Annotated in this window: 101 protein-coding genes, 1 tRNA gene and 1 pseudogene (1 of these 103 running past the window's edge); 57 read left to right on the plus strand and 46 right to left on the minus strand. The window is 72.1% G+C overall.

Annotation, left to right across the window (positions count from 1 at the left end; translation table 11 throughout):
- Both ABT008_RS23830 and ABT008_RS23835 read left to right on the plus strand, forming a co-directional pair.
- A partial coding sequence (locus tag ABT008_RS23830; protein ID WP_350698580.1) for an SAM-dependent methyltransferase occupies nt 1–648 on the plus strand: 648 nt, incomplete at its 5' end.
- Between the two features lie 13 nt (nt 649–661).
- Entirely contained in the window at nt 662–1,843 is a 1,182-nt protein-coding gene (locus ABT008_RS23835) for an NADH-quinone oxidoreductase subunit D (protein ID WP_350698581.1), read from the plus strand.
- A gap of 12 nt (nt 1,844–1,855) precedes the next feature.
- Here the strand turns inward: ABT008_RS23835 and ABT008_RS23840 are convergent, their stop codons facing one another.
- The 4 genes from ABT008_RS23840 to ABT008_RS23855 all read right to left on the minus strand — a co-directional run bounded on the left by ABT008_RS23840 (nt 1,856) and on the right by ABT008_RS23855 (nt 6,357).
- Nucleotides 1,856–3,553 (minus strand): hypothetical protein, encoded by a 1,698-nt coding sequence (locus ABT008_RS23840; protein WP_350698582.1) that lies wholly within the window; start codon nt 3,551–3,553, stop codon nt 1,856–1,858.
- Nucleotides 3,554–3,706: 153 nt separating this feature from the next.
- On the minus strand, nt 3,707–4,705 hold the full coding sequence (locus tag ABT008_RS23845) for a glycine betaine ABC transporter substrate-binding protein (protein WP_350698584.1): 999 nt from the start codon (nt 4,703–4,705) through the stop codon (nt 3,707–3,709).
- Between the two features lie 199 nt (nt 4,706–4,904).
- Nucleotides 4,905–5,627 carry an ABC transporter permease gene (locus tag ABT008_RS23850; RefSeq protein WP_350698586.1) on the minus strand — a complete coding sequence of 241 codons (723 nt, stop codon included), beginning with the start codon at nt 5,625–5,627 and terminating at the stop codon, nt 4,905–4,907.
- A gap of 43 nt (nt 5,628–5,670) precedes the next feature.
- Nucleotides 5,671–6,357 (minus strand): ABC transporter permease, encoded by a 687-nt coding sequence (locus tag ABT008_RS23855; RefSeq protein ID WP_350698588.1) that lies wholly within the window; start codon nt 6,355–6,357, stop codon nt 5,671–5,673.
- Nucleotides 6,358–6,359: 2 nt separating this feature from the next.
- Here ABT008_RS23855 and ABT008_RS23860 point away from each other — a divergent pair, with 2 nt between their 5' ends.
- Nucleotides 6,360–7,355 carry an ABC transporter ATP-binding protein gene (locus tag ABT008_RS23860; protein WP_350698590.1) on the plus strand — a complete coding sequence of 332 codons (996 nt, stop codon included), beginning with the start codon at nt 6,360–6,362 and terminating at the stop codon, nt 7,353–7,355.
- Nucleotides 7,356–7,431: 76 nt separating this feature from the next.
- On the opposite strand, the gene ABT008_RS23865 is transcribed toward ABT008_RS23860, so the two are convergent.
- The 7 genes from ABT008_RS23865 to folP all read right to left on the minus strand — a co-directional run bounded on the left by ABT008_RS23865 (nt 7,432) and on the right by folP (nt 12,110).
- Nucleotides 7,432–7,923, minus strand: coding sequence for a hypothetical protein (locus ABT008_RS23865; protein ID WP_117227373.1), 492 nt, complete (start codon nt 7,921–7,923; stop codon nt 7,432–7,434).
- A 94-nt stretch (nt 7,924–8,017) separates the two neighbouring features.
- Nucleotides 8,018–8,323 carry a hypothetical protein gene (locus ABT008_RS23870; protein WP_117227372.1) on the minus strand — a complete coding sequence of 102 codons (306 nt, stop codon included), beginning with the start codon at nt 8,321–8,323 and terminating at the stop codon, nt 8,018–8,020.
- A gap of 63 nt (nt 8,324–8,386) precedes the next feature.
- Nucleotides 8,387–9,598, minus strand: coding sequence for an ABC transporter permease (locus tag ABT008_RS23875; RefSeq protein ID WP_350698592.1), 1,212 nt, complete (start codon nt 9,596–9,598; stop codon nt 8,387–8,389).
- A gap of 110 nt (nt 9,599–9,708) precedes the next feature.
- The gene (locus tag ABT008_RS23880; RefSeq protein ID WP_465795023.1) at nt 9,709–10,194 is read right to left on the minus strand and encodes a DUF3180 domain-containing protein; all 486 of its coding nucleotides are present in this window, start codon (nt 10,192–10,194) and stop codon (nt 9,709–9,711) included.
- Nucleotides 10,195–10,330: 136 nt separating this feature from the next.
- Nucleotides 10,331–10,858: a 2-amino-4-hydroxy-6-hydroxymethyldihydropteridine diphosphokinase gene (folK, locus tag ABT008_RS23885; RefSeq protein ID WP_350698595.1), complete on the minus strand. Its 528-nt coding sequence runs from the start codon at nt 10,856–10,858 to the stop codon at nt 10,331–10,333.
- Nucleotides 10,855–11,220 (minus strand): dihydroneopterin aldolase, encoded by a 366-nt coding sequence (folB, locus tag ABT008_RS23890; RefSeq protein WP_350698597.1) that lies wholly within the window; start codon nt 11,218–11,220, stop codon nt 10,855–10,857. The genes folK and folB overlap by 4 nt, the downstream gene beginning before the upstream one ends.
- Nucleotides 11,217–12,110 carry a dihydropteroate synthase gene (gene folP / locus ABT008_RS23895; protein ID WP_350698598.1) on the minus strand — a complete coding sequence of 298 codons (894 nt, stop codon included), beginning with the start codon at nt 12,108–12,110 and terminating at the stop codon, nt 11,217–11,219. Before folP ends, folB begins: the two co-directional genes overlap by 4 nt.
- Nucleotides 12,111–12,455: 345 nt before the next feature.
- On the opposite strand from folP, the gene ABT008_RS23900 reads away from it, so the two are divergent.
- From ABT008_RS23900 to ABT008_RS23930, 7 genes are all read left to right on the plus strand, one after another.
- A complete protein-coding gene (locus tag ABT008_RS23900) occupies nt 12,456–12,773 on the plus strand; it encodes a hypothetical protein (RefSeq protein ID WP_131054228.1) in 318 nt (105 codons plus the stop codon).
- 13 nt (nt 12,774–12,786) lie between these two features.
- On the plus strand, nt 12,787–13,149 hold the full coding sequence (locus ABT008_RS23905; RefSeq protein ID WP_093409867.1) for a hypothetical protein: 363 nt from the start codon (nt 12,787–12,789) through the stop codon (nt 13,147–13,149).
- 220 nt (nt 13,150–13,369) lie between these two features.
- Nucleotides 13,370–16,627, plus strand: coding sequence for an ATP-binding protein (locus ABT008_RS23910; protein ID WP_502890497.1), 3,258 nt, complete (start codon nt 13,370–13,372; stop codon nt 16,625–16,627).
- A gap of 1 nt (nt 16,628) precedes the next feature.
- Complete coding sequence (locus tag ABT008_RS23915) at nt 16,629–18,584, plus strand: MraY family glycosyltransferase (protein ID WP_350698602.1); 1,956 nt, start codon at nt 16,629–16,631, stop codon at nt 18,582–18,584.
- Nucleotides 18,581–19,138 (plus strand): hypothetical protein, encoded by a 558-nt coding sequence (locus ABT008_RS23920; protein ID WP_350698604.1) that lies wholly within the window; start codon nt 18,581–18,583, stop codon nt 19,136–19,138. The genes ABT008_RS23915 and ABT008_RS23920 overlap by 4 nt, the downstream gene beginning before the upstream one ends.
- A 156-nt stretch (nt 19,139–19,294) precedes the next feature.
- The gene (locus ABT008_RS23925) at nt 19,295–20,464 is read left to right on the plus strand and encodes a M23 family metallopeptidase (protein WP_350698605.1); all 1,170 of its coding nucleotides are present in this window, start codon (nt 19,295–19,297) and stop codon (nt 20,462–20,464) included.
- 13 nt (nt 20,465–20,477) lie between these two features.
- Nucleotides 20,478–21,071 (plus strand): hypothetical protein, encoded by a 594-nt coding sequence (locus ABT008_RS23930; RefSeq protein ID WP_350698607.1) that lies wholly within the window; start codon nt 20,478–20,480, stop codon nt 21,069–21,071.
- Nucleotides 21,072–21,073: 2 nt separating this feature from the next.
- On the opposite strand, the gene ABT008_RS23935 is transcribed toward ABT008_RS23930, so the two are convergent.
- Nucleotides 21,074–21,643, minus strand: coding sequence for a hypothetical protein (locus ABT008_RS23935; RefSeq protein ID WP_502890495.1), 570 nt, complete (start codon nt 21,641–21,643; stop codon nt 21,074–21,076).
- 188 nt (nt 21,644–21,831) lie between these two features.
- Between ABT008_RS23935 and ABT008_RS23940 the strand changes: the two genes are divergently transcribed.
- Both ABT008_RS23940 and ABT008_RS23945 read left to right on the plus strand, forming a co-directional pair.
- Nucleotides 21,832–24,396, plus strand: coding sequence for an FtsK/SpoIIIE domain-containing protein (locus ABT008_RS23940; protein WP_350698610.1), 2,565 nt, complete (start codon nt 21,832–21,834; stop codon nt 24,394–24,396).
- On the plus strand, nt 24,393–25,109 hold the full coding sequence (locus ABT008_RS23945) for a hypothetical protein (RefSeq protein ID WP_350698612.1): 717 nt from the start codon (nt 24,393–24,395) through the stop codon (nt 25,107–25,109). The genes ABT008_RS23940 and ABT008_RS23945 overlap by 4 nt, the downstream gene beginning before the upstream one ends.
- A gap of 69 nt (nt 25,110–25,178) precedes the next feature.
- Here ABT008_RS23945 and folE read toward each other — a convergent pair whose 3' ends face one another.
- From folE to ABT008_RS23965, 4 genes are all read right to left on the minus strand, one after another.
- A complete protein-coding gene (folE, locus tag ABT008_RS23950) occupies nt 25,179–25,796 on the minus strand; it encodes a GTP cyclohydrolase I FolE (protein ID WP_117227356.1) in 618 nt (205 codons plus the stop codon).
- Between the two features lie 92 nt (nt 25,797–25,888).
- A complete protein-coding gene (gene ftsH, locus ABT008_RS23955) occupies nt 25,889–27,907 on the minus strand; it encodes an ATP-dependent zinc metalloprotease FtsH (RefSeq protein WP_350698614.1) in 2,019 nt (672 codons plus the stop codon).
- 339 nt (nt 27,908–28,246) lie between these two features.
- Complete coding sequence (hpt, locus tag ABT008_RS23960) at nt 28,247–28,822, minus strand: hypoxanthine phosphoribosyltransferase (RefSeq protein WP_013736289.1); 576 nt, start codon at nt 28,820–28,822, stop codon at nt 28,247–28,249.
- Nucleotides 28,823–28,920: 98 nt separating this feature from the next.
- On the minus strand, nt 28,921–29,058 hold the full coding sequence (locus ABT008_RS23965) for a hypothetical protein (protein ID WP_350698616.1): 138 nt from the start codon (nt 29,056–29,058) through the stop codon (nt 28,921–28,923).
- 149 nt (nt 29,059–29,207) lie between these two features.
- On the opposite strand from ABT008_RS23965, the gene ABT008_RS23970 reads away from it, so the two are divergent.
- Nucleotides 29,208–30,167, plus strand: a complete 960-nt coding sequence (locus ABT008_RS23970) for a GlxA family transcriptional regulator (protein ID WP_350698617.1) — start codon at nt 29,208–29,210, stop codon at nt 30,165–30,167.
- A gap of 8 nt (nt 30,168–30,175) precedes the next feature.
- On the opposite strand, the gene ABT008_RS23975 is transcribed toward ABT008_RS23970, so the two are convergent.
- From ABT008_RS23975 to dacB, 4 genes are all read right to left on the minus strand, one after another.
- Nucleotides 30,176–31,810: a gamma-glutamyltransferase family protein gene (locus ABT008_RS23975; protein ID WP_350698619.1), complete on the minus strand. Its 1,635-nt coding sequence runs from the start codon at nt 31,808–31,810 to the stop codon at nt 30,176–30,178.
- Nucleotides 31,807–32,835 (minus strand): tRNA lysidine(34) synthetase TilS, encoded by a 1,029-nt coding sequence (gene tilS / locus ABT008_RS23980; RefSeq protein ID WP_350698620.1) that lies wholly within the window; start codon nt 32,833–32,835, stop codon nt 31,807–31,809. The genes ABT008_RS23975 and tilS overlap by 4 nt, the downstream gene beginning before the upstream one ends.
- Nucleotides 32,836–32,837: 2 nt before the next feature.
- Nucleotides 32,838–33,905, minus strand: a complete 1,068-nt coding sequence (locus ABT008_RS23985) for an Rv3626c family coenzyme F420 biosynthesis-associated protein (protein WP_350698621.1) — start codon at nt 33,903–33,905, stop codon at nt 32,838–32,840.
- Between the two features lie 66 nt (nt 33,906–33,971).
- Nucleotides 33,972–35,462, minus strand: a complete 1,491-nt coding sequence (gene dacB / locus ABT008_RS23990) for a D-alanyl-D-alanine carboxypeptidase/D-alanyl-D-alanine endopeptidase (protein WP_502890498.1) — start codon at nt 35,460–35,462, stop codon at nt 33,972–33,974.
- Between the two features lie 535 nt (nt 35,463–35,997).
- Between dacB and ABT008_RS23995 the strand changes: the two genes are divergently transcribed.
- The gene (locus ABT008_RS23995; protein WP_350698623.1) at nt 35,998–36,504 is read left to right on the plus strand and encodes an inorganic diphosphatase; all 507 of its coding nucleotides are present in this window, start codon (nt 35,998–36,000) and stop codon (nt 36,502–36,504) included.
- 30 nt (nt 36,505–36,534) lie between these two features.
- Here the strand turns inward: ABT008_RS23995 and eccD are convergent, their stop codons facing one another.
- Nucleotides 36,535–37,932 (minus strand): type VII secretion integral membrane protein EccD, encoded by a 1,398-nt coding sequence (gene eccD, locus ABT008_RS24000; RefSeq protein ID WP_350698625.1) that lies wholly within the window; start codon nt 37,930–37,932, stop codon nt 36,535–36,537.
- Between the two features lie 101 nt (nt 37,933–38,033).
- On the opposite strand from eccD, the gene eccCa reads away from it, so the two are divergent.
- From eccCa to ABT008_RS24015, 3 genes are all read left to right on the plus strand, one after another.
- Nucleotides 38,034–41,981: a type VII secretion protein EccCa gene (gene eccCa / locus ABT008_RS24005; protein WP_350698626.1), complete on the plus strand. Its 3,948-nt coding sequence runs from the start codon at nt 38,034–38,036 to the stop codon at nt 41,979–41,981.
- A gap of 74 nt (nt 41,982–42,055) precedes the next feature.
- A complete protein-coding gene (gene mycP / locus ABT008_RS24010) occupies nt 42,056–43,372 on the plus strand; it encodes a type VII secretion-associated serine protease mycosin (protein ID WP_350698627.1) in 1,317 nt (438 codons plus the stop codon).
- A 67-nt stretch (nt 43,373–43,439) separates the two neighbouring features.
- Nucleotides 43,440–44,165 carry a phosphatase PAP2 family protein gene (locus ABT008_RS24015; RefSeq protein WP_502890496.1) on the plus strand — a complete coding sequence of 242 codons (726 nt, stop codon included), beginning with the start codon at nt 43,440–43,442 and terminating at the stop codon, nt 44,163–44,165.
- Between the two features lie 3 nt (nt 44,166–44,168).
- On the opposite strand, the gene ABT008_RS24020 is transcribed toward ABT008_RS24015, so the two are convergent.
- The 6 genes from ABT008_RS24020 to ABT008_RS24045 form a co-directional block, all read right to left on the minus strand.
- The gene (locus tag ABT008_RS24020; RefSeq protein ID WP_350698629.1) at nt 44,169–45,347 is read right to left on the minus strand and encodes a MarP family serine protease; all 1,179 of its coding nucleotides are present in this window, start codon (nt 45,345–45,347) and stop codon (nt 44,169–44,171) included.
- A 63-nt stretch (nt 45,348–45,410) separates the two neighbouring features.
- A complete protein-coding gene (locus ABT008_RS24025; protein WP_350698787.1) occupies nt 45,411–46,142 on the minus strand; it encodes an NUDIX hydrolase in 732 nt (243 codons plus the stop codon).
- Nucleotides 46,143–46,147: 5 nt separating this feature from the next.
- Complete coding sequence (locus ABT008_RS24030) at nt 46,148–46,735, minus strand: TlpA family protein disulfide reductase (RefSeq protein WP_502890499.1); 588 nt, start codon at nt 46,733–46,735, stop codon at nt 46,148–46,150.
- A gap of 17 nt (nt 46,736–46,752) precedes the next feature.
- A complete protein-coding gene (nth, locus tag ABT008_RS24035) occupies nt 46,753–47,568 on the minus strand; it encodes an endonuclease III (protein WP_350698788.1) in 816 nt (271 codons plus the stop codon).
- A 24-nt stretch (nt 47,569–47,592) separates the two neighbouring features.
- The gene (locus ABT008_RS24040; protein ID WP_350698633.1) at nt 47,593–48,801 is read right to left on the minus strand and encodes a CapA family protein; all 1,209 of its coding nucleotides are present in this window, start codon (nt 48,799–48,801) and stop codon (nt 47,593–47,595) included.
- A gap of 57 nt (nt 48,802–48,858) precedes the next feature.
- Nucleotides 48,859–49,521 carry an adenosylcobinamide amidohydrolase gene (locus ABT008_RS24045; RefSeq protein ID WP_350698635.1) on the minus strand — a complete coding sequence of 221 codons (663 nt, stop codon included), beginning with the start codon at nt 49,519–49,521 and terminating at the stop codon, nt 48,859–48,861.
- Between the two features lie 217 nt (nt 49,522–49,738).
- Between ABT008_RS24045 and ABT008_RS24050 the strand changes: the two genes are divergently transcribed.
- From ABT008_RS24050 to ABT008_RS24085, 8 genes are all read left to right on the plus strand, one after another.
- Nucleotides 49,739–50,416 carry a Crp/Fnr family transcriptional regulator gene (locus tag ABT008_RS24050; RefSeq protein WP_013736306.1) on the plus strand — a complete coding sequence of 226 codons (678 nt, stop codon included), beginning with the start codon at nt 49,739–49,741 and terminating at the stop codon, nt 50,414–50,416.
- A gap of 161 nt (nt 50,417–50,577) precedes the next feature.
- Nucleotides 50,578–51,213, plus strand: a complete 636-nt coding sequence (locus ABT008_RS24055; RefSeq protein ID WP_350698637.1) for a TetR/AcrR family transcriptional regulator — start codon at nt 50,578–50,580, stop codon at nt 51,211–51,213.
- Between the two features lie 17 nt (nt 51,214–51,230).
- Entirely contained in the window at nt 51,231–52,040 is an 810-nt protein-coding gene (locus tag ABT008_RS24060) for a TIGR03084 family metal-binding protein (RefSeq protein WP_350698639.1), read from the plus strand.
- Nucleotides 52,037–53,806, plus strand: a complete 1,770-nt coding sequence (locus ABT008_RS24065; RefSeq protein ID WP_350698641.1) for an acyclic terpene utilization AtuA family protein — start codon at nt 52,037–52,039, stop codon at nt 53,804–53,806. Before ABT008_RS24060 ends, ABT008_RS24065 begins: the two co-directional genes overlap by 4 nt.
- Nucleotides 53,803–55,005 carry an acyl-CoA dehydrogenase family protein gene (locus tag ABT008_RS24070; protein ID WP_350698643.1) on the plus strand — a complete coding sequence of 401 codons (1,203 nt, stop codon included), beginning with the start codon at nt 53,803–53,805 and terminating at the stop codon, nt 55,003–55,005. Before ABT008_RS24065 ends, ABT008_RS24070 begins: the two co-directional genes overlap by 4 nt.
- Nucleotides 55,002–56,603: an acyl-CoA carboxylase subunit beta gene (locus ABT008_RS24075; protein ID WP_350698645.1), complete on the plus strand. Its 1,602-nt coding sequence runs from the start codon at nt 55,002–55,004 to the stop codon at nt 56,601–56,603. Before ABT008_RS24070 ends, ABT008_RS24075 begins: the two co-directional genes overlap by 4 nt.
- Nucleotides 56,604–56,634: 31 nt before the next feature.
- Nucleotides 56,635–58,611 (plus strand): ATP-binding protein, encoded by a 1,977-nt coding sequence (locus ABT008_RS24080; RefSeq protein ID WP_350698647.1) that lies wholly within the window; start codon nt 56,635–56,637, stop codon nt 58,609–58,611.
- Nucleotides 58,608–59,786 (plus strand): acyl-CoA dehydrogenase family protein, encoded by a 1,179-nt coding sequence (locus ABT008_RS24085; protein ID WP_350698649.1) that lies wholly within the window; start codon nt 58,608–58,610, stop codon nt 59,784–59,786. Before ABT008_RS24080 ends, ABT008_RS24085 begins: the two co-directional genes overlap by 4 nt.
- A 23-nt stretch (nt 59,787–59,809) precedes the next feature.
- Here ABT008_RS24085 and ABT008_RS24090 read toward each other — a convergent pair whose 3' ends face one another.
- The 3 genes from ABT008_RS24090 to ABT008_RS24100 form a co-directional block, all read right to left on the minus strand.
- A complete protein-coding gene (locus tag ABT008_RS24090) occupies nt 59,810–60,940 on the minus strand; it encodes a hypothetical protein (protein WP_350698651.1) in 1,131 nt (376 codons plus the stop codon).
- A complete protein-coding gene (locus tag ABT008_RS24095; protein WP_350698653.1) occupies nt 60,937–61,878 on the minus strand; it encodes a transporter substrate-binding domain-containing protein in 942 nt (313 codons plus the stop codon). Before ABT008_RS24095 ends, ABT008_RS24090 begins: the two co-directional genes overlap by 4 nt.
- A 136-nt stretch (nt 61,879–62,014) precedes the next feature.
- On the minus strand, nt 62,015–63,817 hold the full coding sequence (locus ABT008_RS24100) for an alpha/beta hydrolase (protein WP_350698654.1): 1,803 nt from the start codon (nt 63,815–63,817) through the stop codon (nt 62,015–62,017).
- A 223-nt stretch (nt 63,818–64,040) separates the two neighbouring features.
- Here ABT008_RS24100 and ABT008_RS24105 point away from each other — a divergent pair, with 223 nt between their 5' ends.
- Nucleotides 64,041–64,370 (plus strand): hypothetical protein, encoded by a 330-nt coding sequence (locus ABT008_RS24105; protein WP_350698656.1) that lies wholly within the window; start codon nt 64,041–64,043, stop codon nt 64,368–64,370.
- 6 nt (nt 64,371–64,376) lie between these two features.
- Here the strand turns inward: ABT008_RS24105 and ABT008_RS24110 are convergent, their stop codons facing one another.
- The 7 genes from ABT008_RS24110 to ABT008_RS24140 all read right to left on the minus strand — a co-directional run bounded on the left by ABT008_RS24110 (nt 64,377) and on the right by ABT008_RS24140 (nt 72,185).
- Nucleotides 64,377–65,849, minus strand: coding sequence for a serine/threonine-protein kinase (locus ABT008_RS24110; RefSeq protein ID WP_350698657.1), 1,473 nt, complete (start codon nt 65,847–65,849; stop codon nt 64,377–64,379).
- A 31-nt stretch (nt 65,850–65,880) separates the two neighbouring features.
- Complete coding sequence (locus ABT008_RS24115) at nt 65,881–66,324, minus strand: hypothetical protein (RefSeq protein WP_350698659.1); 444 nt, start codon at nt 66,322–66,324, stop codon at nt 65,881–65,883.
- A 144-nt stretch (nt 66,325–66,468) separates the two neighbouring features.
- Nucleotides 66,469–70,086, minus strand: a complete 3,618-nt coding sequence (locus ABT008_RS24120; RefSeq protein ID WP_350698661.1) for an adenylate/guanylate cyclase domain-containing protein — start codon at nt 70,084–70,086, stop codon at nt 66,469–66,471.
- Complete coding sequence (locus ABT008_RS24125) at nt 70,083–70,907, minus strand: MBL fold metallo-hydrolase (protein ID WP_350698662.1); 825 nt, start codon at nt 70,905–70,907, stop codon at nt 70,083–70,085. Before ABT008_RS24125 ends, ABT008_RS24120 begins: the two co-directional genes overlap by 4 nt.
- Before the next feature lie 117 nt (nt 70,908–71,024).
- Nucleotides 71,025–71,486, minus strand: a complete 462-nt coding sequence (locus ABT008_RS24130) for a RidA family protein (protein WP_350698663.1) — start codon at nt 71,484–71,486, stop codon at nt 71,025–71,027.
- A 4-nt stretch (nt 71,487–71,490) separates the two neighbouring features.
- Nucleotides 71,491–71,646, minus strand: a complete 156-nt coding sequence (gene sp36, locus ABT008_RS24135) for a Sp36 family protein (protein ID WP_013736319.1) — start codon at nt 71,644–71,646, stop codon at nt 71,491–71,493.
- A 62-nt stretch (nt 71,647–71,708) separates the two neighbouring features.
- A complete protein-coding gene (locus ABT008_RS24140) occupies nt 71,709–72,185 on the minus strand; it encodes a hypothetical protein (RefSeq protein ID WP_350698664.1) in 477 nt (158 codons plus the stop codon).
- Between the two features lie 326 nt (nt 72,186–72,511).
- Between ABT008_RS24140 and ABT008_RS24145 the strand changes: the two genes are divergently transcribed.
- Genes ABT008_RS24145 through bagB form a run of 3 tightly spaced genes read left to right on the plus strand, consistent with a single transcriptional unit; the run spans nt 72,512 to nt 75,314 of the window.
- On the plus strand, nt 72,512–73,105 hold the full coding sequence (locus ABT008_RS24145; RefSeq protein WP_350698666.1) for an Rv0361 family membrane protein: 594 nt from the start codon (nt 72,512–72,514) through the stop codon (nt 73,103–73,105).
- Between the two features lie 26 nt (nt 73,106–73,131).
- Complete coding sequence (bagA, locus tag ABT008_RS24150) at nt 73,132–74,109, plus strand: ATPase BagA (protein WP_350698668.1); 978 nt, start codon at nt 73,132–73,134, stop codon at nt 74,107–74,109.
- A gap of 53 nt (nt 74,110–74,162) precedes the next feature.
- On the plus strand, nt 74,163–75,314 hold the full coding sequence (gene bagB / locus ABT008_RS24155; protein WP_350698670.1) for an ArsA family ATPase: 1,152 nt from the start codon (nt 74,163–74,165) through the stop codon (nt 75,312–75,314).
- 9 nt (nt 75,315–75,323) lie between these two features.
- Here the strand turns inward: bagB and ABT008_RS24160 are convergent, their stop codons facing one another.
- Entirely contained in the window at nt 75,324–75,638 is a 315-nt protein-coding gene (locus ABT008_RS24160) for a WhiB family transcriptional regulator (RefSeq protein ID WP_350698672.1), read from the minus strand.
- A gap of 403 nt (nt 75,639–76,041) precedes the next feature.
- On the opposite strand from ABT008_RS24160, the gene ABT008_RS24165 reads away from it, so the two are divergent.
- Nucleotides 76,042–78,489, plus strand: a complete 2,448-nt coding sequence (locus tag ABT008_RS24165; protein WP_350698674.1) for a transglycosylase domain-containing protein — start codon at nt 76,042–76,044, stop codon at nt 78,487–78,489.
- A 121-nt stretch (nt 78,490–78,610) separates the two neighbouring features.
- Here ABT008_RS24165 and ABT008_RS24170 read toward each other — a convergent pair whose 3' ends face one another.
- A complete protein-coding gene (locus ABT008_RS24170) occupies nt 78,611–79,066 on the minus strand; it encodes a GatB/YqeY domain-containing protein (RefSeq protein WP_350698676.1) in 456 nt (151 codons plus the stop codon).
- Nucleotides 79,067–79,091: 25 nt separating this feature from the next.
- Between ABT008_RS24170 and ABT008_RS24175 the strand changes: the two genes are divergently transcribed.
- The 18 genes from ABT008_RS24175 (at nt 79,092) to ABT008_RS24260 (ending at nt 98,975) form a co-directional block, all read left to right on the plus strand.
- Entirely contained in the window at nt 79,092–79,985 is an 894-nt protein-coding gene (locus ABT008_RS24175) for a metallophosphoesterase (protein ID WP_350698677.1), read from the plus strand.
- Between the two features lie 66 nt (nt 79,986–80,051).
- Nucleotides 80,052–80,125 (plus strand) — tRNA-Pro (locus ABT008_RS24180).
- 505 nt (nt 80,126–80,630) lie between these two features.
- Nucleotides 80,631–81,617 carry an SGNH/GDSL hydrolase family protein gene (locus tag ABT008_RS24185; RefSeq protein WP_350698679.1) on the plus strand — a complete coding sequence of 329 codons (987 nt, stop codon included), beginning with the start codon at nt 80,631–80,633 and terminating at the stop codon, nt 81,615–81,617.
- A gap of 266 nt (nt 81,618–81,883) precedes the next feature.
- Nucleotides 81,884–84,073 carry an iron-containing redox enzyme family protein gene (locus tag ABT008_RS24190; protein WP_350698681.1) on the plus strand — a complete coding sequence of 730 codons (2,190 nt, stop codon included), beginning with the start codon at nt 81,884–81,886 and terminating at the stop codon, nt 84,071–84,073.
- 39 nt (nt 84,074–84,112) lie between these two features.
- Nucleotides 84,113–85,948: a carbamoyltransferase family protein gene (locus tag ABT008_RS24195; protein ID WP_350698683.1), complete on the plus strand. Its 1,836-nt coding sequence runs from the start codon at nt 84,113–84,115 to the stop codon at nt 85,946–85,948.
- A gap of 31 nt (nt 85,949–85,979) precedes the next feature.
- Nucleotides 85,980–86,120: a hypothetical protein gene (locus ABT008_RS24200; protein ID WP_350698685.1), complete on the plus strand. Its 141-nt coding sequence runs from the start codon at nt 85,980–85,982 to the stop codon at nt 86,118–86,120.
- Between the two features lie 36 nt (nt 86,121–86,156).
- Nucleotides 86,157–86,804 (plus strand): LysE family translocator, encoded by a 648-nt coding sequence (locus ABT008_RS24205; protein WP_350698687.1) that lies wholly within the window; start codon nt 86,157–86,159, stop codon nt 86,802–86,804.
- Between the two features lie 124 nt (nt 86,805–86,928).
- Nucleotides 86,929–88,164 carry an ATP-grasp domain-containing protein gene (locus tag ABT008_RS24210; RefSeq protein WP_350698689.1) on the plus strand — a complete coding sequence of 412 codons (1,236 nt, stop codon included), beginning with the start codon at nt 86,929–86,931 and terminating at the stop codon, nt 88,162–88,164.
- Nucleotides 88,165–88,171: 7 nt separating this feature from the next.
- Nucleotides 88,172–89,227 carry a helix-turn-helix transcriptional regulator gene (locus ABT008_RS24215; RefSeq protein WP_350698691.1) on the plus strand — a complete coding sequence of 352 codons (1,056 nt, stop codon included), beginning with the start codon at nt 88,172–88,174 and terminating at the stop codon, nt 89,225–89,227.
- Nucleotides 89,228–89,274: 47 nt separating this feature from the next.
- Nucleotides 89,275–90,309 (plus strand): SGNH/GDSL hydrolase family protein, encoded by a 1,035-nt coding sequence (locus ABT008_RS24220; RefSeq protein WP_350698693.1) that lies wholly within the window; start codon nt 89,275–89,277, stop codon nt 90,307–90,309.
- A 54-nt stretch (nt 90,310–90,363) separates the two neighbouring features.
- The gene (locus ABT008_RS24225; RefSeq protein WP_350698695.1) at nt 90,364–91,608 is read left to right on the plus strand and encodes an ATP-grasp domain-containing protein; all 1,245 of its coding nucleotides are present in this window, start codon (nt 90,364–90,366) and stop codon (nt 91,606–91,608) included.
- Complete coding sequence (locus ABT008_RS24230; RefSeq protein WP_350698697.1) at nt 91,605–92,906, plus strand: MFS transporter; 1,302 nt, start codon at nt 91,605–91,607, stop codon at nt 92,904–92,906. Before ABT008_RS24225 ends, ABT008_RS24230 begins: the two co-directional genes overlap by 4 nt.
- A 70-nt stretch (nt 92,907–92,976) precedes the next feature.
- Nucleotides 92,977–94,170: a tryptophan synthase subunit beta gene (gene trpB, locus ABT008_RS24235; protein WP_350698699.1), complete on the plus strand. Its 1,194-nt coding sequence runs from the start codon at nt 92,977–92,979 to the stop codon at nt 94,168–94,170.
- Nucleotides 94,167–94,916, plus strand: a complete 750-nt coding sequence (trpA, locus tag ABT008_RS24240; RefSeq protein WP_350698701.1) for a tryptophan synthase subunit alpha — start codon at nt 94,167–94,169, stop codon at nt 94,914–94,916. The genes trpB and trpA overlap by 4 nt, the downstream gene beginning before the upstream one ends.
- Nucleotides 94,917–95,004: 88 nt before the next feature.
- A complete protein-coding gene (locus tag ABT008_RS24245) occupies nt 95,005–95,799 on the plus strand; it encodes a GntR family transcriptional regulator (RefSeq protein ID WP_350698702.1) in 795 nt (264 codons plus the stop codon).
- Between the two features lie 191 nt (nt 95,800–95,990).
- Entirely contained in the window at nt 95,991–96,935 is a 945-nt protein-coding gene (locus ABT008_RS24250) for a TauD/TfdA family dioxygenase (RefSeq protein ID WP_350698704.1), read from the plus strand.
- A gap of 22 nt (nt 96,936–96,957) precedes the next feature.
- Nucleotides 96,958–98,211 carry an ATP-grasp domain-containing protein gene (locus tag ABT008_RS24255; protein ID WP_350698706.1) on the plus strand — a complete coding sequence of 418 codons (1,254 nt, stop codon included), beginning with the start codon at nt 96,958–96,960 and terminating at the stop codon, nt 98,209–98,211.
- A 14-nt stretch (nt 98,212–98,225) separates the two neighbouring features.
- Complete coding sequence (locus ABT008_RS24260; protein WP_350698708.1) at nt 98,226–98,975, plus strand: SDR family oxidoreductase; 750 nt, start codon at nt 98,226–98,228, stop codon at nt 98,973–98,975.
- A 42-nt stretch (nt 98,976–99,017) separates the two neighbouring features.
- On the opposite strand, the gene ABT008_RS24265 is transcribed toward ABT008_RS24260, so the two are convergent.
- Entirely contained in the window at nt 99,018–99,500 is a 483-nt protein-coding gene (locus ABT008_RS24265; RefSeq protein WP_350698710.1) for a hypothetical protein, read from the minus strand.
- A gap of 377 nt (nt 99,501–99,877) precedes the next feature.
- Here ABT008_RS24265 and ABT008_RS24270 point away from each other — a divergent pair, with 377 nt between their 5' ends.
- Both ABT008_RS24270 and ABT008_RS24275 read left to right on the plus strand, forming a co-directional pair.
- A complete protein-coding gene (locus ABT008_RS24270) occupies nt 99,878–100,192 on the plus strand; it encodes a hypothetical protein (RefSeq protein ID WP_350698712.1) in 315 nt (104 codons plus the stop codon).
- Nucleotides 100,192–100,593, plus strand: a complete 402-nt coding sequence (locus ABT008_RS24275; RefSeq protein ID WP_502890500.1) for a hypothetical protein — start codon at nt 100,192–100,194, stop codon at nt 100,591–100,593. Before ABT008_RS24270 ends, ABT008_RS24275 begins: the two co-directional genes overlap by 1 nt.
- A gap of 166 nt (nt 100,594–100,759) precedes the next feature.
- Here ABT008_RS24275 and ABT008_RS24280 read toward each other — a convergent pair whose 3' ends face one another.
- Nucleotides 100,760–101,218, minus strand: coding sequence for a lamin tail domain-containing protein (locus ABT008_RS24280; RefSeq protein WP_350698715.1), 459 nt, complete (start codon nt 101,216–101,218; stop codon nt 100,760–100,762).
- Between the two features lie 338 nt (nt 101,219–101,556).
- Between ABT008_RS24280 and ABT008_RS24285 the strand changes: the two genes are divergently transcribed.
- Both ABT008_RS24285 and ABT008_RS24290 read left to right on the plus strand, forming a co-directional pair.
- Nucleotides 101,557–102,444: an META domain-containing protein gene (locus tag ABT008_RS24285; RefSeq protein WP_350698716.1), complete on the plus strand. Its 888-nt coding sequence runs from the start codon at nt 101,557–101,559 to the stop codon at nt 102,442–102,444.
- A gap of 232 nt (nt 102,445–102,676) precedes the next feature.
- The gene (locus ABT008_RS24290; RefSeq protein WP_502890501.1) at nt 102,677–104,050 is read left to right on the plus strand and encodes a sensor domain-containing diguanylate cyclase; all 1,374 of its coding nucleotides are present in this window, start codon (nt 102,677–102,679) and stop codon (nt 104,048–104,050) included.
- Nucleotides 104,051–104,059: 9 nt separating this feature from the next.
- Here ABT008_RS24290 and ABT008_RS24295 read toward each other — a convergent pair whose 3' ends face one another.
- On the minus strand, nt 104,060–105,121 hold the full coding sequence (locus ABT008_RS24295; protein ID WP_350698720.1) for an aspartate-semialdehyde dehydrogenase: 1,062 nt from the start codon (nt 105,119–105,121) through the stop codon (nt 104,060–104,062).
- Nucleotides 105,122–105,126: 5 nt separating this feature from the next.
- A complete protein-coding gene (locus ABT008_RS24300; protein WP_350698722.1) occupies nt 105,127–106,392 on the minus strand; it encodes an aspartate kinase in 1,266 nt (421 codons plus the stop codon).
- Nucleotides 106,393–106,578: 186 nt separating this feature from the next.
- On the opposite strand from ABT008_RS24300, the gene ABT008_RS24305 reads away from it, so the two are divergent.
- The 3 genes from ABT008_RS24305 (at nt 106,579) to leuA (ending at nt 110,212) form a co-directional block, all read left to right on the plus strand.
- On the plus strand, nt 106,579–107,490 hold the full coding sequence (locus ABT008_RS24305; RefSeq protein ID WP_350698723.1) for a hypothetical protein: 912 nt from the start codon (nt 106,579–106,581) through the stop codon (nt 107,488–107,490).
- A gap of 175 nt (nt 107,491–107,665) precedes the next feature.
- A complete protein-coding gene (locus tag ABT008_RS24310) occupies nt 107,666–108,214 on the plus strand; it encodes a nitroreductase family protein (RefSeq protein ID WP_350698725.1) in 549 nt (182 codons plus the stop codon).
- Between the two features lie 240 nt (nt 108,215–108,454).
- Nucleotides 108,455–110,212 (plus strand): 2-isopropylmalate synthase, encoded by a 1,758-nt coding sequence (leuA, locus tag ABT008_RS24315; RefSeq protein WP_350698727.1) that lies wholly within the window; start codon nt 108,455–108,457, stop codon nt 110,210–110,212.
- A gap of 66 nt (nt 110,213–110,278) precedes the next feature.
- Here leuA and ABT008_RS24320 read toward each other — a convergent pair whose 3' ends face one another.
- Nucleotides 110,279–111,775 (minus strand): MFS transporter, encoded by a 1,497-nt coding sequence (locus ABT008_RS24320; RefSeq protein ID WP_350698728.1) that lies wholly within the window; start codon nt 111,773–111,775, stop codon nt 110,279–110,281.
- Between the two features lie 108 nt (nt 111,776–111,883).
- Between ABT008_RS24320 and ABT008_RS24325 the strand changes: the two genes are divergently transcribed.
- Both ABT008_RS24325 and ABT008_RS24330 read left to right on the plus strand, forming a co-directional pair.
- Nucleotides 111,884–112,546: an HNH endonuclease family protein gene (locus tag ABT008_RS24325; RefSeq protein WP_350698730.1), complete on the plus strand. Its 663-nt coding sequence runs from the start codon at nt 111,884–111,886 to the stop codon at nt 112,544–112,546.
- Nucleotides 112,528–112,974, plus strand: a complete 447-nt coding sequence (locus ABT008_RS24330; protein ID WP_350698732.1) for a hypothetical protein — start codon at nt 112,528–112,530, stop codon at nt 112,972–112,974. Before ABT008_RS24325 ends, ABT008_RS24330 begins: the two co-directional genes overlap by 19 nt.
- Nucleotides 112,975–113,053: 79 nt before the next feature.
- Here ABT008_RS24330 and ABT008_RS24335 read toward each other — a convergent pair whose 3' ends face one another.
- Complete coding sequence (locus tag ABT008_RS24335) at nt 113,054–114,157, minus strand: ABC transporter ATP-binding protein (RefSeq protein WP_350698733.1); 1,104 nt, start codon at nt 114,155–114,157, stop codon at nt 113,054–113,056.
- Nucleotides 114,158–114,366: 209 nt separating this feature from the next.
- A pseudogene (locus tag ABT008_RS24340) lies at nt 114,367–115,343 on the minus strand (ABC transporter ATP-binding protein) (its annotated part continues 49 nt past the right edge of the window); the annotation flags it as partial.

Below are 115,343 nucleotides of genomic sequence, written 5' to 3' on the forward strand. Positions count from 1 at the left end.
TTCCGGGCAGCCCGACCGGCGCAGGGATCAAGCCTGACCGCCCGGAGCCGGTCGGGCTGCCCGGAAACCCCCACGGACCGCACCCCGACGGACCGCACACCCACGGACCGCACCCCCACGGACCGCACACCCACGGACCGCACCCCCACGGACCACACCCTCACCGGGCCAGATGCGGAAGTCGCGCGGGCCGAGATCGGGCGTACCCGGGACGAGGCATGGGCGACGGCGGTGGGCCACGTCGAGCGGGGGCTGGCCGTGGCGGTGGACTACGGGCACTTGCGTGCGAGCCGGCCCCTTGCGGGTTCGTTGACCGGGTACCGGGGTGGGCGACAGGTGCCGCCGCTGCCGGACGGGTCGTGTGACGTGACCGCGCACGTCGCCATGGACTCGGTCGCCTCTGCCGGTGAGCGGGTCGCGCGGTGTGCGTACTCCCTGCGGACTCAGCGGGAGGGGCTGCGAGCGCTCGGGGCGGACGGTGGGCGACCACCGTTGAGCCTGGCCTATCAGGACCCGGCCGGGTACGTGCGGGCGCTGGCCGAGGCGACGGCGGCGGCCGAGTTGACCGATCCGGCCGGGCTCGGCGGGCATCTGTGGCTCTGGCAGCCGGTCGGGCTGGCCGTGGACCGGCTGCCACTGCGGCCCTGACGTTCATGGCACGATGGCGGGCATGACCACGGGCGACCTGCGCGAGCTGACCGTCGGCACCGGTGCCGGGTTGGTGGCGGGCACCGGCGGGGAGCAGCTCGGCACGGACATGGTGCTCAACATCGGGCCGCAGCACCCCTCCACCCACGGTGTGCTGCGGCTCAAGCTCGTCCTCGACGGCGAGCGGGTGATCGCCGCCGAGCCCATCGTGGGCTACATGCACCGGGGCGCGGAGAAGCTGTTCGAGGTACGCGACTACCGGCAGATCATCGTGCTGGCCAACCGGCACGACTGGCTCTCCGCCTTCGCCAACGAGCTGGGCGTGGTGCTCGCGGTGGAACGGCTGATGGGCATGGAGGTGCCGGAGCGGGCCACCTGGCTGCGGATGGCCCTGGCCGAGCTGAACCGGGTGCTCAACCACCTGATGTTCCTCGGCTCGTACCCGCTGGAGATCGGCGCGATCACGCCGATGTTCTACGCCTTCCGGGAACGGGAGACGCTCCAGACGGTGATGGAGGAGGTCTCCGGCGGGCGGATCCACTACATGTTCAACCGGGTCGGCGGCCTCAAGGAGGAGGTGCCGTCAGGCTGGACCGGCCGGGCCCGCGCCGCCATCGGCGAGGTACGCCGCCGGATGCCCGACCTGGACAACCTGATCCGGCGCAACGACATCTTCCTGGCCCGGACCGTCGGGGTGGGGGTGCTCTCCGCCGCCGACGCCGCCGCGTTCGGCGCCTCCGGGCCGGTCGCCCGGGCCTCCGGGCTGGACCTGGACCTACGCCGCGACGAGCCGTACCTCGCCTACGACCAGCTCGACGTGCCGGTGGTCACCCGCACCACCGGCGACTGCCACGCCCGCTTCGAGGTCCTCCTCGACCAGGTGTACGCCTCGTTGGACCTGGCCGAGCAGTGCCTGGACCGGGTGGACCGGCTCACCGGGCCGATCAACACCCGACTGCCGAAGGTGCTCAAGGCGCCCGAGGGCCACACCTACGCCTGGACGGAGAACCCACTCGGCATCAACGGCTACTACCTGGTGTCGCGGGGTGAGAAGACGCCGTGGCGGCTCAAGCTGCGCACCGCGTCGTACGCGAACGTGCAGGCGCTCGCCACGCTGCTGCCGGGCTGCCTGGTGCCGGACCTGATCGCCATCCTCGGCTCGATGTTCTTCGTCGTCGGCGACATCGACAAGTAGGCCGGTGACCGGTCAGCGCCAGCGGCCCCGGTCGGGCTCGTAGCCCTGACGGTCGTAGCCGGGCTCCTCGGCCTGGTGCCGCCGCCCGTACGGCTCCGGTTCCGGCCGTCCACGGACCGGTTCGGGCTGCTGACCACGCTGGCGGGGTGGCCGCCATTCCTGCGGCACCGGGACCCCGCCGGGCGGTAGCGCCGGCTGGCCCTCCGGCTCGCCCCAGCCTTCCCGCCACGCCTCCTCGCGGGCACCGCCACGCCGAGGCTCGTCCTGCCGCACGCTGGCCCAGCGATCCTGCATCCGGTACTCGGTGCCGCTCTGGTCGGCGTGCACCTCGGCACGCCGTTCACCGACCCGCAGTTCCCGGCCCTGGTCGTCGTCGCGTACGGCGGCCCAGCGGTCACCGGCGCGCATCTCCGCCCAGTACTCGCCGGTGTCGTCCGGTCGGGCCGTCCGGCTCGCGGCCGGGGCCTCGGGAGCCGCCTCCCACCGCGCGGCGCCACCGTCCCATCCCCGGTCGTCCCGGCCCGTCTCCCGGTCGTCCCGGTATCCGGCGTACTCGTCCCGGTAGGCGGCACGGTCGTCGCGATGTCCGGCACGGTCGTCGCGATGTCCGGCGCGGTCGTCGCGATGTCCGGCGCGGTCGTCGTGCGAGCCGGTCCAGGAACGTTCCTGGTGCGGTTCCGCCCAGGAGGCGTCCTCCTCGCGGGCCCGGCCGGAGCGAGAACGGTCGTCGGCCCGGCCCGCACCGGACCAGGGCCGCTCCTCCTCGCGGCCGGGCGGGGGCGACCAGGAGCGGTTCTCGCCCCGGTGGCCGCGCTCGTCCGCGTCGGACCAGGACCGCTCGTCCCGCTCGGCGGCGTGACCGCCCCGGGACCGCTCCTCCGGCCAGGACGTCCCGTAGCCGCCGTACCGGCCGCCGGACTCCCCGACGCCGCCGTCCACGACGGTGTGCCGGGTGGTGACGTGCACGGTCTCGGTGTGCCGGACCACCCCGTGCGGGCGGTGCGCATGGTCACCCGAGCGGTTCTCCGCCTCCTGGCGGTTCGCCGCACCGTAGACCCCGGCGGTACCGGCCGGGCGTTCGGCGCCGTACCCGGACGGCCGCTCGTCGCCGCCGCGCGACGCCGGGCGTTCGTCGTGGTATCCACCGGTCGCTGCGGCGTCGGGTTCGGCGGACGCCGCCGCGCCGTACACCCCCGCAGCGGCGGGCTCCGCGACCTGGGCCGCGCCGTACGTGCCGGCCGGTCCGGCGGGTCGCTCGGTGTACCGGGGCGGTGCCTCCGCAGCGGGCGCCGGCACGCGAGCCCGTCCGGGGCCGGGCGCCTCGTCGGTACCGGCCAACTGAGCGGCGCTGGCCTCCAGCCGACGCCGCAGCCCGGCCAGTGCCTCCTGGGCTCGCTGCGCCTCGTCGAGCGCCTGGTTGCCACGCTGGGCGGCGGCCACGATCTCGCCCCGTAGTTCACGCCGGAGTTCGTCGAGGTCCGCGCGCAGCTCCTCGCTCCGCGCCGAGCCGTCCCCCTCGGTCCGCAGCGCGATGGAGAGGCCGATGAGCACCACGGCCATGATGGCCAGCACCGCGGCGAAGCGGAGCGGGCCGTTGCCGTCGGCAACCAGCAGGATCAGCGCCGCGACGGGGGCCAGGGCCACACCGCCCCAGAAGAGCGCTTTGAGCATTTTCTTGTTGCGCGCGTCGACGGGTAGCGGGGCAGGCATGGGTCCCCACCCTACCGAGAGTTGCGGTGGGTGGGAACGGCTCGGCCGAAGACCTTTCGGTCGGCGTTGCGCCGATATCGCCGTACTTGGCGGGGACCAGCGACGACGCGGCGCCCCCGGCCGGATCGACCGAGGGCGCCGGGTGTCGACGGGTCAGCTCTGCGCGTACGCCGCGTCGGTCGAGAAGACCAGGCCGACGCTGATCGTGCCGTTACGCAGACCGGTCTTGGTCAGCGGGCCGCCACCGTCCAGCGACGAGAAGGAACCCACCGTCAGGCCGTACTTCTCCTCCAGGCCGGGCTTGCAGAACGGGCGCTCCTGGCACTCCGGCGGGCCGCCCAGCACGGTGGCCGTGCCCGAGCACTTCTCGGCCAGCTCGGAGAGGGTCCGCACGCCGTACTTGTCGGCGAACTCCTGGGTCACCGCGAACGCGTTCTGGCTCTGCGCGGCGGCCGGAGCACCGAAGGTGAGGCCGGCCTTCTCGCCGAGGCCACGCAGGGCGGTGACGGTGGCCTCCACGTCCGGCGAGGAGACCGGCTGGCCGCCGCCCGCCTTGCCGTTGAGGAACTCGGCCATGGTGGCCGCGTACTCCGGCACGACCTGGATCTCGCCCTTCTCCAGCGCCGGCTCGTACAGCTCCCGGTTGCCGATCTGCTGAACGGTGACCTGGTAGCCGGCGGCGGTCAGCTGGATCTTGTAGAGCTCGGCGATGATCTCGCTCTCGGTGAAGTTGCCGGCGCCCACCGTGATGCGCCCGCCCGGTCCCCGCTCGACCCCGTCGGCCAGCGAGTTGGCCGTGGCGAACTCCTGCGCGGCCACCTGGGCGCTCTTGCGGTCCACGTCGACCGCCTTGTTGAGCTGCACCAGCTTGGGGGTGTCGAGCACGGACGAGACCTTGTCCAGCGCCGCGACGAGCTGCGGGTTGGCCACCTCGCTGTTGATCGCCGGGATGATGTTGTCCGCGTTCTGCAGGGACTTGTCGTCCTCGAGCGCGATGAGCTGCTCGCCGGCCACCGGTGCGCAGCCCTCCCCCGAGGCCCCCTGCTGCGGCGCCTCGGTGCCGGACGAGCCGGCCTCGCCGCACCCGGCCAGCACGCCTGCGGCGGCGATCGCGCCGACGAACGCGATGGACAGTCTTCTACCTGCGCGCATGTGCCCGCCTTCCGTGTCCCGGCGCGACCCCCTCGGGCCGGCCGCGTGTCCGACGGGCGATCGCATCAGCCGCCCGCAGTCCCACCCAACATCGTGGCGGCAGGCACCGACAACCTGGAGAGAACTTCGTCACCGGAACGTCACCATCCGTCCACGACGGCAGCGTGCGAAGCCGCCCGGACCGGTGCGAACGGGCGGCTCAGGTGCCGGTGACCGCGTCCGCCGCGCGTCGTGCGGCCCGGCGCCGGACGCGACGCAGCGGGCGCGGGGTGACCATCCGCTCGACCCACGCGAAGATGAGTTCGACGCTGACCGCGAGCGCGGCCACCAGCAGGCCACCGGCGAGGATCTGGCCACCGCCGACCGCGATGCTCAGCCCGAAGCCGAATCGGATGATCTCCCCGAGGCCACCGCCGTTGACGAAGGTCGCCAGGGCCGCCGTGGCGACCACCTGCACGGCGGCGGTCCGGAACCCGGCGGCCAGGTAGGGCACCGCGAGCGGCAACTCGACGCGGCGCAGCACCTGCCCGCCGGTCATGCCCATCCCCCGGGCCGCCTCGCGGATCTGTGCGTCCACCTGCCGCACCCCGGTGTACGCGTTGGCCAGCAGCGGCGGCACCGCGAACACCGCCAGGGCGACCACCACGGCCGGGCGGCCGAAGCCGAGGAAGGTCAACGGCAGGATGGTCAACAGCGCCAGCGTGGGCACCGCCAGGGTGACGTTGGAGACCAGCACCACCAATCCGCCGCCCCGGCCGGTGTGTCCCAGCCACAGGCCGAGCGGCCAGGCCACCAGGCAGCCCAGCAGGACGGCAGCAGCCGACATGCTCACGTGCTCGCCGAGCCGGTCCAGCACCCCGCCCGGGTTGGTCCAGTTCAACGGGTCGTTGAGCCAGAGCACCGCCTGCTCCACGGGATTCATGGCGTCCTCCCGCCGGCCCGCCGGCCGGCCATCGCGCCCGCGCTCATCCGACCCGCCCGCGCAACCACGGGGTGAGCAGCCGGCCGACGCCGACCAGGAACAGGTCGAGCACCAGCGCCAGCAGTACGCAGAGCAGCGTCCCGGTCATGATCTGGGCCTTGTAGAAGTTGTTCTGGAAACCCGCGAAGATGATCTGCCCGAGGCCGCCGCGCCCGATCACCACGCCGACGGTGACCAGCGCGACGGTGGAGACCGTGGCCAGCCGCAGGCCGGTGAGGATGCCGGGCAGGGCGAGCGGCAACTCCACCCGCAGCAGCCGGCCCCAGCGGCCGTAGCCCATGCCCTCGGCCGCCTCGCGCACCTCGTCCGGCACCTGGTTGAGGCCGGCCACGGCGTTCCGGACGATCACCAGCAGCGCGTAGAGCACCACCACGCTGAGCACCGTCGCCACCCCGATGCCCAGGTACGGCGCGATGAACGCGAACAGCGCCAGGGACGGGACGGTGTAGAGCACCCCGGTGAGTGCGAGAATCGGACCGGTCAACGGCCGGAACCAGTACGCCACGACGGCCAGCGGGATGGCGATCAGCGCCGCGATCAGCACCGCCCGTAGGGTCAGCGTGGTGTGGTCCCGCAGGGCGGCCAGCACCGTGTCAGAGTTGTCCCGCACGTACTGCCAGGAGAACCACGGGTTACCCGGGTCGGCCCGGTAGCTCAGGCGGAAGGACATACGTGGACGTTACCCCGGTCGCCGACGACGGTCAGCGCGCGGCGTCGATCACTCTCGACGGTATCGGCAAGCGGTATCCGGACGGCACCGAGGCCGTCCGCGACCTCAGTCTGCACATCGACGCGGGCGAGCTGGTCGTGCTGATCGGGCCCTCCGGTTGCGGTAAGTCGACCGTGTTGCGGATGGTCAACCGCCTGATCGAGCCGACCGCCGGACGGATCGTGCTCGGCGACTCCGACGTGACCCGGGTCGACCCGGTCAAGCTGCGGCGGCAGATCGGGTACGTCATCCAGAACGTCGGGCTGTTCCCGCACCAGACGGTGGCCGCCAACGTGGCCACCGTGCCCCGCCTGCTCGGCTGGCCCCGGGACCGGGCCCGGCGGCGCGTCGACGAACTGCTGGAACTGGTCGGCCTCGATCCGGCACAGTTCGGCCGGCGCTACCCGCACGAACTCTCCGGCGGTCAGCGGCAGCGGGTCGGCGTGGCCCGAGCGCTGGCGGCCGACCCGGTCGTGCTGCTGATGGACGAGCCGTTCTCCGCCGTGGACCCGATCGTGCGGACCCGGTTGCAGGAGGAGTTCCTGCGGCTCCAGGCCGAGGTCCGCAAGACCATCGTCCTGGTCACCCACGACCTGGACGAGGCGGTACGCCTCGGCGACCGCATCGCGGTGCTCTCCGAGGGCGGCCACCTGGAGCAGTACGACACCCCGGCGGCCCTGCTCGGCAGCCCCGCCACCCCGTTCGTCCGCGAGTTCGTCGGCGCCGACCGGGGCATCCGGCGGCTGGCGGTCACCCCGCTGACCCGCGAGGTGCTCGAACCGCTGCCCGCCGACGGCACGGCGGAACTGCCCTCGGTGCCGCTGGGCCGTTCGGCGTACGACGCGTTGGCGGTGCTGCTCACCTCGGCGCAGGGCCGGGCCATCGTCACCGAGGAGGGTCGCCCGGTCGGAGTGCTCAGCCGGGAACGCGTGCTCACGCTGGCCGAACCGACCGGCTGAGCCGCGCCGCACCTCGGGTCCGCACCGAGCCGGGCCCGCCGGTGCGGCAGGCCCGGTCCCCGGTCGGCGGACGAGGTCAGCGGCGTCCCCGGTATCCACCGAGGGTGGCGATGCCGATGATCCAACCGGTGAACAGGCCGTACTCGGCACCGTCACCGGCGGCCTGGAAGGCGCCGAGCAGCGACGGGTTGGTGCGGATCAGCGCGGTGAGCAGGGCCGCGAAGGCCCCCGCGAAGACGTACGCCGCCCAGCCGGCGAAGAACTGACTGAGCGTGCCCCGGGCCCGGGCCAACTGCGAGCCCGGCAGGAGGTACAGGAATACGAAGGTCATCACGACCACGAGAATCGCCTTGAGATCAGCGGCGAAGATCTCCTGGATCGAGTCGGAGGAGTCGAACCGCCAGGCCGGCCAGGCGAGAAGTCTCAGGAACCAGCCGCCGGCGCTGTCCGGGTCGGTGTTGTCCCGTGCCCAGTCGGCGTACCAGGGGCTGCCGAAGACCAGGACCAGGATGAGCGCGGCGAGCGTGCCGGCGCCCGGTGCGGACTTGTATCGATTGGTGAGAGCCATGGCCCCGCTAGTTCCCAGCACATCGACACGGGCAAACGCGAGGCGCGCTTTATGGTGGTACGCCCTGTTCCGCGGCGGGCTCCGACCCGCTCGGTCAGTGCTTCATCAGGTAGTCGATGAAGGCGGCACGCAGCAGCGGAGCCGACTCCTCGTAGCCGTGGCCGGTCATCTCCCGCCACAACGCGACGGCCTCGTCGATCGTCGGCCCCACCGAGTTCGGCGCACCGTCCAGGGCGGCGGCCTCGTCCGCATTCGGCAGACGCCGCAGCACCGACCAGAAGAACTTGACGTCCCGGTTCTCCCGGGCGAGCGCGAACGCCTGCTCGCGCAGCTCCTCCGTGGAGAGGGCGTCCAGCTCCTCGAACGACCGGCCGCCGGAGATCGATGATGTGTCGGTCATGAGCCGAGCCTAACCGCCGAGATCACATTCGGCGCGTCGACGGCACGCGGGAACCACCGCCCGTCAGCGATCCTCGGCGTCCCACGGGCGCGGGCCGGTCTCCCACCGGCGGGGCCCCCACGGGTCGGTGGTGCTCGTCGGCGGCTCTGCCGGAGGCATCGGCGGCCAGTCACCGACCGGCTCCGGCCGTGGCAACGTCCACCCGCCGCCGTTGGTGGCGTCCGGCGGCGGGGGCGGCGGCGCGACCCGGAACAGCGGCGCCGGACGCCCGTACGCCTCGACCAGCCGGGTGACCACCAGACCGGTGGCCAGCACCACCCCACCGACCGCCCACCGGCTGACCGTCCAGCCACGGGTCTGCGCGTACGCGAGGAACAGGCCGATCGCGCCGGCCGTCAGCAGCGTGCCGAACACCCCGCCGCGCAGCCCGAAGGCGCTGGTGCCGGCGAGCACGGCCGCGCCCACCGCCAGCACCGTCCAGTCCAGCCCGGTCGCCGGGGTCACCGCGCCCTCGGCGGAGGCGACGAGTGCACCGGCGAGCATCGCCAGGACGGTGGAGACGACGTACCCCAGGGTGGTGACGACCGCCGCGGCCGTCCCCCGCCGCCGGGCCGGGTCGGCGACCGGACGGAACCGGCCGACCAGCCGACGGATCGGTCCCAGCGCCCCGAACAACGCGCCGAACACGGCGATCGCGGCGAAGCCGACGAAGAGCTGGCCGGCGACGCCGCGCGGGTCGAAGTCCCCCTGCACCAGCACCGGCGCGGAGCGCTGCTCGATGTAGACGATCACGCCGGCCGCACCCGCCAGGCTGGCCGCCCAGCCGGGCACGTGCAGCACCACGACGAGCAGCCCCAGCAGCAGTCCACCGAGGGCGGCCACACCACCGGCCAGCCCGACGGCCTCGACCAGGCCCCGGTCCGACTGTTCGGCGAAGTGCAGCCCGGCCGCGACCGCCACCGGACCGATCGCCAGGTTCACCGCAGCCGTACGCAGGCTCAGCCCGGCGGCCAGCGCCAGCAGGCCGAGAGCGACCACCTCGACGATGAGTACGCGCAGCCCACTGCCCCGCAGGACCGCCGGGTCCTCCCGCCAGACCAGGTAGACCAGCGCGGCGAAGCCGAACAGCAGGAGCGTCTCCCAGACGATGTGCACACCGAAGCGGTCCGGGCCGGTCTCGCACTGCGGGTCGTCGGGACCGGGCTCCGCCACCGCGACGGGGGCGGCGGAGGTCGGTTCCGGGAGTTGACTCCGGCCCGCGTCGTCGTACGCCATGATCGTTGCCTCCCAGCAGCCGCCGGGAACCCATCGACGCACCGGCGGTGACCGTCACTTCTGGTCGCAGGCACCGTACCCGCGCGGCGGAGCCGGGCGTAACCCCGCGTTCAGCGTCGAGGCGGGCGGCTCTCCCAGTCGTCCGGCTCCTGCTCGTCCTCCGGCCGCTCCGGGACCCGGCAGGAGCGCTCCAGCCAGAGCGCGGCCGCCACCAGCGCGACCGAGGCCACCAGCCCGGCGATCGCCGCCGGCCGATCCGCGCCGGCCGCCCGGGTGCTCTGCACCAGCAACCAACCGACCAGCCCGGCGTACGCCCCGGCGAAGATGGCCCCGACCAGGGCGGACGCCTTGGCCAGCACGACGAAGCGGGCGACCATCAACGGGTTGACCGGGTCGCGGCCGGGCCGACGGTCGATGCGACCACGGGTGTTGACCGCCGCGTACGCCTCCAGCACGGCCAACCCGGCCAGGGTCACCACCGGCAGCCAGGGCAGTGGCGGCAGCCCGCTGTAGTAGAAGCTGCTGATCAGCAGCCAGGTCACGGCGGCGGCGGCCAGGGCGGCGACCACCAGGGTCGAGATGCGCGTGGGACCCATCCGCGACTCGTCGTCGGGGGGCGTGGACCGCGTCATGCCGGTCCTCCGTCACGCCGCGTGCCGGTCAGGGCCACCGCGGCGCCGCGCCGTACGGCCGACCCGCCGTGCTCGCCCGTGTCGACTCCGCTGCGCTCGCTCATGGCGTCGACTCTAACGTCAGATCCGGTCGTGGGCTCAGTTCCGCGACCTCGGCGGCGAGCGGCCCGGCGGTGAGCAGATCGGTCAGCCAGCCGTGTCCGGGCAACCGGCCGTAGGGCTGGATGTCGATCCACGGCCGTAGCACGAAGGCGCGCAGGTGCGCCCGGGGATGCGGCAGGGTCAGCTCGGGATCGTCGCTGAGCACCGGTTCACCGTCGTCGCCCCAGACCGCGATCACGTCGACGTCGAGCGTGCGCGGACCGAACCGCCGCTGTGGGTCGCGGACCCGCCCGGCGGCCTGCTCGGCGGCCCGGGCCCGCGCCAACCAGTCGTACGGGCCGGCGTCCGGGTCACCGACCAGCACCACCGCGTTCAGGTACGCCGGCTGCGCGATGTCGCCCCAGGGCGGCGTCTCGTACACCCCGGAGACCATCAGCACGCTCTCGCCCAGCGTGGCCACGGCGGTACCCAGGTGGTCGAGGCGGTCACCCAGGTTGCTGCCCAGGGAGAGCACCGCCCGCGTCATCGGGTACGCGTCCGGCGCATCGTCACGGCCACGTCACCGAACGCGTGCGGCACCGGCGCCTCGGGCTTGTGCACGGTCACCGTCGCGGCGGACACCCGTGGATCGGTCAGGCAGACCTCGATCAGGCGGTCGGCCAGCGTCTCGATCAGGTTGACCGGCTCGCCGGTGATCACCGCGACCAGACCGTCGGCCAGTTCGCCGTAGTGCACCGTGTCGGCCACGTCGTCGGAGCGCGCGGCGGGGCCGAGGTCCAGCTCCAGGACGACGTCGACGACGAACTCCTGTCCCCGGGCGCGCTCGAAGTCGTACACGCCGTGCCGGCCGTGGGCCCGCAGGCCGGTCAGCTCGATCCGGTCGGTCATCGCCGTACCTCCCGGTCGGCCGCTCCGACAGGCGGTCGGCTCTCCGGCACGCCGCCGAGCCGGGGAGCGCCGGTGGCCTGCCAGACCGCGAGCGCGTCCACGGTGGCGCGCACGTCGTGCACGCGTACCCCCCAGGCGCCGGCGGCGACCGCGAGCAGGCTGGTGGCGACGGTGGCCGCCGCCCGTCCGTCGGTGGGTCGCGGGGTGCCGTCGGGGCCGGCCAGCAGCAGGCCGAGGTAGGACTTGCGGCTCGCGGCGAACAGCAGCGGGTAGCCGAGGTCGAGCAGTTCCGGCAGCCGGGCGCTGAGCTGCCAGTTGTGCGCCGCCGTCTTGGCGAAGCCCAGGCCCGGGTCGATGATCAGTCGGTTCTCGGACACCCCGGCGGCGAGCGCCGCCGCCACCCGCTCCCCCAGTTCGGCGCGGACATCGGCGACCACGTCGTGGTAGCTGGCCAGCTCGCTCATCCGCCGGGAGTGGCCACGCCAGTGCATCAGCACCCACGGGCAGTCTGCGTCCCGGACGACGCGGGCCATGTCCGGATCGGCCAGGCCGCCGGAGACGTCGTTGACCACCACCGCCCCGGCCGCCAGCGCGGCCTCGGCGACCCGGGCCCGGGTGGTGTCGATGCTGACCGGTACGCCCGCCGCCGTCAGCTCCCGGACCACCGGCAGCACCCGGGCGCTCTCGGTCTCGGCGTCCACCCGGTCGGCGCCGGGCCGCGTCGACTCTCCACCGACATCCACCAACGCCGCTCCCTCGGCGCGCAGCCGGACGCCGTGTGCGACGGCCGCGGCGACGTCGGCGTAGCGTCCGCCGTCGGAGAACGAGTCGGGCGTGACGTTCAGAACGCCCATCACCACCGGGGCCGGGGCCCGTACCAGATCGGTCACGACTAGACGGTACCGGTCCGTCCCACCGCCCTGAGCAGGCCCGCGATCCGGGCGCTGACATGGCGATTAGAACGTGTGTACTATCGGTCGTCCGGGCAGCTTCGGGCAGACTCTTCGCGGCTTGTCGCAAAGGGGGGCGGCCCGTACGCTGTGGAATTGCCCAGCATCGAGATGGCGAGGCGTGGAGGGGAGGGCCGAAGCGGGGTAATTCGCCCAAAAATCGCCACTTTCCGTGGCGAGTGACACACGCAGGGTCTCAGTCGCTGTACCGACCGAGCACCGATCCCGCAAGGCTTGCCTACTGCACCACCGCGGCACCGCCGGCCGCGACTTGGGGAGGTTCCAGTGATCGCCATCGAGCTGATGGAAGCGGCGTCCAGCAACGCCGCCCACCTGCTCTCCACTGTGGCGTCGTCGATCCCGCTCGCCGCCGACGAGCCGACCGGGATCAACACCGAAGGCGTCGTCACCTTCTTCGCCAGCAAGATCGCGCCGATCCTGCTCGCCGTCCTCGGCGTCATCTTCATCGGCCGCGCCAGCCGGGGCGAGATCTCCAAGGTGCTGACAAGCTCCGCCATCGCGATCGTCGGGTTGGCCTTCATCGCCGGAGCCGCCACCCTCTTCTTCATCGGCGACTTCCTGATCAACCTGATCTTCGAATAGGCGCGGGCTCGACATGCGGCTGCGCACCGACGACGACATCTACCGGGCCCGCCTGGTCTATCTCGGGCCGCCCGGCTACACCCTTCCGGTCCACCTGCCGTACGCCCAGTACGGGCTGTTCATGCTGCTCGTTCCCCTCTACATGTTCATCCACTGGTTGTTCACGTTGCAGGTCGAGCTCTTCCCCGCCTGGGAGATCGCCCTCGCCATCGTGACCACCTCGTTCGTCTTCCGGTACGTCGACCCGGACCGGCCGGCGCGCATGGTGATCCGTACCGCGCTGACCGACTGGCGACGCACCCGGGAGCCGGCCGCCGAACAGCGCGATCCGCGCCTGGTCGGCAGCAGGATCAGGATCCGGGAGGAACTCGCATGACCGGCTGCACGCCGTACCGGCCGTCCCACAGGTTGCCGGGCCGTCCCGGCGCCGCCGAGGCGACACACGGCTTCCCCACGGCCACCACGGACGCGGGCAGGGCGGTCGCATGAGCCCCTCCTCCACGCCGGGATCCCCGGCCGGGCGTCCGGCCGCACCGCACGGTAACCGTGCGCGATCATTCGACTACCCGCAGAGCGGTGAGCTCGACGAGGCCGAGCTGGATCCGGCGCTCGCCACCACCCCCGGCCACGGCGGCGTGGGCGTCTTCCAGGCCCCTCGCCCGCCGCAGCGCCGCTCGGTGTCGGCCGAACCCGCACCACCGCCCCCGGCCCCCCGCGACGGCGCCGACATCGACTCGCCCTTCCTGGACCTGTTCGGCGGCACCTACGCCCGACCGGGTTCCGCCCAGCGTGCCCTGCCCGGGCGGAGCGTGCCGCAGCAGGTGCCGCCACCGCCGCCACCGGTCGTCCCCCCGGCGCCGGTGACGCAGCGTCCGGCCGCACCACACCTGCCCGCGCAGGCCACCGGCCCGACCCCGGTCGTCGCGCGACCGGCTGTCGAACCTCCCGTGGTCACCGCGCCCGCCGTTCCGCCGCCGCCCGCCCGGACGCCGGCACCGGCTCCCGACCGGCTTCCGAACGCCCGCCCGCCCGTCGACGACCAGCCGACCCGGGCCGAACGGTCCGCGCGCCCCGGCGTCAACGAGCACCCGGCCCGCGACGACCGTCCGCAGCGCGAGCCACGGCCGACCCGCGACGAACGCCAGCCAGCCGACGAGGCCCCACCGGCCGAGACCGTCCCGCCGTCGCGGCGGACGCCGGCACCCGCCGCCCGGACGACCGCCGCGCCCCGGCAACGCTCGGTGGAGCGGCGTGACCGTCCGGTGAAGCCGGCCCGCGTCCGCCCACCGAAGATCAAGTTCGGCGACCGAGACCCGTCGGTCGAACTCGCCATCACCGAGATCGCCGGTCACCTGACCTTCACGCCCAACACCGTCACCGCCTGGTACTGGCTGCCGGAGGTGCGCTGGGCGTTCCGGCCCGACGCGGAGCGGGAGGCGCTACTCTCGGCCATCTCCGAGCAGTACGCCGGCCTGGCCGGATTCCGGTTGCACCTGCGGCGCACCACCCGGCCCTTCCCGGCCGACGAGTGGGCGCGCACGATCGATGCCAACACCGCCGCCCCGCTGCCGGACGTCCCCGACACCCCCAGCTGGGCCGACCACCTGGTCGCGGCGCAACGGCACCTGCTCTCGGTCAACCACGCCGAGGGGCAGACCTACCTCGGCGTCACCTTCGCGCGTCGCTCGCTCGGCGACTCGCTCACCGAACGGGTGCTGCGCACCTTCGGCCGAGGCGTGGCCGAAGGCGAACGCCGCAAGCTCGGACGCACCGTCGAACAGTTCGACGAGGTCCTGGGCGCGTTCGGCATGCGGGGCCGCCGGGTCACCTCGCAGGAGCTGGAATGGCTGCTGTACCGCTCGGTGGCGCTCTGCATGGCACCGCCCGGTGCGCTCTCGCCCATCACCGACGGGCGCTGGGAACGCGGCGACCTGCTGGCCCTCACCGAGCAGGTCGAGCGTTACCGCACCCCGTACGGTTCGACGGTCAAGCTGGTCAACCGGATGACCGGCGAGGAACGGCACGTGGCGGTGCTCGCCGTCGGCCGGATGGAGCCGCTGGAGATCCCCGAGCGGCACGAGCCCTGGCTGCACTTCCACGAGCGGCTGCCGTGGCCGATGGAGCTCTCCACCCGGGTCGACATCCTCGGTTCCGGCGACTCCTTCCGGAACCTGGAGCACCGGCTCCGGATGATCCGGTCACAGCAGCTCGACTACGCCGAGCACGGCATCGACGCACCACCCGAGCTGGAACGCCTGGCCAAGCGTGCCCTGGTGATCGGCGACGAGATGACCACCGGGCTGCCGGTCGACTCCGCCCGGGCGCACGGCTGGCACCGCATCGCGGTGGGTGGGCGTACCCGTGAGGAGTGCCTGGAGCGGGCCCGGCGGCTGATCCAGCTCTACTCGCGCGAGCTGCGCGTCTCCCTCCAGCACCCGAAGAGCCAGGACTGGCTGGCCCGCGAGTTCATCCCCGGGGAGCCGATCGCCAACACCGGATACGTCCGGCGGATGCCGGTCCCCCTGCTGGCGGCGGCGCTGCCCCAGGCCGCATCGACGGTCGGCGACCGCCGGGGCGACCTGATCGGGCGGACCGCGGGCACCTGCCGCCGACCGGTCTTCCTCGACCTGCACTTCCCGATGGAGGTCCGCGAACGCTCCGGGTTGGCGGTCTTCGTGGCCGAGCCGGGCGGTGGCAAGTCGACCCTGCTCGGCGCCCTGGGCTACCTCGCCGCACGACGTGGTGTGCAGGTGACGCTGCTCGACCCGTCCGGCCCGCTGGCCCGGCTCTGCGCGATGCCGGAGCTGCGCCCGTACTCTCGGGTGCTCAACCTGACCGGCTCCGAGCACGGCACCCTCGCGCCGTACTCGCTGATCCCGACGCCGCTGCGCAGCGAGTTCAGCAGCGGCGCGGCCGGTGACCGCGAGTTCGAGATCGCCGTCTCCAACGCCCGTGCGGAGCGGCGGATGCTGGTGCAGGACATCTGCATGATGCTGGTGCCGCCGCAGGTGGCCCGCGAGGCGTCCACCGCCACCCTGTTCCGGCACGCCGTACGCCAGGTGCCCGCCGAGGAGACCTCCACGCTGGACGACGTGGTCACCTGCCTCGGGCAGCTCGACGACGACGCCGGTCGGGAACTGGCCAACCTGCTGCTGGACACCGCCGAGATGCCGCTGGCCATGCTCTTCTTCGGTCGGCCGCCGGAGGGGCTACTCGGGCCGGACGCGGCACTCACCGTGATCACCATGGCCGGCCTGCGGCTGCCCGACCTCAAGATCGAACGCGAGTACTGGTCGGCCGAGGAGGCGTTGGCCCTGCCGATGCTGCACACCGCGCATCGCCTGGCGGTACGCCGCTGCTACGGCGGCTCGATGTCGTCCCGCAAACTGGTGGGCCTGGACGAGGCACACTTCATGGAGGGGTGGCGCTCCGGTCGATCGTTCCTGGTCCGGCTCGCCCGTGACTCCCGGAAGTGGAACCTCGCCGCGCTGGTCGCCTCCCAGAACCCGCGGGACATCCTCGGCCTCGACGTGCAGAACCTCGTCTCCACCGTCTTCGTCGGCCGGATCGCCGAGGACGCCGAGATCGCCTCCGAGGCGCTGCGGCTGCTGCGCGTGCCGGTGGACGACGGGTACGAGGCCACCCTCGCCTCGCTCTCCACCGCCGACGCGACCTCCGCCCACCGACTCGGCTTCCGTGAGTTCGTCATGCGCGACGTGGACGGCCGGGTGCAGAAGGTCCGAGTCGACGTCTCCTACGTGGACGGACTACTGAGTCACCTCGACACCACCCCCGCCGCCATCGCCGCCGCCGCAGGGGTGCTGCCGACCGTCCTGCCCGACATGGAGGCGTGACATGGCGAGGGCCCGGGCAAGGATCACGGCGTTCCTCCTGGCACTCGGCGTCCTCGCCGGAGCCACGATCAGTTGGCCCGGGCTCACCGCCACACCCGCGTACGCCGCTCCGGTCGCGTACCAGGCGCCCACCGACCTCTGTACCGTGCAGGAGTGGCAGGTCGACTTCCGGGCCTGCGTCGCGAAGCTCCAGCAGGTCGCGGAGTCGGAGGCCACCTGCCTGAACCCCCCGACACCCACCGCACCGGACTCCGGCATCGCTGGCTGGTTCGCTTCGAGACCCGATGCCTCCAAGCTGCCGGGGCCTAAGGGGCACTACACCAATTACGGCTACGCCGGCTACAGCTACAGCACGTACAAGGTCGAGTCCGGCTGCGCCACGACCCTGCTGCACCCGGATTACAAGTTCACCAACACCGTCGCCAACGGCGAGTTCATGATGGCGACGGCGATCGTCGGCGCCTCCAACGCCTTGCGTGAGCGTGCCTGGGACCCCGGGAGCATGTGGGGTTGGGCCGATCCGCTCGTGGATCAGGCGACCAAGGCGATCTACCAGAAGGTGTTCAGCGTCTTCGGCATCGTCACGCTCTGCGTCGTCGGGTTGTACCTGCTCTGGCGGTCCCGCCAGTCCGACATGAGCACCGCCATGACCACGGCGGCTTGGGCGCTGGTGGTGATGGTCGCGGTGACCGCGCTTGCCGCCTGGCCGGTCAAGTCCGCCAACCTCGCCGACGGTGCCCTCGTCTCCACATTGGGTGTCGTTCACGATGCTGTGGGCCCTGCTTCCAAGGACGTGCCGCCCGACCGTTGCGCCATGCCCAACCCGGACGCCTGCACAGACAAACGCCCTCCTGCCGTTCGGGCGAGCGATACGGCCACCGAGGGAATGCTTTACCGCAACTGGCTTCGTGGCGTCCTCGGCTCGGCCGACAGTGAGACGGCACGCAAGTACGGGGAAGCTCTCTACGACGCCAAGTCGCTGTCCTGGGATGAGGCGGAGAAGCTCCGCACCAGTCCGGAGCTTCGTGATGCCACCATCGCCGCCAAGAAGCAGCAGTGGATGACCGTCGCGGCGCAGATCGAGCGGGAGGATCCGGAGGCGTTCGAGTACCTGCAGGGCGTCCGGGACATGGACCGGGTCGGCGCGGGTTTCATCGCCGTACTGGCGGCCCTGCTCTTCGCAATGTTCGACCTGACCGCGTCGCTGCTCGTCCTGCTCGGCTTCCTGATCTTCCGGTGGGCGGTGATCGCCGCGCCGATCCTGGGCACGATCGGTCTGCTCCGTCCGGCCAGCGCCGGGCTGCGTCGTCTCGGCAACGCGGTGGTGGCGGCTCTCTTCAACATCGCGATCTTCGGCACCGGTGCCGCCATCTACCTCTTCGCTGTCGACCTCATCATGAGCACCGCCACGCTGCCGGGCTGGCTGCAGGTGGTCCTGGTCTGGCTGTGCGGAGTGGTCGGCTGGCTGCTGCTGCGCCCCTACCGGCGGATCACCCAGTTGGGCGGGAAGGACAGCAGCGAGGCGGTCAGTTCCGCCGGGTCCTGGCACCGGCGGTTCTTCCGGGACATGCGGACCGCCGCCCGGCTCGACGTGGCCGAGCCGGGCGGGACCACCGAGCCGGGCATGGGGCGGCGCCGAGCCCTGGCGCCGGAGCAGCCGAAGGTGCGCCCGGAGGCCCGGCCGGACCCGGTCCCCGTCGGCGGCCCAGGCACTCCACAGCGTCCGGACGCTCCGCAGCGCCCGGACGGCCGGGAACCCAAGGGCACACCTTCCCCGGCGGAGGAGCAACGCCCCGAGGGCCGGCCCTCCGCGCCCCGACCGCGCCGCCGCCAGCCCGCCTCCTGGATGGCGCCGGATGTACCCGAGGAGAACCCGTCGTTCGCCATCTACCGGCCGGGCTCGGCTGAGCGTGCACCCGAGAAGGTGACGCCGCGGGTTCGCTCCGAGGCCCGGTGAGCGTCGTGCGGCGCGCGATCGAGTTCGTCTTCACCCGGTTGTTGCGGTCCCGGCTGGGCGTCGCGCTCGGCATCGCGGTCCTGGTGATCGGCGTGGTCGGGGCGGCCCGGGTGGTGTCCGGCCCGGACGACTCCTCGGCCGGACTGAGCAACCGCCCTCCGGCGCCGATCACCACGGTGCACCCGACCACCGGCGACGACGGCGCGATCTCCACGACCACGACACCGTCGCCAGTCACCCGTTCCGGCGAGCCCACGCCGGAGCGGATTGCGGAACGCTTCACGACTGCCTGGCTCGGTCGACCTGGCCAGTCCGCGGAGCAGTGGTATCAGGAGCTACGCCCGTTCGCCACCCCGGCTCTCCTCGACAAGCTCGCCGGCGCGGACCCCGCAGGCGTGCCCATCGGGGAACTGACCGAGGAGGTGACCGTGCGTCCTCGGGGCGAGACCTTCGTGGAGGCGCTGGTCACGCTCGACACCGGGCGGCTCCGGCTCGAACTGGTGGCGCCGGACGGGCGATGGTTGGTCGACGCCGTGGACTGGGAGCGGGCATGAGCGAGCGTCAGCGAGTGAATCATCGTCATGGCGCGGTGGTGCCTCATGGCGGCACGAAGCGAAGCGGAGTGCCGTCATGAGCGAGCGTCAGCGAGCGAATCATCATTGCGGTGCGGTGGTGCCTCATGGCGGCACGAAGCGAAGCGGAGTGCCGTCATGAGCAACGAAAGTAGTCCGCGTCGGCCGCCGGTGCGGGTGGGCGCACTCGCTGCGGCGCTCACCGCCGCGCTTGCGTTGCTGTGCTGCACGGGCGGTGCCGGTGCCTTCTTCCTGACTGAACTGGGCGGCGAGTCCGCCGAGCAGATCGACCCGGTCAGCATGGAGTGCACCGGGGACTTCGAGGTCGACGTCACCGGCAAGATGCCCCGGTTCTCCGACTACGGGGAACGGCAGATGCGCAACGCCGCAGTGATCATCAAGGTCGGCCAGGAGATGAAGGTGCCGGCCCGGGGCTGGGTGGTCGCCGTGGCGACCGCGATGCAGGAGTCCCGGCTGCTCAACCTGGCCAACCGCACCGTGGCCGAGTCGCACGACATCCCCAACGAAGGCATCGGCGCCGACCACGACTCGGTCGGTCTGTTCCAGCAGCGCGCCTCGTGGGGGTCGGTCCGGCAGCGGATGAACCCGGCGTACGCGTCCCGCAAGTTCTACGAGAAGCTCGTGGACGTACCCGACTGGGAGAAGCTGCCGCTGACCGTGGCCGCTCAGCGGGTCCAGATCAGCGCCTTCCCCGATGCGTATGCCAAGCATGAGGAACTTGCCTCGCGCATCGTCGACGCGCTCGCCGGTGGTGCCGCCCGGACGGCCCTGATCGCCGGTCAGCAGGTGTGCGACGCGGCCGCGTCGGGCGACATCGCCGCCTCCGGCTGGACCGCGCCCATCCCGGGTGGCGTGGGCTCCGGGTTCCGGACGGCCAGCCGCCCCGGGCACAACGGGGTGGACATCGCCGCGCCGAAGGGCACCCTGATCAGAGTCGCGGCCACCGGCCGGGTCATCGTCTCCCGGTGCGACCCGGACTGGCGCGGACGACTGAGCTGCAACGTGGACGGTTGGCCGGGCAAGGGTGGCTGCGGCTGGTTCGTGGACGTGCTGCACGCCCAGGGTGTCATCACCCGTTACTGTCACCTGGTCAGTCGTCCCCGCGTCCAGGTGGGGGACACCGTGCAGGCCGGCGAGGTGATCGGTGAGGTGGGTAGCAGCGGCAACTCCTCCGGGCCGCACCTGCACTTCGAGGTGCACGTCGACGGCGATCGCAGCAGCCGGGGTGCCGTCGACCCGGTGCCCTTCATGCGCGCCAAGGGCGCTCCGCTGAAGGGCGCGGGGTGAGACACCCGCCATCATGACCGGACCACTTCCCGACCCCTTCGCCGACCAGCCGGACTGGGCGCCACGACCACCCCGCCCGATCGAGATCGTGCCCGCCACCGGCCGCGTCGAGCTTCGCGGACAACGCGTCCTGGTCGGGCTGCCCGGCCTCGGATGGCGCACCGACCTGCGGGCCGACGAGCGGGTGGTGCAGAACAGTCGCACCTACGTGCCGGTCATCCCGGAGCACGAGTGGTATCGCGCCGAGTCCGACCAGGTGGAGGTCTTCGCACCACTGGTACCGGTCGAGCGGGTCTGGGTCGAGACGGTGGGCTCGCGTACCGCCCCCGCCGAGGAAGGCGGCCTGCGGCTCGTCTCGCTGGACGCTCCTGCGCACCGGTCCCCCACCCCGGTCTTCGAGGCCGACGCGGTCACCGGCCGACGCGTCGTACACATGGTCGACGCCGTCGAGCACCGCGACCTGCGCGCGGTCACCGAAACCTACTCCGGTGCCGAAGGCGACATCTGCGTACGCGTCGCGCCCGAGTTGGAGTGGTACCGCTGGGCCTGGCGCGGCCAGTCCCCGACCACACTGGAGGTACCCGTACACCTGCTATGGGTCGAATAATGCTAGCTGTCCCGCATCCCGGAGCAAACCCGCCATTCCTCATCCAGTTGCGTGGTGAAGATCCATGGCTGCCGGTCGTATTGGCGGATGTCATCGATTCGAGCAGAGAATAGAAGCTCGACTCGCACCTGCGCCCGATCGCCATCCCGCTGCGCCGAGACACTCCCCCATGTGATTGACATAGTCGTTCCGAACTGCTGCTCCCGGGCTTCTAGATCACTCCTCAGCTGGCTGAGCTGTTCGAGGTCCGTGTTGCCCTCGCAGGTGAAAAGATCTGCCCGCGCTTGGTTCTCGTCAATCAGGAACGCGCGCAAGTAACTGTCCACTACCACCGTTGGCGTACCCCGGTCGGGGGTGGTGGCGCGGTCGTACATGACGAAGCCGGTGATACCGCCCGCCAGGCAGAGCGTCGCCACCGCCCCGGTGATCACCATCAGTACCTTCCGCAGTCGCCGCCGTGGCTGGGGTGGCGCCGGCGCGGTCGAGGGCGGCGCCAGATCCTCCTCCGGCGGGGTCCGTTGCGCCGGTACGCGGGAGACCTGGGAACCGGCGGGGGGCGGCACTGATTCCACCCCCTGAGGCTATCGGCTGGACGCTGTGGACCCAATGCCCCAGATTCAGCAGATCGTGACGGACCACTCCCGACCGGTGAGATCCACGACAACACCGGCGCCCTGGCGCCGCGCATCCCCGAGAAGGGGCCGCGACTGGGATACCGTCGTCTCTGCCCGGGACCTGGTGCCGACCTCGGGCGGAGGAGGTGGACGCGGTGGGCGGTCCGAAGGCACGGACGCTCCGTGCCGCCGCGCTGCACCGCCGAGCTGCCGCGACGGTCACAGCGGCGGCAGCCGTCCTCGACGAGACCCGTCCCGCTCCTGCGGACCAGCGTCGCCAGTATGCACTCGCCGAACGGCTGCGCGGCGCCGCGCTGATCCTCGCGCCCGGCTGGGCCGGTGCCGAGCTGGACGCGGTCGCGCCGACCTGTCCCGCCGGGGAGGGTCCACCGCCCTTCGTCCGGGTGGGCACCGCCGCGCCGCTGGACGACGCCCGCTTCCCCGCGCTGGTCCCGCTGGTCGGCACCGGGCATCTGGCCGTCGACGTCGACGCGCACGATCCTCGGGTGGCCGGGCTGCTGCGGGCCGTACTGCTGCGACTGGTGGCGGCGACACCGGCGGGGGCGCTGCTGGTGCGGGCGGTGGACGCGACGGGTGGGGTGCTCGGGCCGTTCGGGGCACTCGGCGACGCCGGGGTGCTCCCGCCGCCGGCCACGGACGTCGACGGACTGCGGGCGGTGTTGACCGAGGCGGAACGGTGGGTGACGCCGGGGGCCTCGGGTACCCGCCGGCACGACCGGTCGATGTTGCTGCTGGTCGCCGCCCTGCCGGACGGCACCGAGGCGACCGACCTGGCACGGATCGAAGCGCTCGCCGAGCAGGGCCCGACCGCCGGGCTGCATCTGGTGGTCGCCGGGTGGCCGACGGGCGGATCGGATCCGCTGCCCCGGGCCACCGCGCTCTCCGTCCGGACCGCGTACGCACTGTTGGGCGACCCGCCCGGGGCGCCCTTCGCCAGCGCGGGCACCGGCTCGCCGGGTGGGTTGAACTCGCCGGTGTTCGTCGAGCCGGATCCACCGACCGAGCTGGTCGACACCGTCTGCCGCCGACTCGCCGCCCAGATCGAGGCCGGTACCCGGCTGTCGCTGTCGGGCCTGCTGCCGCCGGAAGGCGACGAGTTGTGGCAGGCGGAGGCGACCGACGGGCTGAGCACCACGGTCGGCGACGCGGGTGGGCGTCCGGTGCCCCTCGGCTTCACTGAGTTGACGCCGCACTGGCTGGTCAGCGGCCGCTCCCGGGGTTGTCGCGCCACGTTCCTGACCACGGCGCTGCTCGGTCTCGCCGCCCGGTACGGCCCGGAGGAGCTGGAGCTGTATCTGGTCGACCTCGGTGCGGGCGAGTCCTTCGCGGAGTTCCTGCAGACCGAGCGGGACCGGTCCTGGGTGCCGCAGGTACGGGCCGCGGCGATGGCCGCCGACCGCGAGTACGTGCTGGACCTGCTGGAGCAGTTGACGGCGGAGGTGCAACGGCGGTCCGAGGCGGCGACCCGCGCGGGTGGGCAACGTTTCGCCGAGCTGCGGCGACACCGACGGCTGCCCCGGGTGGTCTGCGTGGTGGAGAACCTACCGCTGCTCTTCGCCGAGCGGGACCGGTTGGCCGCCGACGTGGTGGCCCGGCTGGACGCGCTGACCAGGACGGGCCGTGCGTACGGGGTGCATCTGGTGCTGGCCGGTGAGGGCGATCTGGGGTTGGGCGTACGCGACGGTGGGCAGCGGGATTCGCTGCTCGGCCAGTTCCCGGTGCGGGTGGCGCTGCCGGGCGGCGGGCCGGTGCTGGAGCCGACCAACGATTCGGCGGCCGGGCTGCCGGTGGGCAGTGCGGTGGTGAACACGGCCGGGGGGCTCGGTGGTCCGCGTGGCGCGATCCGGGGACACGAGCGGATGGTCCGGTTCCCCGATCCGCAGGACGAGCCGGACGTCGTGGAGGGTCTGCGGCACCGTCTCTGGCAGGCGCGTCCGGAGGGCAGCGTCCCGCCGGTGGTCTTCGCCGGGTACGCGTACCCCTCGTTGCGCAACGATCCGCGCCACCGCTCGGCCGAGTCCGGGCAGACGTTGGCGCCGGCGGCGCTGCTCGGGCGAGCGGTGGACGTGGCACGGAGCACGGTGATGGTGCCGCTCGGCCCGGCCGCCGGGCGCAACCTGGCCGTCCTCGGGCCGCGACCGGAGGCGACCCGGCTGCTGGCCACGGCCGCCCGGAGCACGGCGGCGCACCACCCGCCGGGAACGGCACGCTTCGTGATCGCCGTACCGGATTCCGAGTCGCGGTCGTCGGCCGACGACCTGGCGCGGGAGTTGGCGCACCGGCATCCGGTGGAGACGGTGGACCTGGCCGGGTTGCTCGCGGTCGTCGACGCCGGGCAGCCCGCCTACCTGGTGGTGTTCGGGCTGGACGTGGCGCCGCCGGAGCAGTTGCCACCGGATCGGCTGCGGATGCTGCTGCGGGAGGGCCCACCGGCGGGGCAGCATCTGCTCGGTTGGTGGCGCACGGTGCCGTCGTTCGCGGCGCTGCTGGGGCCGGAGGAGACGGTCGACAAGCTGACCGCGGTGGCGGTCGCGGGTGTGCCGGGGGCGCAGCTCACGCCGGTGTTCGGTCGGCCGGTGGAGTGGCGGCCCCGGCCCGGGCGGGTGGTCCTCTGGGACGGCCCGGCCGAGCGTGGGCTGGTGCTGGTGCCGTACGACGTGCCGGATGACGTGGACGGGGAGGCGGCGTGACGGGAAGCGGATCGTCGACCACGACCGCCGGGCCGGTCCGACAGCGGACCGGTGGGACGTTGCCGTCCGGGGATCCGGTGGCGGCGGCGTGGACCGACTATCTGGCCGCGACCCGTCAGCTCGACGGGGTACGCCGGGACGCGGCGACCGCCGCGAGCGAGCAGGCGCGGACGGTCCAGGCCGCCCGCGAGGAGTTGACGGCGGTGCGTACCCGGTTGGCGCCGCAGGAGGCCCGGCTGCGGGAGTTGGGCGTACCGCCGATGTCGCTGGTGCCCGCGCCGCCGGAGCTGACCGAGGCGACCCGCGCGATGACCGGTGGGTCGGGGACGGTGCTGGCTGCCTTGCGGGAGGCGAAGCGCTGGGCGCACGGCGCGGACGACGTCCTGGCGGCCCGAGGGCTGCCCGGGGCGGCCCACTGGTCGGCCCGACCGCGCAACCTGCTGCTGTACGGGCCGTTGGGGCTGCTGGTGCCGCTGTTCCAGATCGTGGCGTACCTGGTCGCCGACAGCGACGCGGTGGCGGTGCTGGCGCTGCTGGTCGGCCTGCCAGCACCGGCGGTGGCGTTCGGCGCGGGCTGGCTCGCGGTAGGGCGGCTCTTCCCGCCTCGACCGGGTGAGCGGGTGGACCGGACACCTCGGTTCGGCGCGCTGGTCTGCCTGGTCCCGGCGGTGCTGGTCACGGCCGGGATCGTCCTGGCAATGCTGGCCGCCTGAGCGGCCCGGGCCGGGCTCCGGCAGCGCCGGTGCCCGGCCGGTCCCCGTGCCGGGGAGGTCCCGAGCCGCTCAGCGCGGGATGATCAGGGCCATCGCCTCGGCGCGGGACTTGGCGTCCCGTTGCAGGGTGCCGCGGACCGCCGAGGTGATCGTCTTGGCACCCGACTTCTGGATGCCGCGCATGGCCATGCACATGTGCTCGCACTCCAGCACGACCACCACACCCCGTGGCGCCAACCGCTCCATCAGCAGGTCGGCGATCTGGGAGGTGAGCCGCTCCTGCACCTGCGGACGCCGCGCGAAGACCTCGACCAGCCGGGCCAGTTTGGACAGGCCGGTGATCCGGCCGTCGGGCCCGGGGATGTAGCCGATGTGCGCGCTGCCCCGGAACGGCAGCAGATGGTGCTCGCAGAGGCTCATCACGTCGATGTCCCGGACCAGGACGAGTTCCTCGTGGTTGGCCTCGAAGGTGGTGGTGAGCACCGTGGCCGGGTCGACCCGCAGGCCGGCGAAGAGCTCGGCGTACGCGCGGGCCACCCGGGCCGGGGTCTGCTGGAGGCCGTCGCGGTCCGGGTTCTCGCCGACCGCGATCAGGATCTCGCGGACCGCCTTCTCGATCCGGCCGAGGTCCATGGTGTCCTCGACCGGGCGGCCGGTGAGCCGGCCGTTGACCAGCCGGGCGGCGATGTAGTCGAGATCGTCGAGGTCATCGATGTCGGGCTCGGTTGCCGAGGCGGCCGATCCCCGTGGCTGGGGACCGGCCGCCGTGTCGTCGGTGCTCAGTGCGGGCCGTCCGAGTTGTTCGAGCTGACGCCACCGACCGTGGTGGCCTGGGCGCCGTCGGCCTCGGCCTGCACCTTGAGTGCGTCCTTCTCGGCCGGGGTGAGCACGGGCGGCTCGGTGGAGGGCTGCCGCTTGCCGAAGCCGTTGTACGGCGCCATCGGCGGACGCTTCACCACCCGGGCACAGATCCGGGCCATGTCGGCGGTGGAGAGGGTCTCCTTCTCCATCAGCTCGAGCACGATGTTGTCCAGGACGTCCCGGTACTCGACCAGGATCTCCCAGGCCTCGTCGTGGGCCAGTTCGATCAGCGCCCGCATCTCGCCGTCGATCTCGGCGGCGACGGAGTCGGAATAGTCCCGCTCGTGGCCCATGTTGCGGCCGAGGAACGGCTCGTCCCCGCTGGTGCCGTACTTGATCGCACCGAGCTTGGAGCTCATGCCGTACTGCGTGATCATCGCGCGGGCCAGTGCGGTGGCCTTCTCGATGTCGTTGCCGGCACCGGTGGTGGGCTCGTGGAAGACGAGTTCCTCGGCGGCCCGGCCGCCCAGCGCGTACGCCAGGGTGTCGATCATCTCGGCCCGGGTCTGGGTGTACTTGTCCTCGGTGGGCAGCACCAGGGTGTGTCCCAGCGAGCGACCGCGCGACAGGATCGTCACCTTGTGCACCGGCGCGGCGTGCGGCAGTGCCCAGGCGACCAGCGCGTGACCACCCTCGTGGTACGCGGTGATCTTCTTCTCCTGGTCGCCCATCACCCGGGTCCGGCGCTGCGGGCCGGCGATCACCCGGTCGATCGACTCCTCCAGCGACTCGTTGCTGATCGCCCGCTGGTCCTTGCGGGCGGTCAGCAGGGCCGCCTCGTTGATCACGTTGGCCAGGTCGGCGCCGCTGAAGCCCGGCGTCCGCTTGGCCACCGAGTCGAGGTCGACGTCGGGCGTGAACGGCTTGCCCTTGGCGTGCACCCGCAGGATGGCCTTGCGGCCCTCCATGTCGGGGGCGTCGACCGGGATCTGCCGGTCGAACCGGCCCGGGCGTAGCAGCGCGGGGTCGAGGATGTCCGGCCGGTTGGTGGCGGCGATCAGGATGACGCCGCCCTTGACGTCGAAGCCGTCCATCTCGACGAGGAGCTGGTTCAGGGTCTGCTCGCGCTCGTCGTGCCCGCCGCCCATACCGGCGCCACGGTGGCGACCTACGGCGTCGATCTCGTCGACGAAGACGATCGCGGGAGCGTTGGCCTTGGCCTGCTCGAACAGGTCGCGGACCCGGCTGGCGCCGACACCGACGAACATCTCGACGAAGTCGGATCCGGAGATCGAGTAGAACGGCACCCCCGCCTCACCGGCGACCGCCCGGGCGAGCAGCGTCTTACCGGTTCCGGGCGGCCCGAAGAGGAGTACGCCCTTCGGGATCTTGGCGCCGAGCGCCTGGTACTTCGCCGGGTTCTGCAGGAAGTCCTTGATCTCGTGCAGCTCCTCGACGGCCTCCTCGGAGCCCGCGACGTCCGCGAAGGTCGTCTTCGGGGTGTCCTTGGTGATCATCTTCGCCTTGGACTTGCCGAAGTTGAGCACCCGGGAGCCGCCGCCCTGCATCTGCGACATGAAGAACAGCAGCAGAAGCACCAGCAGCACGATGGGGAGCAGGTTGACCAGCAGGCTGACCCAGATGCTGTCGGAGGACACCTCCGTGTCGGCCGGCCCGGTGACCCGGTTGTTCGCCTTGGCGTCGAGGACCTGGTTCCAGACCTCGTTGCCGACCTCGTACGGGAACTGGGCCTCGATCAGCTTGGTCTTCGTCTCGCCGAACTCGGCCTCTTCGGCCAGGTTCAGCTGGATCGTCTGTTCCTTGTCCTGGAAGACGACCTTCTCGATGCCGCCCTTGTTGAGCTGGTCGAGCGCGACTGAGGTGTCCACGCGGTGGTAGCTGGGCCCACCGGTGAACAACTGACTGAGCACGACGGCGCCGAGGATGACCAGGATGACCCAGAACACCGGTCGGCGGAAGAAACGCGTACGTTCCATGCTGTTGTCGAGCGCCGAGACGCCCGCATCCTCCTGATCGACGTCCTGACCGACTGTGGGTGTCGCCGCTTGGGCGGCTGCCGGAGCCGCCGTGCGGGCCGGCCTCGACCCCGGGGCACGAATTGTCGCGCCACGGTCATTCGACGGTACACCGTACGAGACGGATCTGAGCTGGCGAGCCCAGCACTTACGCGTACGGCGAACCGGATGTCGACCGGCGTGACGGAGAGCGGATCCCACCGTCACCGGACTCCACGGTAGCCCGACCAGCTGAAAGTCGGCTGAACGTCGGCCGGACCGGCGGCACCGGACTCGGCTGCCGCGCCGATCGGGCCGGGGTCAGGAGCGGGCGTACACCTCCGGCTTGAGCACGCCGACGTACGGCAGCTCGCGATAGCGCTCGCCGAAGTCCAGGCCGTACCCGACGACGAACTCGGTCGGGATGTCGAAGCCGACGTACTTCACCGGCACCGTCACCTTGACCGCGTCGGGCTTGCGGAACAGCGCGACCACCTCGACGCTCGCCGCGGACCGGGACTCCAGGTAGCGCAGCAGCCAGGAGAGGGTCAGCCCGGAGTCGACGATGTCCTCCACGACCACGACGTGCCGGCCGGCGATGTCCCGGTCGAGGTCCTTGAGGATCCGGACCACTCCGGAGGAGGTGGTGCCCTGGCCGTAGGAGGAGATGGCCATGAAGTCCAGCTCGGCGGGGGGTCCCTGGCGGCCCAGCGCCCGGGCGAAGTCGGCCATGAACATGACCGCGCCCTTGAGTACGCAGACGAGCAGCAGCCCGTCGGTGACGTGGGCGTAGTCCGCGGAGACCTGCTTGGCCAGTTCCGCGGTCTTCTCGCGGATCTGCGCCTCCGAGATGATCACGTGGTCGATGTCGGCGTCGTACCAGGAGCCGTCAGCCATGGCCCTAGCCTGCCGTACGCCCCGGGTTCGTCGTCGGCGGGGCCGCCTCTTTCGGGCGACCCCGGCCCGGATTTTTGGGACGAAGAGCACTAATCAGTTCAGGACGGGTAGGACCGCCAGCGATGACCGCCGTCGGACGGCTTCCAGTCGGCCGAGTCCCGGCTGTCCGCGGTCAGCCCGGCGGCCGAGAGCAGGGCGAGGAGCAGGAAGAACACGAGGAAGAACAGGAGTCCCATGGCGACGCTCGCTTTCATCTGATTTCTGGTGATCTCGCCGCCGGTGCACCGGGCTTGACACCAGTCTCCGCGCCTCGCCACCCGCCGGACAGTGGCAGGAATGCCATTCACCCTCGATTTTCCGCCACCCCTCGGGTTACCCTCGTCACATGCTCCGCTCGGTCGCAGTACTCACCCTGGACGGCGTCGCCCCGTTCGAAGTCGGCGTGCTCGCCGAGGTCTTCGGCACCGACCGCACCGCCGACGGCCTGCCCGGCTACCGGTTCGACCTGTGCAGCCCGCAGGGAGCCCCGGTGCGTACCACCGCAGGTTTCGGCCTGGTGCCCACCGCCGACCTGGGCCCGATCGAGCAGGCCGACCTGGTGGCCGTGCCGGCGCACCACGGCACCGAAGCGCCCGCCGAGGTGCGCGAGGCGCTGCGGCGGGCCGCCGACCGGGGGGCACACCTGTTCAGCGTCTGCACCGGGGCGTACCTGCTGGGCGAGGCCGGGCTGCTCGACGGCCGGGAATGCACCACGCACTGGCGGCACGTCGACGAGTTGCAGCGCCGCCACCCGAGTGCCCGGGTCCGCTGCAACTCGCTCTATGTGCAGGACGGCCGGCTGCTCACCAGCGCCGGCACCGCCGCCGGCATCGACGCCTGCCTGCACCTGGTACGCCAGGAGCACGGCTCGGCCGTCGCCACCCGGCTGGCCCGACGGATGGTGGTGCCGCCGCACCGCGACGGCGGCCAGTCGCAGTACGTCGAGGCGCCGATTCCGAAGGCACCGGAGGCCCCCACCCTGGAGCCGGTGCTGGAGTGGCTGATGGAGCGACTCGACCAGCAGCTCACCGTCGACGATCTGGCCGCCCGCGCGGGCATGGCGCCCCGGACGTTCGCCCGCCGGTTCCGGGCGGAGACCGGCACCACCCCACACGACTGGCTGACCGGCCAGCGGGTGCTGCTGGCCCGGAGGCTGCTGGAGGACACCGCACTGTCGGTGGAGGTGGTCGCCGAGCGGGCCGGCTTCGGGGACGCCGCCGCGCTGCGGCACCACTTCACCCGCCGGGTCGGCGCCACCCCGCACGCGTACCGCACCACGTTCCGCGACCGAGTTCCGGCGGGCTGACCCCGCTACTAGAAGCCGCCGGCCGCACCGTCGACCCGGGACTCCGAGCCGACGACGTAACCGCCGTCGGGACGCCGCCAGATCGCCTGGCCGTACCCGAAGACGGCCGGCTCGTCCGCGACGCTGACCCGGTGACCCCGGGCGCGCAGGTCGGCGACGAGTTCGGCGCCGCCCGGCCCGGCTGCCAGGTGCTCCTCCACCAGCACCGCCCGGCCGGCGTGCCAGTACCAGCGCGGGGCGTCCAGCGCCGCCTGCGGGTCGAGACCGGCGTCCACGGTCGACGAGATCAACTGCACGTGTCCCTGGGGCTGCATGTGTCCGCCCATCACCCCGAACGGCCCGACCGGCGCGCCCTCGCGGGTCAGGAACCCGGGGATGATGGTGTGGTAGGGCCGCTTCGCCGGGCCCACCACGTTCGGGTGGTCGGCGTCGAGGCGGAAGCCGAGACCCCGATTCTGCAGGGCGAAGCCGTGTCCGGGCAGCACCACGTGCGAGCCGAAGGCCAGATAGGTGGACTGGATCAGGCTCACCATCATCCCGTCGGCGTCGGCCGCGCAGAGGTACACCGTGCCGCCGCGTTCCGGGACTCCGGCGACCGGATCGGCGGCGTTCGCGCTGATCGAGGACCGGCGCGACGCCAGGTGCTCGGGGGTGAGCAGCGCCTGGACCGGCAGCCGCATCCGGTCGGCGTCGGTGACGTGGGCGTGCGCGTCGGCGAAGCCGAGCTTGACCGCCTCGATCTGCCGGTGCCGCCACGACGCATCGGCCGGGTCGAGCCCGTCGAGGATGCCCAGGGCGATCAGGGCGGCCACACCCTGCCCGTTCGGCGGCAGCTCCCACACCTCGTGGTCCCGGTAGCCGACCGGCACCGGGTCGACCCAGGTGGAGGCGTGAGCCGCCAGGTCGTCGCCGGTGAGCAGCCCACCGGTCCGGGCGGCGTGGTCGGCCAGGGCCGCCGCGATCCGGCCCCGATAGAACTCCTCGGCCCCACTCTGCGCGATCAGTCGCAGGGTCCGCGCGGCGTCCGGGTTGCGCCAGCGTTCGCCGGGTCGGGGCGCCCGCCCGTCCGTCGCGAAGACCCGGGCGAACTCGGCGTACTCCCCGCCGGTGCGGCCGGCGTGTCCGGCGACCGCTCGGGCCCAGGTCTCGGCGGTACCGGTGGAGACCGGGTGGCCGTGCTCGGCGTACCCGATCGCGTCGGTGAACAGGTCGGCGAAGGGCAGCGAACCGAAGCGGTCGTGCAGGTCGCGCCAGCCCGCCGGTACGCCCGGCACGGTCACCGGCAGCCAGCCACGGGCCGGCATCGCCGGTCCCCGGGCCTGCGCCCCGCCCAGCGCGTCGGCGGGGTCGGCACCCCGGCCGTCCGTGGCGGCCAGGACCAGGTCCCGGGTCAGCGCGGCCGGTGACCGGCCGGAGGCGTTCAGCCCGTGCAGCCGGTGGCCGTCCCAGACGATGGCGAACAGGTCACCGCCGATGTCGTTCGATGGCGGCTGCACCACGGTCAGCGTGGTCGCGGTGGCCAGGGCGGCGTCGACCGCGTTGCCGCCCCGGCGCAGCACGGCCAGCCCGGCCGCCGTGGCCAGCGGATGACTGGTGGCGACCGCGCCGTGCGGGGCGAACAGCGGCCTGCGGGGGTACGTCACGTGTCGACCTCGTCGTCGTCCGTCGGGAGCGCGGCGGGCCGGTCCGCCGGCAGCAGGCGGTCGCGGTGCCGGCGGACCCGCAACCCACCCGGCAGGTACGCCGCGCCCTGTCCCCGCCAGTCGGTGACCAGCGTGTTCAGCGCGGCGACGTGCCGGTGCGACAGTGCGGCCGGTGCGGCGCCCAGTTCCTGCGCCCAGGCGCGCAGCACCCGACCCCGCAGCGCGGGAGCGAGGTCGGCCAGCGCCTTGACAGCCAGTCCACCGTCGGGGTGCCGGGCGGCGGTCAGCGCCTCGACGGCCAGCCCGTCCAGCACCGCGTTGTCCGCCGCGACCAGCCGGGCGGTACGGGCCAGGTTGTCCACCACCGCCGGGCCGAGCGCCTCGACCAACGCGGGCAGCACGTCGGCCCGTACCCGCGACCGGGCGTACGCCGGGTCGGTGTTGTGCGGGTCCTCCCACGGGGTCAGGCCCAGCGCCGTGCACGCCGCCCGGGTCTGCTCCCGAGCGGTCTCCAACAGCGGCCGGAGCAGCGACACCCCGGCCAGTTCCCGGTACGCCGGCATCCCGGCCAGCCCACGGGGGCCGGCACCTCGGGCCAGCGCGAGCAGGACCGTCTCCGCCTGGTCGTCCCGGGTGTGCCCGGTGAGCACCGCCGCCGCCCCGTACCGACCGGCGACCTCGGTCAACGCCTGGTAGCGGGCCTGGCGGGCGGCGGCCTCGGGGCCACCGGGTCGGCCGGCGACCTCCACCCGGACCACCTCCACCGGCGCCAGCCCGCTCTGCCGCGCCCAGTCCGCGACCGCCTCGGCGCGCTCGGCGGATCCGGGCTGCAGCCCGTGGTCGACGGTGACCAGCCCGGCGGCCCGTCCCGACCGGGGTGCCACGAACGCGGCGGCGGCGGCCAGGGCGAGCGAGTCGGCTCCGCCGGAGCAGGCCACCAGCACCGGTCCGGACGCCGTCAGGTCGGCCAGCGCGCGACGGACCGCGACCCGGATCGCGGCGACCGACGGGGCGAGTGGCGCCATGCTCAGTCGGCGGGGGGCTTCGGCCCGACGGGACCGTGCACCCGGGCCACCCAGGCGTCCGGTTCGCTCAGCTCGGAGAGGCGGGGCAGCGTCAGCGGGGACTCGAAGATCCGGTTGAAGCCGGTCATCCCCACCCGGTCCACCACCGCGTGGACGAACTTGCGGCCCTCCGCGTACTGCCGCAGCTTGACGTCGAGGCCGATCAGGCGGCGGACCGCCTTCTCCACCGGGTTGCCGGCCTCCCGACGCCGGTCGAATCCGGCTCGAATCCGCTCGACACTCGGGATGACCTGCGGCCCGACGCCGTCCATCACGAACTCGGCGTGCCCTTCCAGCAGCGTCATCAGCGCGGTCAGCCGGTCCAGCACGGCGCGCTGCCCCGGGGTCTGCACGATGTCCAGCACGCTGGCCCGGCTCTCCGGGTTGCGGACCACGTCGGCGAGCGTGCCCACGCCCCGGCGCAGCCGCTCGACCAGGTGCTCGCCACCCTGCGACGCGTCCACGAAGGCCTGCACCTCACCCAGGAAGTACCCCCGCATCCACGGCACCGCGGTGAACTGCGTCCGGTGGGTCACCTCGTGCAGGCACACCCAGAGCCGGAAGTCCCGTGGCTCGGCGCCCAGCTTCCGCTCCACCTCGACGATGTTCGGCGCGACGAGCAGGAGCTGACCCGGGTCGGCGGAGAAGACCTCGTACTGACCGAGAACCCGGCCGGACAGGTACGCCAGCACCGTTCCCGCCTGGACTCCGGTGACCCGCGACCCGATCGCCTCGGTGAACGCGCCCGGCTGCTTGTCCTCGGCGAGCCGGCCGACCAGCGGGGTGATCACCTCGCGCAGGCCGGCGATGTTGGTCGCCGCCCAGTCCCGCCGGTCGACCACCCGCACCGGCGGATGGGCCACCTGCGACGTCAACCCGGTGTAGTCGGCGACGTGCCCGGCCGCCTCGTCGGTCAACCGGCGCAGCTCGGTGACCACCTCGGTGGCCTCGGCGTACGACACCCGGGGGCCCGACTTGCCCAGCGCCCCCGCAGTAGCGGCGGCCAGATCCCAGTCCACGAACTGCGCCATGCCACCCACCGTACCCGCGCCGCGACACCCGTCCCCGGATCGCGCCCGGTGCACCCGGCCCACCGGTCAGGGGCAGCCGCAGGTGGCGAGCGCCGCGGCGATCCGGTCCAGCGCCACCCGGGCGGGTTCCATGCCGTCCGGCGGCACCTGGTCGGTGAGCACCGCGAAGGTGAGCAACCGCCCCTCGGCGGTGGTCACCACACCCGCGATGGCGTGTACCCGGGTCAGCGTGCCCGTCTTGGCGCGGACCACGCCCATACCGGCGTCCGTGCCGGGTGCCGAGCCGTAGCGGTCGCGCAGCGTGCCGGACCAGCCGCCGACCGGCAGTCCACCGAAGATGCCGCCGAGTTCGGGCCGGTCCGGCCCGGCCGCGAGCGCCAGCAGCTCGGTCAGCAGCGCGGGGCTGATCAGGTTCTTCCGGGACAGGCCGCTGCCGTCGGCGAGCGTCAGCCCGTCCACCGGCAGACCCAGTTCGGGCACCATCTCGGCCATCGCCGTGGCGGCACCGGCGAACGACGCGGGCTGGTCGCGGGCCAGCGCGACCTGGCGGGCCAACGCCTCGGCGACGATGTTGTCGCTCTCGCTGATCATGACATCGACCAGACGGATCAACGGTGGCGAGTGCACCACGCCCAACTCGGCGCCGGGTTCGGTGCCGCCGGTCGCGTCGACCGGGGCCACCGGGGCGGTGCCCTTGCGTACCGCACCGGCCGGTACGCCGAGCAGCTTGGCGAAGGCGCGCCCGGCGGTCAGGTCAGGCTCGGGTACCCGCTCGGCCCAGCCCCGCCCCGCCTTGGGGTCCTTGCGGGCACCGTCGAGCATCAGCGCGGTGATCGCGCCGCCGTAGCCGCCGGTGGGGATGTCGTCGTCCCAGCCCGGCCCGAACACCGGCCCGGGATACAGCGACGAGTCGACCACGACGCTGGTCGGCGGGGTGCCGCCCAGGGCCGTACGCACCTGCTCGGCGAGGCTCTCCAGGCTCGCGGCGCCGGTGTAGAAGCCCTTGGCACCGACCGACAGGGACGGGTCTCCGCCACCGACGACGACCACCTCACCGGGCTGGGCGCCCGCCACCACCCGGGTCGGGATCCGGTAACCGGGGCCACGGGCGGTCAGCACGGTGACCGCGGTCAGCAGCTTCGTCACCGAGGCCGGCACGGTGGCCTCGCCGCCGCCCCGGTCGAAGAGCAACTGCCCGGTCAGGGCGTCGGCCACGGCGAGGTTGACCCGGTCGCCGAGCGCGGCGTCACCGATCAGCGGGTCGAGCACCGCACGCATCCCGTCGGCGCTGGGCACGGGCGCGCCGACGTCGGCCGCGGCCAGCACCGCGACCGGATCGGGCTCCGGCGACTCCGCGACCGTCGACGTGTCGGGGTCGTCGCCCAGCCACTGACCGACCGGGCCGGGGCGTACCACGGCCACACCCACCCCGACCAGCACGAGCGCCAGCACGGCGGCGAGCACCAGCGGCAGTCGTCGGCGCGGGGCGGACGGCGGCGCGGGCGGTGTCCCCTGGTCGGCCGGGGCGGCGGTGTCCCCGGGTGGGGCCGGCGGCACCGCGCCGGAGTCCGCCTGCGGGCCGGACGGCGTGTCGGCCGCCCCGGACGCCGCTGCGGCCGGGACCGTCACGGAACCGGCCGGAACGCTCACCCGACCGACCGGACCGGACCCGGTGCCGGACGGCACGGGCGGCACGGGCGCGGTACCGGGCGGCACTGAGGCAGACCCGGTGCCGGATGGCACGGACGCGGTGCCGGAGGCGGGTGGGGTGGCACCGGGTGCCGGGCTCGTCGGAGCGGGGTCCGCTGGTGTCGGTGACGGTGTCCGGAGCAGGTGCGCGCCAGGCACCACTACCCGCCCGGTCGCCGGTGTGACCGGCGGTGTCGCGGTACCACCTTCGGCGGCACCCTCCGGACGGTAGTGTGAATCTTCCCTCCCCACGACCCCCTCCTCCCCCACCGGAAACCGGCCTGGGTGACACTACTTCGGTCCGAAGACTATGCGGCGGCCGGACTCGGTGGGCGAGCATTCGCCTGTCCGGGCTGGTCGCCGGTTCCGTCAAGCCAGCGCCGGCGAACGAGGGAGCGTGCGAATGGATTTCGACGTCACGGTTGAGATCCCCAAGGGTCACCGCAACAAGTACGAGGTGGACCACGTGACCGGCCGGATCCGGCTGGACCGCACGCTCTTCACCTCCACCCAGTACCCGGCCGACTACGGCTTCATCGAGGGCACCCTCGGTGCGGACGGCGACCCCCTGGACGCCCTCGTGCTGGTGCCCGAGCCCACCTTCCCCGGCTGCCTGATCCGGTGCCGCACCATCGGCATGTTCCGGATGACGGACGAGAAGGGCGGCGACGACAAGGTCCTCTGCGTGCCGTACGAGGACCCCCGGCAGGAGCACCTGCGCGACATCCACCACCTCGGCGAGTTCGACCGGCTGGAGATCCAGCACTTCTTCGAGGTCTACAAGGACCTGGAGCCGGGCAAGTCGGTCGAGGGCGCGACCTGGGTGGGGCGTACCGAGGCCGAGACCGAGATCCTGGCCTCCTACCGGCGGGCCAAGGACGCCGAGGAGCGCGGCGAGACCACGCACTGACCCGACCTCGCAGCGGGCCCGCCGGATTGCTCAGCCGAGCAGTCCCCGGGCCCGTTCGTAGAGTCCGAGCACCGCGCAGGCGACCGGCACCACGGAGATCACCAGAGCGGTGTCGGTGAGGTCGGCGATCCGCCCGACGTAGGGCGAGACCGGCCGGTGGGCGTAGCCGGTGCCGGCCGCCGCGACCGTGAGACCGACCAGCAGGCCGCCGACCGGCAGGAGCAGCGGTCCGGTCGCGGTGTCGACGGCGAGCACCGTGCCGAGCACCGCGTACCCGGCCAGCCCGGCGAGCAGCGGCGGCACCCGGTGCCGTGCCGCCGCGAAGAGCCGGGCGCGCAGCAGGAACACCGTCGAGGTCACCCCGACCAGCAGCCGGCCGGCGACGCCACCGGTGACGGCGAGCACCAGACCGGCCACGCCGGCCAGCACCGCGTGCCCGATCAGCATTCCGGTCAGCATCTCCTCGGTGCGGGCCACCGCCGCGTACACCCGGCCGCGATCGGGCAGGTCACGAGCCTGGTCCAGGTCGTGGGCGGCGCCGGTCGGCAGCGTGGTCGGCGGCAGCGGCACCCGGCCCAGCCGGATCGCCAGCAGCGGGACCGCGCCGATCGCGAAGGCGAGCACGCAGAGCAGGACGGCCGTCGCGCCGGCCGGGCCGAGCAGCACCCCACCGAGGGCGGTCGGGACGCCGACCGCACCCACCGCCACCCCGGCCACGAAGACCCGCTGTCGGGTGGCCACGCCGAGCAGCCCGAGCACCGAGACCAGCAGCAGTGTCACCGCTGCGGCCAGCGCCTCCTCCGCACCGACCCAGCGCAGCGGACCGAGCGGACCGACCGGGTCGCCCGAGCTGACCGCCAGGGCACCGGCCACGGCGGCGTACGGCAGCGCGTACCCGCCGAGGACGGCACCGGCCGTGCCGTCGCCCCGGGCCCGGGAGAACACCGTGCCGGCGAGCACCAGCAGGACCGTGACCAGGGTCGTCACCGGCCAGGCGGCCTGAACGTCGGGGCCGGAGGCGATCAGGGCGACCAGGCCGACGCCGAGCGGCACTCCGGCACCGGCCAGTGCGGCGACCCGGGTGGCCTCCGGTGACCAGGCGGCACCGCGTTGTCGTGCGCCGTCGGCGATGGCCTCCACCACGTCGTCGTACTCGGGCTCGGGCCACTCGGCGCGGCCCGGCACCAGATGCAGCACCTCGCCGTCGCGGACCCCCTGGGCGAGCAGCGCCTGTCCGATGGCGAGCGTGCTGCCGTCGGCCCGGCGCAGCAGCCAGCCGCCGTGCCGTTCACCGTCGTCGGCGATCCCGACACCGGCGTGCCGAAGCACCTCGGGCAGCAGCTCGACGAGCGGTACCTGCTCGGGTAGGGCCACGTCGACCCGGCGGAGGGGGGAGCTGACGGTGACCCGGGCCAGCCCGATCGTCATCGGCTGATCTCCATATCGAGCGGGGTGACGGCCTGCGCGGACGGAAGGAGATTACCTACCATGAGCCAGGCTCGGGTCACCGTGCGTCGTCGGGAGGTCGAGTGTCCACTGTCGTCGTCCGGCGGCCGGCCCGACGTCCGGCACCGGAGATCCCCGTCGGCGAGGTGCCGGTGCAGGCCCCGCCGGAGATCCCGGCCGGCACCGGTGGACGCTGGCACCAGATGCTGATGGTGCTGCCGATGCTCGGCGGCACGGTCGCGATGGCGATGATGTTCGGGCGGGGCGGCGGCGCGTACGCGTACGTGGTCGGCGCGATGTTCGGCCTCTCCACGCTGGCGATGCTGGTGACCTCCTGGGGCAGCGCCTCGGGCAGCCCGCGGAAGTCCGAGATGATGGCCGCCCGACGCGAGTACCTGCGGCACCTGGCGACGCTGCGACGGCAGGTCCGACAGACTGCGGCCCGGCAGCGCAGCGGCCTCTGCTATCGGCACCCGGATCCGCAGGGCCTCTGGTCGACGGTCGAGAGCCACCGGGTGTGGGAACGTCGCCCCACCGATCCGGACTTCGCCGTGGTGCGGGTCGCCGTCGGGCCGCAGACGTTGGCCACTCCGCTGGTCCCACCGGTCACCCGGCCGCTGGAGGAGTTGGAGCCGATGACCGCCGGGGCGCTGCGTCGCTTCCTCGACGCGTACTCGGTGGTGCCGGACCTGCCGGTGGCGGTGTCGCTGCGCAGCTTCGCCCGGGTGTTCGTCCGGGCCGTGCCGGCCGGTCCCGCCGGGTCACCGGCCGCGCAGTCGCTGGTCCGGGCGATGCTCACCCAGCTCGCGGTCTTCCATTCCCCGGACGAGCTGCTGATCGCGGTCTGCGCCGGGCCGGAACGGCGGGCTGCCTGGGAGTGGGTCAAGTGGCTGCCACACGCCGGTCACCCGTCCCGAGGTGACGCCCTCGGCCCGGTCCGGCTGGTCGCCAGCGCGGCGGTGGACCTGGAGAAGCTGCTCGACGAGGTGCTGGCCAGCCGGTCCCGGTTCAGCCCGGCCGGTCCGGCCACCGACGGGCCGCACCTGGTGGTGGTGCTCGACGGCGGCGACCTGACCGGCGCCACCGAGCTGGCCGGTGACGGCGGCATCGACGCGGTCACCCTGATCGACCTGAGTTCCCCGCCGCCGCGCCTGCTGGACCGTTTCGCCCTGCTGCTGGAACTGCGCGGGGGCCGACTGCACTCGCACTCGGCGGACGGACCGGCCGAGGTCGGCACGGCCGATGCGCTGGGGGTCGCCGAGGCGGAGGCGGTGGCCCGCCGGTTGGCGCCGTTGCGCCCGGCCGCCGCCCGTGGTCCGGACGCCGCGACCGGTGCCGAGCCGGGCCTGCCGGAGTTGCTCGGCATCGGCGACCCGGAGGGCTTCACCACCGAGCAGGGCTGGGCGCCCCGGTCGGCCCGTGACCGGCTGCGGGTGCCGATCGGCGTCGGTGTCGACAGCGCCGCCGTCGAGCTGGACCTGAAGGAGTCGGCGCAGGACGGCATGGGTCCGCACGGGCTGCTGATCGGGGCCACCGGCTCGGGCAAGTCCGAGCTGCTGCGGACCCTGGTGGTGGGGCTGGCCGCCACGCACTCCTCCGAGCAGCTCAACTTCGTGCTGGTCGACTTCAAGGGCGGGGCCACCTTCGCCTCGTTCGACCGGCTGCCGCACACCGCCGCCGTGATCACCAACCTGGCCGACGCGTTGCCGCTGGTGGACCGGATGGTCGACGCGATCAACGGCGAGCTGGTACGCCGGCAGGAGCTGCTGCGTCGCGCCGGCAACTTCGCCGGCCTGCGTGACTACGAGCGGGCCCGGGCGGCCGGCAGCGCACTGGCCCCGCTGCCGTCGCTGCTGCTGGTCTGCGACGAGTTCTCCGAGCTGCTGTCGGCCAAGCCCGACTTCGTCGACCTGTTCGTGCAGATCGGCCGGTTGGGGCGGTCGCTCGGGGTGCACCTGCTGCTGGCCAGCCAGCGGTTGGAGGAGGGGCGGCTGCGGGGGCTGGACACCCACCTGTCGTACCGGATCGGCCTGCGGACCTTCTCGTCGCTGGAGTCGCGGACGGTGCTCGGCGTGCCGGATGCGTACGAGCTGCCCCGCTCGCCGGGTCACGGCTACCTGCGCTCCGGCACCGAGCCGCTGGTGCGTTTCAAGACCGCGTACGTCTCCGGGGCGGTCCGTCGACGTGCGGCGGCGGTCGGCGCGGCCGGGTCCGAGCGCCCACGTCTGCTCACCTTCACCACCCACTTCACACCCGAACCGGAGCCGCCCGCCGCTCCGGTCGTCGAGGAGGACGAGGAGCCGGGCCGGGAGACTCTGCTGGACCTGCTGATCGGACGCCTCGCCGGCCAGGGGCCGCCGGCACACCGGGTGTGGTTGCCGCCGCTGGACGGCGCACCGGGGCTGGACGAGGTGGTCGGGCCGGTGACCGTGCACCCGTCCCGGGGGCTGAGCTCCGGCAATCCGGAGCTGCACGGGGCGTTGCAGGTGCCGGTGGCGGTGGTCGACAAGCCGTACGAGCAGCGGCGCGACCTACTCTGGCTGGCGTTGGACGGCGCCGCCGGGCACGTGGCGGTGGTCGGCGGTACGCAGAGCGGCAAGTCCACCGCGCTGCGGACGCTGATCTGCGCACTGGCGCTCACCCACACCCCCGCCGAGGTGCAGGTCTACGGTCTGGACTTCGGCGGCGGCGGGTTGGCCGCGCTGCGCGACCTGCCGCACGTCGGCGGGATCACCGGTCGCGCCGACCCGACCGGTGTGCGCCGCACCGTGGGCGAGATGGCCACCCTGCTGACGGACCGGGAACGCGCCTTCGCCGAACTCGGTGTCGAGTCGATGGCGGCCTGGCGGCGTCGGCGTGTCGAGCAGACCGCCGCCGGCGCGCCCGACACCGACCGGTTCGGCGACGTCTTCCTCGTCGTCGACGGCTGGACCACGCTGCGCGGCGAGTACGACGACCTGGAGCCGCTGATCACCGACCTCGCCACCCGGGGACTCTCCTACGGCGTGCACGTCGTGGCCACGGCGGTGCGGTGGTTGGACTTCCGACCGGCCATCCGGGACCTCTTCGGCTCGCGGCTGGAGCTGCGCCTCGGTGACCCGTCGGACTCGGTGGTCGCCCGGAGGGCGGCGGCGGACGTGCCGGAGCGTACGCCGGGTCGCGGCATCACCACCGGGAGCCTGCACTTCCTCACCGCCCTGCCGCAGCTCGCCGACGCGGACACCGCCGCTCTGGTGCGACGGGCGGCGGAGGGCTGGTCCGGTCCGCCGGCGCCCCGGGTACGGCTACTCCCGGCGGTGCTGCCCTATGCCGACCTGGACCGGGCCACCACCGCCGGGCTGCGGATCCCGGTCGGGATCGCCGAGGCGGACCTGCGTCCGGTGGTGCTCGACTTCGCCACCGAGCCGCACTTCGTGGTCTACGGCGACGCCGAGTGCGGCAAGTCGTCGTTCCTCCGCGCGCTGGCCCAGACGATCGTCACCCGGTTCACGCCGGAGCAGGCGCGGGTGATCCTGGTGGACTACCGGCGCAGCCTGCTCGGCGCGATCGAGACCGAACACCTGATCGGGTACGGCACCGCCGCCGCGCACACCGCCGACCTGGTGGAGTCCGCAGCCGGTTATCTCCAGGACCGTACGCCCGGTCCGGAGGTCGGTCCGGCGCAGTTGCGCGACCGGTCGTGGTGGACCGGCCCGGAGTTGTTCGTCCTGGTCGACGACTACGACCTGGTGGCGAGCGGGCCGGCGAACCCGCTGCGGGCGTTGGAGGAGCACCTGCCGCACGCCCGCGACGTCGGGTTGCACCTGGTGCTGGTCCGCCGCTGCGGCGGTGCCGCCCGCGCCCAGTACGAGCCGGTCGTGCAGCGACTACGCGAACTGTCCACCTCGGGCCTGGTGATGTCGGGCAGCCCCGAGGAGGGTGCGTTGGTCGGTGCGGTCCGGCCCGGTCCGCTGCCGCCCGGACGTGGTCGACTGTCCACTCGGCGGGAGGGCGTCCGCCTGGTTCAACTGGCGTACCTGCCGCCACAGTGACGTCGAGTCCACGGAACGTCCCTGGAAGCCGGAGCGAACCGGTAATCTCCGATCGTCATGTGTCCCTGCGACGAATGGCTGAGGATGTGACCAGGGTGCGGCAGAGCGGCCCGCCGGGGCCTCGACGGTTCGCGCATCGCGCGCTGCTGGCGGCGGCGGTCACGGCGCTGTCGGTTGCGGTCGCGGTCGTGCCGGCCGCCGCCGTGCCGGTCGCCCCGACCTCCTTCGGCGTGCCGGTGGCCTACGCCCCGGACACCGCCGAGCGCGCCGACCAGGTCCGTGACGAGCAGTGGCAACTCGACAAGCTCGGCGCGCAGATCGCCTGGCGTACCTCGACCGGGCGCGGTGTGATCGTCGCGGTGATCGACTCCGGGGTGGACGGTTCCCACCCGGACCTGGCCGGTCAGGTGCTTCCCGGTCTCGACCTGGTCTCCCCGGACGGTGCTGCCGAACCCGATCCGGTCGGGCACGGCACCACGGTCGCCGGCCTGATCGCCGGACGCAACGACGACCGCCGGGGCGTGGTGGGGCTGGCCCCCGACTCCCGCATCCTGCCGGTACGCGTGCTCGACGAGGAGAACCGGTACGACGACGCGTTGATCGTCGCCAAGGGTGTCCGGTGGGCGGTCGACAACGGCGCCAAAGTGATCAACCTGTCGCTCGGCGGCAACGGCGACAGTCCCGCCCTGGCCGCCGCCATCGACTACGCCTTCGCCAAGGACGTGGTGGTGGTCGCCTGCACCGGCAATCTCGCCACGTCACCGGAGGCGAAGGTGTGGTACCCGGCCCGGGAGCCGGGCGTCATCGCCGTCTCCGGGTTGGAGCGCAACAGCGACAACCTGTGGAGCGGCGCGATCACCGGTCGCGCCACCGTCCTCACCGCCCCGGCCAGCGGCCTGGTCGGCGCCCGACCGCCGCAGGGGTACTGGCGGGTGCAGGGCACCAGCTTCGCGGCGCCGCTGGTCGCCGCCACCGCCGCCCTGGTCCGGGCCCGCTACCCGAAGATGTCCGCCGGGGACGTGGTCAACCGGCTGCTGGTCACCGCCAAGGACATCGGGCCCACCGGGCGCGACGACCGGTTCGGCTACGGGCTGGTCGACCCGATCGCGGCGCTGACCGCGGACGTACCGCTGGTCGGTGACAACCCGCTGGACGACAACGACTCGCCCGGGGTGACCGGCTTCGGCCCGGCACCCGGCTCGGTGCCGGTCGGCGACCACGACGCCGAACAACTCGGCCTGACCGGGTCGCAGCAGGAGACCCGGTGGCGGGCCCGCGCCGCCGGGGCGGCGGAGGACACCGGCCCGGTACGCCTCTGGGTCGGCTCGGCGATCCTCGTCGCCCTGGTCACCGGCGCGGCGCTGATGGTGCGCCGGCTGCGGCGACGCTGAGCGGGGCCGCCGGGCAATCCGGCGGTCCCGGGTCTTCGATCCTGCTCGGCGGGGTACAACCGTCGGCGTGAGTGCCTCAGGCCGGCGTACGACGGCGCCCCCGCCGATCCGCGACCCGTTCGGTCCCGCGGACGGCCCGTCGGGTCTGCGTCCCGGTCACACCGCCTCCGGCCTGTCGATGCTCGTGCCGTTCGTGCTGCTCGCCACGCTGGTGGTGGGCGACTGGCCGCCGCTGCGCCGGCTGGACGCGGCGATCACCGCCGACCTGCACGACTTCGCCCACGACCACCCGGCCTGGGTGTCGGTGATGGGCCTCTGGACGGACGTGCTCGCGCCGATGCCGCTGCGCGCCGGGGCGTTGTGTCTGGTGGTCTGGCTGGCCTACCGGGGTGCGCGGCGACTGGCCGTCTGGGTCACCACCACCATGGTGCTCGGCGGCCTGCTCGGGCCGCTGCTCAAGCTCGTGGTGGGCCGTCCCCGACCGGATCTGCCCGAGCCGGTGGCGCTGGCGCCCGGCCTGTCCTTCCCGTCGGGACACGCGCTGAACGCGGCGCTGGCCGCCGGTGTGCTGCTCGTGGTGTTCCTGCCCCGGACCAGGGCCCGGTCGGCGGCCCGGGCGGCGGTCTGGTCCGCCGCGCTGGCCATCGCCCTGGTCACCGGGTTCAGTCGGGTCGCGCTCGGCGTGCACTGGACCAGCGACGTGGTTGCCGGATGGCTGCTCGGCGCGGCGGTGGTCACCGCGACCACCGTGGCCTTCACTCTCCTGGCCCGGCGGTCGCCGCCCGACGACTGACCGTCAGGTGCACTCGCCGGTGCCCACGCCCCGGGTACGCTCCGCACCGGCCAGCGCCACCGGCCGGGCCTCGGCGGCGGTCACCGCGAAGCCGGTGTTCGGGTCGTACGCGGCCGCCGCGAAGATCACCCCGAGCACCAGGCCGTTCGAGGAGACCAGCGGCCCGCCGGAGTTGCCGCTGCGCACCAGGGCCCGGATCGTGTAGATCTCCCGGGTCACTTCCCCGGACGAGTAGATGTCGGGCCCCTTGATCCGGTCGACGTCGCGGATCCGCGCCGACTGGGCGTTGTACGGCCCGTCCAACGGGAAGCCGAGCACGATGGCGTCCGCACCGGAGGTGGTGTTGCCGGCGGCGAACCGCATGGACGGGCCGGGCAGGTTCGGCACGTACAGCACGGCCAGGTCGCGGTCCGGGTCGTAGACGACCACGACGCCGTCGTACCGCTCGCCGCGCAGTTCCACCGCGACCGAGTCGGTGCCGGCGACCACGTGCGCGTTGGTCATCACCCGGTCGTCGGCGTACACGAAGCCGGAGCCCTCGATGCGGCGCGAACAGCTCTTGGCCGAGCCGAGCACCTTGACCACCGACTGTTGGCCGTTCGCCACCACCGGCGACCCGGCCAGCGCCGGGTCGGGCGGCTCGACCTGCCGGGCCTGGGTACGGCGCAGGCCGTCGAAGACGTCCGGGAAGCCGTTGGTGTCGACGGTGTCGCGCAGCGCGGTGGAGAGCTGTTGGGCCTGGTCCGGCATCACCTGGTCGACCACGTTGAGCAGCGCGCTGCTGCGTACCGAGTTGGCGAGCCAGGGCACCGAGGAGGAACCGAGCGGCACCGCCACCAGCCAGGCGACCAGGAGCACCGCGAAGAGCGAGACGAATGCGCCGCCGATGTCGTCGAGCCGCCGACCCGTGTCGCTGGCGATCGTGCGGCGCAGGTGGGAGCCGAGCCATCCGGCGAGCGCCTGACCGATCACCGCCAGGCCGAAGATGGCGACGAGCGAGATCAGCACCCGGGTGCCGCTGTCCACGAACTGCTGGGCGAACATCGGCCCGATCTGGAGCCCGATCAGCGCACCGAGGAAGAACCCGGAAAACGAGAGCACCCCGATGACGAACCCCTGTCGGTATCCGCTGATCGCGAACACGAGCATGAGTAACAGCAGAACGAGATCAACGGCCGACACGGGTCAAGCGTACGGGCCGCAGGCTCGTGGGATGACGATCGCTTGCGGAAGGTGACTACGCGGTCAGCGGACCGCGCTCTCGTCCACCTCGTCGGTGCCGGCCGAGGGGGCGGGTGACGCGCCGGACGGGGGCAGGTCGATCACCCGTCCGTGCGGCCACGGCCGGCTCCAGCCGCCCATCTCCAGCAGCGCGGCCAGCACCCCGGCGGTGAAGCCCCAGACCAGCATGCCGCGGACCGAGAAGGCGGGGCCGACCCAGCCGCTGGAGTGGCGTACCCGGACCCGGTTGTCCGGGTCGACCAGTTCGGTGACCGGCAGCCGGGCCACGTGCGCCACCTCGGCCGGTTCCCGGGGGTGCACCGGGTGCGGCGCGTGCCACCAGGCGAGCACCGGCGTGACCACGAACTCGCTGACCGGGATCCACAGTCTCGGCAACTCGGCCAGCACGGTGACGCTGGCCGGGTCGAGGTCGACCTCCTCGTTGGCCTCGCGCAGCGCGGTCGCGGCGGCGTCGGCGTCGCCCGGGTCGGCGGCACCGCCCGGGAAGGCCGGCTGCCCCGCGTGGTTACGCAGCGTCGCGGCCCGCTGGAGCACCAGCACGTCCGGGCCGGTCTCGGCGTCCTCACCGAGCAGCACCAGCACGGCGCTCTCCCGGCCGCCCTGCTCCGGGGTGCGGACCTGGGTGAAGTCCTCTATGCGTGCGGTACCGAGCCGGACCAGCAGCGGGTCCAGCCAGTCCGGCACCGGCTGCCGCGTGCCGGACGCCGCCCGGCCCGGGGTCACGCCGGCTGGCACCTCGCTCACGCCGGTACCGCGATGTCGAGGTGCTGCCGGACGAGTTCGGCGAGGCGGGCGTCGTCGAGGGCGCCCGAGGTGTCGATGTGCCGCACGCCGCCGTCGGCGCCCACGAACACCGTCATCGGGAACGCGTTGCGTTCCAGGGCCCGCTGGAACGCCTTGCCCTGGTCGAAGAGCATCGGGAACCGCACGCCGAAGTCCTCGCCGATGGACTGCGCGGCGCTGCGGCTGTCCTGGGTGTTCACCCCGATCACCCGCAGCTGCCCCTCGGTCTGCTCGCTGAGCCGCTGGAAGGCGGGCAGTTCCTTGCGGCAGGGCGGGCACCAGGAGGCCCAGATGTTGATCACGGCCGGCCCGGGGATGTCGCGCAGGGCGACCGGGGTGCCACCGGTGAAGCAGGTGAGGGTCAGCTCGGGCAGCCGGTCGCCCTGCGGAGTGTCGCCCCCGGCAGCACCGGGCTCGGCGACGAGGGAGGTGCACTCCTCGAACGGGGACGGCCGGCTGGTGCTCGTGTCCGGTCCGGTGGCAGCGGGCTGGTCGCTCTCGGGCGTGCACGCCACGGTGCCGAGCAGCAGCAGCGGCAGGGACATCAGGGCCAGTCGGCGGATCACGGCGCCTCCGCCCGGACCGCCTGCACCGGCACCAGGTCGGGGTCGACTCCGGCGGCGACGGCCAGGTCACGGGCCCGGGGGCCCTTGAGCAGCTTCGCGGCGGCGGCCGCCTCGGTCGGGCCGGTGCCGTACGACGGGCAGAGCTTGGCCAGCGTGCACGCGCCGCAGGCGGGCTTGCGGGCGTGGCAGACCCGTCGGCCGTGGAAGATGATCCGGTGCGACAGCATGGTCCAGTCGCGCTTCGGATACATCGCCCCGATCGCGTGCTCGATCTTGACCGGGTCGGTCTCGGCGGTGAGTCGCCACCGCTGGACCAGCCGCTGGAAGTGCGTGTCGACGGTGATGCCGGGCACGTCGAAGGCGTTGCCGAGGATGACGTTGGCGGTCTTGCGGCCGATCCCGGGAAGGTTCACCAGGTCGGCCAGCCGGCCCGGCACCCGGCCGTCGTACCGCTCGACGAGGGCCTGGCCGAGGTGGATCAGCGAGCTGGTCTTGTTGCGATAGAAGCCGGTCGGCCGGATCAGCTCCTCCATCTCGTCCCGGTTCGCCCCGGCGTAGTCGGCGGCGCCCGGGTAGCGGGCGAAGAGCTTCGGGGTGACCTCGTTGACCTTCTTGTCCGTGCACTGGGCCGAGAGGATGGTGGCGACGGCCAACTCCAGCGCGTTGCCGTGGTTCAGCTCACAGTGGGCGTCGGGATGCGTCTCGGTCAGCACGCGGCCGATCCGCCGCGCCCGACGCGTACGACCGAGGTCGGTCTCGGGGGCGCTTCTGGTCACGACGGCCAGCCTACGTCGCCGCGCCGACCCTCCGATCGGCCCACACGGCCGGGCCGGCGATCAGCCCTCGTCCGGCGGGCTGATCTTGCCTGCCTTGGTGAACTGCGCACCCGTCTCCGGGAAGTCGAGCTTGGTGAGGTCGCGGAGCAGGCCGAGGCCCCGGTCGTCCGGGTCCATGGTCGGCTTGCCGATCCCGTTCATGTACGTCGAGACGAACGACCCGCCGGACCAGGTGCCGTCCGGCTCCAGGGTCACCTTGAGCACGCCGCCCCAGCCGAGGCGGCCGTTGTTGCTCAGCATGCCGCCGCCACCGGCGAAGTTGCCCAGGCTGTACGCGATCAGCCGGCCCTTGTAGAACTCCATGCCCCGCAGCACGTGCGGGCCGTGGCCGACGATCAGGTCGGCGCCGGAGTCGATCATCGCGCGGGAGAACTTGATCGGGTCGCCCCGGTTCTCGCCGAGGAACATCTCGGTGCCCGGACGGGTGCGGGTCATCTCCGAGCCCTCGGCCCCCATGTGCACCTGCACCACCACGATGTCGGCCATGGTGGCGGCCTTCTCGATCACCTTCTTCGCGGACGGGATGTCGACCAGGCTGTTCGACCAGCGGTACGACGAGAAGCCGGCCACCGCGACCTTGACGCCGTCGACCTCGACCACGGTGATCTGGTCGGGCGCCCCGGTGTGCGCCAGGTCGTGCTCCTCCAGCGCCTTCTGGGTGTTCTCGTACCCCTTGGGCCCGAAGTCGTAGCCGTGGTTGTTGGCCTGATTGAGCAGGTCGAACCCGGCGTCGGCGAGGTGTGCGGCGTACTCCGGCGGCGCGCGGAACTGGAAGCAGCGGGTCGAATTCGCCCCGCACTTGCCGGTGCCGGTGTCCACCGTCAACGGCTCTTCCAGGTTGCCCATCGCCACGTCGGCGGCGATCGCCTTCTTGACCGAGTCGAAGAAGCCCTTGCCGCCGTTGGGCGGCAGCCGGTTGGGCGCGTTGCCCATCACGATGTCACCCGTAGCGGAGAGGGAGATGGTCTTGACCTCGGGCGGGGTCGACTCGACCGGCCCGGCGGTCCCACCACCACCCGCGCCGGGCTGCCAGACCGGCTCCTGACCGAGATCGGCGCAACCGGCGAGCAGCAGCACGGCGAGCAGCGCACCGAGCGCGGCCGGGAAACGGCGACGCGAACGCGACGTGAGTGCGGCGTGGGGGCGCGGACGCGTCGCCGTGGAGGCACGGCGACGTGAACGCGACGCGAGGGGGGCGCGAGCATACATCGGGGGCGACCCTACCGGGCGGGAAACACCGCGACGACGGCCGATCGGGTGGAGGATTCAGCCCCGGAGCCGATCCGACCATGGAACGACGGTGTCGGTGCCGACCGCCGCGACCGCGGCGTGCACCGCGCGGGCCAGCGGGGCGCCCCAGGTCGAGCGCGGGCCGCCGTACGCGCTGACCGGCCCGTCCGGCGGGCAGAGCACGGTGACCGCGTCCGTCGGGGTGCCGGTGCCGGGCAGGCCGAGGTCCGCGATCGCCTGTGCCTTCGCCTCCGTCGCGGTGGCGACCGCGTTGACCAGGGCCGCGTCGCCGAGCCGGGCCGGCACGTACGCCACGATGTTGACCGTGCCGACCCGCTGGGCCGGGGCCGCCACGTCGGGTGCCGCTGCGGGCACCGGAGTACCCAGGCCGACGGTGGCCCAGACCTGCACGCCGGTGTCGGTCCGGGCGACCACCTCGGTCACGTCGACGCCGGTCAGCAGGCCCACCCCGGGTCCGTCGAGGCCGAGCCGCCGGGCCATGCCGGCCAGGTGGTCGGCGGGGTCGTCCCGGTCGTACGACATCGGCACGGTCGCGTTCAGCACCCATCGTCGTACGCCGAGCCCGCCACCGAGCGGGCCGGTGCCGACCGCCCGCAACGGCCGCACGGCGCGCCACACGAGTAGCGGAATGTCCCTTCCGTCCTCGTGGCGGGTGGTCACCAGGGGCTCGCTCAGCACGCCGTGACCCTACGGCCGACGGCCTCGCCGGTCGTCGGCGGCCCGCGCGGGCGAGCGATGGTACCGGGCGACCGACACGGGAAGGTTACGCCCAACGATCAAGATTCCAGGGGTGCACCTCTGATTCCTGCTCACGTGCGCCTAGACTGGGCGGCGCGCGAGGGATCAGCGGACGGCGACCCAGCCGACAGACGGCACGCGCAACCGGAGGTGCGCGATGGACGAGGTACTGGCCCGCAGCGGGATCTTCCAGGGAGTCGACCCGGAGGCTGCCGAGGCGCTCGCCAAGGAGATGGAGACGATCGAGGTCCGCAAGGGCGAGGTCGTGTTCAACGAGGGCGAGCCCGGCGACAGTCTCTACATCCTGCTGTCCGGCAAGATCAAGGTCGGGCGACGGGCCGCGGACGGCCGGCAGAACCTGATCGCGGTGATGGGCCCGTCGGACATGGTGGGCGAGCTGTCGCTGTTCGACCCGGGTCCGCGTACGGCCACCGCCACCGCAGTGACCGACAGCCGCCTGGCCCGGCTGCGCAAGCAGGCGCTGCGTCCGTGGCTGAACAACCGGCCGGAGATCGCCGAGCAGCTGCTGCGCGTGCTCGCCCGCCGACTGCGCCGCACCAACGACGCCCTGGCCGACCTGATCTTCACCGACGTCCCCGGCCGGGTCGCCAAGAACCTGCTCCAGATGGCTGGCCGCTTCGGCACCCGGGACGGCGGCGTGCTGCGCGTGACGCACGACCTGACCCAGGAGGAGATCGCCCAGCTCGTCGGCGCCTCCCGCGAGACGGTCAACAAGGCGCTGGCCGACTTCGCCTCGCGGGGCTGGCTCCGGCTGGACGGCAAGAGCATCATCATCCTCGACCCGGAGCGCCTGGCCCGCCGCGCGCGGGTCTGACCGCCCTCTCTCCTCCACCGCCCGGTCGCCACTCGCGGCCGGGCGGTGTCGTGTCCGGGTTCGCCGCCGTCGCCGGTGACCGTGACGCGAGGCGCACCGCCCGGCCGCCCCAAAAAAAAGTCAGTCTTGACTGTTTGTTTCTCGGACGGCAGGCTGTGCCCGTGCCTCCCGCATCGACCCGCGTCCCTCAACAGCAGCGCAGCCGCGCCACCCGGGCCCGGCTGTTGGAGGCGACCGTCGAGTGCCTGGTCGAGCACGGCTGGTCCGGCACCACGACCACGGTGGTGGCGGCCCGGGCCGGAGTCTCCCGAGGCGCCCAGCTGCACCACTACCCGACCCGGGCCGCCCTGGTCACCGCCGCCGTGGCACACCTGACCGAACGCCGGGCGGCGGAGCTGCGGGCCGAGGCGGACGCACTGCCGGCCGGCCCCCGCCGGCTGGACCGGGTGGTCGACCTGCTCGCCGCCGCCTTCACCGGGCCGCTCTTCGTGGCCGCCCTCGAACTCTGGGTGGCCGCCCGCACCGACGCCGAACTGCGTGCCGCGTTGCTGCCGCTGGAGACCCGGGTCGGGCGGGAGATGCACCGCCTGACCGTCGAGCTGCTCGGCGTGGACGAGCGACGGCCGGGCGTACGCGAGGCGGTGCAGGCCACCCTCGACCTGCTCCGAGGACTCGGCGTGGCCAACCTGCTCAGTGACGACTCGGCCCGCCGGGCCGCCCTGCTGCACGCCTGGAAACGCCAGTTCACCATCCTGCTCACCCCCGTTGACGCCCGGCCGGAAGGCGAGCGGGACTGATCCCCACCGGAGGCACCGTGGTCGACCTGGCCGTCCTGCTCACCGACCTGGCCGCCGAGTCCGCGCAGCTCGACGCGCTCGTCGCGCCCCTGCCCGAGGCGGAGTGGGAGCGGCCCACCCCGGCGGCGGGCTGGACGGTCGCCCACCAGATCGCCCACCTGGCCTGGACCGACCACGTGTCCCACCTGGCCGCGACCGACCCGGACGCGTTCCACGCCTCGATCGCCGCCACCCCGGACCCGGCCCGTCTGGTCGACGCGGGCGCGGAGGCGTTCCTCGCCCCGCCGGAGGCGCTGCTGAGCCGCTGGCGGGTCGGTCGCAGCACGCTCGCGGCGTCGCTCGCCGCCGCTCCGGCCGGACAACGACTGCCGTGGTACGGCACCCGCATGTCGCCCGCCTCGATGGCCACCGCACGGATCATGGAGACCTGGGCGCACGGCGAAGACGTGGCCGACGCGCTGGGCGTGTCCCGGCCCGCCACCGCCCGGCTGCGGCACATCGCACACCTGGGCTCCCGTACCGTCGGGCACAGCTTCGCCGCGCACGGCCGGGCGGTGCCGACGGCGCCGGTCCGGGTCGAGCTGCGGGCACCGGCCGGTGACACCTGGGCCTTCGGTCCGCCCGACGCGACCGACCGGGTCACCGGCCCGGCGCGCGACTTCTGCCTGCTGGTGACCAGACGGCGGCACCGCGCCGACACCGCCCTGGTGGCCGACGGGCCGGTGGCCGACGCGTGGCTGGACGTGGCGCAGGCGTTCGCCGGGCCGCCCGGCCCCGCCCCCGCTCCCCGGCCGTCGGGCGGCGACCGTGCCGGAGCCACCGCGTGAGCGCGTCCGGCCGGCAGGCCGGCACCGACGTGCTGCGGGTCGGCAATGCGTCCGGCTTCTACGGCGACCGGTTCTCCGCCTGGCAGGAGATGCTCGACGGCGGCGAGCTGGACGTGCTGACCGGCGACTACCTCGCCGAGTTGACCATGCTGATCCTCGGCCGGGACCGGATGCGCGACCCCGACCTGGGGTACGCGAGGACGTTCCTGCGACAGCTCGAAGGATGCCTCGGCACTGCCGTGGACCGTCGGGTCGCGCTGGTCACCAACGCCGGCGGACTCCACCCGGCGGGGCTGGCCGCCGCGATCCGCACCCTCGCCGACCGGCTCGGGCTGCCCGTGCGGGTCGGGTACGTCGAAGGCGACGCCCTGGCCCGCCCGGACGCGCTCACCGCGAACGCGTACCTCGGGGCGTTCGGAATCGCCGCCTGCCTCGACGCCGGGGCGGACGTGGTGGTGACCGGCCGGGTCACCGACGCGTCCCTGGTGGTCGGCCCGGCCGTGGCCCACTTCGGCTGGACGCACGACGATCTGGACGCGCTGGCCGGCGCCACCGTGGCCGGGCACCTGATCGAGTGCGGCGCGCAGGTCACCGGCGGCAACTACAGCTTCTTCACCGAGCTGCCCGACGGCGGCCACCGGCCCGGCTTCCCCGTCGCCGAGCTGCACCGCGACGGCTCGTCGGTGCTCACCAAGCACCCCGGCACCGGCGGCGCGGTCACCGTCGAGACGGTCACCGCGCAACTGCTGTACGAAGTCGGTGCGCCCGCGTACCTCGGGCCGGACGTGGTGACCCGGCTGGACACGGTCGAACTCAGCCAGGACGGGCCGGACCGGGTACGCGTCTCCGGCGTCCGGGGCACGCCACCGCCGGAGACGCTCAAGGTGGGCGTCAACAACCTCGGCGGTTTCCGCAACTCGATGACGTTCGTGCTCTGCGGGCTGGACATCGAGGCGAAGGCGGCCCTGGTCCGGGCACAACTGGAGGCGGCGGTCGGCACCGACGGGCTGGAGTTCCAGTTGGCCCGCACCGACCACCCGGACGCGACCGACACCGAGGTGGCGAGCGCGCTGCTGCACGTACACCTGCGCGACGGCGACCGGACGCGGGCCGGACGGGCCTTCTCGGCGGCGGCGGTGGAGTTGGCGCTGGCCTCGTACCCCGGCTGCACGCTGACCACGCTGCCCGGCGACGCCACCCCGTACGGCGTCTTCACCACCGACACCGTTCCGCAGGACGAGGTCACCCACGTCGCCGTACTTCCCGACGGCACCCGCCGCACCATCCCCCCACCCCCGGTGCGGTGTAAGGAGGGGTCCCTTCCTATACACCAGGCGATAGCAGGGGACCCCTCCTTGCATCCGGCGGCGGTGCGGCGGGGGGCGCTCGGGGAGCTGGTCGGGGCGCGCTCGGGCGACAAGGGCGGAGACGCGAACCTCGGCGTGTGGGCGCGTACCGACGCGACCTGGGCGTGGCTGCGCGGCTGGCTCACCGTGGCCCGGCTGGCCGAGCTGCTGCCGGAGACGGCCCCGCTGACCGTGCGACGGTACGAGCTGCCGAACCTGCGCGCGGTCAACTTCGTGATCGAGGGACTGCTCGGGCCCGGGGTGGCCGGATCGACCCGGTTCGACCCACAGGCCAAGGCGCTCGGCGAGCTGCTCCGCGCCCGGGTGGTCGACCTACCAGCGGAGCTGCCCACCGGGCCGGCATCGGCCGACGCGGAGCTGCCCGCCGGACCGGCGGCGGCCGGAGGGCCGCAGGCGTGACCATCGTGGACACGCCGGAGCGGCGTCAGTTGCGCGAGCTGACCCGGGCCTTCGTGACCCGGGAGGTGCTGCCGCACCTGGCCGACTGGGAGAAGGCCGGTGAGGTGCCGCGCGCGCTGCACATCACCGCCGCGCGGACCGGGCTGCTCGGCGTCGGTTTCCCCGAGTCGGTCGGCGGCAGCGGCGGCGACCTGCTCGACTCGATCGTCGTCACCGAGGAGATGATCCGCTCCGGCGGATCGTCGGGGCTGGTCGCGGCCCTGTTCACGCACGGCATCGCGCTGCCGCACATGGTCGCCGCAGCCGGCGGCAGGCTCGGCGGCACGCTCCCGGGCGCGGCCGGCCCGCCGGTGCAGCGCCCGCCGACCGACGACGACCTGGTCGACCGGTACGTCCGGCCGACGCTCGCCGGTACGACGATCGGTGCGCTCGCCGTCACCGAGCCGGAGACCGGTTCCGACGTCGCCGGAATCCGCACCCACGCCCGCCGCGACGGCGAGCACTACGTGGTCAACGGCGCGAAGGCGTACATCACCAGTGGTGTCCGGGCGGACTTCGTGACCACGGCGGTGCGGACCGGCCCACCGGGCGGCGACGAGCTGAGCCTGCTGGTGATCGAGAAGGGCACGCCCGGGTTCACCGTCGGGCGACGGCTGGAGAAGCTCGGCTGGCACTGCTCGGACACCGCCGAACTCTCCTTCGTCGACGTACGCGTCCCGGTGGCGAACCGGATCGGCGAGGAGGGCACCGCATTTCTCGCGATCATGCAGCACTTCGCCGCCGAGCGGCTCTCCCTGGCCACCCAGGCGTACGCGATCGCGCAGCGCTGCGTCGAGCTGTCCGTGCGCTGGTGTCGGGACCGGTCCACGTTCGGTCGCCCGTTGGTCGGGCGGCAGGTGGTCCGGCACCGGCTGGCCGAGATGCACACCCGCGCCGAGGCCGCCCGGGCGTACGTGCACCAGGTGGCTGCCCGGGTCGTCGCCGGGGAGCCGGTGGTGACCGAGGTGGCGATGGCCAAGAACGTGGCCGTGGCGGCCGGTGACTGGGTGGTCGACCAGGCCCTGCAACTGCACGGCGGCTTCGGCTACCTGCGGGACGCCGAGGTGGAGCGGCACTACCGGGACGCCCGGATCCTCGGCATCGGCGGCGGCACCACCGAGATCATGAACGAGATCGTCGCGAAGGGCATCGGCCTATGACCACGTTGCAGAGCACGGTCGACCTCACCTCGCCGACCCACCGGGCCAACCGGGAGGCGTTGCGGGACCGGATCGCCGAGCTGGACGCCGCGCTCGACCAGGCGCGGGCCGGCGGTGGCGAGAAGTACGTGACCCGGCACCACGCGCGTGGCAAGCTGCTCCCGCGCGAGCGCATCGAGTTGCTGCTGGACCGGGACAGCCCGTTCCTGGAGCTGTCCCCGGTGGCCGCGTACGGCACGGACTTCCCGGTCGGGGCCAGCGTGGTGACCGGGATCGGGGTGGTCGAGGGCGTCGAGTGCCTGATCGTGGCGAACGACCCGACGGTACGCGGCGGCGCGGTGAACCCGTGGTCGCTGGCGAAGACCCGGCGGGCCGGGGAGATCGCGCTGGCCAACCGGCTGCCGATGGTGAACCTGGTCGAGTCGGCCGGCGCGGACCTGCCCACCCAGGCGGAGATCTTCATCCCGGGCGGCCGGGTGTTCCGTGACCTGACCCGGCTCTCGGCCGAGAGGATCCCCACGGTCAGCGTGGTCTTCGGCAACGCCACCGCCGGTGGTGCGTACGTGCCCGGGATGTCGGACTTCACCATCATGATCCGGGAGCGCTCGCAGGTCTACCTGGCCGGGCCGCCGCTGGTGAAGATGGCCACCGGCGAGGACGCCGACGACGAGTCGCTGGGTGGTGCGGCGATGCACGCGACCCGCAGCGGTCTGGCCGACTTCCTCGCCGCCGACGAGCGGGACGGCATCCGGCTGGCCCGGCAGTGCGTCCGCCGGCTGAACTGGCGCAAACAGGGGCCGGGTCCGCGTACCCCGCACCCGCGCCCGCCCCGGCACGACCCGGAGGAATTGCTCGGCATCGCCAGCGCCGATCTCAAGGTGCCGTTCGATCCGCGCGAGGTGCTCGCCCGACTGCTCGACGGCAGCGAGTTCGACGAGTTCAAGCCGGCGTACGGCACGGCTCTGGTCACCGGGTGGGGCGAACTGCACGGGTACCCGGTCGGTGTGCTGGCGAACGCCCGGGGGGTGCTGTTCAGCGAGGAGGCACAGAAGGCGACGCAGTTCATCCAGCTCGCCAACGCCGCCGACACGCCGCTGATCTTCCTGCAGAACACCACCGGCTACATGGTCGGCACCGAGTACGAGCAGCGCGGCATCATCAAGCACGGCGCTCTGATGATCAACGCGGTGTCGAACTCGACGGTGCCGCACCTGACGGTCAACCTGGGCGCCTCGTACGGGGCCGGGAACTACGGCATGTGCGGCCGGGCGTACGAGCCGAGGTTCCTGTTCACCTGGCCGAACGCGCGCTCTGCGGTGATGGGTCCGGCCCAGTTGGCCGGGGTGCTCTCCATCGTGGCCCGGCAGGCCGCCGCCGCCCGGGGCCGCGAGTTCGACGAGGACTCCGACGCCGCCATGCGGATGATGGTCGAGCAGCAGATCGAGTCCCAGTCCGGCGCGCTGTTCCTCTCCGGACGGCTCTACGACGACGGGGTGATCGATCCCCGGGACACCCGTACCGTCCTCGGGCTCTGCCTGTCGGCCGTGCACAACGCACCGGTACGCGGTGCCGCCGGCTTCGGCGTCTTCCGGATGTGACATCCCTGAGCGCGAGAAAGGCACTGCTGCCATGATCACCAGGCTTCTGGTCGCCAACCGGGGCGAGATCGCCCGCCGGATCATCGCCACCTGTCGGGTGCTCGGCGTCGAGACGGTCGCGGTGCACTCCGACGCGGACGCCGACGCGCCCTTCGTCGCGGAGGCCGACCGGGCGGTACGCCTGCCGGGGAACACGCCCGCCGAGACGTACCTGCGGATCGACCTGATCCTGGCGGCGGCCCGCCGGTCCGGCGCGGACGCCGTCCACCCGGGCTACGGCTTCCTCGCCGAGAACGCGGACGTCGCGGCGGCGGTGACCGACGCCGGGCTGACCTGGATCGGCCCTTCGGCGAAGGCGATCGCCGCGATGGGTGACAAGTTGGCTGCCAAGGCGCTGCTCGCCGAGGCGGGCGTGCCGATGCTGCCCACCTGGACCGATCCGGGCCAGGTCACCGACTTCCCGGTGCTGGTGAAGGCGTCCGCCGGTGGTGGCGGGCGCGGCATGCGCATCGTCCGGGACGCCGACGGTCTCGCCGAGGCGGTGGCGAGCGCGGGCCGCGAGGCGGCGTCGGCGTTCGGCGACGGCACGGTCTTCATCGAGCGGTACGTCGAGCGGGGCCGCCACGTCGAGGTGCAGATCGTCGGCGACCGGCACGGCAGCGTGCTGGCGCTCGGCGAGCGGGACTGTTCGATCCAGCGCCGGCATCAGAAGATCGTCGAGGAGGCTCCGGCGGTGCTCGCCCCGGAGCTGCGGGAACGGCTGCACGCGGCGGCGGTGGCCGCCGGCCGGGCCGTCGACTACGTCGGCGCGGGCACGGTGGAGTTCCTGCTCGCCCCGGACGGCGACTTCCACTTCCTGGAGATGAACACCCGTCTCCAGGTGGAGCATCCGGTGACCGAGGCGGTCACCGGACTGGACCTGGTCCGGCTGCAACTGCTGGTCGCCGAGGGCGAGCCGCTGCCGCTAACGGTGACGCCGCCGGTCGAGGGCCACGCGATCGAGGTGCGGCTCTGCGCCGAGGACCCGGCCCAGGATTTCCTGCCGGCCACCGGCACCCTGCACCGGTTCGCGGTCCCCGGGGTGGTCGGTGAGTTCGCGCCGACCCGGGGCCTGCGGCTCGACTCCGGGGTGCGGGACGGCTCGGCGGTGCAGGTGCACTACGACTCGATGCTGGCCAAGCTGGTCGCCTGGGCGCCCACCCGTGCCGAGGCCGCCCGTACGCTGGCCACCGCGCTGGCGCGGGCCGAGTTGCACGGCGTGACCACCAACCGGGACCTGTTGGTCCGGGTGCTGCGCAGCCGGGAGTTCGGCGCGCTGGAGGTGGACACCGGGTTCCTGGAACGCCATCCCGAGGTCTTCGCCCCGCTGCTGCCGCCCGACGAGGTACCGCTGGTCGCGCTCGCCGCCGCACTGGCCTCGGCGGCGGCCCGGCGTGCCGCCGCGCCGGTGCTGGCCGGGCTGCCCTCGGGGTGGCGCAACGTGCCCGCCTTCCCGCAGGTCGCCCAGTTCACCGGCCCGGACGGGGAGGTCGAGGTGCGCTACCGGCTGGACCGTGACGGTGCGCTCGCCGAGTGGTCCACGTCATCGGAGGCAGCCGCACCGGCGGTCACCCTGGTCGAGGCGAGCCCGGAGCGGGTGGTGCTCGACGTCGACGGGGTGCGCCGGGCGTACCGGGTGCACCTGGTCGGTGCGGCGGTCTTCGTGGACGGCCCGGACGGGGCGGCGAGCCTGACGGAGCTGCCGCGCTTCCCGGCGCCCGGCGCGGAGCTGGCCGCCGGGTCGCTGCTCGCCCCGCTGCCCGGGGCGGTGGCCCGGGTGCACGTGGAGGTCGGCCGACGGGTCGCCGCCGGTGACCTGCTGCTGACCCTGGAAGCGATGAAGTTGGAACACCCCGTGCTCGCCCCGACCGACGGCGTGGTCACCGAGCTGCCGGTTGCGGCCGGCGGCCAGGTCGACACGGGCGCGGTGCTGGCCGTGGTCACCCCCATCGAGGAGGCATCGTCATGAACGTCGACCTGAGCCCGGAGCAGGAGCAGCTCCGCGACGCGGTCCGGTCGCTGGGCCGGCGGTACGGCCACCGCTACTTCGTGGCGAAGGCCAAGGCCGGCGAGCACACCACCGAGCTGTGGCACGAGGCCGGCCGGCTCGGCTACCTCGGCGTCAACATCCCCACCGAGTACGGCGGCGGGGGCGGCGGCATCACCGACCTGGCCATCGTCTGCGAGGAGTTGGCCGCTGCCGGTTGCCCGTTGCTGCTGCTGGTGGTCTCCCCCGCCATCGCGGCCACCGTCATCGCCCGGCACGGCACCGAGGACCAGCGCAAACGCCACCTGCCCGGCCTGGCCGACGGCTCCCAGAAGATCGTCTTCGCGATCACCGAGCCGGAGGCCGGGTCGAACTTCCACCGCCTCGGCACCGTCGCCCGCCGCGACGGCGACGACTGGGTCCTCTCCGGTCGCAAGTGCTACATCTCGGGTGTCGACGAGGCCGGGCACGTCCTCGTGGTGGCCCGGGCCGGGGACGACACCGCCACGGACGGCGCGGGGCAGCGCCTGAAGCCGGCCCTGTTCATCGTGCCGACCGACGCGCCCGGGTTGACCTGGTCCAAGCTGGACATGGAGATCCTCTCCCCGGAGAACCAGTTCCTGCTCTATCTGGACGAGGTCCGGCTGCCCGCCGACGCGCTGGTCGGCGAGTCGCTCGACGCCGGACTGCCGGCGTTGTTCTCCGGGCTCAACCCGGAACGCATCACCGTCGCCGCGATGGGCGCCGGCACCGGCCGGTACGCCATCGAGCGCGCCTCGGAGTACACCGCCACCCGCAAGGTCTGGGGTGGACGCACGATCGGCACGCACCAGGGCGTGTCCCATCCCCTGGCGCACGCGGCCGTCCAGGTGGAGCTGGCCCGGTTGATGATCCAGAAGGCGGCGGCGCTCTACGATGCGGGCCGCGACCTGGAGGCCGGGATCTCCGCCAACATGGCCAAGTACGCCTCGGGCGAGGCCGCCGCGCTCGCGGTCGACACCGCCGTGCAGGCGCTCGGCGGTGCCGGCATGACCACCGAGTACGGCGTGGCCACGCTGCTCGGGGCGGTACGGGCCGGTCGCATAGCCCCGGTCAGTCGCGAGATGATCCTGAACTTCGTCGCCCAACACGTGCTCGGCCAGGACAAGTCGTACTGAGGCCGGCGGCGCGTGGGCGGCGCTCACCGGCAGGCGGCGTCCACCCGGTGCACCGGGCGTACCCGCCGGCCCAGCCCCTCCAGCAGCGAGTCCTCGACATGGAAGTCGTGGATCCACAGCCGGTAGCGGGGCAGCTCCTCCTCGGAGGGGCAGAGCACCTGTTCGCGTACGAAGTCGACGGGCACGTACCGGACGCCGCCCCGCTCCTGGAGGATCACCGTGTGCACGTCGTCGGTGGTCACCACGTGCCCCCGGATCTCCTCGGTGGCCTGGTCGGTGGCCCCGACGGTGGTCACGGTGAGCGGCAGCACCGGTGTGCTGATCACGGGCAGCGCCGCCCAGACCAGCACCACCAGCACGGCGGCCTGACTCAGTGGGGCGAAGGCCCGCAGCACCACCCGGGGCAGCGGCCCGGCGACGAAGAGCGCCAGCAGCGGCGGCACCACCAGCAGCACGATCGGCAGCGGTTCGGCCTGTTCCCACGCGTCGCGCAAGGTGGGGACGAGCAGCCACAGGTAGCCCGTGTACCCCGCCGTGATCATGAGGACGCGGACCACCGGACGCTCGTGCAGCCGGACCGGCGTGAGCCCGAACGCCGCCGCCAGGGTCGGCAACAGCAGCGGGAGGTACAGCAGCGGCCAGGTGACCAGGGCCATCAGGAAGCTCGCCGCGATGAACCAGCTCGGTGTGACGTCCATCCAGCGGGCGAAGAGCGAGCGGCGGGCGGTGGCTTCCCGGCTGGCCGCGAGCACCCCGCCGAGCGCGAACACCGCGACCAGCGCGGTGCAGAGCAGGCGGGCCGCCGTGGTGAGGAAGCCGGCCAGCATGTTGACCGGTCCCACGTTCGCCACCAGCAGCAGCGTGGTCTGCAACTCGCCGCCGGCCTCGACGCCGAGGCGGAGCACCGAGAAGACCGCCGGTACGCCGACCACCGCTGTCCAGAACGACTGGCTGGCCCGGGCCCGGCGCTCGGTCCGGTCCGCGTCGACGTCCATGCGCCCACTCGACTCGGCGGGACCGTCCGGCTCGGCCGGGTCGTCCGGCTCGGCGGAGCCGTCCACCGGCGGCCGGTCCGGGACGGAGGGCATCACCTGGTACGGCACCGGCCGGTCGGCGTCCGGGGCGTTGCCGGTGGTCGCCGCCGGTGTGCTCATCGCCCCGGCACCTTGTCGTCGAAGTCGACCAGTCGGGGCACGTCGAGCGGTTGTGGTTGCCGCTTCTCCGTCCGCAGCCACGGACCCAGCGTCCGGTTGTACGCGACCTGCCACGGGCTGATCTCCCCGTTGCGTCCCTGCCGGTAGCTCTTGTCGAGGAAGTACGCCACCAGGTCACGCAGCGCGGGGTCGCCGATGGGCACGCCGATGCCGAGCAGTTCGCTGGTGCCGAAGGGCATGTCCACGATCTCGAACTCGGTCGGATACCGGGCCACGAAGCCGGCGAGGATCGTCTCGTCCGAGCTGACCGCGTCGTACCGGCCGTCCAGGATGCCCTCGACGCAGTCGCCGACGTCCTTCACCACCACCGCGCGCACCTGGTGCTGTTCCAGCTCCGCCTCAGTGGTGGAGCCACCGCTGGTGCAGATCTGGAACTTCGGGTTCCGCAGGTCCTCGATGGTCCGGATGGTGTCCCGGTGCCGGCTCGGGACCAGCACCTCCTGCGTGGTCACCAGGTACGGCCCAGCGAAGCTGACCTCCTTCTTGCGCTCCTCGGTGATGGAGAAGCTGGACACCACCAGGTCGACCATGCCGCCCTGGAGGGCGGGGATGCGGTCCTCGGTGGAGACCGACACGAACTCGATCCGCTGGTCGCCCTCGAAGCCGAGCGAGGCGGCGACGTAGCGGGCGATCTCGACGTCGAAGCCGACGTGCCCACCGTCGCGTACGTCGCCCATCAGCGGCTCGTTGGTCGCCACTCCGATCCGCAGCACGTTCTGTTCCCAGATGTGGGACTCGCGGAGCTTTTCCTGCACCGAGGGAAGTTCCGGCTCCTGCTGGCTGTCACAGCCGGCCGCCGCGCCCAGGTACAGCGTCAGGGCGACCGCGAGGGTGGTGGCCACCGAGCGGAACCGGGTGGTGGAGAACCGACTGACCATGGATCACCTCGCTACCTTCCGAAGTTGTCATGACACCGAAAGTAGCGAGCGCCTGCCAGTCGACACCGCGGTGAAACGCACCGGGGTGCGGCGGGCATCCGACTGCCCGCCGCACCCCGGAGGGTGTGTCGCGACCTCAGCGCACCGTCAGCGCGCCGATCCCCGGCATCGGCACGACCACCGGCGGGAGTTGCTTGGGCGCACCGCGGCGCGGCGCACCCTTGGCCGCCAGGTCCTCCTTGGAGGTGTCGACCCGGACGGCTGCCGCCGACTCCGGCAGCTCCTCGAACGGCTGGATGTCGCCGTGGCAGACGGTGCCCCTCTTTGGCAGCGCCTGCCGCAGCAGGTACGCGTCGATGGCGCCGGTCGCGCAGGCCGACGTGCCGTACGCGGTGTGGCCCCAGTTGTCGCTGGACAGCAGTCGGCTGTTGGGCAACAGCTTGGCGGAGGCGACGGCACCGTGGTAGTTGGTCGCCGGATCCCAGTAGTTGCCGACGACCAGGACCGGGTTGACGGTCCGCCGGTTGAACGGGCCGGTGAAGCGGTCCTCGTCCCGCACCGTCCAGGTGTTTCGGGCACAGGGCGCGGTGATCCAGGTCCAGTACCGGCCGAAGTACGGATCGCGCTTGTCGGCCTTCGCGGCCCGGGCCGCCCAGGAGGCGGCGTCCTTCGGGTGGTTCGCGTCGGTGCAGTCCACCCCGAGGAAGGTCTCCAGCCCGTTCTCGTACGGGAAGTCGTAGGCGCGGACTTCCTCCCGCGCCCTCTCGGCCCGCTGGAGCAGCGAGGTGCGTGCCTGCCTACGGGCCGCGCCGGCCGCCGACGGGTCGGTCAGGACCAGCAGCTCCTCGGTGAGGTAGGCGACGTCCATGTAGCCGTACGGGCCGTACAGGGAGCCCGCGATGATGGCGACGAAGTCGGCGTAGGTGAAGGTGTACTCGCCCAGGTCCGGGTCCTCCAGCACCAGTGGCTTGGCCTTGAGCCGCTTCGCCACCAGCTCGAACAGGGCGGCCGGTTCACCGGAGGCCAACGGGCACGCGTCCACACCGGCGGTCTTGCAACGCTTGAGGATCTCGCGGAGCGCCAGGTACGCGCCCTGCGCACTGCGCATCCGGTCCTCCTGGCCCAGGTTGCCGGCGGCGCCGGCACCCAGCCACGCGGTCGGGTCCAGCACACCGTCGATCGCCACGGCGCGCACCCGGTCGGGGAACATGTTCGCGTAGTACTGCCCGAGCACGCTGCCGTAGCTGAAGCCCACGTAGGACAGCAACTTGTCGCCGACCGCCCGTCGCAGCACGTCCATGTCGCGGGCGACCTCGGCGGTCGACATCGCGCCGCTGAGCGGCTTGCCGGTGGTCGAACAGCCCTTGCCGATCCGGATGGCGGCGGCGACGTACGCCTTCTCCTCGGCCTTGGTGTACGGGAAGGCGACGTTCGCCCCCTCGTACGCCCGGGTCTGGTCCTTGACCGACCGGAAGCACCGGAGCTGCTCGCCGGCGCCCACCCCACGCGGGTCGACGCCGACGATGTCGAACCGGTCGAGCACCTCGTCACCGAAGACGTACGGCGCGGCGAGGGCGAAGCTGGTGCTCGAACCGCCCGGGCCGCCCGGGTTCACGAAGAGGCTGCCGATCTTGCGCTTCTGGTCCCGTGCCTTGACCCGCAGCACCGCGATCTCGGTCGTCTCGCCCTTCGGCTGGTCGTAGTCCAGCGGCAGGTCGACGGTGGCGCACTCGGCGTAGTCGTAGCACTTGTACCAGTCCAGCTTGGGCGTGGGCACGCGGTCGACCCGCAGCCGCTCCAGCGGACTGGTGCGGTGGGAGACCGTGGCGATGCCCCCGCCGATCGTGGTGGGCGCGGCGTTGGCGGGTACGACCGCCGCTCCGGCGAGGAGCGCGCCGACGAGCCCTGCGGCGGCGAGGTTCCGGATTGGTCGTGGCATGTGGACGCCTTCCGGTGGGATACGGGACACGTCGAGTCGGACTCGACCCCCGCCACTCTAGAGACGTCGAACGATGAATGCGGTCCGGCGAACAGCAACATGTCCGACAATGCAGGCGTCAAGGTCATGGTTCCCGCATCCCGTAAGCTGGAGTTATCAGGTGTTACGCAGGTGCTCGACCGGCTGCTGTTGACAGATCGGCAATCTCCGACATTCTGGACGCGTGAGACGCATCCCCGGACCTGACGCGCGCACCGTGGCAGTGGTCGCCGCACTCGGATCACTGTGGCTGCTGGTGGCACTGGCCGTCGAGCCACGGCAGGATCTGCTGGGGGTCGCGATGGCCCTGGGCTGCGTCCTGCTCGCCATCGTCACCGGGGTGGCGGTTACCGCCGCCCGGCAGGCCCGTCCGGCCGACCCGCCGCCGCCGACCCCACCGGTCCATCCGATGGCCCAGGCACCCGGCATCGACGCGGACACCCTGGAGACGTTGGGCGACCGGGAGGCCGTCCGGGCGATGCGCGACCGCTACCGCCGCGACGCGAGCCACTGACCTCGCTCAGCCGCCGCCCGTGAGAGTGGGGGACGCCAGCCCGTCCAGACCTCGCCCGGCCAGGCAGCGGTAGGTGGTGTCGGTCTGCGCGTCGGCCGGCGGCAGCACCTCCAGATTCCACCCGGTGGGCTTGTCGATGCCGCTGACCAGGCGGAACGTCTCCGTGTTGCAGATCTTGCGAACGGCCGGATCCGCCACGATCTCGTCGTGGTCGGCGTCGAGCAGCGTGCGGGGCAGCTCCCCCTCGGCGTAGCTCTCCCAGGTGTGCCGGGTATCGCAGGGCACCTGGCTGGCCTCGGCACGCTGGGCGCGTACCTGCACCGGGCCGAAACACTCCAACTCCTCCGCGCACCGGGCGCCCTCTGGCAGCGCCTCGGGCAGGGTGGCGCAGCCCGGACGGTGCACGCCGGTCGTGATCGGCCGGGTCGGACCGGTGGGCTGACCCGACGAAAGTCCTCCGGCGGCCCAGGCGCCCACACCCGCCGAGGCGGCCAGCGCGATCACGCCGGTGGCGCCCAGGAACCAGCGCCGCCCCCGGCCGCGCTCGGTGGAGGTGCCGGTGGCCCCGGCGTCGGGTGGCGTACCCGGGCCCCGGAAGCCGCCGTGGTGTCCGCCGCCGAGCAGGCCGATCGGCGGGCTCGGCGGGCCGGAACCCTCCAGTTGCAGGCCGACCAGCATGTCGTGCAACTGCACGACGGAGGGCCGCTCCGCCGGATCGTTGGCCATTCCGGCGCGGAGCACGTCGACCAGCTCCTCCGGGATGCCGGGGATGCCGGGGATCGGCTGATGGAACATCTCCAGCACGGTGACCAGGCTCGGGTTGCGTTCGGTCTGCCAGCGTGGCGGCCGGCCGTGCATCACCGCGTAGAGCGTGGCGCAGAGCGCGTAGACGTCCACCGCCGGTGAGGGCGGGCTGTGGCTGAACATCTCCGGCGGGGCGTACGCCGGGGTGAGCACCTCCAGGGCGACCGTGGCATCGCGCATCTCGGCGACCACGGCCAGCCCGAAGTCGGCCAGCACCGCGGTGTTGAAGTGCGAATAGAGGATGTTGGCCGGCTTGACGTCGCGGTGCAGCACCCCGGCCGCGTGCGAGTGGGCGAGCGCGTCAGCGATCTTGATGCCGAGGTCCCGCGCCTCGGCGGCGCCCAGCGGCGAGGTACGCATCCGTTCGGCGTACGAACCGTCGCAGAGCTCCATGATCAGGTAGGGGTGCTGGTCGATGGTGACCCCCACGTCGAACAGGTCGACCACGTGCGGGTGCGACGACATCCGACCGGCCGCCCGTGCCTCGCGCAGGAAGCGGGCCTGGTCCCGGTCGCTGGCCAGGGTGCGGTTCTCGACCTTGACCGCGACCTCGCGGTCCACCGAGATCTGGGTGGCCCGGTAGACGGTCGCGTAGCCTCCCCGGGCAAAGACCTGCAAATCAGTCAGACCAGGCACGATGGGCGTCGGCAGGGCGCCGGGCGGGGTGTCGGTCACGGTTCCGAAAATACCCAACTGGACCGGCGGCTCAGTGAACCGCATCGGCGGGCGACCGCTCCGGCGAGGTTTCCGCACTGCGCCGGGAGTCCCACCAGAGGCCGGCGGCGGTGGCCAGAGCGCCCACGCCCTCCCATGCCGCCACGCCGAAGAACCGGCCAGGCGCCACGTCGGCCAGCACCGCGAGGGTGAACACGGTGAACGTGACCAACCGGAACACCACGGTGAAGCGGTAGAACGCCCGCCACTCGGTGGCGGTGGCGAGCAGGTAGTAGACCCCCATGTTGAACGAGGCCATCGACGAGGCGGTCACGAACACGCCCGTGTAGTCGCCGGGCGCCCGGGTGGCCGGGATCTCGAAGCCGAGCATCCCGAGCATCGCCTCCGGCCAGAGCAGCCCGACCGCGCCCATCACCAGCGCCAACACGCCGAATACCGCGATCGTCCAGCCGGCGACCGAGCGCGGCAGCCTCATCTGAGCCCTCCCCCTTGACGGCACGACCGCCCATGTTGACCGCCGCGTGCACCGTGCACGGTAGCGGTCGGTCCCGACAGACGACATCACCGGAACCGACAGAACCGGCCGGACCGCACCATGTCGACAGGCCGTTGGCTCGGCTCAGCGCGCGTCTCGCAACCGGGTGTACAGCGCCTCGGCGTCGGCGCGCTCGCTGCGCTGCTCGGTGGCGTACGACAGGCGGACCGCCTCCTCGGCGCTGGTCAACGCCTCCGCCGGACGGCCGCAGGCGGCCAGCGCCTCGGCGCGCACCCGGGCGGCGACCACCTGGCTGCGGACGTCCTCGGCCGGTGTGTCCGCCGCCCGGCGGGCCCAGTCCAACGCCTGCTCGCACTGCCCGTGTGCGAGCAGCGCCGCGGCGTAACGCGCCATCGACTGCCGACGGGAGAACAGCAGCGACGGCGAGGTGGCGGCGGCGGTGGCCACCGGGGCGAGCAGTCCGACCGCGGTGCCGGAGTCGCCGGCCGCCAGCCGGGCCGTCGCCAGCAGCACCCGGGGCCCCACCTGTGCGGGCGCCTGTGGGTTGTGCGGCTCCACACTGGTCAGCACCGTCCGCGCGTACCGTTCGGCGCCGTCCACGTCGCCCATGTCCAGCGCCACGAAGCCGCGCAGCGTGCCGGCCATGCCGGTGAGCAGCGGATGAGCCGTCCGGCCGGCGTACTCCAGCGCGTCGGTGAGCAGGTCGGCGGCGTGTTCCGGCTCGCCCAGGCCACGCGCCACCACACCCCGGACGACGAGCGCGAAACCCTGCCCCCACTCGTCGGAGGCGGCGGCGAACTCGCGGTACGCCCGCCGGGCCTCCCGGTCCGCGTCCAGCAGCTCGCCCAGCTCCGCGTTGGCGTACGCGTCGACCGCCCGCAGCGTGCCCACCGCCCACGCCTCGCCGACCCGTTCGCCGAACGGCAGGAAGATCCGGGCCAGCCGACGCGCCTCGCTCAGCCGACCGGCGAGCAGCCGGGCGAAGGCGGTGGTGCCCCGCAGCCACGCCCGCCCATACGGGTCCTTGAGCTCGGCGAAGAGTCGGGCGGCCCGGCCGAGCACCGCGTCCGTACCCGCGAAGTCGCCCCGGGTGGTGGTCACCCAGGCCAGGTTCTGCAACGACCACGCCTGACCTCGACGGTCCTGCACCGCCAGGCTGACCTGGTACGCGGCGGCCAACCGGCTGCTCGCCTCGCCAAGTCGGCCGGCCAGGAAGTCGGCCATGCCCAGCCGACGCATCGCCGACGCCCGCAGGCTCGGCAGGTCCGCGTCGGAGGCCACCTGCAACGCCTCCCGCCAGCAGGTCTCGGCCCGCCGCAGGTCACCCATCGCCTGCTGGGCCTGCCCGGCGAGCAGCAGCGCGCTGACCCGGGTGGTCGCCTGGTCCCCGGCGTTGGCGGCGATCTTCTCGGCCGACGCCAGCGCGTCGGCCACCCGGCCGACCTGGAGCAGCGCCCGCGCGTGCACCACCCGGTCGGAAGCCGGTACGCCGTCGACGCGAGCCAGTTCGGCGGCGCGTTCGGCGTACTCGACGGCGAGGGCCGGCTCGCCCTCGTGCAGGGCGCGTCGGGTGGCCCGGCCGAGCGCGGCGACGCCCAGCGGGGCGACCGCCCGGGCCGGCGCGTCCGGACGCAACGTGACCGCGTCGGCCAACGCGGTGGCCCGCTCGACGTGCTGCGCCACGAAGTCGTCCCGGACCGCCTCGGTGAAGCCGCTCGGACCGGCCGTGGTGCCGGTCGCGGCCAGGTCGGGGCCGCCCAGACCGCTGCTGACGCTGGCCGCCGGGCTCGCCCACCGGGCCAGCGCGGCGTGCCGCTCGGCCAGCTCCGCCTTGCTGATCCCGGCGTACGCGGCCTCCCGCATCAGCGGGGTGGCGAAGGCGTACCCGGTGCGGGTGCGGTGCAGCATGCGGCGTTGCAGCAGCTCCTCCACGGCCCGGTCCAGTTCCAGCGCGGCCACTGCGGCCGGTCGGCCATCGCGTCCGGCCCGCTGCTCGCGCAGCGCCTGCAACGCACCGTCGGGCACCGTGTCCCCGACCACCGCGGCGTCCCGCAGCACCGAACGGGCCTCGGCGGGCAGCGCGTCGATCCGGGCCGCGAGCACGGCCGCGAGGTCCCGGGAGAGCAGTCGGCTGCCGAGCGAGCCGGGTGCCAGCCGCCAGTCGTCGCGCGCCCCGGCGGTCAGCGCGCCGCGCTCCATCAGCAGGGTGACCAGCTCGGCCAGATAGAACGGGTTGCCCTGGGCGGTGGCGAGCAGCCGGTCGGCGTCGGCCTGCGTCAGTCGCCCGCCACCGAGGTAGCTGGTGAGCAGGCGGGACGCGTCGGCGCCGCGCAGCGGCGGCAACGGCTGCACCTCGGCGTCCGCGACCCGGGCCAGCGTGCCTGCGGTACGCACCAGCTCGGGCCGCCCGAGCAGCAGCACCAGGACCGGCCCGTCGAGCCGGGACAGGGTGACCTCCAGCGCGCCGATGGTCTCCGCGGTGGCGTCGTGCAGGTCGTCCACCACCACCATCAGCGGCGCCTCCTCGGCCAGCGCGCTGAGCAGGTCGGCCACCGCGTTGGGCACCGCCTCGGCGTCGGGTGGCGGTTGGGTGCCGGTCCACTCGCTCTGGTCGGTGTGGGCGGCGGCGGGCAGTTCGGCGTACCCGAGCAGGGCCAGCAACTGGTCGACGGCGACCGGGGCGGGCGCGGTGCGGGAGCGGCTGAGGCGCTGCCCGAGTCGGCGCAGCCGCTCCTCGACGGCCGCCCGGGTGACCGCGGTGGCCGTGTCGTTGGGCAGGCCGGTGGCGGCGCGTACCAGATCGGCCAGGGGTGCCAGCCGACGGCGCTCGCCGAACGCGGCGCAGCGTACCGAGAGGACCCGGGCGCCGGTGTGCGCCGCGTACCGTCCGGCGCCCACGTCGTAGCCGGCGGCCAGGCGCTCCACCTCGGCGGCGAACCGGGACTTGCCGATGCCCGCCTCGGCGGTCATCAGCAGCACCCGGGGCTCGCCCCGGTCGATCACCTCGGCCAGCCGGCCGGCGACCCGGCCGATCTCGGTCTCCCGGCCCACGAAGGGCGCCTCGTCGCCGAGGCCGGAGCGGGTGCCCGGCGCGTCCAGCAGACCGAGCAGCTCGTACGCCTCGACCGGCTCGCGCTTGCCCTTGAGCCGCAACGGTCGCAGCGCCCGCCAACTGGCGACGTGCCGGGTGGCCGCCGCAGTCCGCGCCCCGGCGTAGACCGCGCCGACGGCGGCGGCGTCGGCCAGTCGCGCGGCGGTGTTCACGGTGTCGCCGATGACGGTGTACTCGATGGCGGCCTGGATGCCGGCGATCACGTCACCGGTGTTCAGGCCGACCCGCAGCCCCAGCGGCGCGCCGCCGCCGCGCTCGTCGTCGAGCACCCGGCGGACCGCCCGCTGCATGGACAGGGCGGCCCGGACGGCGCGTTCGGCGTCGTCCTCGTGCGCGACCGGAGCGCCGAAGACCGCCATGATCCCGTCACCGGTGAGCTTGTCGACGTGCCCGCCGAAGGTCTTCACCGCACCGGCGAGGGCGGCCAGCACCCGGTCGGTGACCGCGCCGACGCGTTCCGGGTCGAGGTCCTCGGACCAGGAGGTGAAGTCGGAGAGGTCGCCGAAGAGCACGGTGACCACCCGACGCTCGGCGGCGGGCAGGGTGGCGGCGGCCGGCAGCGCGGCGCCGCAGTTGTGGCAGAACCGGGCGCCGGGCACCGCGACGGTTCCGCACACCGGGCAGGTCACGGTCGGTCCAACCTCGCGGCGTCACCTTCGGATTCCCGGCCCAGGTATTCGAGTTGGGCGCGCACGGACCACTCCGCCGCCCACCACAGCGACCGGTCCACGTCGGCGTACACCACGGCGACCACCTCGGCCGGGGTCCGTGCCCCGCCGTCGCGCGCCGCCCGGACCTGGTCCAGCCGGGCCCGCCGGTGGGCCAGGTAGAAGTCGGCGGCGGCACCGCAGTCGGCCAGTGCCGGCCCGTGGCCCGGCAACGCCGGAATCCCCCGGTACGTCGCGAGCAGTTCCAGGCTGGCCAGGTAGTCACCGAGGTGGCCGTCCGGGTGGGCGACCACGGTGGTGCCCCGTCCCAGGATGGTGTCGCCGGTCAGCACCACCTGCCGCCCGCCGTGCTCGACCAGGAAACAGACCGAGTCGGCGGTGTGCCCGGGGGTGGGTACGAGCCGGATGTCCAGCCCGTGCCCGTCCACGTCACCGGCGGCGTCGAGCGCCGGTCCGCCGATGCTGTGCGCCGGGTCGGCGGCGCGTACCGGTGCCCCGCCGAGCAGGTCACGCAGGCGCGGCGAGCCCTCGGTGTGGTCCGGATGCCCGTGGGTGATCAGCACCAGGCCGACCGGTCCCCACTCCGCGATCGCGGCCAGGTGTGCCTCGTCGGCCGGTCCCGGATCGACCACCACCCCGAACTCCGCGCCCGGTGCGCGCAGCAGCCAGGTGTTGGTGCCGTCCAGCGTCATCGGCCCCGGGTTGGGTGCCCGCAGCAGCGTCACCCATTCCGGCAGCTCGCTGGCGAGGGCGGTCACCGCCCCCGTCACATGCCCTCCCATGGCTGCGATCGTACGACCCCGGGGACGCACCTCCGCGATCTTGCGGTTCCGCTCCCCGATTCGCCCTCGTTAGGGGCCTTCGTCCGGGCGGAACCGCAAGATCACGGTGGCGTCGGGTCAGGCGACCTCGACGATGACCTCGACCTCGACCGGGGCGTCGAGCGGCAGCTCGGCCACGCCGACGGCCGACCGGGCGTGCCGACCGGCCTCGCCGAACACCGCGCCGAACAGGTCGGACGCGCCGTTGATGACACCGGGCTGACCGGTGAAGCCGGGCGCGCTCGCCACGAAACCGGTCAACTTGACGATCTTGACGACGTTCTCCAGGCCGACCAGCGAGTCGATCGCGGCGAGTGCGTTGAGGGCGCACCGCTCGGCGAGCTGCTTGGCCTGGTCGGCGGAGACACCGGCGCCGACCTTGCCGGTGGCCAGCAGCTTGCCCTCGGCCATCGGGAGCTGCCCGGAGACGTACACGTGCTGGCCGGACTGCACCGCCGGGACGTAGCTCGCCACCGGCGGCACCACCTCCGGCAGCTCCAGCCCGAGTTCCGCCAACTTTGCGTGCGGTCCGTTGCTCACGGCCTCACGCCTTCGGGCGCTTGAGGTAGGCGACGAGCTGCTCCGGGTTCGGCCCGGGTACGACGGAGACCAGTTCCCAGCCGTCCTCACCCCAGTTGTCGAGGATCTGCTTGGTCGCGTGGACCAGCAGCGGGACCGTGGCGTATTCCCACTTCTGCATCGGTGGAGAGCTCCCTCGGTGGCATGGACACTTCGGGGCACAGCCTACGGTCCGCCGGCCGGTCAGGACGCGGGACGCTGCTCCGAGGTCGGCCACTGCTCTGCGGCGGGACGCTGCTCGGGGGCGATCGACACGTCCCCGCAGAGGCCCTTGTGGTCGTACGGCTGGGGGCACCGGCTGCGGTCGGGCAGCAGCAGGTCGCAGAAGACCTGGTGCCGGTTGTTCTGGTCGTCGGCGGTCGACACCTCGGTCTCCCCGGCGTCCAGCTCGGGCAGAAAGTTCAGCGAGGTCGCCACCCGGGCGGCCAGCGCGGTCGCGGCGGCCAGGTCGGCCACCCGGACGGGCAGGTGGATGACGTAGCCGGGAACCTCGTCGTCCCGCCCGCCGGCCGGCTCGACCATGCCGACCGGGTCGGCGGTACGCCGGTACGACCGCTCGTTGACCGGCAGCCGGCCGGCGGATTCGCCGCCGGCCGTCCGGCTGCCCCGCCGGCCCCCGGCGGAGAACTGGGCTCGGGGGGTGTTGTCGATGTCGCGCATGCACTGCCTCCGGGCGTCGTACCTGGTCACGGCGCCGCCGGCCGGTCCGGCACCGCTGCGGCCAGCCCAGTCAGGGCGTGCCGGAGCGACGGTAGGGCCGCCGTGGCGGTCCCATCAACAGGACGCGCACGCCCATCGGCCTTTCGTCACATTTGCGACACCTCACCAGCAGGAAACTGATCGCGCCGCCCGCACAGGTGACACCGGGACCCCCGCACCCCACCGATGGACCGTTACCCTTCCCGTCTGGACGGGCGCCCGGCCCGGCCGCCCCATCCCACGCCCGTCGCCGTCGCGCGGCGGTGCGCCGCACCCGGGGGTACGCGATGACCCAGCCACCCGCCGGCGGCCCGACCGGCCCCACCGACCCGCTGTCGGCCGGCCCACCGGTCGCCCCCTCCTCGCCGGCCGGTCCGGGACCGGCTGCGGCGTCGCCCGGCGGCTATCCGCCGTACCCGCCGCCGACCGCGCCGTCCCGCAGACGGGGTGGTGCCCTGGTGGCCTCGATCGCCCTGGCCGTGGTGCTGCTGCTCTGTGCCGGCGGCGGTGTGGTGGCGTTCCTGACCGTGCGCAACGCCGAGTCCGGCGAGGGCGCCCAGGATCCGTCGGTCGCGGTCGACGACTTCCTCACCGCGGTCTACCAGGAGCGGGACGCGGCCAAGGCGGCCCGGCTGGTCTGCACCGGCGCACGCGACCAGGACAAGATCCGGGCGAAGGTCGCCGAGGTCGAGCAGTACGTGGCGGCCCACCAGAGCCCCCGGTTCCGCTGGGACACCCCGAAGGTGGACAACGAGACCGGGGACCGGGCCACCGTGACCACCACCGTGACGGTGACCACCGCCGACGAGAAGATCGCCGACCAGGACCTGCGCTTCACGGTGATCCGGAAGAGCGGCTGGTGGGTCTGCGAGGTCGCCTGAGCCGGCCGGCTGGATAGGCTCGGCCGGTGGGAGCAGCGCAGCGCCCGGCCGACCGGGCCGGTACGGAGTGGCCCGCCCGCCTGCACGTGGTGACCGGCAAGGGCGGCACGGGCAAGACCAGCGTGGCCGCCGCCCTGGCCCTGGCCCTGGCCGCCGGTGGACGGCGCACGCTGCTGGTCGAGGTGGAGGGGCGTCAGGGCATCGCCCAGCTCTTCGGCACCGACCCGCTGCCATATGCGGAGCGACACCTGGCCGACGCGGCGGACGGCGGCGAGGTGTGGGCACTCGCGGTGGACGCCGAGGAGGCGCTGCTGGAGTACCTGGACATGTTCTACAAGCTGGGCGCCGCCGGGCGGGCGCTACGCAAGCTCGGCGCGATCGACTTCGCCACCACCATCGCCCCCGGCCTGCGCGACGTGCTGCTCACCGGCAAGGTCAAGGAGGCCACCACCCGCCGGGTCGAGCAACGGCGGGTGTACGACGCGGTGGTGCTGGACGCGCCGCCGACCGGCCGGATCGCCCGCTTCCTGAACGTGACCGCGGAGACCGCCCGGCTGGCCAAGGTCGGCCCGATCAAGACCCAGAGCGAGGGGGTCTCGGTGCTGCTGCGGTCGCCGATGACCGCGGTGCACGTGGTGACGCTGTTGGAGGAGATGCCGGTCCAGGAGACCGTCGACGCCATCGCCGAGCTGGCCTCGCTCGGGTTCGGGGTGGGCCGGGTGATCGTCAACGGGACCCGGCCGCCGTTGCCGGCGGGACGCATGGTCACCGAGGCGGAGCTTGCGCGGGGGCTGCGCGCCGCCGGGTTGCCCGCCGACCGGCGGACCATCTCCGGGCTGCGCGACGAGGCACGAGACCAGGCCGTCCGCCGGGAGCTGGAGGACTCGCTCCGCGCCGACCTGGCGGAACTCGACGTGCCCCTGGTGGAGCTGCCGCTGCTGCCCGACGGGGTGGACCGCGACGGCCTGGACGTGCTCGCCGCCGCCCTGGTGCGGGGCGATTGACTCACACCTGACCTCGGCCCGCCGCGCGGACCGGGTCGGGCCGATACGCTCGATTGGTGCCTTCCGACAACGCCGCGCCGCCGCTGGACGTCGACCGGATCCTGGCCGATCCCGGCGTACGGATCGTGGTCTGCTGCGGTGCGGGCGGGGTGGGTAAGACGACCACGGCCGCCGCGCTCGCGCTCCGTGCGGCCGAGCGACACGGTCGCCGTACGGTGGTGCTCACCATCGACCCGGCTCGGCGGCTGGCACAGTCGCTCGGCCTGACCGAGCTGGACAACACGCCCCGGCAGGTCAAGGGGATCGACGTCGAGGACAGCGGCGGCGAGTTGCACGCCATGATGCTCGACATGAAGCGCACCTTCGACGACGTGGTGCTCGCACACACCGACCCGACGAAGGCGTCCGAGATCTTCGCCAACCCCTTCTACCAGGCGATGAGTTCCACCTTTGCCGGTACGCAGGAGTACATGGCGATGGAGAAGCTGGGCCAGTTGCACGCGCGCGGCGACTGGGACCTGATCGTGGTGGACACGCCGCCGTCGCGGTCGGCGCTGGACTTCCTGGACGCGCCGGCACGGCTGTCCCGGTTCCTCGACGGGCGGATGCTGCGCCTGCTGCTGGCCCCGGCACGGACCGGCGGGCGCAGCATGTTCAGCCTCGTCACCGCCTCGTTCGGGATGTTCTCCCGGGTGGTCCAGAAGATCCTCGGCGCGCAGTTGCTGACGGACCTGTCCGGCTTCGTGGCCGCGCTCGACTCGATGTTCGGCGGGTTCCGGCAGCGGGCGGAGCAGACGTACCGCATCCTCCAGGCGAGTGAGACGGCATTCCTGCTGGTCGCGGCCCCGGAGCCGGACGCGGTCCGGGAGGCCGCCTACTTCGCCGGGCGGCTGCGGCAGGAGAACATGCCGCTGGCCGGTCTGGTGCTCAACCGGGTGCACCGTCCGGCCGACACCGGGTTGGACGCGTCGGCCAGCCGGGCCGCCGCCGACCGGCTGGCCTCGACCGGGGGCCACGAGGGCGTCGTCGAGGTGTTGCGCGCCCACGCGGCCCTGGCCGAGCAGGCGGTACGCGAGCAGCGGGTGGCCGCGCGGTTCACCGAGGCGTTCCCGCAGGTGCCGGCCGTCTCGGTGACGGCACAGCCCGCCGACGTGCACGACGTCGACGGGCTGCGGACGATCGGGGCGGCGATCAGCCGCTCCTGACCGCGCCGGTCAGGTGGTGGCGAGAATCTTGTCCTTGCCGGCCTTGTCCTTGGCGTTCTTCTTCATCGCCGCCTCGAACATCTTGCGCCAGCTCGTCACCTGCGGGTGCCGGCGCAGCAACGCCCGGCGTTCGCGTTCGGTCATGCCACCCCAGACGCCGAACTCGATCCGGTTGTCCAGCGCGTCGGCCAGGCACTCGTAGCGGACTGGGCAACTCCGGCAGATCCGTTTGGCCACGTTCTGTTCGGCGCCCTGTACGAACAACGCGTCCGGGTCCCCGTTCTGACACGCCGCCAACGACGGCCAGTCAGTGATCATGCCCATCTGTACTCGTCCCCCCTTGCAGTACTACCGACGCCGTCGCGGGCCAGCAGGCAATTCCCCCCGGTCATCCGGCACGCCTTACCCCAAGGCGGCACAGACGACATGTGGCGCTGTCGCCGCAACCATCATGCTCTGTAGTCACCCGATTACGCAACGTTGTCGGCTAAATCCATCATTCCGGACACTCCCGGCTTCTCGGGCTCGGGACCCCCGCTTACCCGGCCGGAGTCCGCGAAAACGCTGCGCGCCACCCCTCACCCGGAGGAAACTCGGCACGGATCACAGGCAACCAGATCGCCGGTGCCACGCGTCTAGCACAACGAGGACGGCGCGCGCAGGAAATGGGGAAAGATGCCCAAGCGCCCCTCGTTACCTGTTCGCGTACCCTGTCGAGGTGACCTGGATGCGGAAACGTGACCACAACATCCTGACCAACGCCGCATCGCTGCTCATCTGTGGGTTGTTGGCCGGCGTAGTGGTCGCCGCAGCGGCATTCCCCGCAGTGGCGATGTCTGGCCTGGCCGCCAAGGCCGGCGCGGAGACCTTCGGCGCACTGCCGAAGGAGCTGACGGTGTCCCGCGCCCCCCAGATCAGCTACCTGCTGGCGGCCGACAAGAAGACACCACTGGCCACGATGTACGACGAGAACCGGCGCGACATCACGTTCGACGACATCGGCGAGAACATGCGCAACGCGATCATCGCGGCCGAGGACCACGACTTCTACAACCACAACGGAGTCGACCTCAACGGCGTCGCCCGCGCCTTCGTCAACAACAGCTCCGCCAACAACGACCGGCAGGGTGCCTCGACGCTGACCATGCAGTACGTCCGGATGGGCATCGCGTACTCGGCGACGCACCCGGCCGACGTGGTCGCCGCGACGGAGGACACCAGCGCCCGCAAACTGCGCGAGATGAACTACGCGTTGCAGATCGAGAAGACGCTCAGCAAGGACGAGATCCTGACGAGCTACCTCAACCTCGCCGCGTTCGGCAACGGCGCGTACGGCGTCTACGCCGCCAGCCAGGTCTACTTCAACAAGCCGCCGAAGGACCTGACGGTCGACGAGGCCGCCATGCTGGCCGGTCTGGTCAAGGCGCCGACCTCGTTCGACCCGACCACCAAGAGCGGCTACCCGCAGGCGGTCGCACGGCGCGACTACGTGATCGACAACATGGTCAAGACCGGCGCCGTCAGCCAGGAGGACGCCGACAAGGCCAAGGCCGTCAAGCTGGTGGTCAAGGGCAAGCGGGCGCCGAACGGCTGCGTCGCTACCAAGAAGAACGCCTGGGGCTTCTTCTGCGACTACTTCTACCGCTGGTGGATGTCGCAGGAGACGTTCGGCTCGACCACGTACGACCGGGAGCGGCTCCTCAAGAGCGGCGGCTACACGATCGTCACCACGCTCGACACGCAGGCCCAGGACGGCGCCGACAAGGCGGTCCGCAAGGCCAAGTCGGTGAAGTCCAAGGAAGCCGCGATGATCGCGGTGGTCGAGCCCGGCACCGGCCGGGTCCGGGCCCTCTCGGTGAACCGCAACTTCAAGCTGGACAACCCGAACAAGCCCAAGAACCTGCCGCACAGCGAGAAGAAGCAACGCGACAACGGCAAGCGCGGCAACTATCCGAACACGGTCAACCCGCTGCTGACCGGCGGTGACGGGATCACCGGCTACCAGGCCGGCTCGGTCTTCAAGCTCTACACGATCGTGGCCGCCCTGGAGAAGGGCATCCCGCTCGACTACACCATCAACGCCCCGCAGCAGTTCAAGTCCGAGTACATCATCGCCCGTGGCAGCCCGGCCGCCTGCGAGGGCACGCACTTCTACTGCCCGACGAACTCGAACAAACAGCCCGGCGGCGTGAAGAACATGTGGAGCGCCTTCTCCGCCTCGACCAACACGTACTTCGTCCCGCTGCAACAGCAGGTGGGCGCGGCGAACGTGGTGGACGTGGCCAAGCGCCTGGGCATCGAGTTCCGGGAGCGCGAGGACGCGGATCTCGCTCGCACCAAGGAGTCGGCGAACCAGTGGGGCGCCTTCACCCTGGGCGTCTCGCAGGTCACCCCGCTGGAGTTGGCCAACTCCTACGCCACGCTGGCCGCCGACGGCAAGTACTGCGAGCCGATCCCGGTGCAGGAGATCCGCGATCTGGACGGCAACAAGCTGGACGTAGCGAACCCGCGCTGCGAGAAGCGGTTCAGCACGGACGTGGCCCGGGCGGCCGTGGACGCGGCCCGCTGCCCGGTCGGCGACAACTCCCCCACCACCAAGTGTGGTGGCACCCGGACGTCGCCGCAGACCAAGGCCCTCGTCAACGCGCCGGTGGCCGGCAAGTCCGGCACCACCGACGGCGAGAAGACCGCCTCCCTGGTCGCCATGACCAAGCAGTACGCGGTCGCCGGTATCATGGCCGACCCGGACTGGCCGCAGACCAACGTCAAGATGAAGCACAACGCGGCGGACGGCATCAACCCGCCGGTCAACGAGACGCTGCGGGACGCCATGAAGGGCAAGAAGAGGATCAACTTCGACCCGCCGGGCCGGAAGTTGTCCGAGGGCGAGCAGCGCACCATCCCCGGCGTGAAGTGCACCTCCATCGACCAGGCCAGGTCCCGCGTCTCCGGTGCCGGATTCCAGGCGATCGTCTCCAGCGCCCGGGTCACCTCGGAATGCCCGGCCGGCACCGCCGCCGGCACCAGCCCCGAGGGCCGCACCATCAAGAACGGCATCGTGACGATCCTGGTCAGCTCCGGTGGTGGTGGCAGCGACGCCGGCAACGGCGGACCGGGCGGACCGGGCGGACCGCCGAGCAACCCGGGTCGGCCGCCGGACCGACCGGGCGGCTGACCGCCGGCCGAACCGAACCGCACGTGAACGGGCGGGCACCCCTGGAGAGGGATGCCCGCCCGTTCTGTCTGGTCGGCGTGGTCGGCGGCCCGGCGCCGGGCGCGTACCCGTCGGTGCAGGGTCAGAGGCCGAGCTGTCGGCGTACCTCGGCGGCGACCCGACCGCCCTCGGCCTGGCCGGCCACCGCAGCCTGGGCCGCCTTCATGGCCGGGCCCATCTGCGCCTTGCCGGTGAACCCGCCTGCGGCGAGCGCCCCCGTGACCAGCTCGGTCAGCTCGGCGTCGGAGAGCTGCTTCGGCAGGTAACGCTCCAGCACCTCGCCCTCGGCGGTCTCCTTGGCAGCCTGCTCGGCGCGACCCGCGTCGGCGAAGGCGGTGGCGGCCTCGCGGCGCTTCTTGGCCTCCTTGGTCAGCACACCCAGCACCTCGTCGTCGCTGAGCTCACGCTTGGCCTTGCCGGAGACCTCGGCCGTGCCGACGGCGGCCAGGGCCATCCGCAGGGTGGAGGTGGTCAGCTCGTCGCGGGCCTTGAGGGCGGCGCGCATGTCGGCGGTGAGGCGGTCCTTCAGCGTGCTCATGGTCGCCCAAACTACCCTGATCGGCATGCGAAAGCGCACACTATTCCGGCTCGCGACCGCCACCGTCGCGACGGGCGCCGCCGCCCTGGCGTACGCGTCCCTCGTCGAGCGCAACATGTTCACCCTCCGGCGCTTCGACGTCCCGGTGCTGCCGACCGGCACCGAGCCGCTGCGCGTCCTGCACCTCTCCGACCTGCACATGACCCCCAACCAGGTACGCAAGCAGAACTGGGTGGCCTCGCTGGCCGCCCTCGACCCCGACCTGGTCGTGGTCACCGGCGACAACATGGCTCACCCGGGGGCGGTGCCGGGCGTCCTGCGGGCGCTGCAGCCGCTGCTCGACTACCCGGGCGCCTTCGTCTTCGGCTCCAACGACTACACCGGCCCGGTGCTGAAGAACCCGTTCAGCTACTTCCTGCCCGACCGGGAGTACACCGAGGGCGTCGAGCTGCCCTACGAGGAACTGCGCGACGTCTTCACCGGGGCCGGCTGGACCGACCTGAACAACCGACGGGTCACGCTCAAGGCCGGCGGACGGGCGATCGACATGGCCGGTGTGGACGACCCGCACATCGAACGCGACGACTACCCCTCCGTGGCCGGCCCGGTCTCCGCCTCGGCGGACCTCTCCATCGCCCTGACCCACTCCCCCGAACCGGCGCTGCTCGACGAGATGGCCGCCGACGGCTTCGGGTTGCTGCTCGCCGGTCACACCCACGGCGGCCAGGTGTGCGTGCCGGGAGTGGGCGCGCTGGTGACCAACTGCGGGCTGCCCCGGTCGATGGCCAAGGGCCTGCACCGCTGGCCCGGCTCCGACTCCTGGCTGCACGTCTCCGCCGGTCTCGGCACCCACCCGACCGCCCCGGTCCGGTTCGCCTGCCCGCCCGAGGCCAGCCTGCTCACCCTGATCCCCCGCTGAACTCCCGCCCCGGGGGTACCGAGTTTGACCCCCGGGGCGGGTGGGCTAGTATTTGTCCGCACGCCTCGGGGTGTGGCGCAGCTTGGTAGCGCGCTTCGTTCGGGACGAAGAGGTCGTCGGTTCGAATCCGGCCACCCCGACAGATGTGAGGCCCTGACCGGCATTCTCGCCGTTCAGGGCCTCACTCTTGTGAGCGGCGGGTCCGGCGCGTACCGTCGCCCGCCAGCCCACCGGTCGGATAGTGGTGCACATCATTCGGCCGAACGGTCCGCGCGCCGCCGGAGCCACGTCGACCGCGCGTCCCATCCCCCGAGAACGGTGATGGTGCACTACAGTCCGAGGACACCCGAAAGGCCGCCTGACCTCACGCGACACGGCCGCCAGCACAATCGGGGCACCTCGTTTCGAACACAAATACCTACGCGCAAAGTCGCTGAGATCAGTTCAATGTTTGCTGGTTCGGGAATCCTCCACTCAACCCAGGATAAACCAGACAGGCAATAATTCCCGCGGTCGACCCTTTTTCCTCCACCACTGAGCGTGTTACCGTACTCACGCAACAACGGCCGTAGATGGGTTGGGGGCCCCGGCTGATAATTCTCAATGGGGGGAACAGTGCGTTGTCCAAGCTCGGCGCGCTCCGAGTTGACCCCGCAGATGCTTGTTTACGATGATTTCGACCAACGCGGCCAGGCGCGCTGGATGTCCTATGTGATGCATTTTCACCGCGTGGACTACCGCTCCCCGGTCATCAATACGGATCGTCTCGGTTTTCGCCTTTCGCACGGCGCGGACGACCATGCGTCGGCGGGCGGGAAGCCGGCCGACGGTCCGATCCGGCTGTTGGCCGGCAGTTCCATGGCGATGGGCATCGGAGCCACCTGCGATCAGGCGACGCTCGCCTCGCGACTGTGGACCACCCATGCACCGGCACTGCCCTGGTTGAACTTCGCGGGCCGCAGCCATTCCTCCGCCCAGGAGCTGCTGCTCTTCCTCTTCTATCGGCACCTGCTGCCGCCGGTGGAGGAGATCGTCATCGTGTCCGGGCTCAACAACCTGGCCCTGGCGCGCCTGCCCGCCGCCCAGCGCGGCGACGACGGCGCGTTCTTCAACTGTGGCGACTTCTTCGGCCAGATGGACAAGCTCAAGTCCCAGTACCGGACGCATCCCTTCGGCTCCGGCGCCTCGCCGACCGGCGGCGACGAACCGGTTCGCCCGCTGGAGGTCCGCATCGCGGACGCGGCTGCGCTGACCGTGCGGCATCTGGAGTCGTGGCAGCAGCTCGCGGCCGCCACCGACACCAGGATCACGTTCGTGCTCCAGCCGCTGGCCACCTGGGTACGCGAGACGGCCGCACCGCAGGAGAAGCGGCTCTTCGACGAGCTGGACAAGATCTCGAACTTCTGGGAACTGTTCGGTGACATCGCCACCAGGGATTCGGCGCGCAGATATGCGGAGCTGCTGCAACTGGGTTGCGAAAAGATCGACGTCAGGTTCCTGGACATCAATCCCCTCCTCGCGACCAGCGTCAAGGACGACAGCTGGCTGTTTGTCAACCGAGCCCACATGACCGACCACGGGTTAGACCTGGTGGCCCGGATGTTGGCCGAACAGTTGAATTTCTCGTCCTAGGGCCGACGCCGGCCCGTCTCAGGTGAGGGCAAAAGAATGAACGTGGTGCGCAGGATTCTTAACAAGATCTTCGGCCGCAAGAAGAAGCCGAAGAACGACGCCTCGATCTACCCGATGTTCTAGCTTCCCGAGACGACGACACCTTCCCCGTCGCGACAAGTGGCATGTTTGTCGCGCGGACCCTCCGTGCCGTCCAGATTCCGTCCGAACATTCGATTACCACATTGTTTCGGGATAGCAGACACGGATAGAGCCAGGAGCTGGCAGTGTCAACGAAAGAAGTCGTTTCGTCGGGTAGGCATGCGGCCCGACCGCCTGATCAGCAGACCCGGTCCCGCGAGTTGTTCGTCATCGCGGTCGACCCCGAGACCTCCTTCCCGGGCGATCCGTTCGTCGCGCGGCTGCGGTCGGAGATCGGCGACACCGCCGACCGTGAGTCGCTGCCAGCAGCACTGGACGGGCTGCGGGACGAGGCGGTGCGCTGGTCGACCGCCGAGTCTCGCCGGTTCGAGGAGTTGGGCTCCACGGCCACGGCTCCGCCGGCCACGGAGTCCCTGGTCCGCCGCACCGCGCTCGCGGCCGCACCACTCGCGCTGCGGTCCGGGGCCTGGTTGCAGTGGCAGAGTGCGCCGGGCAACGCGGACGACGCGACGACGTTGCGCATCCTGACCCTGTACGCCTCCGACGTCGGTGTCGGCCGGCCGCAGGACTCGCGCGGCAGCGTGTACCTGGCCCTGCTCCGTCACCTGCACCTGTCCGAGCACGCGGTGCCGGTGGCCCGGCTGGTGCACGACCCCCGGGTGGCCGACCACCACTTCTGTCTGCCCGCGACCCTGCTGGCCATGAGCAGGAGACCGGTCGAGTTCCGCCCCGAGATCATCGGCGCCGACCTGTGTCTGCGTACGGTCGGACTGCTGCCCGCTCTGCGGTTGGTGCGGCAGGCGCATCCGCAGCTCGTGGAGTGGAGCGCGATCGATCCGTCCGCTGCCCGGGACGGTGAGACGCGGACCGGGCTGGAGCTGTGCCTGGACGTCGTCGAGCACGGTTTCGACGACGCGGAGCTGGCCCGGGTGACCGACGGTTTCCGGTGGGCGTTCACCGTGCTGAGGCGGTGGAGCACGGGTCTTCTCGCCGAGTTGGAGGAGGCCCTCGACCCGGCGTACGAAATGGCCGAGCTGCTCCGCCACCGGGCGCGGGAAGGCGCCGTCTACCACCGGGACTTCACCGTGGCGGACCGTCCGCTGTCGAGCTGGTTGGAGGAAGCTCGGACGGATCCGCGCGGGTTGCTGGCCGAGCTGGCCGCCAGCCGCCTGGTCAAACCGGGCCGCTCCGCGCAGAGTCCGCTGGTCAACGGCCTCGTCGGGGAACGCGGCCCGATGTTCCGGGTGTTCTCCCCGGCCGACCTGGTCGTCATCCGTCGCTGGATCGACTCGCTCCCCACCGGGCAGCCGGAGCGGGCTCGCCCCGGGCCGGTCCACGAGGGGCAGACGGTCTCCCCGGAACTGCTGGCCTCGGTCACGGTCGTCGCGGTCGGTCCGGTCGCGGGCGACCGGGAGCCGGCTGACATCCGGGAGGCGTACCACCTGCTCCAGCAGCGGACGGACACCCCGGCCGTCCGTCGGTTCGCGGTCGACTACGTGCGGGGCTGGCTGGCGCGATCCCGGCACAACATGGCGACGGACCCGCAGCGGCTGCCCGACGTGTGGGGCCGGGAGGGACTGCGTCCCTGGCTCGTCGAGCAGCACGACCGGCAGGGGCGTGACTTCGAGGAGTCGGCCGGCGCGCCGATGCCGACGCGGGAGGATCTCGTCGACTCCACCGTGCAGTTGGCCCCGTTGACGTTGATCGACGGCGCCTGGCTCCAGGGATTCACCGACTACGAACACGCGGCGTCGGAGCAGGGCTACTTCCTGTTCGAGACCTACTGGGACGAGCTAGGCAACGGCGTACCACGGATGAACCACCCGTTGATCTATCGGGAGGTGCTCGCCGAGATGGACGTCCAGGTGCCACCGACGGCGTCGCGGGAGTTCGCCGAGTGGGACGGGTTCCGGGACGAGTCCTTCGAGCTCCCGGTGTACTGGCTCAGCATCGGGCGCTTCCCGCGTACGTTCATGCCGGAGATCCTCGGGCTGAACCTGGCCATGGAGCTGTCCGGCGTCGGCGGGACGTACCGCCGGGCCCGCCAGGCGCTGAAGAGGTACGGGTTCTCCACGAAGTTCGTGGACATCCACAACACGATCGACAACGTCGCCACCGGGCATTCCGCCTGGGCCGCCGACGCCGTCGACACCTATCTCGCCTCGCTGCCGGTGTCACACGGCGCGCAGGCGGTCACCGAGGTCTGGGACCGGGTACGCACCGGGTTCCGCTCGCTCAACCCACCGACCGGTCTGCTGGCACGACGGGCGTTTCGCCGCGCGCGCAAGGCCAGCAGGTCACTTGCCGCCATCTGACCGTCCACCCACCCACACCCACGATCGAGGGGAACGCCAGTGGGAAAGCTGGTTCTGGGGTTGTCCGCCTATTACCACGACAGCGCGGCGGTGCTGGTGCGGGACGGCACGCCCATCGCGGCCGCCCAGGAGGAGCGGTTCACCCGCAAGCGCCACGACCCGGCCTTCCCGGCCGAGGCCGTCAGGTACTGCCTGGCCGAGGGCGGCGTCACGCTGCGCGACGTGGACGCGGTCGCCTACTACGAGGACCCGGAGCTGAAGTTCGGCCGGGTGCTGACGAGCTTCGCCGGCTCGGCACCGTTCTCGCTGGAGGCGTTCACCAGGGTCCTGCCCGAGTGGATGTCCTGGAAGCGCGACACCATCGGAGAGGTACGCCGGTCGTTGGCGTCGCTGGGGTCGGCCGAGGTCCCGGAGATCAGCGTACGACGGCACCACGAGTCACACGCGGCCTCCGCGTTCCTGCCCAGCCCGTACGAGTCGGCGGCGGTGCTCTGCATCGACGGCGTCGGCGAGTGGGCGACCACCACGCTGTGGCACGGGCGGGGCAGCGAGCTGCGCCAGGTGGCGGAGATCCGGTACCCGCACTCGTTGGGCATGCTCTACTCGGCCTTCACCTACTTCTGCGGGTTCAAGGTCGACTCCGGCGAGTACAAGCTCATGGGACTGGCCCCGTACGGTGTGCCGCGCTACGCGGACGTGATCCGGCAGCACCTGATCGACGTCAAGGACGACGGTTCGTTCCGGCTGAACATGCGCAACTTCGAGTTCCTGCGCGGTCGCGTGATGACCGGCCGTGGGTTCGAGCGGTTGTTCGGTGGCCCCCGGCGCGAGCCGGAGAGCCCGCTGACCGAGCGCGAGTTCGACCTGGCCGCCTCCGTGCAACTGGTGACCGAGGAGGTGGTGACCCGGCTGGCGCGGACCGCCCGCGAGCTGACCGGGGAGACCAACCTGTGTCTGGCCGGCGGCGTGGCGTTGAACTGCGTGGCCAACGGCAAGGTCGTCCGGGAGCGACTCTTCGACTCGGTGTGGGTGCAGCCGGCCGCCGGTGACGCCGGGGGCGCGTTGGGTGCCGCCCTGATGGTCGCGGCGGAGTCGGGTGCGCCCCGCGCGCACCTCGCCGAGGGCGGCGACGGGATGTCCTCCGCCCTGCTCGGTCCCGCGTTCGACGACGAGGAGATCGCCCGTTTCCTGGACGACCTGGGTGTGCCGTACACCCGGCTGGCCGAGGACGCCATCGCCAAACATGTGGCGGAGGAGTTGGCCACCGGCAAGATCGTCGGCTGGTTCCAGGGGCGGATGGAGTTCGGGCCCCGGGCTCTGGGCGCCAGGTCGATCATCGGTGACCCGCGTGACGTCGACATGCAGTCGACGATGAACTTGAAGATCAAGTTCCGGGAGTCGTTCCGACCGTTCGCGCCCTCGGTCCTGGCCGAGGACGTCGAGGAGTACTTCGACCTGGCCCAGGAGAGCCCGTACATGCTGATCGTGGCGCCGGTCGCCGGCCGGCAACGCCGGGAGGTGTCGGAGTCGGCGACGGCCACCGGGCTGGACCGGCTCAAGGTGCACCGGTCGACGATTCCGGCAGTGACCCACGTTGACCATTCGGCGCGGGTGCAGACGGTCACGGCCCGGTCCAATCCGGCCTATCACCGGCTGTTGACCTCGTTCAAGCAGATCACCGGCTGCCCGGTGTTGGTGAACACCTCGTTCAACGTCCGGGGTGAGCCGATCGTGGCCACTCCGCACGACGCCTACCAGTGCTTCATGCGCACCAACATCGACCTGCTCGCGATGGGCAACTTCCTCCTGCACAAGGCCGACCAGCCCGCATGGCGGGAGCAGGGCGACTGGCGCGACGAGATCGCCCTGGACTGACCGACCGCTTCCGCACCGACGAGGGTTGATCATGAAACTTCTGTGGATCCTGGCCTATCTTCTGATATTCGTTCCGGTTGGTATATTCTTCCGGGTGTTTCGCGATCCGCTGCGCAGAAAGCTGCAGCCGGAGCTGAACACGTACTGGGATTTCCACGAACGGCCGCTGTGATTTCGGCTGCCCATTATCCGAAGCAGGAGAAAAGACGTGATCGACGTCAACGCAGGGCTGGGCATCGCTGCCGTCGCCCTGGCAATGGTGCTCACCCCCGGGCCGAACATGATCTATCTGGTGTCCCGGTCGATCACCCAGGGCCGCCCGGCCGGCCTGGTCTCCCTGCTCGGGGTCGCCGTCGGCTTCTTCGTCTATCTGCTTGCCGCGGTGACCGGCGTCTCGGCGGTGTTCGCGCTGGTGCCCGCGCTCTACACGACGATCAAGATCGCGGGTGCGTGCTACCTGCTGTGGCTGGCGTGGAACGCCCTCAAGCCCGGCGGCCAGTCCGCGTTCGCACCCAAGGACCTGCCCGTCGACGGACCCCGGAAGCTGTTCACGATGGGCCTGATGACCAATCTGCTCAACCCCAAGATCGCAGTGCTGTACGTGTCGCTCCTCCCGCAGTTCGTCGACCCGGCCAAGGGCGACATCGCGGCGCAGAGCCTTTCCCTGGGGCTGATCCAGATCACGGTGGCACTGACCGTCAACTGCCTCATCGTGCTCACCGCGGGTTCGGTCGCCGCCTTCCTCGCCCGGAAGCCGGCCTGGCTGCGGGCACAGCGCTACATGATGGGCACCGTTCTGATCGGCCTCGCGGCGAGCATGGCATTCGACCGGACGGAGGCATCGGTACCGCAATAGTCGATTCCGGCAACGTCGGGCAATTACTGCGTGCCGCCGAGCGACTTCCTGACTACGTGAACGGTGGCGAACTCGCCGCCTATTCGAATCGTGGGATCGACGGAAAGGCGAGGAGCACGCTCCGATGAAGCCGCACATTCTGATCATTCACCGTTGGCGCGATCACTATGCGGGGTACGCGGAATACCTCGATCACGACCTGCACCACGTCACGTACGTCTGCACCGAACTGGCCACGGCCGCCGTACCCGCGTCGGCTGCGGCCGTGGCGCTCGTCGCCGCCACCGACCGCATGGACCTGGTGAGCGCCGCCGCCGACGGACTGATCGCGCGATTCGGCGTCCCGGAACGGATCGTCGCCCTCAACGAGGGCGATCTGGACACGGCGGCCGAACTGCGGGCCCGCCTGGCGGTGGCCGGTGACCGGCCCGACCGGCTGGCCCGCTTCCGCGACAAGCTGGTGATGGCGCAGACCGTCGTGCGCGGCGGCGTCGCCATCCCGGCGTTCGCCGACGCACCGGACACGCAGGCCGTCGTGCGGTTCGCGGACTCCCACGGCTGGCCGTTGATCGTCAAACCGCGCCGGGGCACGGCCAGCCGTGACGTGCTGCGGCTGAACTCGGTCGACGACCTGGCCGCGCTCGACCGGCTGCCGCCCGAACCCCGGATGGTGCAGACCTTCTGCCCGGACCAGGTCTTCCACATCGACGGCCTGTGGACCGGCACCGAGCTGGGTCCCTGGCGGGCGTCGCGCTACGTGAACACCTGCATGGAGTTCGCCGCCGGGGACGTGCTCGGTTCGGTGGAGGTGGACGACGCCGACCTGCTCGGTCCGCTCGGTGGGTTCCTCGCCGACGCCTGCGCCGCCTTCGGTGACGCACCGTGGGTGTTCCACATGGAGGCGTTCGTCGGCACCGAGGCCGACGGCACCGTCCGGATCAACTTCCTGGAAGCGGGCTCCCGGGTGGGTGGCGCCGAGATCCCGTTCGTCTGGCGCGAGGTGCACGGCGTCGACCTGATGGAAGCGGCGATCCACATCCAGCTCGGCCGCAGCCCGATCGTGCGGCAGATCAGCGACCAGCGGGTCGGCGGATGGCTGCTGGTGCCGACGCCGGTGCCCGCGCCCTGCCGGATCACCGTCGCGGAACTCGACCTGCCGGAGGCCGAATGGCCGTACGCCCGGGTGATCCCGGCCGTCGGCACCGAGATCCCGAAGGCCGGCGGCTACGAGCACGTCGGCGCGCGGTTCCGGTTCTCCGGGGCAGCCACCGACGACGTGGAGAAGGCGATCCGGCGTACGGCAGGCCAGCTCTGGTTGGAGTGCGTGCCCAGCCGGTCGGACCTGCCGTCGGCACGCTGACGCCACGATGAGCACCTCCGTGTCCTGCGTCCACCAGCAGCGTGGCCCGCTCAGCAGCGCCGAGTCCGCCGCGTACGAACACGCGGTGCTGGGCAGTCGGCTGCACGCCGACCGTCCGCCGCCGGAGATCGGCATCAGCCGGGGCGAGTGGGCACACGCCTGCGAGAACCTGGTCCGGCGCCGCCTGCTCTCCCGTGCCGAGGACGGCGGCCTGACCGCGGTGCATCCCGACGTCGCGTTGAGCATCCTCAACGCGCCGCTCACCGACGAGATCCGCCAGCGGGAACAGGCGATGGCCGCCAACAGCCGGGTGCTCCAGTCGATCGGCCAGCGGCTGGCCGAGTACGGCCGGCAGCACGACGGCGTACGGGTCGTCCAGGGCGAGAAGGCGATCCGCGACGAGATCGACTCGGCGATCCTGCGCTGCGCCACCGAGATCCTCTCGCTGCGTCCGGGAGGTCCCCGGTCGACGGACCAGTTCAGCGCCTCCGAGGCGTCGGTGACCTCGATCTTCGTACGTGGGCTGCGGTGCCAGTTCGTGTACCACCACACCGCCCGCGCGAATCCGGGCCTCGCGGCCCGGGCCAAGGCGGTGGCGGCGTACGGCGGGGGCATCCGCACCACGGCGGCGAGTTTCGAACGTCTGATCATCTTCGACCGCCGGGTGGCATTCGTGCCCGTCGACGCACCGGGGACGGCGGATCACGCGGCCGCCGTGATCTCCGACGACGTGGTGGTGGAGTACCTGCACCGCACGTTCACGCACCTCTGGGCCAACGCGATCCCGCTCGAACTCGCCGAGGACCAGATGGACGAGGTGTCGCTCGGCACCCGGATGGCCATCCTCCGGCTGATGGCCGCCGGGCTCAAGGACGAGGCCATCGCCAACCGGCTGGGCATGGCGCTGCGCACCTGTCGACGGCACATCTCCTCGATCCTCAAGGGCCTCAACGTGTCGAGCCGTTTCCAGGCCGGCATCAGGATCGCCCAGCTCGGGATCCTCGCCGACGAGGTGGCCGACTCCGACCAGTCCGGCCGGACAGACATCAGTCCGCTCTGGTGACCCCCTGCACCTCTGCCCTCCCCCTTCCGACAAGGAGAACCGACGACGTGAAACTCCACCGCGAGATCCTGACGCCGCAGATGGTGCAGTACGACGACTTCTCGTCCCGTGGGGAGACCCAGTACCTGCCGTACCTGATGTACTTCAACCGGCCGGACTACCGGTCGGAGGCGATCAACACCGACCGGCTGGGCTTCCGCATCTCGCACGGCGTCGACGAGCAGGCCTCGGTCGGCAGCACCCTGCCCGACGGGCCGGTCCGCCTGCTGGTCGGCGGTTCCGTCCCGCTCGGGTACGGCTCCACCAGCGACGCGACCACGATGGCGTCGCGGTTGTGGACGAAGCACGCCTCGTCCCGTCCGTGGCTCACCTATGCCGGCCACTGTTACAACTCCACCCAGGAACTGCTGCTGTTCCTGCTTTACCGGCACCTGCTGCCGCCGGTCGAGGAGGTCGTCATCCTCAGCGGCTTCAACACCCTGGTGATGTCCCGGCTGGTCGAGATGCACCGCGCCGACCAGGGGCCGTTCTATTTCTGCGGCGAGTTCTTCGAGCAGATGGAGGAGGTACGGGCCCGGCACCGCAAGACGTCACGCGGTTTCGGTCGCCGGGCCAAGCCGGCCGTACCCTCCTGGCCGTCGCCGGACGAGGTCCGTCCCGAACTCGACGACGCGATCGCCAGCGCGGTCGACCTGGTCGGCCGGCACCTCGCGAGCTGGCAGGTGCTCGCCGCCGCCACCGGTGCCCGGGTCTCCTTCGTGTTGCAGCCGATGGCCACCTGGCTGCGGGCCGAGCCGGCGCCCGAGGAGAAGCTGATCTTCGACGAGCTGGACCGGATCTCCAAGCTGGGCACCTGGGAAGCCCTCTACGGCGACGTCTCCTCGGTGGCGGCCGGGCAGCGCTACGCCGACGCTCTCGCACCGGCCTGCGAGCGGCAGGGCGTCCGCTTCGTGAACCTCAACCCGGTCCTGCGCGCGGCGGTGACCGACAAGTCCTGGCTGTACGTCGACCGGGCCCACCTGACCGACGAGGGCAACGACATCGTCGCCGCGCTGCTCGCCGATCAGCTCGGCCTGTCCTGAGCCGGCAGCGATGGCCGGGCAACCCCTCAACCCCACGAGAAGGTGCGGAACGCAATGTTCAGAGTAGCCGTGATCGGAGGCCGTCCCGCCCCGATCAAGGGAGCCCGTGACCTGGGCGTCGACGTCGTCCTGGTGCACCAGCCGGGGCAGTACGAGGAGTCGATCCGTCCGCACTGCGAGCGGATCGTGCACGCCCCGCTGGCCGACGGCGAGGCGATGCTCGACGTGCTGCGCCCGCTGCACTCCGAGCGCCCCTTCGACCGGGTGCTGACCGTCTCCGAGCCGTGGGGTGTGCCCACCGGACACGTGGTGGACGGCCTGGGCCTGCCCGGCACCTCGGAGAAGACGGCCCGCCTGCTCAAGGACAAGGCGCTGATGCGCGAGCGGCTCGCCAAGTACGACCTGAGCCCGGTCCGCTACCGGGTGGTGCGGACCGAACGCGAGGCGCGCGACTTCCTCGCGGAGGTCGGCGGCCCGGTCGTCCTCAAGCCGGTCGACGGCGCCGCCAGCCGGAACATCCTGCGGGTGGCGGACGCCACCGAGCTCGGCCACGCCTGGCGTGTGCACACCGAGGCCGGCAACACCTCGGTGCTCGCCGAGGAGTTCCTCTCCGGCCCGGTGGTGAGCGTGGAGTCGTTCTCCTTCGGCGGTCGGCACCTGCCCGTCGGCTACTCCGAGTACCTGGTCAACTCGTACCACGTGGAGTGGCAGGTCAGCGTGCCGAGCCGGCTCGTCGAGCCGTACCTGCCGGAGCTTCGGGACCTCACCGTGCGCCTGCTGGACGCGGTCGAACTCACCGAGGGCCCCTCACACAGCGAGTTCGTCCTGACCGAGCGGGGTCCCCGCGTGCTGGAGTCGCACGCCCGGATGGGTGGCCACGCCATCCCGGAGCTGGTCCGCCGGGCCTACGGCCTGGACCTGGCCCGGATGTGGCTGACCGTGCCGCTCGGCATCGACGCGTTGCCCGCCGAGTCTCCGCAGCCCACGGCGGGTGCCGCCATCCGCTTCCTGCGGCCCGAGCCCGGTGAGATCCGCGCCGTCACGGTCGCCGAGGACATCCCGGCGGTGGTCAAGCGGGTACCGCCCGGCGAGTTGGCCGACGTGTACCTCCCGCTGCTCGGTGAGCTGGTCGACGTCCCGGTCGGCGCGGTCGTGCACAAGAACCCCGGCGACGTGATCACCCCGATCCAGACGCTCGCCGACTGCAGCTCCGGCTACGTGCTCGCCACCGGCGCGGACGCCGAGTCGGCGGTCGCCACCTGTGTCCTGGTCGACCAGCAGATCCAGTTCCACACGTGACGCTCCTTCGGCACCACGACTTCCGGCTGCTGTGGGTCACGCAGACGCTGGGGCAGTTCGGCGCGCACTTCAGCCGGGTCGGACTGCCCCTGGTGGCGATCCTGGCCCTGGACGCGACCGCGTTCGAGGCCGGGCTGCTGGCGACGTTCCAGACCGTGGCCTTCCTCGTGGTCGGCCTGCCCGCCGGGGCGTGGGTGGATCGGCGGCGCAAGCGTCCCGTCATGATCGTGGCGAACCTCGGGCGCGGTCTGCTGTTGGCGTGGGTGCCGGTGGCGGCCTACCTGGACGTGCTGTCCCTGACCCAGTTGTACGTGGTCGCGCTGGGCGTGAGCGTGGGGACGCTGCTGTTCGAGACCGCATACGTGAGCTACCTGCCGCTGCTGCTCGAACGCGGGCAGTTGGTCGAGGGCAACGCGAAGTTGGAGAGCACCCGGTCCGTCGCGCAGGTCGGCGGTCCCACGCTCGGCGGCTACCTGGTCCAGTGGTTGGGGGCGCCGCTCGCGGTGCTCACCGTCGCGGGCGGCTATCTGGCCTCGGCGGTGGTTCTCTGCGGGATCCGGATGCGGGAGGCGGTTCCGGCGCGTGGCACCGACCGCCACCTGGTCCGGGAGATCCGGCAGGGGCTGTCGTTCGTCTTCGGACACCGGTCCCTGCGCGCCCTCGCCGTCTCGGGTGCCCTGTTCAACCTCGGGGTCTTCGTCACCGGGACGGTGGTGGTGGTCCTGCTCGCCCAACAGTTGCGCATCGCGCCGGGAACGGTGGGACTGTGGTTCGCCGTCGGCGGGATCGGCGGGCTGGTCGGGGCGTTCGTCGTCCGGCGGGTCAGCGCCCGGATCGGGCCGGGGCCGGCGGTCTGGGTCGGCATGGCGGTGGCCGGCGTCTCCGGTCTGGTCGTGCCGCTCGCCGACGCCGACTGGCGACTCTGGCTCGCCGGGGCGGGCAACGCGTTGGTCTCCACCGGCCTGGTGATCAACAACGTGAACAGCATGGCGATCCGCCAGCAACTGTGTCCGCAGGAGTTGCAGGGCCGGATGAACGCCACCATCCGGTTCCTGATCTTCGGGGCCATGCCGATCGGCTCGTTCCTCGGCGGTTTCCTCGGCGAACGCATCGGGCTCCGGGAGGCACTCTGGGTGGGGGCCGCACTCAGCCTGGTAGCCGTCCTGCCGGTCTACTTCTCGCCGCTGCGGACCATGCGTGGCCACCCGGGCGACGACGATCCGGGTACGCCTCGGGACAGTGCCCCACCCGGACGCCGGGCGCGTCCACGCGACCCGGACGGCGTGGGTTCTCGATGAGCCGGGCTTCCGTCCGGCCCGCCGGGTGTGTCATCCTGACTCCAACAGTTCTAGAACAGTTGGAGTCCACGTGACCGACCTGACCGTGCTGCCCAACGGCAGCGTCATGGCCGATCCCGGCGAGCGCGGCAGATTCGGCGGGCACGGGGGTCGCTTCGTCCCCGAGTCGCTGATTCCCGCCTGCACCGAGCTGGAGGCGGCGTTCCGGGAGGCGTGGGCGGACCAACGCTTCCGCCGCGACCTCGACCGACTGCTCGCGGTGCACGCCGGACGCCCGACCGCGCTCACGCCGGCTTGGCGGCTCTCCGAGGAACTCGGCATCAACGTGCTGCTGAAACGGGAGGACCTCGCCCACACCGGCTCGCACAAAATCAACAATGTGCTCGGCCAGGCCCTGCTGGCCCGCCGGATGGGCAAGACACGGCTGATCGCCGAGACCGGCGCCGGCCAGCACGGCGTCGCCACGGCCACCGCCGCCGCGCTGCTCGGCCTGGAGGCGACCGTCTACATGGGGGCCAAGGACGTCGAGCGCCAGGCGCTGAACGTGTTCCGGATGGAGTTGCTCGGCGCCGAGGTCGTCCCGGTCACCGGCGGCAGCCGCACCCTGAAGGACGCCACCAGCGAGGCGCTGCGGCAGTGGGTCACCCGGGTCGACGACACCCACTACTGCATCGGCTCGGTGATGGGCCCGCACCCGTACCCGTGGATCGTGCGGGAGTTGCAGCGGGTCATCGGCGAGGAGGCGCGCGCACAGTGCGCCGCCGAGCTGCGCACCGGCGTGCCCGACTACGTGGTGGCCTGCATCGGTGGCGGCTCGAACGCCGCCGGCACCTTCGCCGGCTTCGTCGACACCCCGGCCCGGCTCGTCGGCGTGGAGGCCGAGGGTGGGGCGGCGGTGGCGTTCGGCCGGGTCGGCGTGCTGCACGGGTTCCGCTCGTACGTCCTCCAGGACGAGCACGGCCAGGTCAGCGAGGCGCACTCGATCGCGGCCGGGCTCGACTACCCGGGCGTGGGTCCGGAGCACGCCTTCCTCAACGACTCCGGCCGGGCACGGTACGTCACCGTCAACGACTCCGAGGTCATCCCGGCGGTCCGGCGGCTGGCCCGCACCGAGGGGATCCTGCCCGCCCTGGAGTCGGCCCACGCCATCGCCTGGGTGATCCGCGCCGCGGAGAGCGGCGAGCTGCCGCCGTTCAGCACCGTGCTGGTCGCGCTCTCCGGCCGTGGCGACAAGGACATCCACACCATCCGGGAGAGCGCATGAGCGGCAAGCTGCTGGTCCCGTACGTGACCGGGGGCATCCGACCCGACTGGACCGGGTACGTCGAGGCGTACGCGCACAGCGGCGCGGACATGATCGAGATCGGGCTCCCGTTCTCCGACCCGATCCTCGACGGGCCGACGATCCAACAGGCGTCCTACCGCGCCCTGCAACAGGGGGCCACGGTCCGGTCGATCCTCGACGATCTCGCCGAGGTGCACGTCGACGTACCGCTGATCGCCATGACGTACTACAACCTGGTGATGCACGACCCGTCGTTCTGCGCGGACCTCGCCGCGGCCGGGGTCAGCGGGCTGATCGTGCCCGACGTGCCGATCGACGAGGTGGACGACCTGGCGGCCAGTGCCACGGCGGCCGGGGTCGACCTGGTCCTGCTCGCCGCTCCCACCACCCCCGGCCCTCGGCTGGCCGCCATCGCACGACGCAGTCGCCGCTTCGTCTACGCCGTCTCGGTGATGGGCACCACCGGTGAGCGCGACCGGCTCGCCGACGACGCCGTCCGGCTCGCCCGCGACCTGCGGGCCCTGACCGACCTGCCGGTGCTGCTCGGCTTCGGCATCTCGCGGCCTGCGCACGCAGTGGAGGCGGCCGAGGCCGCCGACGGTGTGGTGGTCGCCTCGGCACTGATGCGGATGGTTCTCGACGGCGCGGACCCCGCAGAGGTCGGGGCCGTGGTCGCGGAGTTCCGCGCGGCGTTGGACGAGGTGGGCGCGCCAGTTCCCGGGTGACCGCGAGCCGGGCGGGTGCCCGGTGCGGCCGGTCGCCGACCGTGGGCCACACTGGGCACCGGCACGGCCGCAGGGACGGGAGACACCCATGGGTGAGGCGACGGCGGGTGGGCGACCGACCGCGCGCTACCGGCAGATCGCGGCCGACCTGGCAGCCCGGATCCGGCAGGGCGAGTACGAGCCCGGCGAGGCGCTGCCGGCGCAGCGGGACCTGAGCACCCACTACGGCGTCACGCTGATGACGCTGCGCCAGGCCCTTCAGGAGCTGTCCGAGCAGGGACTCATCGTCCAGCAGGCCGGGCGGGGCACCTACGTCACACCGGTCCAGGCCGCGTACCGCGTGGACACGCTGCGCAGTTTCACCGAGGACCTTCGCGAGCAGGGCCACGACGTGGTCACCCAGGTGTTGTCCGGTGCGATGCGCCGACCGCCGGCCTGGGTGGTCGATCGGTTCGGCGACGGTGGCGGCGAGCGTGCCCTGCGGCTGGAACGGCTGCGCCTGCTCAACGGCCGTCCCGCCATCCACCAGGTCTCCTGGGTCCGCCCGCCGTACGCAGCGGCGATCCGGGACCGCGACTTCGTCCGGACGTCGCTCTACGCCGCGCTGGCCGACGCCGGGGTCGCCATCCTGCGCGCCTCGGAACGGATCGTCCCGTCCCTGCTCGCCGCGCCGGCCGCCGGGCACCTGCGCCAACCGCCCGGCAGTCCCGTCTTCGTCAGCGAACGGACGACGATCGCCCTGGACGGGACCGCCGTGGTGGTCGACCGGGCGGTGGTCGTCGGCGACGCCATGGAGATCCGTGCCGAGCGTGCGGCGACGCGGTTGTCGGTCCGGTGGGGCGCGGTGCGCTCCCCGGCCGCGCCGGGCGACGGCACCCCGTAGGACCTGCCACCTCCTGCCGGTGAGCAGAGACGGCAGCAAGGTGCCTGGCCACTTCTGGCCTCCGTGACGGCGTTGTTACCCGCTGTCGCCGTGCGGCATCGTGAGGTCTCGGGTGTACGACGACTGGGCGTGGCACCTGATCCGACCGCGAGTTGGTGATTCGCGGCGACCCCTCATGATCGGAGCCGATGATGACCCGTGCACTCCGGGTGGCCCGTCACCATCTCAACGACCGGACCCGTGACCTGCTCGACAAGGAGCTCACGGCCGCCGTCTGCGACATCGAACTGGATTCGGACGCCCACGAGGCGATCCTCGCCGGCATCGGTGCACACGCCCTGCAGACCCACCTGCCCGGCGAGATCCTCCAGGCACTGACGTTCTACCCGGCCACCGGCTCGCACGTCCTGACCATCGGCAACCTGCCGCAGCAGGAGTTCCCGGCCACGCCGCGCGACGGCTTCACCGACGAACCCGCGATGGCCGTGACCAACGCCCTGCACTTCGGTCTGCTGCAACTGCTCTCGCTGACGCCGTTCGCGGTCGACTATGAGAACACCGGCCGGTACATCCGCAACGTGGCCCCGAACCCGGCGGCGGCGGGCACCACCAGTTCCTGGGGGGCGGATTCCGAGTTCTCCTGGCACACCGACAACCCGCACCTCCCCTTCGGTGGCAAGGGCGTCGACCCGCGCCGGTACGTCCCGCGCTATCTCAGCTTCTATGCGGTCCGCAACGACGAGCAGGTGCCCACCGAGGTCCTCGCCATCGAGGAGGCCGTGGCCGCGCTGGACGAGAACACCGTGCAGGAGTTGCAGTCGGCCCAGTTCACCGTCGGCCCGCCCGCCTCCACCGACGAGACGGCGCCGCTGCGGGACACCGCGCTGCTGGAGCAGAGCTACGAGGGAACGCGGGCGCGGTTCGACCGGGGCACGGTCGCACCGAACACGCCGGCGGCGACCGCCGCCCTCGACCGGTGGGTACGAGCCCTCGACCAGGCGCGGTCCGAGGCGTTCGTGCTGCGGCCCGGCGACTTCCTGATCTTCGACAACTACCGGGTGCTGCACCGCCGTCGGGCGTTCCGGCCCGGTCCGGCGGACACCGCCCGCTGGCTGCGCCGCTGCTATGCAAGCTGACCCGGACACCAGGAGGACGATCATGGGTGAATATCGCGTCGCCGTCATCGGTGGTATGCCCGCGCCGATCCACGGCGCCAAGGAACTCGGCATCGACGTCGTGCTGGTGCACGAGGAGGGCAAGTACGAGCCGTCCATCCTGGCGCACACCGAGCGGGTCGTACACGCTCCGCTGGACGACGGGCCGGCCATCCACGCCGCGCTCAGCCCGCTGCACGCTGAGCGCCCGTTCGACCGCGTGATGACCACGACCGAGGTCGCCGCGATCTCGTCCGGCTACGTCGTGGACATGTTCGGCCTGCCCGGCGTCACCGAGTTCACCGCCCGCGCCCTCAAGGACAAGTCCCTCACCCGGGAGTGCCTGGCCAAGGCCGACGTGGAGAACGTCCGTTACCAGGTGGTCAACTCCGTGGAGGAGGCGGTCGCGTTCCTGGAGCAGGTCGGCGGGAAGATCGTCCTCAAGCCGATCGACGGTGCGGCGAGCCTGCACATCAAGGAGGTCGGGACCCCGGAGCAGGTGGCCGAGGCCATGTCGGAGCTGGCCGCCGCCGGCATCACCGCCCCGATGGCCGAGGAGTTCCTCTCCGGCCCGGTGGTGAGCGTCGACTCGTTCTCCTTCGAGGGCCGGCACCTCACCATCGGCTACTCGGAATACCGGATGAACGACCGGTTCGTCGAGTGGGAGGTCAGCACGCCGAGCCGGGTCGCCGTGCCCCACCTCGCGGAACTCCGGGAACTCACCGCGAAGCTCCTGGACGCGGTCGGTGTCACCGAGGGGCCGTCACACAGCGAGTTCGTCCTCACCCCGAACGGTCCCCGGGTGCTCGAATCCCACGCGCGCCTGGCCGGTAGCGGCGCGCCGGAACTGGTGCGGCGTGCCTTCGGTCTGGACCTGAACCGCATGTTTCTGACGGTGCCGCTGGGCATCGACGAACTGCCGCTCGAATCGCCCGCACCGATCGGGGGCGCGGTCGCCCTGTTCCTGACCCCGAAGCCGGGACCGATCACGTCGATCACCGTCAGCGAGGACATCCCGGCGACGGTACGCCGGATCCCGCCCGGCGACTCGGCCCGGGTCTTCATGCCGTACCTGTTCGAGCTGGGCGCCGAGGAGACCGCCGTGGTCATCACCAAGAACCCCGGCGACGAGGTCGCACCGCTGTTGACGGTCGCGGACTGCAGCAACGGCTACATCCTGGCCTCCGGCACGGACGCGCTCGACGCCATCGCCAAGGCCGAGGCGATCAACGCGCAGATAGACTTCGTCACCGGTTGATGAAGGAGAACACCATGAAGCGCACCGCAGTGGTGACGGGTGCCAGCAGCGGGATCGGCGCGGCCACGGCGCGTCGGCTGGCCAAGGACGGGTTCTTCGTCGTGGTGGCGGCCCGCCGGTGGGACCGACTCCAGGCTCTGGCGGCCGAGATCGGCGGGCAGGCCGTCGCACTCGACGTCACCGACCAGGCGTCCGTGCAGGCCCTCGCCGCCGGGCTGGACCGCTGCGACCTGCTGGTCAACAACGCGGGCGGGGCGGTGGGCGCCGACCCGCTGGCCACCACCTCGCCCGCCGACCTCATGCGGAGCTTCGAGATCAACGTCCTGGGCATGCTGTACGTGACCCAGGCGCTGCTGCCGCTGCTGCGCGCCTCCGACGCGCCCACCATCGTGACCGTGACCTCGACGGCCGCACACGTGACCTACGAGTCCGGCGGCACCTACACCGCCGCCAAGCACGCGGAACACGCGCTGGTGGAGACGCTCCGGCTGGAACTCTGCGGCGAACCGGTGCGGGTCATCGAGATCGCACCGGGCATGGTCCGCACGGACGAGTTCGCGGTCAACCGGTTCGCCGGCGACACGGACAAGGCCGCCGCCGTGTACGCGGGCGTGGACCGACCGCTGGTGGCCGAGGACGTCGCCGAGTGCATCGCCCTGACGGTGGCACTGCCCAGCCACGTCAACGTGGACCGTCTCGTCGTCCGCCCGGTCGCCCAGGCCGCTCAGCACAAGGTGCACCGTCAGCCAATCTTCGGCGGCTGACGGACGGGACGTCGTGCTGAGTCGCGCCGCGAGCGGTGCGGCTCAGCCCAGGTCCTCGGGTTTCACCTTCCCCTGGGCGACAAGACTCTTCGCGAGACGAACCCGCCCCAGCATGACCGCCTGCACGTAGCCGAGCACGACCAGCACGGCGGCGAAGATCTCGCCGCGCTCGGCCAGAATCCAGGTGGGAATGATCGCGAAGAGGACCACCGGCACCGCGAAGACCCACAGCGGGTAGCGCAGGTGGTTGCTGAGTGTGGCGTCGAAGAACTTGGGCACGAGATCATTAGATCTCACCCGGCGCGAGGACTCCTTGCTCGCTTGCATGCGCGCCCGCAGGGCATCACTGAAAGGTGATGTTCGGTGTACGGTCCGAAGTGTCGACCCGCCGAGGAATGCGCGGGCGACGGGCTGGCCCTGGTCGACCGAATCGCGCCGGCCGAGATCCGCCACAGACCGGCAGGCCGGCACCTCCTTACGCAGGTCGCACGTGATCCCGCCGCCCCAACGGTGCTCGTCCACCACGCCGCGACCTTTGGCGTCGGTTGACCTGTCGGTACCAACGCGGAGGGCACGTCCCGTGGCGGGATGTGCCCTCCGATGTACGTGGTCACCACCACTTGGGGTAGTGCCGGAGTACCCGATCCGCCGGTTCCGGTGACTTCGACCTGCGTTCCCGCCACTCCTGAACAAGGCCCGGGCCGTGCACGAGGGCGCCTGCGACCAGCAGAAGCAGTGACCCATACCGGCCCGACCACCCGAACCACAGGCCGAGTGCGGCCACCAGCCAGAGCAGGAAGCCAAGGCCGAACAGTATCGATCGGAGGCGTGGGCGGCGCACGACTCTCAGGATACGGCTCGCGCTGCCGACACGAGAGGTGCTACCAGAGTACGCTGACGGTATGACCACGGTGAAGAAGCTGTCGATCTCCGTCCCTCAGGATGTAGCTGAGACGTTGGAGCAGCAGGGCCCGGGCAAGGCGAGCGCCTACGTGACCGGGGCCGTGCGCGCCCAGAGGGCGTGGGAGCAGTTCCGTGACGAGCAGGCTCGCCGCGGGGTGGCACTGACCTCGGAGGGCATGGCCGCCGCCCGCGCGCGCCGGTACTCGGTGCAGGCCGAGTGGCCTGCGGAGCGATTCGCGGCGGTCCGCGAGCGGGTCCGCCAGCACATGGAGCAGGAGCAGGCCGGCGGGGACCAGTCGGCGTCGGCGGCGTGATCCCCGAGGACGAACTACCCCCGGTCACGCTCGTGCTGGACCGCTCGGCGCTGCTGGCGTACGTAGCGGGATCGATCCACGCCGTGGAGCCAGTCGGCGAGGTCATCACCGATCGGCAGCGTTTCGGTGTCACCGCCGTCACCGTGGCTGAGGCATTGAAGCTGGTGACCGACTCGAAGGACCGGAAAGACCTCCACACACTGCTGGCGATGGATGCCTGCGCGGTGCTGCCCACGTGGGGCGAGGACTGGTGGGAGCTGTCGTACTGGCTGGGGGTGACCAGTCGGGTCGACCTGGCAACGACGGTGCTGGCGTCGCTGGAGCACGGGGCGCAGATTCTGACCGGGGAGGGTCATCGCTACGGCGAGGGCTTGCCGATCAACTACATGCCGGATCAGTGACCGGGGCGCCAACTCCGAGGCCTCACGTAGGCACTCAACCGAGGGGACCGGGCCGGACGGGAACTTGATCTCACCGAGAACCGCGACGCCTCGGTGAGATCAAGCCCGTGCGAGAGACTCCCCTCGGCGCGCCCCATCGCTTGCGCGCCGATCAACGGTTACCCGTTCAGCAGGCGGTGTATCCCTTGCCCTTCTTCGACCAGGCGCACTTGTCGATCAGCTTGCCGCTGGCGTTGCGCAGGTACGCGGTGTCGCCGTCGTTGTTCCAGACGTAGTTGCCCGAGCCCCAGTAGCGGTTCTTGGCGGTGTTCTTGCCCTTGCCGGTGCGGATGACCACGCTCTTGCCCTTGGCGAGCTTGACGTCCCCGCTGAAGGTGTAGACGTGGTTGGCCTTGTCGCGCAGCGTCCAGTTCTTCAGGTTGATGGTGCGGGCGCGCCGGTTGGTCAGCTTCACGTACTCGGCGTTCAGGCTGGCGTTCGAGCGGTTGTCCGTACCCGGCGAGTCGTAGTAGACCTTCGTGATCTCGATCGCCGGGGTGGCGGCCTGCGCCGGAGCGCCGACGGCCAGCGAACCACCGAGCGCCACGGCGAGCGCGGACACCAGCCCGATGAACCTTCTCGACATGCGTGTTACCCCCCACGGGAAGCGCCGAATTGTGGCGCGAACATGTCACGCCGACGCGTGACGGAGCGAGGTTAACGACGAGTTGCGGCAACGTGAGGTACTCACGCACCGCGCGCCACTGATTACGGCCGGGCGGCTGTCGATCGACAGCCAGCCGGGTCGTCTCCGCCGACCGCTCCGCACCCCACCGTGCGGCGAGGGGCGGACCACATGCCGGCCGATCGGCGACCCGATCCGATGCGTTTGACGACCACTGTGGACCTTCGGGCGGGAACCTCCCGTGCAACCGAGTCGGCGTTCCCGACGTCCCATCGTCAGGCCGAGGGAACGAGGGGACCATGCGCCGATACCTGATCGGCACCATCGCCGCGACCGCGATGGTGCTCACCGGATGTGCACAGCACGACACCACGTCGACCGGACCGGATCCGGTCACGATCGACGCCGCCTCGGCGGCACAGCAGGAACCGACCGCGCTGATCGGATCGTGGACGGCGGCGGGTACCGACGTGGGGTCAGGCACCGTCGTCCAGTTCACCGACCACTCCCTCCGGGTCTTCGACGGTTGCGGGGTACGGCACGGAAGCTGGGGCGCCGACCAGAGCGGCCTTCTCATCGCCGACATGCACACCGTTCCCACCAGAGACGGTGGAGGCTGCACCGCCGCGCCGGACGCAGGACTGGGCTGGCTGCTCCGGGCCGACGGGTTCCGCGTCGACGGTGACACCCGCGTCCTCCTGGACGACGCCGGTGCGGACCTGGCCCGGCTGCGCCCCGGTGGGCAACCGGGCAGCGAACCGGACATGGATCCGTCCTGGCTCCAGCCGCCGACGGTGACCGACGAGACGCGACGCTGGCTGGCCGCACCCCCGGCGCTACCCGCCAACCTCGCCGGCCCCAAGCCGGAGGAGTTGGTCGGCCGCTGGGTGCCGGCGGGCGCGGCGGCGAACTCAGCAGGCCGAGGGCCGAAGCCCGCCTCCGTCGAGTTCGTCGCCGACGGCACCTGGACCGGCTCAGACGGCTGCAACAGCTATTCGCCCGGACGCTGGGCGACCGGCGGTGACGGCGCGTTCCTGGCGACCGGGGGTGTCTCCACCGCGATCGGCTGCGACAACGTGCCGACCGGTCGCTGGCTCATCACCGCCCGGCAGGCGGGCCTGGACGGCGACGTGCTGGTGTTGCGGGACGCGCAGGGTGCGGATACCGGCCGCCTGGTTCGCGGCTAATCCGCCGACCCGGGGCGCTTGCCGCCACGCTGTCGCCGCAGGCGTCCGCGCGTGGTCCACAGCCTGCATCCACAGCCTGTGGATAGCACATGTGTACGAGTCCAGCTCGTTCCCAGTTTCCGGTGAGTACGCTTGGCCATCCTCCCGGTGCCGCCGGGAGGCGTACCCGACCTGGAACGACGTGCGAGTGGATCAGCAGCAAGTCCTCCGCGACGTGACGGTCCGCCTGCCGATGGCGTCGACCGTCGCCGAGGTGTGCCAGGCCACCGTCGATTCGCTGGCCCGCCACACCCCCGCCACCATCGCCGTCCTGCTGCACGTGCACGACCGGCTCCGGTGTGTCGCCGCCACCGGCTCCTGGCAGGTCTTCGCCACCGTCGCGCCGGACGCCGGGATCGTCGGCCGGGTCTACACCGGCGGCGCAGCGGTCGTCGTCCCGGACGTGACGACCGATCCCGATCACATCCCGGTACGCCCCGACGTCACCGCCGAGGTGTGCGTACCGGTGCCGGACCCGGCCGGGCGGGTCGTCGGCGTACTCGACGTGCAGTGGACCGGCCCGGCCGACCTCGCCGCGTGGCGGGCCACCGCCGAGCGGGTCGCCGCCCGCCTCGGCGCGCGGATCGTCGCGCTCGGCGGGCCGACGGAGAGCCGCAGCGAGAAGCTGCTCCGGCACGCCGCCGCGATGACCGCCGCCGGCACCGAGTGGGACCTGATGACCGCCGCGATCGGGGCGGCCCGGGACGTCTCCACACTCGGCGCGGCCGTCCTGGTGCTCGGCGGCCGGGGTGGCGTACGGCTGGGTGCTCCGACGGTGGCGCCCGGCGAGCTGGAGAGTCGGATGCGGGCCGAGCTGACCGAGGCGGGCCCGGAGGTGCTACGCGGCATCATCGACCGGGCGCACCGCTACGGGGCCGGGTACACGCTCGGCGAGGCGGGCCACCCGCCCACCGTGGAGCACGAGCCGCTGGTCCGCGCGGGTGTCCGGACGCTGGTCACGGTGCCGGTGGGCCCGGCCCGGCGCGGCGGGGTGCTGCTGGTGGCCGACGACCGGCTGCTGCGTCCCGACCCCACCACGGTCAACCTGATAGAGCTGCTGGCCGGTCAGGCGTGGAGCTGCCTGGACCGGTTGCGCACCCTGGACCGGCTGCGCGAGCAGGCCAGCTCCGACCCGTTGACCGGGCTGCGACACACCGGTCCGTTCGAGGAAAGGATCGCCACCGCGACGCCGGGGCGGACGGCGCTGCTCGCGATCGACGTGGACGGCTTCAAGACGATCAACGACACGTACGGGCACCAGGCCGGTGACCGGGTGCTGGTCGGCCTGGCCCGGGCGTTGGAGGGCGCGCTGCGCCAGGGCGACGAGCTGTATCGGACCGGCGGCGACGAGTTCGTCGCGGTGATCGAGGTGAGCCGTCCCGAGGAGGCCGTCCGGGTGGCCGAACGGCTCACCGAGGCGGCCCGCCGGATCGGCCGCACGATCAGCGTCGGTGTCGCCCTGCCCCGGCCGGGCGAGTCGCCCGAGGTGACGCTGCGCCGCGCCGACCAGGCGCTCTACGCGGTGAAACGGCAGGGTCGCGACGGCGTACGCCTCGCCGCCGCCTGAGTACGACGCTCAGCGCTGGGTGAGTTCCTTGGCCAGGAGTTCGGCGATCTGGGCGGTGTTCAGGGCGGCGCCCTTGCGGAGGTTGTCGCCGGTGACGAAGAAGTTCAGCGCGCGGGGGTCGTCGAGGGCACGACGGATCCGACCGACCCAGGACGGGTCGGTCCCGACCGCGTCGATCGGCATCGGGAACTCCCCGGCGGCCGGGTCGTCGACGACGATCACACCGGGAGCGTTGCGCAGCACGCCACGGGCCCCCTCGGCATTGATCTCGGTGCCGAAGACGGCGTGTACGGCCACCGAGTGACCGGTGAGCACCGGCACCCGTACGCAGGTGGCGGTGACCTTCAGGTGCGGCGTACCGAGGATCTTGCGCGACTCGTCGCGCATCTTCATCTCCTCGGAGGACCAGCCGTCGTCGGCCAGTGAACCGGCCCACGGCACCACGTTGAGCGCCATCGGTGCGGGGAACGGGCCGAGGTCGTCACCGACCGCCTGCCGCACGTCACCGGTACGCGAGCCGAGCAGCCGGTCGCCCGCCACCTTGGCCAACTGGTCGTGCAGCGTGTCCGCGCCGCGCTGACCCGCCCCGGAGACCGACTGGTACGAGGCGAGCACCAGCTCGCGCAGGCCGTACTCGCGGTGCAGCGGGGCAACCGCGACGATCATCGCCAGGGTGGTGCAGTTCGCGTTGGCGACGATGCCCCGAGGCCGCTCGTGGACCTGCTCGGGGTTGATCTCCGGCACCACCAGCGGGACGTCCGGCGCCATCCGGAAGGCGCCCGAGTTGTCCACCACGATCGCGCCCCGGCGTACGGCGATCGGCGCCCAGTGCGCGGCGACCTCGTCCGGTACGTCGAACATCGCCACGTCGACGCCGTCGAACGCCTCCGCGGTCAGCGCCTGGACGGTCAACTCCTCGCCCCGACAGCGGACCTTGCGCCCGACCGACCGCTCGGAGGCGAGCAGGCGGATCTCACCCCAGACGTTGCGACGCCCGGTGAGCAACTCACACATCACGGTGCCGATAGCGCCCGTCGCCCCGACCACGGCCAGGGTGGGCAGCCCGGCCATCCGCGCTACCGTCCCGTTCCCGCGTACACCACGGCTTCGGTGTCGCCGCCCAGGTCGAAGGCCTCGTGGATGGCCCGGACGGCCGCGTCGAGGTCGGTGTCCCGGCAGACCACCGAGACCCGGATCTCCGAGGTGGAGATCATCTCGATGTTCACGCCGGCCTGGCCGAGCGCGGCGAAGAAGCCGGCCGCGACGCCCGGGTGGGAACGCATCCCGGCACCGATCAGGGAGACCTTGCCGACGTGGTCGTCATAGAGCAGGCCCTTGAAGTTGACCGACTCCTGGATCTTGCTGAGCGCGGCCATCGCGGTCGGGCCGTCGGTCTTGGGCAGGGTGAAGGAGATGTCCGTGCGCCCGGTCCCCTCGGTGGAGACGTTCTGCACGATCATGTCGATGTTGATCTCGGCACCCGCGACGGTGTCGAAGATCCGCGCGGCGGCGCCCGGCTCGTCGGGCACCCCGACGATGGTGATCTTGGCCTCGCTGCGATCGTGGGCGACGCCGGTGATCAGTGCCTGCTCCACAGGAAGCTCCTCCGTCGATCCGATGACCATGGTGCCGGTGTTGGTCGAGTATGACGAGCGGACGTGGATCGGCAGTCCCGCCCGACGGGCGTACTCCACGCTGCGCAGGTGCAACACCTTCGCGCCGCAGGCGGCCAGCTCCAGCATCTCCTCGTAGGTGATCTGCTTGATGTGCCGGGCGTTGGGGACGATCCGCGGGTCGGCGGTGAAGATGCCGTCCACGTCGGTGTAAATCTCGCACACGTCCGCGTGCAGCGCGGCGGCCAGCGCCACGGCGGTGGTGTCCGAGCCGCCCCGGCCCAGGGTCGTCACGTCCTTGGTGTCCTGCGAGACACCCTGGAACCCGGCGACGATGACCACGGCGCCCTCGTCGAGCGCGCCCTTGAGCCGTCCCGGCGTGACGTCGATGATCCGCGCCCGGCCGTGCACCGAGGTGGTGATGACACCCGCCTGCGAACCGGTGAACGAGCGGGCTTCGTACCCCAGGTTGTGGATCGCCATGGCGAGCAGCGCCATCGAGATCCGCTCCCCGGCAGTGAGCAGCATGTCCAACTCGCGCCCGGGCGGCAGCGGACTGACCTGGTTGGCCAGGTCGAGCAACTCGTCGGTGGTGTCGCCCATCGCCGAGACGACCACGACGACGTCGTCGCCGGCCTTGCGGGCGGCCACGATCCGTTCGGCCACCCGCTTGATCCGCTCGGCGTTGGCGACGGAGGACCCGCCGTACTTCTGCACCACGAGTGCCACGACGGCGCACTCCCTCCCGGTTGCCCTGAGCGTGCCGACGCCGCCGGCACCGGGGCCGGCGGCGCGGGTCGGACGACCTCAGGGTATCGGGCCGCTCTGACCGCCGGGTCAGGTGATCCCACGATCCGGCCCGGCGCGGCGCGGGAGGTGGTGTGCGACACGCCAGAAAGGCCGACCTTTCCGGGGGTGTCCGCAAGCGCACCCAACGCCGAGAATGGCCGGGTGTACGCCGCCCACCGTCCCGCCGTCCGCCTGACCGCCCCGATCGCGTTCGCCCTGCCCGTCCTGCTCGCCGGCTGCTCCTCGGACCCGCCGGACGATCCGCCGCCACCGCCGAGCGCCGCGCCACGGCCGGCGGGCCAGGACGCGGCCCGCGACGAACTGGCCGCGCTCGCCGCCGCCGCGCAGGATCGGCACATGGTCGCCCGGTACACCCTGCGGGTGGCCGACACTCCCGACCGCTCGGTCGTGGTGACCAGCGCCAACGACGGCAGTTGGCGGGTGGACGTACCCGGTGGCGCGCTCGGCGGCACGGCGGACGTCTCGCTCGCGGCCACCGCCGACGGGCTGTTCCAGTGCGCGTTGCCCTCGGCGACCCGGCCCGAGCCGGCGAGCTGCGTACGCGTCGGCGAGCGCGACGACACGCTGCCCCGCCGACTCGACCCCCGCGTGCAGCACCCGTTCACCGACTGGCTGGACGTGCTGACCGACCGGCGCGCCCCGCTGTCGGTCTCCCCCGCGATGGCACCGCCCGAGGCCACCGGCACCTGCTACTCGGTGGAGACCACCGCCGCCTCGATCAACCCGCCGCTGGACGTGGGGATCTACTGCTTCGACGCGGACGGCACCCCGACCGCGGTCCGCGCGGCGTTCGGCACCCTGACGCTGGCCGGCCCGCCCGAGCCGGCGCCGGCCACCGTGCAGCTCGCCGGCCCGGTGGTCGACGGCGAGCCACTGGGCATGGAAGCACCGCCACCACCGCCGTCCACGCCGTCCGACCTCGATCCGGGCGGCACCGATCCGAGCGGCACTGCTCCGGGTGACCCCGGAGCCGGTGACGCCGGACCGGGAGGTACCGAGCCGACCGGCGGCGGGTAGGCCCGGGCGGTCTCCAGATCCGGGCCACCGCTCCGGGCCTGGTGCTTGGTCCGGCGGCGGGTCGGGGCGGGCCCAACCCGCAACGTCCGGCCGGTCGTCGCGTTACGGGTGTCGTTTCCCACATTCGGCGGCCCCGACATCACCGTCAAATGCCCCATACAGGACGCTTCTCCGCATGACCGACCTCACCCCCGTGCTGGCCTTCCGCTGGAGCCCTCGGTCCTTCGACCCGGTCGCGGAACTGCCCCGGGCCGAGGCGGCCGCGCTGCTGGAAGCCGCCCGGTGGGCGCCGTCGGTGGACAACCGGCAGCCGTGGCGGTTCGCCCTCGGGCGCCGCGACGACCAGACCTTCAAGCGGATCCTGGTCAACCTGGCACCGACCGAGCAGCGGTGGGCCGGACGTGCCGCCGCCCTGGTGCTCGGCGCGTACCGGCGGACCGAGCAGGCGTACGCCGCGTACGACCTGGGGCAGGCGGTGGCCCACCTGAGCGTGCAGGCCACCGCGCTGGGACTGCACGTCCGCCAGGTGACCGAATTCGACCGCGCCGGGCTGATCGCCGACCTGGACCTCCCCGGCGAGGTGCGACCGTACGTGGTGGTCGCGGTCGGCCAACTCGGCGATCCGTTGAGCCTTCCGGCCGATCTGCTGGCCGATGAGACCGCCCTACGCCACCGCCGCCCGCTCTCCGAACTCGTCCTGAGCTGCGGCGAGGCTGTCGACTGAGTCGTTGGGCGCAATTTCCATCCCATACTCCGGACGGGCCTTTCCCACACCACGTCCCATCACGTAGGGTCACCCTGTCATGTGGCAGGCGTACCTTCTCCTTGGTCGCCGCGACGAGGCCTGACGGCCGGCACCTCGTCGCGGAGTCGAACCGCGCCGCCAGCACAGTCCCGGATCTTTCGCTCGGCATCCCTGCCGACTCCCGTCGCTGACGACACATGACCCCAGGAGAAATCCGCCATGGCTCACCCAGCCGGCACCACCGACGTTGATTCCGATGCCATCGCGCGGCAGCGTCCCAGCCAGATGCCGTACCGCCGCTACCAGCCCTACCAGCAGCAGTTCCGCATCGACCTGCCGGACCGCACCTGGCCGACCCGGCACGTCGAGGCCGCACCGCGCTGGTGCGCGGTCGACCTGCGCGACGGCAACCAGGCGCTGATCGACCCGATGTCGCCGGAGCGCAAGCGCCGGATGTTCCAGCTCCTGGTGCAGATGGGCTACAAGGAGATCGAGGTCGGGTTCCCGTCGGCCAGCCAGACCGACTACGAGTTCGTCCGGCAGCTCATCGAGCAGGACATGATCCCCGCCGACGTCACGATCCAGGTGCTGACGCAGTGCCGGGAGCACCTGATCGACCGGACCTTCGAGGCGCTGCGCGGCGCGCGCCGGGCGATCGTGCACTTCTACAACTCCACCTCCACGCTGCAGCGACGGGTGGTCTTCGGGCTCGACCGCGACGGCATCGCCGACATCGCCACCACCGGCGCCCGGCTCTGCCAGAAGTACGCGGAGATCCACACGCCGGACACGGAGATCCACTACGAGTACTCGCCGGAGTCGTACACCGGCACCGAGCTGGAGTACGCGCTGGAGGTCTGCGCCAAGGTCATCGAGGTCGTCGACCCCACGCCGGACCGCAAGCTGATCGTCAACCTGCCGGCCACGGTCGAGATGGCCATGCCGAACGTGTACGCCGACTCGATCGAGTGGATGCACCGGCACCTGCCCCGGCGCGAGAGCCTGGTACTCAGCCTGCACCCGCACAACGACCGGGGCACCGGCGTCGCCGCTGCCGAGCTGGGCCTGCTGGCCGGCGCGGACCGGATCGAGGGGTGCCTGTTCGGCAACGGCGAGCGCACCGGCAACGTAGACCTGGTGACGCTGGGCCTAAACCTCTTCTCCCAGGGCATCGATCCGATGATCGACTTCTCCGACATCGACGAGGTCAAGCGGGCCGTCGAGTACTGCAACCAACTGCCCGTGCACGAGCGCCACCCGTACGCCGGTGACCTGGTCTACACCGCCTTCTCCGGCTCCCACCAGGACGCCATCAACAAGGGCTTCGCCGCGCTGAACGCCGACGCGGCGGCGGCCGGCGTACCGGTCGACGACTTCACCTGGGCGGTGCCGTACCTGCCGATCGACCCGAAGGACCTGGGCCGCAGCTACGAGGCGGTGATCCGGGTCAACTCGCAGTCCGGCAAGGGCGGCGTCGCGTACATCATGAAGACCGAGCACCAACTGGACCTGCCCCGACGGCTCCAGATCGAGTTCTCCGGCGTGGTGCAGCAGGTCACCGACCACGACGGTGGCGAGGTCGGCCCGGACACCATGTGGCAGATCTTCGCCACGCAGTACCTGCTCGACCACCAGGCCGACCCGGCGGTGACGCTGACCGAGTACGCCATCGGCAGCGCCGACGGCAAGGTCGAGATCACCGCACAGGTCGGTGTGGACGGCCAGGCCCGCTCGGTGACCGCGATCGGCAACGGCCCGATCGACGCTTACGTCAACGCGCTCGGCTCGGCCGGGGTGAGCGTACGGGTGCTCGACTACCACGAGCATGCGCTCTCCTCCGGCGGTGACGCACAGGCGGCCGCGTACGTGGAGTGCGAGGTGGACGGGCGGACGGTCTGGGGCGTCGGCATGGACGCGAACATCGTCACCGCCTCCGTCAAGGCGGTCACCAGCGCCGTCAACCGCGCCCGTCGCTGACCGCCGGCCTGGATGTAAGGAGGGGTCCCCTGCTATCGCATTTTGCATAGCAGGGGACCCCTCCTTTCACCTGTCCCGGGCGGCCGAGTCGTCCGGGGTGGAGACGGGCATGGAGTGGCAGGGTTGTGCGGGCGGTGGTCGGCGGGTCGGACGGCGTACCAGCAGGGCGGCGATGACCGCCCCGGCCACCAGCAGACCGGCGCACCAGAGCAGCGCGCCCCGGTAGGCGGCAGTGAGTTCGGCGGGCTGCTCGTAGCCCGTGCCGCTGAGCCCGACCAGCAGCGGCAACGCGGCCACCGCCAGCAGACCGCCCACCCTGGATGCGGCGTTGTTGAAGCCGCTGGCCACCCCGGCGAATCGGTCCGCCACGGCGGCCAGCACGGACGCGGTCAGCGGTGCCACCACCAGGGTCAGCCCGGCACCGAACAGCACCACCCCGGGCAGTACCTGCCGCCAGTACGACGCACCCGCGTCGACCTCCCGCAGCACCAGCAGCCCGACGGCGGCCAGCACCGGGCCGACGGTCAGCGGCAGCCTCGGCCCGATCTTCGCCGACAGCGCCCCGGCCTTCGGCGAACCGATCAGCAGCAGCACCGTCATCGGCAGCAGGGCCAGGCCGGTGAGCAGCGCCGACCAGCCGACCACGTTCTGCAGATAGACGGCGAAGAAGAAGGTGAACCCGCCGAGTGCGGCGTACACCAGCACGGTGAAGACGTTCAGCACCGAGAAGAGTCGGCTGCCGAACAGGCCGGTGGGCAGCATCGCGGTCTCGCCGCGACGCCGTTCCAGGAGGACGAACGCCAGCGCGGCCAGCACCGCGACCAGCGCCGCCACCAGCACGGCGGGTGAGCGGATTCCGCGCCCCGGCGCGTCCACGAGCGCGTACGTGACCCCGGCCAGCGCCAGCGCGCCGAGCAGCGCGCCGGCCACGTCGAAGCGTCGGCCGGTTCCCCGGCTACGCGAGGCGCTCTCGTCCCGGCTCTCCGGCACCCAGCGCAGCGCGGCCAGCACCACCAGCACGGCCAGCGGCAGGTTCAGGAAGAAGATCCATCGCCAGGAGAGCGCGTCGATCAGCCATCCGCCGATGAACGGGCCGAGCGCGGTGGAGACACCGGAGAGCCCGGACCACGCCCCGATCACCTTGCCCCGGTCGTCCGGGTGGAAGCTGGCCTGGAGCAGCGACAGCGAGCCGGGGGTCAGCAGCGCGCCGCCGGCACCCTGGAGGAACCGTGCGGCCACCAACCAGTCGGTACGCAGTGCCAGCCCGCACAGCACCGAGGCGGCGGTGAACCAGACCACGCCCAGCAGGAAGATCCGCCGTCGCCCGAAGCGGTCGCCGAGCGCCCCGCCGAGCAGCACGAACGCGGCCAACGTGAGCAAATAGCCGTTGACCGTCCACTGTAGTCCCGCCACCGAGGCGCCCAGCTCGGCGCCGAGTCGGGGCAGGGCCACGTTGACCACGGTGGTGTCCAGGAAGACCATGCCGGAGGCGAGGACGGCGGCGGCCAGCGTGCCTCGGCCGGCGTGCGACTTCAGCCGGAGTGCGGGCGCGTTTTCGGGCATGACTACCAATGTGCCGTGCGCCATACGTGAGACACCACGAATCGCCGAAACTGGGCCCGGGTACTGTGCGGGATCGCCGAAAGCCCGCAAGCTGGAGAGGTGTCGTCTGTGCGTACCAGATCAGGACCTCGCGCCCTGGGGGCGCTCGCGCTCGTCGCGGCGCTGACCCTAGGCGCGGCCGGTTGCGTCGAGTTGGTGGAGCCGGAGGTGTCGCCCACCAGTGGTGACGGCGGCACCGCCACCCAGATGCTCTCCGAACTGACCGTCGCCGAAGCCAACCCGATGCGCGGCTACAGCCGCAACCGTTTCTCGCACTGGCGCAAGACCGGCCAGAACTGCGACGTCCGGGACACCGTGCTGGAACGCGACGGCAAGGACATCCAGCACTCCGGGTGCAACGTGGTGGGTGGCAACTGGGAGAGCGTGTACGACGGGCGGACCTTCACCGACCCGTCCAGCGTGGACATCGACCACATGGTCCCGCTCGCCAACGCGTGGCGCTCCGGCGCGGACGAGTGGGACGACTCGAAGCGTAGTGATTTCGCGAACGACCTCGACCGGCCGCAGCTCTTCGCGGTTTCGGCCTCCTCCAACCGGGCAAAGGGTGATCAGGATCCGTCCCAGTGGAAACCGCCAAACCGGTCATACTGGTGCCAGTATGCCGGCGACTGGGTGGCGGTGAAGCACCACTGGAAGCTCACGATCACCAGTGCTGAGAAGGCCGCGCTGGCCGACATGTTGGAGGGCTGCACATGGGAGAGCAAGCCGTAACCGGAGCCGGCGGCACCCCGGCACCCGAACGGACGCCTGACGCGGGCGGAGACGACGCCGCGGCGGCCGGCGGCAGCCCCGGCCCGGCCACCGCCGGGATGACCGCCGACGGCGCGGCTGCGGGTGAGGTGGAGGTGCCCGGTGCCGGGATGACCGCCGACGCCGGTGGCGCCACCGGTCCGCAGAGCCGGAGCACGGACATCGTGCCCGGACCGGGCGGGGTGATGACCGACGAGGTCGGCGTGGTCACCGGGGATTTGACCCTGCGAACCGACCTCGCCGACGGCCGGGTCACCCTCCACGTGCAGTACAAGGACGCCGACGAGTGGTACGCGGTCACCGGCGGCAGCGCGGCGCTGGCCGACGCGGCCGGGCTGGACGCGGTGCACAGCATCGCGGTCGGCCTGCTGAACCGCCCCGAGGGCTGATTCTGGTTGCACCCGGATGTTAGGAGGGGTCCCTTTCTAACGCCTGCGGCATAGAAAGGGACCCCTCCTAACATCTCGGCTAGACGAACGTGCCCGGCTCGCTGGGCGCGGAGACCACGCCAGGCTCCTCGCCCTCGCCCTCCGGACGGACGATCTCCGCACTCACCTTGTGCGGCCGCAGCTCGCCGCTGGCGATCTGCTCGGCGAAGTGACAGGCGACCCGACTCCCGCCGATCTCCCGCAGCACCGGCCGCTCGTCGGCGCACCGGGTCGGCTGCGCCCACGGGCACCGGGTGTGGAAGCGGCAACCCGACGGCGGGTTGGCCGGCGACGGCAGGTCACCGGAGAGCAGGATCCGCTCCCGGCGGTCCTCGACGTCCGGGTCCGGCACCGGCACCGCCGACATCAGCGCCCGGGTGTACGGGTGCAGCGGCTCGGTGTAGAGCCGGTCGCTGGGTGCCTCCTCGACCAGGCCGCCCAGGTACATCACACCGACGGTGTCGGAGATGTGCCGCACCACCGCCAGGTCGTGCGCGATTACCAGATAGGTGAGGCCGAGGCTGTCCTGCAACTCGTCGAGCAGGTTGATCACCTGCGCCTGGATCGACACGTCCAGGGCGGAGACCGGCTCGTCGGCGACGATCAGCTCCGGCCCGAGCACCAGCGCGCGGGCGATGCCGATGCGCTGTCGCTGACCGCCGGAGAACTCGTGCGGATAGCGGGACAACGCCCAACGGGGCAGGCCCACCTTGTCCAGCGTCTCGCCGATGATCTTCCGGCGGCCGTCCCGGTCGCCACCGATGCCGTGCGTCTGCAGGCCCTCGGTGAGGATGGACTCGACGTTCTGCCTCGGGTCGAGGCTGGACATCGGGTCCTGGAAGATCATCTGCATCCGCCGCCGCATGGTCCGCAGCCTGCGCGGCGCCAGCGTGGTCAACTCCACCCCGTCGAAGCGCACCTCGCCTGCGGTGGGCGGGTTGAGTTGGAGCAGCGCCCGGCCGAGCGTGGACTTGCCGCAGCCCGACTCACCGACCAGGCCGTACGTCTTGCCGCGCGAGATGCTCAGGTCGACGCCGTCGACCGCCTTGACGTGGCCGACCGTCCGGTCGAACAGCACCCCCCGCTTGATCGGGAAATGCACCTTGAGGTCCCGTACCTCGACGAGGACGTCGCTCTCGGTCATGACTTCTCCTCCTCGCGCGGCGCGGGCACCTGGCCGGTACCCGACGCCTCGACGGGCGCGGCCCCCTCAGCGACCGACGGTGCCTCGGCGACCGCCGCAGTCCCGGCAGATGCCCCGGCTTCGGCAGACGGCTCGCCCTCGACGAACGACGGCCCCTCAGCAGACGGCTCGCCCTCGACGGACGACGGCCCCTCAGCAGACGACGATGCCTCGGCGGACGACGATGCGGCTTCGGTGGACGGCGTAGCCGGCGTGGGGCCCGGCAACGGGGCCGGGTTGACGCAACGGTAGCTGCGGCCGGCGTGGGTGAGCACCAGCTCCGGCGGCTGGCCGACGCAGGCGTCCACCCGCCGGGTGCAGCGCGGCGCGAAGGCGCAGCCCTCGGGCCAGGGCAGCAGGTCACGCACCGAGCCGGGGATCGGGGTGAGCCGCTCGCCGCGCCCGGCGTCCAGGCGCGGCACGGACCCGAGCAACCCCACCGTGTACGGGTGCCGGGGCTCGCGGAACAGCGGACGCCGTCGGGCGGTCTCCACCACCCGGCCGCCGTACAGCACGTTGATCGTGTCGCACATGCCGGCGACCACGCCCAGGTCGTGCGTGATCATCACCAGTGCGGTGTCGGAGTCCCGGACCAGGTCCTTGAGCAGTTCCAGGATCTGGGCCTGGATGGTGACGTCGAGCGCCGTGGTGGGCTCGTCGGCGATCAGCAGCCGGGGCTGGCAGGCCACCGCCATCGCGATCAAGGCGCGCTGCCGCATCCCACCGGAGAGCTGGTGCGGGTACTCCTTGAGCCGCCGGGTGGGGTCGGGGATGCCGACCCGGTCCAGCAGTGCGGCAGCCTCCTTCGCCGCAGCGGCGCCCTTCATCCCCCGATGCCGGGTCAGCACCTCGGTGACCTGGAGTCCGATCGGTACGACCGGGTTCAGTGAGGACAGCGGGTCCTGGAAGATCATCGCGACGTCGCGGCCCCGGATGTCCCGCCGCGACCGGTCGTCGAGCTGGAGCAGGTCCGTGCCGTCGAACACCGCCTTGCCGCCGACCCGCAGGCCGGGTTGCTTGGGCAGCAGGCCCATGATGGCCAGCGAGGTCACCGACTTGCCGCAGCCGGACTCACCGACCAGGCCGACCACCTGACCGGCGTCGACCGAGAAGGACACCCCGTCGACGGCGTGCACGGCGCGCTGAC

Source organism: Micromonospora sp. NPDC002389, assembly GCF_040296095.1.
Lineage (GTDB): Bacteria > Actinomycetota > Actinomycetes > Mycobacteriales > Micromonosporaceae > Micromonospora.

Coding starts and splice junctions, on each gene's coding strand:
- ABT008_RS23835 (WP_350698581.1), top strand. CDS start 662: ATGGCGGGCATGACCACGGGCGACCTGCGCGAGCTGACCGTCGGCACC.
- ABT008_RS23840 (WP_350698582.1), bottom strand. CDS start 3,553: ATGCCTGCCCCGCTACCCGTCGACGCGCGCAACAAGAAAATGCTCAAA.
- ABT008_RS23845 (WP_350698584.1), bottom strand. CDS start 4,705: ATGCGCGCAGGTAGAAGACTGTCCATCGCGTTCGTCGGCGCGATCGCC.
- ABT008_RS23850 (WP_350698586.1), bottom strand. CDS start 5,627: ATGAATCCCGTGGAGCAGGCGGTGCTCTGGCTCAACGACCCGTTGAAC.
- ABT008_RS23855 (WP_350698588.1), bottom strand. CDS start 6,357: ATGTCCTTCCGCCTGAGCTACCGGGCCGACCCGGGTAACCCGTGGTTC.
- ABT008_RS23865 (WP_117227373.1), bottom strand. CDS start 7,923: ATGGCTCTCACCAATCGATACAAGTCCGCACCGGGCGCCGGCACGCTC.
- ABT008_RS23870 (WP_117227372.1), bottom strand. CDS start 8,323: ATGACCGACACATCATCGATCTCCGGCGGCCGGTCGTTCGAGGAGCTG.
- ABT008_RS23875 (WP_350698592.1), bottom strand. CDS start 9,598: ATGGCGTACGACGACGCGGGCCGGAGTCAACTCCCGGAACCGACCTCC.
- ABT008_RS23880 (WP_465795023.1), bottom strand. CDS start 10,194: ATGGGTCCCACGCGCATCTCGACCCTGGTGGTCGCCGCCCTGGCCGCC.
- folK (WP_350698595.1), bottom strand. CDS start 10,858: ATGACGCGGGCGGTGCTCTCCCTGGGCAGCAACCTGGGTGACCGCCTC.
- folB (WP_350698597.1), bottom strand. CDS start 11,220: ATGACCGACCGGATCGAGCTGACCGGCCTGCGGGCCCACGGCCGGCAC.
- ABT008_RS23905 (WP_093409867.1), top strand. CDS start 12,787: ATGCGGCTGCGCACCGACGACGACATCTACCGGGCCCGCCTGGTCTAT.
- ABT008_RS23915 (WP_350698602.1), top strand. CDS start 16,629: ATGGCGAGGGCCCGGGCAAGGATCACGGCGTTCCTCCTGGCACTCGGC.
- ABT008_RS23925 (WP_350698605.1), top strand. CDS start 19,295: ATGAGCAACGAAAGTAGTCCGCGTCGGCCGCCGGTGCGGGTGGGCGCA.
- ABT008_RS23930 (WP_350698607.1), top strand. CDS start 20,478: ATGACCGGACCACTTCCCGACCCCTTCGCCGACCAGCCGGACTGGGCG.
- ftsH (WP_350698614.1), bottom strand. CDS start 27,907: ATGGAACGTACGCGTTTCTTCCGCCGACCGGTGTTCTGGGTCATCCTG.
- hpt (WP_013736289.1), bottom strand. CDS start 28,822: ATGGCTGACGGCTCCTGGTACGACGCCGACATCGACCACGTGATCATC.
- ABT008_RS23965 (WP_350698616.1), bottom strand. CDS start 29,058: ATGGGACTCCTGTTCTTCCTCGTGTTCTTCCTGCTCCTCGCCCTGCTC.
- ABT008_RS23970 (WP_350698617.1), top strand. CDS start 29,208: ATGCTCCGCTCGGTCGCAGTACTCACCCTGGACGGCGTCGCCCCGTTC.
- tilS (WP_350698620.1), bottom strand. CDS start 32,835: ATGGCGCCACTCGCCCCGTCGGTCGCCGCGATCCGGGTCGCGGTCCGT.
- ABT008_RS23985 (WP_350698621.1), bottom strand. CDS start 33,905: ATGGCGCAGTTCGTGGACTGGGATCTGGCCGCCGCTACTGCGGGGGCG.
- ABT008_RS23995 (WP_350698623.1), top strand. CDS start 35,998: ATGGATTTCGACGTCACGGTTGAGATCCCCAAGGGTCACCGCAACAAG.
- eccD (WP_350698625.1), bottom strand. CDS start 37,932: ATGACGATCGGGCTGGCCCGGGTCACCGTCAGCTCCCCCCTCCGCCGG.
- mycP (WP_350698627.1), top strand. CDS start 42,056: ATGGCTGAGGATGTGACCAGGGTGCGGCAGAGCGGCCCGCCGGGGCCT.
- ABT008_RS24030 (WP_502890499.1), bottom strand. CDS start 46,735: ATGTCCCTGCCGCTGCTGCTGCTCGGCACCGTGGCGTGCACGCCCGAG.
- ABT008_RS24040 (WP_350698633.1), bottom strand. CDS start 48,801: ATGTATGCTCGCGCCCCCCTCGCGTCGCGTTCACGTCGCCGTGCCTCC.
- ABT008_RS24050 (WP_013736306.1), top strand. CDS start 49,739: ATGGACGAGGTACTGGCCCGCAGCGGGATCTTCCAGGGAGTCGACCCG.
- ABT008_RS24075 (WP_350698645.1), top strand. CDS start 55,002: ATGACCACGTTGCAGAGCACGGTCGACCTCACCTCGCCGACCCACCGG.
- ABT008_RS24080 (WP_350698647.1), top strand. CDS start 56,635: ATGATCACCAGGCTTCTGGTCGCCAACCGGGGCGAGATCGCCCGCCGG.
- ABT008_RS24085 (WP_350698649.1), top strand. CDS start 58,608: ATGAACGTCGACCTGAGCCCGGAGCAGGAGCAGCTCCGCGACGCGGTC.
- ABT008_RS24090 (WP_350698651.1), bottom strand. CDS start 60,940: ATGAGCACACCGGCGGCGACCACCGGCAACGCCCCGGACGCCGACCGG.
- ABT008_RS24095 (WP_350698653.1), bottom strand. CDS start 61,878: ATGGTCAGTCGGTTCTCCACCACCCGGTTCCGCTCGGTGGCCACCACC.
- ABT008_RS24100 (WP_350698654.1), bottom strand. CDS start 63,817: ATGCCACGACCAATCCGGAACCTCGCCGCCGCAGGGCTCGTCGGCGCG.
- ABT008_RS24115 (WP_350698659.1), bottom strand. CDS start 66,324: ATGAGGCTGCCGCGCTCGGTCGCCGGCTGGACGATCGCGGTATTCGGC.
- ABT008_RS24125 (WP_350698662.1), bottom strand. CDS start 70,907: ATGGGAGGGCATGTGACGGGGGCGGTGACCGCCCTCGCCAGCGAGCTG.
- sp36 (WP_013736319.1), bottom strand. CDS start 71,646: ATGCAGAAGTGGGAATACGCCACGGTCCCGCTGCTGGTCCACGCGACC.
- ABT008_RS24140 (WP_350698664.1), bottom strand. CDS start 72,185: ATGCGCGACATCGACAACACCCCCCGAGCCCAGTTCTCCGCCGGGGGC.
- ABT008_RS24145 (WP_350698666.1), top strand. CDS start 72,512: ATGACCCAGCCACCCGCCGGCGGCCCGACCGGCCCCACCGACCCGCTG.
- ABT008_RS24160 (WP_350698672.1), bottom strand. CDS start 75,638: ATGGGCATGATCACTGACTGGCCGTCGTTGGCGGCGTGTCAGAACGGG.
- ABT008_RS24165 (WP_350698674.1), top strand. CDS start 76,042: ATGCGGAAACGTGACCACAACATCCTGACCAACGCCGCATCGCTGCTC.
- ABT008_RS24170 (WP_350698676.1), bottom strand. CDS start 79,066: ATGAGCACGCTGAAGGACCGCCTCACCGCCGACATGCGCGCCGCCCTC.
- ABT008_RS24175 (WP_350698677.1), top strand. CDS start 79,092: ATGCGAAAGCGCACACTATTCCGGCTCGCGACCGCCACCGTCGCGACG.
- ABT008_RS24200 (WP_350698685.1), top strand. CDS start 85,980: ATGAAACTTCTGTGGATCCTGGCCTATCTTCTGATATTCGTTCCGGTT.
- ABT008_RS24210 (WP_350698689.1), top strand. CDS start 86,929: ATGAAGCCGCACATTCTGATCATTCACCGTTGGCGCGATCACTATGCG.
- ABT008_RS24215 (WP_350698691.1), top strand. CDS start 88,172: ATGAGCACCTCCGTGTCCTGCGTCCACCAGCAGCGTGGCCCGCTCAGC.
- ABT008_RS24225 (WP_350698695.1), top strand. CDS start 90,364: ATGTTCAGAGTAGCCGTGATCGGAGGCCGTCCCGCCCCGATCAAGGGA.
- trpA (WP_350698701.1), top strand. CDS start 94,167: ATGAGCGGCAAGCTGCTGGTCCCGTACGTGACCGGGGGCATCCGACCC.
- ABT008_RS24245 (WP_350698702.1), top strand. CDS start 95,005: ATGGGTGAGGCGACGGCGGGTGGGCGACCGACCGCGCGCTACCGGCAG.
- ABT008_RS24250 (WP_350698704.1), top strand. CDS start 95,991: ATGACCCGTGCACTCCGGGTGGCCCGTCACCATCTCAACGACCGGACC.
- ABT008_RS24255 (WP_350698706.1), top strand. CDS start 96,958: ATGGGTGAATATCGCGTCGCCGTCATCGGTGGTATGCCCGCGCCGATC.
- ABT008_RS24260 (WP_350698708.1), top strand. CDS start 98,226: ATGAAGCGCACCGCAGTGGTGACGGGTGCCAGCAGCGGGATCGGCGCG.
- ABT008_RS24270 (WP_350698712.1), top strand. CDS start 99,878: ATGACCACGGTGAAGAAGCTGTCGATCTCCGTCCCTCAGGATGTAGCT.
- ABT008_RS24280 (WP_350698715.1), bottom strand. CDS start 101,218: ATGTCGAGAAGGTTCATCGGGCTGGTGTCCGCGCTCGCCGTGGCGCTC.
- ABT008_RS24285 (WP_350698716.1), top strand. CDS start 101,557: ATGCGCCGATACCTGATCGGCACCATCGCCGCGACCGCGATGGTGCTC.
- ABT008_RS24290 (WP_502890501.1), top strand. CDS start 102,677: ATGGCGTCGACCGTCGCCGAGGTGTGCCAGGCCACCGTCGATTCGCTG.
- ABT008_RS24295 (WP_350698720.1), bottom strand. CDS start 105,121: ATGGCCGGGCTGCCCACCCTGGCCGTGGTCGGGGCGACGGGCGCTATC.
- ABT008_RS24310 (WP_350698725.1), top strand. CDS start 107,666: ATGACCGACCTCACCCCCGTGCTGGCCTTCCGCTGGAGCCCTCGGTCC.
- leuA (WP_350698727.1), top strand. CDS start 108,455: ATGGCTCACCCAGCCGGCACCACCGACGTTGATTCCGATGCCATCGCG.
- ABT008_RS24320 (WP_350698728.1), bottom strand. CDS start 111,775: ATGCCCGAAAACGCGCCCGCACTCCGGCTGAAGTCGCACGCCGGCCGA.
- ABT008_RS24330 (WP_350698732.1), top strand. CDS start 112,528: ATGGGAGAGCAAGCCGTAACCGGAGCCGGCGGCACCCCGGCACCCGAA.
- ABT008_RS24335 (WP_350698733.1), bottom strand. CDS start 114,157: ATGACCGAGAGCGACGTCCTCGTCGAGGTACGGGACCTCAAGGTGCAT.